Source organism: Sinomonas susongensis (assembly GCF_005877005.1).
GTDB lineage: Bacteria > Actinomycetota > Actinomycetes > Actinomycetales > Micrococcaceae > Sinomonas > Sinomonas susongensis.
Genome location: NZ_SSNH01000013.1, coordinates 1 through 84352, shown reverse-complemented (window position 1 = coordinate 84352; position 84352 = coordinate 1). Strand labels below are relative to the sequence as shown.

The 84352-nt window shown below is 70.1% G+C and carries 86 protein-coding genes and 1 tRNA gene; 48 read left to right on the top strand and 39 right to left on the bottom strand.

What is annotated here, in order from left to right:
- Window positions 1–323: aldehyde dehydrogenase family protein (locus E6A21_RS15650; RefSeq protein WP_425471568.1), on the bottom strand; the 323-nt coding region annotated here is incomplete at its 3' end.
- Window positions 324–484: 161 nt separating this feature from the next.
- Here E6A21_RS15650 and E6A21_RS15645 point away from each other — a divergent pair.
- Window positions 485–1687, top strand: coding sequence for a lactonase family protein (locus E6A21_RS15645; protein WP_342777880.1), 1203 nt, complete (start codon window positions 485–487; stop codon window positions 1685–1687).
- An 84-nt stretch (window positions 1688–1771) separates the two neighbouring features.
- Here E6A21_RS15645 and E6A21_RS15640 read toward each other — a convergent pair whose 3' ends face one another.
- From E6A21_RS15640 to E6A21_RS15630, 3 genes are all read right to left on the bottom strand, one after another.
- Window positions 1772–2779, bottom strand: coding sequence for an acetamidase/formamidase family protein (locus E6A21_RS15640; RefSeq protein WP_138445082.1), 1008 nt, complete (start codon window positions 2777–2779; stop codon window positions 1772–1774).
- A gap of 1 nt (window position 2780) precedes the next feature.
- Window positions 2781–4226 carry an APC family permease gene (locus tag E6A21_RS15635; protein WP_138445081.1) on the bottom strand — a complete coding sequence of 482 codons (1446 nt, stop codon included), beginning with the start codon at window positions 4224–4226 and terminating at the stop codon, window positions 2781–2783.
- An 82-nt stretch (window positions 4227–4308) separates the two neighbouring features.
- Window positions 4309–5397, bottom strand: a complete 1089-nt coding sequence (locus E6A21_RS15630) for a substrate-binding domain-containing protein (RefSeq protein WP_138445080.1) — start codon at window positions 5395–5397, stop codon at window positions 4309–4311.
- 48 nt (window positions 5398–5445) lie between these two features.
- On the opposite strand from E6A21_RS15630, the gene E6A21_RS15625 reads away from it, so the two are divergent.
- Entirely contained in the window at window positions 5446–5916 is a 471-nt protein-coding gene (locus tag E6A21_RS15625; protein WP_171041438.1) for a MarR family transcriptional regulator, read from the top strand.
- A 68-nt stretch (window positions 5917–5984) separates the two neighbouring features.
- Here the strand turns inward: E6A21_RS15625 and E6A21_RS15620 are convergent, their stop codons facing one another.
- Window positions 5985–8138, bottom strand: a complete 2154-nt coding sequence (locus E6A21_RS15620; protein ID WP_138445078.1) for a transglycosylase domain-containing protein — start codon at window positions 8136–8138, stop codon at window positions 5985–5987.
- 249 nt (window positions 8139–8387) lie between these two features.
- Here E6A21_RS15620 and E6A21_RS15615 point away from each other — a divergent pair, with 249 nt between their 5' ends.
- Window positions 8388–8876 (top strand): hypothetical protein, encoded by a 489-nt coding sequence (locus E6A21_RS15615; protein ID WP_138445077.1) that lies wholly within the window; start codon window positions 8388–8390, stop codon window positions 8874–8876.
- Here E6A21_RS15615 and E6A21_RS15610 read toward each other — a convergent pair whose 3' ends face one another.
- Window positions 8877–9506 carry a LysE/ArgO family amino acid transporter gene (locus E6A21_RS15610; protein ID WP_138445076.1) on the bottom strand — a complete coding sequence of 210 codons (630 nt, stop codon included), beginning with the start codon at window positions 9504–9506 and terminating at the stop codon, window positions 8877–8879.
- A gap of 45 nt (window positions 9507–9551) precedes the next feature.
- Between E6A21_RS15610 and E6A21_RS15605 the strand changes: the two genes are divergently transcribed.
- On the top strand, window positions 9552–10454 hold the full coding sequence (locus tag E6A21_RS15605; protein ID WP_138445075.1) for an ArgP/LysG family DNA-binding transcriptional regulator: 903 nt from the start codon (window positions 9552–9554) through the stop codon (window positions 10452–10454).
- Window positions 10455–10563: 109 nt separating this feature from the next.
- Here E6A21_RS15605 and E6A21_RS15600 read toward each other — a convergent pair whose 3' ends face one another.
- Window positions 10564–11253 (bottom strand): histidine phosphatase family protein, encoded by a 690-nt coding sequence (locus E6A21_RS15600; protein ID WP_138445074.1) that lies wholly within the window; start codon window positions 11251–11253, stop codon window positions 10564–10566.
- A gap of 116 nt (window positions 11254–11369) precedes the next feature.
- Here E6A21_RS15600 and E6A21_RS15595 point away from each other — a divergent pair, with 116 nt between their 5' ends.
- Entirely contained in the window at window positions 11370–12263 is an 894-nt protein-coding gene (locus E6A21_RS15595; RefSeq protein ID WP_138445073.1) for a ribonuclease Z, read from the top strand.
- 46 nt (window positions 12264–12309) lie between these two features.
- Here E6A21_RS15595 and idi read toward each other — a convergent pair whose 3' ends face one another.
- Genes idi through E6A21_RS15580 form a run of 3 tightly spaced genes read right to left on the bottom strand, consistent with a single transcriptional unit; the run spans window position 12310 to window position 15186 of the window.
- Window positions 12310–12840, bottom strand: coding sequence for an isopentenyl-diphosphate Delta-isomerase (gene idi / locus E6A21_RS15590; RefSeq protein WP_138445072.1), 531 nt, complete (start codon window positions 12838–12840; stop codon window positions 12310–12312).
- A 1-nt stretch (window position 12841) separates the two neighbouring features.
- Complete coding sequence (locus tag E6A21_RS15585) at window positions 12842–14362, bottom strand: SDR family oxidoreductase (RefSeq protein ID WP_138445071.1); 1521 nt, start codon at window positions 14360–14362, stop codon at window positions 12842–12844.
- Entirely contained in the window at window positions 14359–15186 is an 828-nt protein-coding gene (locus tag E6A21_RS15580; RefSeq protein ID WP_138445070.1) for a tryptophan-rich sensory protein, read from the bottom strand. Before E6A21_RS15580 ends, E6A21_RS15585 begins: the two co-directional genes overlap by 4 nt.
- Before the next feature lie 116 nt (window positions 15187–15302).
- Here E6A21_RS15580 and E6A21_RS15575 point away from each other — a divergent pair, with 116 nt between their 5' ends.
- From E6A21_RS15575 to E6A21_RS15500, 16 genes are read left to right on the top strand one after another with little or no spacing between them, the layout of a single operon-like run.
- On the top strand, window positions 15303–16427 hold the full coding sequence (locus tag E6A21_RS15575) for a polyprenyl synthetase family protein (protein ID WP_138445069.1): 1125 nt from the start codon (window positions 15303–15305) through the stop codon (window positions 16425–16427).
- Window positions 16427–17359, top strand: a complete 933-nt coding sequence (locus tag E6A21_RS15570) for a phytoene/squalene synthase family protein (RefSeq protein WP_246036566.1) — start codon at window positions 16427–16429, stop codon at window positions 17357–17359. Before E6A21_RS15575 ends, E6A21_RS15570 begins: the two co-directional genes overlap by 1 nt.
- Window positions 17356–19038, top strand: coding sequence for a phytoene desaturase family protein (crtI, locus tag E6A21_RS15565; RefSeq protein ID WP_138445068.1), 1683 nt, complete (start codon window positions 17356–17358; stop codon window positions 19036–19038). The genes E6A21_RS15570 and crtI overlap by 4 nt, the downstream gene beginning before the upstream one ends.
- Window positions 19026–19337, top strand: coding sequence for a lycopene cyclase domain-containing protein (locus E6A21_RS15560; RefSeq protein ID WP_138445067.1), 312 nt, complete (start codon window positions 19026–19028; stop codon window positions 19335–19337). Before crtI ends, E6A21_RS15560 begins: the two co-directional genes overlap by 13 nt.
- Window positions 19334–19729 (top strand): lycopene cyclase, encoded by a 396-nt coding sequence (locus tag E6A21_RS18335; RefSeq protein ID WP_138445066.1) that lies wholly within the window; start codon window positions 19334–19336, stop codon window positions 19727–19729. The genes E6A21_RS15560 and E6A21_RS18335 overlap by 4 nt, the downstream gene beginning before the upstream one ends.
- The gene (locus tag E6A21_RS15550; RefSeq protein WP_138445065.1) at window positions 19726–20616 is read left to right on the top strand and encodes a prenyltransferase; all 891 of its coding nucleotides are present in this window, start codon (window positions 19726–19728) and stop codon (window positions 20614–20616) included. The genes E6A21_RS18335 and E6A21_RS15550 overlap by 4 nt, the downstream gene beginning before the upstream one ends.
- The gene (locus tag E6A21_RS15545; protein ID WP_138445064.1) at window positions 20613–22007 is read left to right on the top strand and encodes a cryptochrome/photolyase family protein; all 1395 of its coding nucleotides are present in this window, start codon (window positions 20613–20615) and stop codon (window positions 22005–22007) included. Before E6A21_RS15550 ends, E6A21_RS15545 begins: the two co-directional genes overlap by 4 nt.
- Before the next feature lie 10 nt (window positions 22008–22017).
- Entirely contained in the window at window positions 22018–22536 is a 519-nt protein-coding gene (locus E6A21_RS15540) for a MarR family winged helix-turn-helix transcriptional regulator (protein ID WP_171041437.1), read from the top strand.
- A gap of 36 nt (window positions 22537–22572) precedes the next feature.
- Window positions 22573–23121, top strand: coding sequence for a Na+/H+ antiporter subunit E (locus E6A21_RS15535; RefSeq protein ID WP_138445062.1), 549 nt, complete (start codon window positions 22573–22575; stop codon window positions 23119–23121).
- Window positions 23118–23402, top strand: coding sequence for a monovalent cation/H+ antiporter complex subunit F (locus tag E6A21_RS15530; RefSeq protein WP_212745956.1), 285 nt, complete (start codon window positions 23118–23120; stop codon window positions 23400–23402). Before E6A21_RS15535 ends, E6A21_RS15530 begins: the two co-directional genes overlap by 4 nt.
- On the top strand, window positions 23399–23698 hold the full coding sequence (locus tag E6A21_RS15525; RefSeq protein WP_138445061.1) for a monovalent cation/H(+) antiporter subunit G: 300 nt from the start codon (window positions 23399–23401) through the stop codon (window positions 23696–23698). The genes E6A21_RS15530 and E6A21_RS15525 overlap by 4 nt, the downstream gene beginning before the upstream one ends.
- Window positions 23695–24021 carry a Na(+)/H(+) antiporter subunit B gene (locus tag E6A21_RS15520; protein WP_138445060.1) on the top strand — a complete coding sequence of 109 codons (327 nt, stop codon included), beginning with the start codon at window positions 23695–23697 and terminating at the stop codon, window positions 24019–24021. The genes E6A21_RS15525 and E6A21_RS15520 overlap by 4 nt, the downstream gene beginning before the upstream one ends.
- The gene (locus tag E6A21_RS15515; RefSeq protein WP_138445059.1) at window positions 24018–24803 is read left to right on the top strand and encodes an MnhB domain-containing protein; all 786 of its coding nucleotides are present in this window, start codon (window positions 24018–24020) and stop codon (window positions 24801–24803) included. Before E6A21_RS15520 ends, E6A21_RS15515 begins: the two co-directional genes overlap by 4 nt.
- Complete coding sequence (locus tag E6A21_RS15510) at window positions 24800–25147, top strand: sodium:proton antiporter (RefSeq protein WP_138445058.1); 348 nt, start codon at window positions 24800–24802, stop codon at window positions 25145–25147. The genes E6A21_RS15515 and E6A21_RS15510 overlap by 4 nt, the downstream gene beginning before the upstream one ends.
- 2 nt (window positions 25148–25149) lie before the next feature.
- Window positions 25150–26994, top strand: coding sequence for a complex I subunit 5 family protein (locus tag E6A21_RS15505; RefSeq protein ID WP_138445057.1), 1845 nt, complete (start codon window positions 25150–25152; stop codon window positions 26992–26994).
- 57 nt (window positions 26995–27051) lie between these two features.
- On the top strand, window positions 27052–27714 hold the full coding sequence (locus E6A21_RS15500; protein WP_138445056.1) for a maleylpyruvate isomerase family mycothiol-dependent enzyme: 663 nt from the start codon (window positions 27052–27054) through the stop codon (window positions 27712–27714).
- A gap of 60 nt (window positions 27715–27774) precedes the next feature.
- On the opposite strand, the gene E6A21_RS15495 is transcribed toward E6A21_RS15500, so the two are convergent.
- The gene (locus E6A21_RS15495; protein ID WP_425471570.1) at window positions 27775–28317 is read right to left on the bottom strand and encodes a hypothetical protein; all 543 of its coding nucleotides are present in this window, start codon (window positions 28315–28317) and stop codon (window positions 27775–27777) included.
- A gap of 35 nt (window positions 28318–28352) precedes the next feature.
- Here E6A21_RS15495 and E6A21_RS18450 point away from each other — a divergent pair, with 35 nt between their 5' ends.
- Together E6A21_RS18450 and E6A21_RS15490 are read left to right on the top strand one after the other, a co-directional pair.
- A complete protein-coding gene (locus E6A21_RS18450) occupies window positions 28353–28514 on the top strand; it encodes a pentapeptide repeat-containing protein (RefSeq protein ID WP_425471569.1) in 162 nt (53 codons plus the stop codon).
- Window positions 28515–28645: 131 nt separating this feature from the next.
- Entirely contained in the window at window positions 28646–29389 is a 744-nt protein-coding gene (locus E6A21_RS15490; RefSeq protein WP_138445054.1) for an MBL fold metallo-hydrolase, read from the top strand.
- A 33-nt stretch (window positions 29390–29422) separates the two neighbouring features.
- On the opposite strand, the gene E6A21_RS15485 is transcribed toward E6A21_RS15490, so the two are convergent.
- Together E6A21_RS15485 and E6A21_RS15480 are read right to left on the bottom strand one after the other, a co-directional pair.
- Window positions 29423–30691, bottom strand: a complete 1269-nt coding sequence (locus E6A21_RS15485) for an MFS transporter (protein ID WP_138445053.1) — start codon at window positions 30689–30691, stop codon at window positions 29423–29425.
- A gap of 26 nt (window positions 30692–30717) precedes the next feature.
- Window positions 30718–31290 (bottom strand): hemerythrin domain-containing protein, encoded by a 573-nt coding sequence (locus E6A21_RS15480; protein WP_138445052.1) that lies wholly within the window; start codon window positions 31288–31290, stop codon window positions 30718–30720.
- A gap of 211 nt (window positions 31291–31501) precedes the next feature.
- Between E6A21_RS15480 and E6A21_RS15475 the strand changes: the two genes are divergently transcribed.
- Entirely contained in the window at window positions 31502–32230 is a 729-nt protein-coding gene (locus E6A21_RS15475) for a GAF and ANTAR domain-containing protein (protein WP_171041436.1), read from the top strand.
- Window positions 32231–32282: 52 nt separating this feature from the next.
- Here E6A21_RS15475 and E6A21_RS15470 read toward each other — a convergent pair whose 3' ends face one another.
- Both E6A21_RS15470 and E6A21_RS15465 read right to left on the bottom strand, forming a co-directional pair.
- Window positions 32283–32966 (bottom strand): alanyl-tRNA editing protein, encoded by a 684-nt coding sequence (locus tag E6A21_RS15470; RefSeq protein WP_138445050.1) that lies wholly within the window; start codon window positions 32964–32966, stop codon window positions 32283–32285.
- Window position 32967: 1 nt separating this feature from the next.
- On the bottom strand, window positions 32968–33306 hold the full coding sequence (locus E6A21_RS15465; protein ID WP_246036565.1) for a cell division protein CrgA: 339 nt from the start codon (window positions 33304–33306) through the stop codon (window positions 32968–32970).
- 165 nt (window positions 33307–33471) lie between these two features.
- Here E6A21_RS15465 and E6A21_RS15460 point away from each other — a divergent pair, with 165 nt between their 5' ends.
- Window positions 33472–34122, top strand: coding sequence for an aminodeoxychorismate/anthranilate synthase component II (locus E6A21_RS15460; protein WP_138445049.1), 651 nt, complete (start codon window positions 33472–33474; stop codon window positions 34120–34122).
- A gap of 76 nt (window positions 34123–34198) precedes the next feature.
- Window positions 34199–34645 (top strand): Rrf2 family transcriptional regulator, encoded by a 447-nt coding sequence (locus E6A21_RS15455; RefSeq protein WP_138445048.1) that lies wholly within the window; start codon window positions 34199–34201, stop codon window positions 34643–34645.
- Here E6A21_RS15455 and E6A21_RS15450 read toward each other — a convergent pair.
- The gene (locus E6A21_RS15450) at window positions 34608–35267 is read right to left on the bottom strand and encodes a TetR/AcrR family transcriptional regulator (protein ID WP_138445047.1); all 660 of its coding nucleotides are present in this window, start codon (window positions 35265–35267) and stop codon (window positions 34608–34610) included. The genes E6A21_RS15455 and E6A21_RS15450 overlap by 38 nt on opposite strands.
- Window positions 35268–35450: 183 nt before the next feature.
- Here E6A21_RS15450 and E6A21_RS15445 point away from each other — a divergent pair, with 183 nt between their 5' ends.
- Genes E6A21_RS15445 through atzF form a run of 5 tightly spaced genes read left to right on the top strand, consistent with a single transcriptional unit; the run spans window position 35451 to window position 43972 of the window.
- On the top strand, window positions 35451–36953 hold the full coding sequence (locus E6A21_RS15445) for an amino acid permease (RefSeq protein WP_138445089.1): 1503 nt from the start codon (window positions 35451–35453) through the stop codon (window positions 36951–36953).
- Window positions 36954–36994: 41 nt separating this feature from the next.
- A complete protein-coding gene (locus E6A21_RS15440; RefSeq protein WP_138445046.1) occupies window positions 36995–37867 on the top strand; it encodes an urea amidolyase associated protein UAAP1 in 873 nt (290 codons plus the stop codon).
- Window positions 37864–38595 (top strand): urea amidolyase associated protein UAAP2, encoded by a 732-nt coding sequence (locus tag E6A21_RS15435; protein ID WP_425471567.1) that lies wholly within the window; start codon window positions 37864–37866, stop codon window positions 38593–38595. Before E6A21_RS15440 ends, E6A21_RS15435 begins: the two co-directional genes overlap by 4 nt.
- Window positions 38592–42239, top strand: coding sequence for an urea carboxylase (uca, locus tag E6A21_RS15430; protein WP_138445045.1), 3648 nt, complete (start codon window positions 38592–38594; stop codon window positions 42237–42239). Before E6A21_RS15435 ends, uca begins: the two co-directional genes overlap by 4 nt.
- The gene (gene atzF, locus E6A21_RS15425) at window positions 42236–43972 is read left to right on the top strand and encodes an allophanate hydrolase (RefSeq protein ID WP_138445044.1); all 1737 of its coding nucleotides are present in this window, start codon (window positions 42236–42238) and stop codon (window positions 43970–43972) included. Before uca ends, atzF begins: the two co-directional genes overlap by 4 nt.
- 87 nt (window positions 43973–44059) lie before the next feature.
- Here atzF and pknB read toward each other — a convergent pair whose 3' ends face one another.
- From pknB to E6A21_RS15390, 7 genes are read right to left on the bottom strand one after another with little or no spacing between them, the layout of a single operon-like run.
- Entirely contained in the window at window positions 44060–46039 is a 1980-nt protein-coding gene (gene pknB / locus E6A21_RS15420; RefSeq protein WP_138445043.1) for a Stk1 family PASTA domain-containing Ser/Thr kinase, read from the bottom strand.
- 45 nt (window positions 46040–46084) lie between these two features.
- Window positions 46085–47722, bottom strand: coding sequence for a serine/threonine-protein kinase (locus E6A21_RS15415; RefSeq protein WP_138445042.1), 1638 nt, complete (start codon window positions 47720–47722; stop codon window positions 46085–46087).
- Window positions 47719–49179, bottom strand: a complete 1461-nt coding sequence (locus tag E6A21_RS15410) for a penicillin-binding transpeptidase domain-containing protein (RefSeq protein ID WP_138445041.1) — start codon at window positions 49177–49179, stop codon at window positions 47719–47721. The genes E6A21_RS15415 and E6A21_RS15410 overlap by 4 nt, the downstream gene beginning before the upstream one ends.
- Entirely contained in the window at window positions 49176–50603 is a 1428-nt protein-coding gene (locus E6A21_RS15405; protein WP_138445040.1) for an FtsW/RodA/SpoVE family cell cycle protein, read from the bottom strand. The genes E6A21_RS15410 and E6A21_RS15405 overlap by 4 nt, the downstream gene beginning before the upstream one ends.
- On the bottom strand, window positions 50603–52483 hold the full coding sequence (locus tag E6A21_RS15400) for a PP2C family protein-serine/threonine phosphatase (RefSeq protein ID WP_246036564.1): 1881 nt from the start codon (window positions 52481–52483) through the stop codon (window positions 50603–50605). Before E6A21_RS15400 ends, E6A21_RS15405 begins: the two co-directional genes overlap by 1 nt.
- 2 nt (window positions 52484–52485) lie before the next feature.
- A complete protein-coding gene (locus E6A21_RS15395) occupies window positions 52486–52962 on the bottom strand; it encodes an FHA domain-containing protein FhaB/FipA (protein ID WP_138445039.1) in 477 nt (158 codons plus the stop codon).
- Window positions 52959–53759 (bottom strand): FHA domain-containing protein, encoded by an 801-nt coding sequence (locus E6A21_RS15390; RefSeq protein WP_138445038.1) that lies wholly within the window; start codon window positions 53757–53759, stop codon window positions 52959–52961. The genes E6A21_RS15395 and E6A21_RS15390 overlap by 4 nt, the downstream gene beginning before the upstream one ends.
- Window positions 53760–54011: 252 nt before the next feature.
- Between E6A21_RS15390 and E6A21_RS15385 the strand changes: the two genes are divergently transcribed.
- Window positions 54012–54094, top strand: a tRNA-Leu gene (locus tag E6A21_RS15385).
- Window positions 54095–54172: 78 nt separating this feature from the next.
- Here E6A21_RS15385 and E6A21_RS15380 read toward each other — a convergent pair.
- Complete coding sequence (locus E6A21_RS15380; protein WP_138445037.1) at window positions 54173–55711, bottom strand: lipase maturation factor family protein; 1539 nt, start codon at window positions 55709–55711, stop codon at window positions 54173–54175.
- A gap of 57 nt (window positions 55712–55768) precedes the next feature.
- On the opposite strand from E6A21_RS15380, the gene E6A21_RS15375 reads away from it, so the two are divergent.
- Window positions 55769–56467: a dienelactone hydrolase family protein gene (locus E6A21_RS15375; protein WP_138445036.1), complete on the top strand. Its 699-nt coding sequence runs from the start codon at window positions 55769–55771 to the stop codon at window positions 56465–56467.
- Here the strand turns inward: E6A21_RS15375 and E6A21_RS15370 are convergent.
- Complete coding sequence (locus E6A21_RS15370) at window positions 56464–58002, bottom strand: MFS transporter (RefSeq protein ID WP_138445035.1); 1539 nt, start codon at window positions 58000–58002, stop codon at window positions 56464–56466. The genes E6A21_RS15375 and E6A21_RS15370 overlap by 4 nt on opposite strands.
- Window positions 58003–58095: 93 nt before the next feature.
- Between E6A21_RS15370 and E6A21_RS15365 the strand changes: the two genes are divergently transcribed.
- Together E6A21_RS15365 and E6A21_RS15360 are read left to right on the top strand one after the other, a co-directional pair.
- Complete coding sequence (locus tag E6A21_RS15365; protein WP_138445034.1) at window positions 58096–58674, top strand: TetR/AcrR family transcriptional regulator; 579 nt, start codon at window positions 58096–58098, stop codon at window positions 58672–58674.
- A gap of 69 nt (window positions 58675–58743) precedes the next feature.
- Window positions 58744–59499, top strand: coding sequence for a MerR family transcriptional regulator (locus E6A21_RS15360; protein WP_138445033.1), 756 nt, complete (start codon window positions 58744–58746; stop codon window positions 59497–59499).
- Between the two features lie 17 nt (window positions 59500–59516).
- On the opposite strand, the gene E6A21_RS15355 is transcribed toward E6A21_RS15360, so the two are convergent.
- Window positions 59517–59909, bottom strand: a complete 393-nt coding sequence (locus tag E6A21_RS15355; RefSeq protein WP_138445032.1) for a DUF5997 family protein — start codon at window positions 59907–59909, stop codon at window positions 59517–59519.
- A 30-nt stretch (window positions 59910–59939) separates the two neighbouring features.
- Here E6A21_RS15355 and E6A21_RS15350 point away from each other — a divergent pair, with 30 nt between their 5' ends.
- The gene (locus E6A21_RS15350) at window positions 59940–60713 is read left to right on the top strand and encodes a LysR family substrate-binding domain-containing protein (protein WP_138445031.1); all 774 of its coding nucleotides are present in this window, start codon (window positions 59940–59942) and stop codon (window positions 60711–60713) included.
- A 61-nt stretch (window positions 60714–60774) separates the two neighbouring features.
- On the opposite strand, the gene E6A21_RS15345 is transcribed toward E6A21_RS15350, so the two are convergent.
- Genes E6A21_RS15345 through E6A21_RS15330 form a run of 4 tightly spaced genes read right to left on the bottom strand, consistent with a single transcriptional unit; the run spans window position 60775 to window position 64676 of the window.
- Complete coding sequence (locus E6A21_RS15345; protein ID WP_171041435.1) at window positions 60775–61203, bottom strand: ATP-binding protein; 429 nt, start codon at window positions 61201–61203, stop codon at window positions 60775–60777.
- On the bottom strand, window positions 61196–61528 hold the full coding sequence (locus tag E6A21_RS15340; RefSeq protein ID WP_138445029.1) for an STAS domain-containing protein: 333 nt from the start codon (window positions 61526–61528) through the stop codon (window positions 61196–61198). Before E6A21_RS15340 ends, E6A21_RS15345 begins: the two co-directional genes overlap by 8 nt.
- Window positions 61525–63588 (bottom strand): glycosyltransferase, encoded by a 2064-nt coding sequence (locus tag E6A21_RS15335; protein ID WP_138445028.1) that lies wholly within the window; start codon window positions 63586–63588, stop codon window positions 61525–61527. The genes E6A21_RS15340 and E6A21_RS15335 overlap by 4 nt, the downstream gene beginning before the upstream one ends.
- Window positions 63585–64676: a SpoIIE family protein phosphatase gene (locus E6A21_RS15330; RefSeq protein ID WP_138445027.1), complete on the bottom strand. Its 1092-nt coding sequence runs from the start codon at window positions 64674–64676 to the stop codon at window positions 63585–63587. The genes E6A21_RS15335 and E6A21_RS15330 overlap by 4 nt, the downstream gene beginning before the upstream one ends.
- Before the next feature lie 76 nt (window positions 64677–64752).
- On the opposite strand from E6A21_RS15330, the gene E6A21_RS15325 reads away from it, so the two are divergent.
- Complete coding sequence (locus tag E6A21_RS15325) at window positions 64753–66417, top strand: sensor histidine kinase (protein WP_138445026.1); 1665 nt, start codon at window positions 64753–64755, stop codon at window positions 66415–66417.
- Here the strand turns inward: E6A21_RS15325 and E6A21_RS15320 are convergent.
- Both E6A21_RS15320 and E6A21_RS15315 read right to left on the bottom strand, forming a co-directional pair.
- Window positions 66414–66884, bottom strand: coding sequence for an NUDIX hydrolase (locus E6A21_RS15320; RefSeq protein ID WP_138445025.1), 471 nt, complete (start codon window positions 66882–66884; stop codon window positions 66414–66416). The two genes, E6A21_RS15325 and E6A21_RS15320, sit on opposite strands and share 4 nt — an antisense overlap.
- Window positions 66885–66967: 83 nt before the next feature.
- A complete protein-coding gene (locus tag E6A21_RS15315; RefSeq protein WP_138445024.1) occupies window positions 66968–70558 on the bottom strand; it encodes a proline dehydrogenase family protein in 3591 nt (1196 codons plus the stop codon).
- Window positions 70559–70688: 130 nt separating this feature from the next.
- On the opposite strand from E6A21_RS15315, the gene E6A21_RS15310 reads away from it, so the two are divergent.
- On the top strand, window positions 70689–71597 hold the full coding sequence (locus E6A21_RS15310) for a LysR substrate-binding domain-containing protein (protein ID WP_138445086.1): 909 nt from the start codon (window positions 70689–70691) through the stop codon (window positions 71595–71597).
- 119 nt (window positions 71598–71716) lie between these two features.
- Here E6A21_RS15310 and E6A21_RS15305 read toward each other — a convergent pair whose 3' ends face one another.
- Entirely contained in the window at window positions 71717–72175 is a 459-nt protein-coding gene (locus E6A21_RS15305) for a Dps family protein (protein WP_138445023.1), read from the bottom strand.
- Window positions 72176–72291: 116 nt separating this feature from the next.
- Window positions 72292–72591: a MerR family transcriptional regulator gene (locus E6A21_RS15300; protein ID WP_138445022.1), complete on the bottom strand. Its 300-nt coding sequence runs from the start codon at window positions 72589–72591 to the stop codon at window positions 72292–72294.
- A gap of 140 nt (window positions 72592–72731) precedes the next feature.
- Here E6A21_RS15300 and E6A21_RS15295 point away from each other — a divergent pair, with 140 nt between their 5' ends.
- The 3 genes from E6A21_RS15295 to E6A21_RS15285 all read left to right on the top strand — a co-directional run bounded on the left by E6A21_RS15295 (window position 72732) and on the right by E6A21_RS15285 (window position 74002).
- Window positions 72732–73154: an Hsp20/alpha crystallin family protein gene (locus tag E6A21_RS15295; protein ID WP_138445021.1), complete on the top strand. Its 423-nt coding sequence runs from the start codon at window positions 72732–72734 to the stop codon at window positions 73152–73154.
- Between the two features lie 70 nt (window positions 73155–73224).
- Window positions 73225–73566 (top strand): DnaJ domain-containing protein, encoded by a 342-nt coding sequence (locus E6A21_RS15290; RefSeq protein ID WP_138445020.1) that lies wholly within the window; start codon window positions 73225–73227, stop codon window positions 73564–73566.
- 34 nt (window positions 73567–73600) lie between these two features.
- Window positions 73601–74002 carry a hypothetical protein gene (locus E6A21_RS15285; protein WP_138445019.1) on the top strand — a complete coding sequence of 134 codons (402 nt, stop codon included), beginning with the start codon at window positions 73601–73603 and terminating at the stop codon, window positions 74000–74002.
- Window positions 74003–74153: 151 nt separating this feature from the next.
- On the opposite strand, the gene E6A21_RS15280 is transcribed toward E6A21_RS15285, so the two are convergent.
- Window positions 74154–75257 (bottom strand): GTP pyrophosphokinase, encoded by a 1104-nt coding sequence (locus E6A21_RS15280; protein ID WP_138445018.1) that lies wholly within the window; start codon window positions 75255–75257, stop codon window positions 74154–74156.
- Between the two features lie 55 nt (window positions 75258–75312).
- Between E6A21_RS15280 and E6A21_RS15275 the strand changes: the two genes are divergently transcribed.
- Genes E6A21_RS15275 through E6A21_RS15260 form a run of 4 tightly spaced genes read left to right on the top strand, consistent with a single transcriptional unit; the run spans window position 75313 to window position 78478 of the window.
- Window positions 75313–76137 (top strand): alpha/beta hydrolase family protein, encoded by an 825-nt coding sequence (locus E6A21_RS15275; RefSeq protein ID WP_171041434.1) that lies wholly within the window; start codon window positions 75313–75315, stop codon window positions 76135–76137.
- A 5-nt stretch (window positions 76138–76142) separates the two neighbouring features.
- Entirely contained in the window at window positions 76143–77081 is a 939-nt protein-coding gene (locus E6A21_RS15270; RefSeq protein WP_138445017.1) for a carbohydrate kinase family protein, read from the top strand.
- A gap of 27 nt (window positions 77082–77108) precedes the next feature.
- Window positions 77109–77669, top strand: a complete 561-nt coding sequence (locus tag E6A21_RS15265) for a YbhB/YbcL family Raf kinase inhibitor-like protein (protein WP_138445016.1) — start codon at window positions 77109–77111, stop codon at window positions 77667–77669.
- The gene (locus E6A21_RS15260; RefSeq protein WP_138445015.1) at window positions 77666–78478 is read left to right on the top strand and encodes an HAD family hydrolase; all 813 of its coding nucleotides are present in this window, start codon (window positions 77666–77668) and stop codon (window positions 78476–78478) included. The genes E6A21_RS15265 and E6A21_RS15260 overlap by 4 nt, the downstream gene beginning before the upstream one ends.
- A 5-nt stretch (window positions 78479–78483) precedes the next feature.
- On the opposite strand, the gene E6A21_RS15255 is transcribed toward E6A21_RS15260, so the two are convergent.
- Both E6A21_RS15255 and E6A21_RS15250 read right to left on the bottom strand, forming a co-directional pair.
- Window positions 78484–78711 (bottom strand): hypothetical protein, encoded by a 228-nt coding sequence (locus E6A21_RS15255; protein ID WP_138445014.1) that lies wholly within the window; start codon window positions 78709–78711, stop codon window positions 78484–78486.
- 188 nt (window positions 78712–78899) lie between these two features.
- Window positions 78900–79049 carry a lmo0937 family membrane protein gene (locus E6A21_RS15250; RefSeq protein ID WP_197061919.1) on the bottom strand — a complete coding sequence of 50 codons (150 nt, stop codon included), beginning with the start codon at window positions 79047–79049 and terminating at the stop codon, window positions 78900–78902.
- A gap of 155 nt (window positions 79050–79204) precedes the next feature.
- On the opposite strand from E6A21_RS15250, the gene E6A21_RS15245 reads away from it, so the two are divergent.
- Window positions 79205–80122 carry a S1C family serine protease gene (locus tag E6A21_RS15245; RefSeq protein ID WP_138445013.1) on the top strand — a complete coding sequence of 306 codons (918 nt, stop codon included), beginning with the start codon at window positions 79205–79207 and terminating at the stop codon, window positions 80120–80122.
- An 11-nt stretch (window positions 80123–80133) separates the two neighbouring features.
- Here E6A21_RS15245 and E6A21_RS15240 read toward each other — a convergent pair whose 3' ends face one another.
- Together E6A21_RS15240 and E6A21_RS15235 are read right to left on the bottom strand one after the other, a co-directional pair.
- Window positions 80134–80940 (bottom strand): PhzF family phenazine biosynthesis protein, encoded by an 807-nt coding sequence (locus tag E6A21_RS15240; protein ID WP_246036563.1) that lies wholly within the window; start codon window positions 80938–80940, stop codon window positions 80134–80136.
- 23 nt (window positions 80941–80963) lie between these two features.
- Complete coding sequence (locus E6A21_RS15235; protein ID WP_138445012.1) at window positions 80964–81482, bottom strand: NUDIX domain-containing protein; 519 nt, start codon at window positions 81480–81482, stop codon at window positions 80964–80966.
- A 53-nt stretch (window positions 81483–81535) separates the two neighbouring features.
- On the opposite strand from E6A21_RS15235, the gene E6A21_RS15230 reads away from it, so the two are divergent.
- Both E6A21_RS15230 and E6A21_RS15225 read left to right on the top strand, forming a co-directional pair.
- Window positions 81536–82303, top strand: a complete 768-nt coding sequence (locus E6A21_RS15230; RefSeq protein ID WP_246036561.1) for a glycerophosphodiester phosphodiesterase family protein — start codon at window positions 81536–81538, stop codon at window positions 82301–82303.
- A 203-nt stretch (window positions 82304–82506) separates the two neighbouring features.
- Complete coding sequence (locus tag E6A21_RS15225; RefSeq protein ID WP_138445010.1) at window positions 82507–84165, top strand: alkaline phosphatase family protein; 1659 nt, start codon at window positions 82507–82509, stop codon at window positions 84163–84165.
- Window positions 84166–84352 lie beyond the last annotated feature (187 nt).

The window sequence follows — 84352 nt, the reverse complement described above, 5'->3', positions numbered from 1 at the left end:
CCGACCTCGAAGCGGGCGTTGGGGCCGTTGAGCGGCTTGCCCTGCTCGCGGGAGAGGATCCGGGCGAGCTCCTCGGCGTTGGCCTCCACGGCCTCGGCCGCCGCGTTCAGCGCCGCGGAGCGGGCCTGGTGGCCGGCCGCTGCCCAGGCCGGCTGGGCTGCCCTCGCGGCCGCGATCGCCGCCTCGAGCTCCGCCAGCCCGTGCACCGGAGCCACCCCGACGAGCCCGCCGGTCGCCGGGTCGAGCACCTCGCGGCCGGGCTCGCCCGGCGCGGGAGCGATCGCCTCGAGCAGGGAATCCGTCTGCTGCAGGGTCGTGTCCATGAATCCTCCACGTTGAGTTGCGCTGTTCCACCCTGAGGTGGGCTGTTCGTTCAAGTCTCGGAGGGGAGGCCCGCGCGGGCTTGTCTCCGCGTGATCGTTGATTGTCTCCCGACGCAGAAAACCAGACGCAGAGGGAGCCGCCCGGGTGCGGCGAGGCGGTCGTGTCACCCGGGCCTCCTCCGGGTACGGACCCCAGTAGACCCTGCCGGGTGGGCGGGGCTCCACCCGGCTCAGAAAGGCGGATCCTTGGCACAGCAACCACTCGCCGGCATTCCCGCGGCCCAGCGCACCCTGCTCCTCGTCGCCTGCCCGGGGGCCGGCGTCGTCGACCTCCTCGAACTAGACCCGGGCTCGGGGCGCTCAAGCCCTTGGCCCGCGCGGAAGGCCTTCCCGGCGTCGCCGCGCTCGCGATGGATCGGCGCGGCACCGCATACGCCGCCTGCAGCGGCGGGGGCAGCGACGGAAGCGGTCCCCGCGCCGTCGCCCTCTCCCTCGACCCGGCCGGCGCGGTAGCCCAGGGAGCTGCCCGGGAGCTGCCCGCGTCGGCCTGCTTCGTGGCCCTCGGGCCGGACGGCCGCAGCCTCTTCAGCGCGTCCTACGGGGACGGCCGGCTCGACCGCGTGCCGCTTCCGGGCGCCGACGGCGCCGCCCCGGCACGGTACGAGACCGGGGCCAACACGCACTGCGTCGCCTTCAGCCCGGACGGACGCTTCGTCTACGCGACGTCCCTCGGCGACGACCGGGTGAGCTGGTTCGAGTCGGGCGGGGAGGCCGAGCCGGGAGCGGACGACGGCGCGATCGCCCCGAGCGGCCACGTCGCCGCCGAGCCCGGGTCGGGGCCCCGATACCTCCGGCTCAATGCGATCGGGGACCGCGCGTACGTGGTGCACGAGCTCACGGGAGAGGTCGCGGTGTACGGTCGGGACGCGGAATCGGGTGCCCTCGAGCTCCTGCAGCGGGTCTCGGCTGTCGAGGGCCTGGGCCTGGTGCCGGGACCGGTGCGGTCCGCGAGTACGCCGGACCCGGGAACGGGGGTCGTGTGGGCGGCCGACCTGCGGCTCACGCCCGACGGGCGCTTCCTCTTCACAACGGAGCGGTCCACGAGCACGATCTCCGCCTTCGCCGTGAAGGACGACGGGACGCTCGAGTTCCTGGCGAGGACGGCGACCGAGACGCAGCCCTGCGGGAGCGCGATCGACCCGTCCGGGCGATTCCTCCTCGTGTGCGGAGAGGGCTCGGACCACATCTCGTCCTATTGGATCGGCGACGACGGCTCGCTCACGCCGGCCTCGCGCGCGGAGACGAGCGCGGGGCCGCTCGCGATCGAGTGCTGGAGCGCCCAGGCCGGGGCTCCGGTGCTCTAGGCAAGCCAAGAGCCGAAGAGCCCAGGAGCCCAGGAGAAGGGGGCGTGCGGGAACGGCGAGGCCGCTCCCGCACGCGTGCCCGGGCTATCCGAGCTTGTAGTCCTCTGCCGCGGCCCGGAGGCGGCTGTGGACGCCGCCGTAGGCCTCGGCCGACTTCAACGACCACTTGGGCAGCTTCGCGAGCATCGTGTAGTTCGGGTCGCAGACGTTGGCCGCGGGGGCGAGGCCGAGCTGGCTGACCAGCTGGTAGGCGTCGAGGGTGTCCATGCCCGTCAGGTCGGACGCCCACGCCACCAGGTCTCGCTGACTGATCCGGTACGCGTCCTCGAGCGGACGGACGGACCCGGTGCTCATGATGTAGTCGTCGTCTTCGAGCCGGGGCCACTCCAGGGCTCCGCCCTTGACGACGTCCACCGCGATCGCGCTGTTCATAGCCGATTCCAGACCGGTGCCGCACACCTCGCCCTCCCCCTGCCGCGCGTGGCCGTCGCCGAGCGAGAGCATCGCCCCCGGGACGTTGACCGGCAGGTACAGGGTGGTTCCCGCCCGCACCTCGGGGGTGTCCATGTTGCCGCCGTGGGTCGAGGGGGTCACGACGAGACGGACTTCCCCGCTGGCAGGGGCCACTCCGACGGTTCCGTGCATCGGATCGAGCGGCAGGGACAGCTGATAGTCGCTCTGGCGTGCCCGGAACGTGGCCGTCCAGGTCTCGAGGTCGATGTCGTAGAACCAGACGCGCTCCTCAAGCGGGCTCGCAAGCATGGCAGTCTCATGCGTGGGGGTGAGCGCACCGAAGTGGGGGAAGGTGCTCGAGATCGCGTGAGACCGTGCCGGGACGATCGAGATGAAGTGCACCGCCAGGATGTCTCCGACCTCGGCGCCCTCCACGTGGATCGGACCCGAGACGGGATTCAGCTCGGCGAAGGGCACGACCTCGCTCGGAAGGTCGTCGGGAGAGCTCACCCGGCCGCCGTAGCAGTCTTCGGTGCTCACCTCTACGATGTCCCCCGGATTGACGCTGAGGAGCGGCTTCGTGCCCCCGAAGACGTACGAGTACTGCTCGGGCGTGGGCTTGAGCGCGTGGACCGCCATGTCAGCGGACCTCCTTCTCGTCGATGGGGGAGGCAGCCATGGAGGGATCCTTCATGCGCCCGGCCTTGAGCAGGACGAACGCGAGGATCAGACCGACGACGAGCCAGAGGACGCCGAGTATCTGCGCAGCGATGTTCGCGTTGATGATGACCGCGACGAGGATCACGAGGCCGAGGACCGGGAGCACGAGGTGCACGAACCACCGGCGCGACTTCTGGCGGATCACGAACCACCAGACGACCGCGATGTTCAGCAGCGAGAACGCCGTGAGCGCGCCGAAGTTGACGAGCGTGGAGATCTCGGTGAGACCGTTCGGCTGCGTGACGAGGTAGAGGCCGAGCACGAGCGAGATGGCCGCCACGACGAACGTCGCGTTCACCGGCACGCCCCTCTTGGGGTGCACGCGGCTGAGGAATGCGGGGAGCTGGCGGTCCCGGGCCATGGCGAAGAGGAGCCGCGAGGTCGCCGCCTGGGCGACCAGGGCGTTTGCGAAGCCCCAGGCCACCGCGGTGGCCGCGGCGGTGAGGATGAACAGGAAGGCACCGCCGGCGTTCTGCGCGGCGTCGTAGAAGGCCGTCCCGTTCGGGTCGCCGTTGGCAACCAGGCCAGCGGGGTCATGCACGAGCATCGAGGCGACCCACGTCTGGACCACGAAGAGCACCCCGACGAGCAGGAGGGCGGCGATCATGGAGCGTCCCAGCGACTTGGTCGTGCCGGCGTTCTCCTCCGCAAGGGTCGAGATGCCGTCGAAGCCGAGGAACGAGAGCACGGCGATCGAGACGGCCCCGAAGATGAGGGACCAGCTGAACGTGTGCGGGTTGAAGAACGCGTCGAGGCTGAAGGAGCCCTGGCCGTTGGCGACTGCCACGAATCCGATGACGAGGAAGATCGCGAGGACGACGAGCTCGAGCACGAGCATGATCTTGTTGACCCGGGCGGTGAATTCGATGCCGAGGTAGTTGATCAGCGTGTTCAGCAGGACGAACGCGACGAGCCAAGCCCAGAGGGGCACCGCGGGGACCATGCCGTTCATCGCGATGGCGGCCGCTAAGTAGAGGAGCGCAGGAATGAGGATGTAGTCCAGGAGGATCATCCAGCCGGCCACGAACCCGAGGATGCGGGTGATCCCGCGCCCGACGTAGGTGTAGACGGAGCCTGACATGGGGAAGGCCTGGACCATCTGCGCGTAGGAGTTCGCGGTGCACATCATGGCGAGCATGCCGACGATGTATGCCATCGCGACCATTCCTCCAGAGGCCTGGAAGACGCTGCCGAAGATTGCGAAGGGGGCAATCGGCACCATGAAGATCAATCCGTAGACCATGAGGTCGGAGAACTTCAGCGTGCGCTTGAGTTCCTGCCGGTAGCCGAATTCTTCGATGCCGCTGCCCTCGGCGTCTGCGGGGAGAGCCGGGGCGTCATAAGGTTGACGAGGTTCTGAGTTCATCGCCGTTGTGTCGTCCAATGCTCGGCCGCGGACAGCTGTGTCCGCGGAGTCCAAGTTATTTCCAGATGGAAATAACTTGATGCTACATGCCGACCTCATTGATGACTACCAATTCGTTTCCTTCAGCGCGGGCCAGACGGCCCCCGCGGGAGCGGCCGACGACGGCTCCCGCGCTTTCCGAGGCCGCAGCCAGGCTCAGGGCGGCGTGCGCAGGAGGCATGGATTCCAAGAGGCCGCTCAGCCACAGTTCGGCAAGCAGGAGCACGCCATCGTGGCAGCCTTCGGCGTAGGACGCTGGCAGGGGTGCAGAGATGCCGAAGCGCTTCAGGTACAGCTCGATGAAGCTCTGATGCTCGTCGTCCTGCTGGAGGATGAAGGAGGGCATGGCCGAGTAGAGCATGCCCGTGGCATCGCCCCCCACCGCCAGGAGACAGTTCTCGTCGAGAGCGGTGCAGAGGCGCACGAACTGCCGGTCGGCTCCGTACTCCGCGGCCCCGCGATGGAACGTGATCCCGTCCCGGCCGACGAGCGAGACCAGGATCGCTTCGGCACGGCTGCTCCTCGCCTCGTCCAGGAGGCGCCCGGCGTCGACGGAGCCCAGTGCGACAAACCTGTCCATGACGATCTCCTGCCCGAGCGCCCGCAGGAGGCTCCGGGCTTCGCGGTGCACCTGCCGCGGCCACACGTAGTCACCCCCGATGAGCGCCCACCGGCGCACCGAGTGGTGCCGGATAATCCACTCCAGGGGATGCCGGAGCTGAAGCTGCGGGGCCGAGCCCGTGAAGACAGTGCCCGGCTTCCCCTGCCCCGACTCGTGCGGGGGAGTGAAGACATAGGGCATGCCGTGGGGCACGACGCTCGAGACGGCGACGCGCACGTCCGACGTGTGTGCGCCGACGAGGCCCTGGATCAGCCGGGCGTCGATGAGCTGGCGGACGGCACGCGCAACCTCCCCGGGGGACTGGCCGGCGTCGATCGCTACGAGTTCTGTGGCGAGGCCGGTACGCTCGGCTACATGCTCCGCAGCCAGCTGCGCGCAGTTGAGGATCGACGGACCGGCGACGCCCATGACGCCTGAGAGCGGCGCGAGCAGCCCGATGCTGAGGGTCCCCGGCATGGGGCCGCGCAGCACGAGAGTGCTCGGAAGCACTAGGCTGACTGGAGAGGTCACAGAATGGTCCTGCCGAATCTAGATGGCCGGGCGATCGAGGAGGATGCCATGCCCGCCTTGCCGGAGGACAGCGAACACAGCGTATCCCTGTCGCACGTCATCCTCACCCTCTCGGGAGTCGGGACACGCATGCTCGAGGGTCTCGCGCTCGCGCTCAGCGAGGAGGGCGCCAGCGTCGAGCAGTGGCGCATCCTGCAGCTCGTCTCGCGGCTGGGGTCGCCGAGCATGGGGGATCTCGCCGCGTACTCGGGCCTGCCGAACGCGTCGCTCAGCAGGATTGTCGACGCGTTGGAGGACAACGCTTCCGTCTACCGTCTCCCCGCTCCGAACGACCGCCGCCGCATCACGGTCCGGCTCTCCGACCACGGAGCGGGAAGGCTCGGCCGCATGAACACGATCGTCTCGGCGTGGGAGTCCTCGGCCATCGCGCTGATCGGGGCCGAGAACGCCCACGCCCTGGCCGCGGCAGTCGACGGCACCGCCGAGCGGCTCGGCATCCACCGCGTGCAGCCGGCCTGACGCAGGCGGGGCCTGACGCAGGCGGGGCTGGCTCAGCCAGCCGCCGCCCGCGGAGGCGGCCCCACGGGTCAGCCCCCGATCAGGTTCTGCGGCGGCGCGTCGAAGTTGCCGTGGTCGTAATAGCCGACAGCCTTCTGCATGTACAGCGCCCACTGCGGGCCCGCGATGTAGGCGCCGTCCACCACCGGGTAGAACTTGCCGTTGACGGTGACGTTCTGCCCCGGGTTGGTCGGATCGGCACTGAACGGGTCACCGAAGAACGAGGCCGTGGAGAGCCCCTTCGTGTACCCGACCACCCACGTCTGGTTGTTGTACTGGTTCGTTCCCGTCTTGGCCGCGTCCGGGACGCCGAGCTTCTGCGGGATGAGCAGGCCCGAGCCCTTCGTGAGGACGTCCTGGAGGACGTTGGTCGCCGCCTGCGCCACGCCGGGCTTGAGGGCGTTCGCCTGGCAGCTCGAGGTCTGGCCGCCGATCTTCTTGCCCTGCGCGTCGTCGACCTCCGTGATGGAGATCGGCGTGCAGTAGGTGCCGTCGGCGGCAAACGTCGCGAAGGCGTTCGCCATCGTGAGCGGTGCGACGTTCATGCCGCCCAGGAGGTTGCCGAGGGTCGAGAGGTCCAGCTTCTTCCCGTTGCCCGCGCCGTCGTGCATCCCGAGGGCGTCCGCAGCGCGCTGGATGTCGCAGAAGTCGTTCAGGCCCGCGGCGGAGGCGAAGGTCGCCGTGTTGATCGACTGGGTGATGCCTTCCCGCACGCTCATGGGGTAGTACCAGTTCGGCTCGTCGTTCTGAAGGTCGTTCGCCGCGCCCAAGCCGACCTCGGCGTCGTCGTACGCCCCCGTGACCTTGGAGCACGTGTCCCTCCAGGGGTAGTTCAGGGGGTAGACGCGCCGGGATGCGTCGACGATCTGATTGGTGGGCTTGCCCTCGTTGAGCCACGCCGCGAGCGTCACCGGTTTCATCGTCGAGCCGGGCTGCATGCCTCCGACGCCGCCGAGCGCATTGCCGCTCGTGTCGGATCGGTCGACGTTGAAGTTGTAGCTCGTGACGAAGCCGCTCCCCTGCCCATCGAGCATGCGCGAGTTCTGCGCCATCGCCACGATCTTGCCCGTCCCGGGCTGGATCGTCACGAGGGAGGCGCCCCACTTGTCCGGGTTCGCCCCCGCCGTCGCATCGACCTGCTGCTGTGCAGGGGACTGGAGGCGCGGATCGAGCGTCGTCTTGATGGTCAGGCCACCGCTCATGACCCGCTGCAGGCGATCCGCCGGGGTTGCGCCGTAAGCCGGGTCATTCTCTATCTGGTGCAGCACGTAGTCGCAGAAGTAGGGCCCCTGCGCCGCGTACGCGCAACCCTGCTTCGGGGGGTTGAGCTTGAGCTGGAGCGGGGTCTTGACCGCGGCATCGTGCTGGGCCTGATCGATGTACCCGTGGGTGAGCATCGCATCGAGGACGAGGTTGCGCCGCGAGACGGCCCGGTCCGGGTAGGTGGTTGGGTCGTAGTAGCCGGGGCCGTTGACGAGGCCCGCGAGGAGCGCGGCCTGGGGGATGGTGAGATCCTTGGCGTCCTCCGAGAAGAAGTACTGGCTCGCGGCCTCGACGCCGTACGCGTTGCCGCTGAACGGGACGATATTGAGGTAGCCCTGAAGGATCTGGTCCTTCGAATACTTCTGCTCGAGGCCGATCGCGAGCTTCATCTCCCGCAGCTTGTCGCCGACGCCCTTCTGCCCGTTGAGGACGATGTCGGCGGACTTCCCCTGGGTGACGAGGTTCTCGTTGAGCACATTCGTCACATACTGCTGGGTCAGGGTCGAGGCACCCTGCCGGGCGCCTCCCGCGTCGATCGTCAGCGCGCGGAGGATGCCCATCGGATCGATTCCGCCGTGCTGGTAGAAGCGGTAGTCCTCGATGGCCACGATGGCGTTCTGCATGTTCTTCGACATCTGGCTCAAGGGGACGTCGGTCCGGTTCTCGGTGAAGAGGGTCGCGATGGTCGAGCCGTCAGCGGCGAGGATCCTCGTCGACTGTGACGGAGGGCTCACGCTGAGATCGCTCGGAAGGCTGTCGAAGAACTGGACCGAGCCGTTCGCAGCAGCCGTCGTGAGGGCGACGGCAGGCGACATGAGCCCTGCGACAAGGGCGCCGCAGACAGCACTGATGCTGAAGAAGGCGAGTACCTTGCCCAGCGCGGTGGTCGTGTCGATCAACGGTTTCCCACGAGAGGCCATGCCGGGAATGGTAGCGAGCCTGAATCGGTGAAACCTGAGAGAGTGCCGCCCACAGCCTTTTAGGGGCTCCGAGCTGGGTTCCGCGTCGTAATCTGAACGGCGGACGCCATTCGCACAAATTTTCGCTCTTTACACAGCAATGGACCTGTCCAATGATTGACCCTACGCGCGAAGGACAGGCCATGCTGGGGTTTCCCCCGGCACGGGCGGTTGCGCGGACCGTCGCGTGCTGAAGGAGGGACCCTGGGGATGGTTGGTCTTGCACTCGTGGCCGACGCGCGCCGGCTCGGCGCATCGCGCGGGGGCGGCGCCGCGGCACTCTGGAGGATGAGCGCCGTCGCCAACGATCGCGGACTCTTCTGGAGGCCGAGCAGCCGGGAGCAGGCGAGGGTGATTGCGCTGCTTCCGCAGGCCCGCTTCCTGCCTCCGGAGGGCGTCGAGACCGGCTGGTGGAAGATCGACGCCGTCCTCGACTTCATGACGATCCGCGGGCTCGACCGGGTGGTGTGGTTGGACAGCGAGCTTCCCACCTACGACCCGCGGCTCGGAGTCAGCTACCGTGAGGCCGCCGAAGACGCCCTCGCCGACGCCGGGATCACGCCCTTCCTCATCTCGCCGGACCCGGCTCTGGGCCTCACCGTCGGCCTCGCCGGACTCGTCGAGGACTTCGCCGCGCGGCGCCTCCTGACGCTGCCGTCCTACCGGCTCGGCGTTCCGACCTTCGAAGCGGCCGTCTAGTCAGCTTCCGGTTGCAAGGACGACGGCGAGGCCGAGCATGAGCACGGCCACCGAGCCGTCCAGGAACCGCCACGACGCCGGCCGGGCGAAGAAGCCGCGCAGGCTGCGCGCGCCGAATCCGATCAGCGGGAACCACAGGGCACTCCCCGTGGCCGCGCCGACCCCGAAGAGCCACTTCCCGGGGTCGCCCTGAGCGTTGGCGAGGGAGCCGAGGAGCACGAGCGTGTCGAGGTACACGTGGGGGTTGAGCCACGTGATCGCGGCGGCCGTCAGGACCGCCGACCACGCTGTCATCCCGCTCCGCGCGGGGGCTGCTTCGAGGACGCCGGGCCGGAGCGCGCGTTTGGCCGCGAACACCGCGTAGGTGACAAGGAACGCGGCCCCGACCCAGCGGATGACGGCGAGCAGAACAGGAGCGCTCTGGATGAGGGCACCGATGCCGGCCACGCCGGCGAAGATCAGGATCGCATCGCTGGCGAGGCACACGAGGACCACGGGCAGGACGCCCTCACGCTTGATCCCCTGACGCAGTACGAACGCGTTCTGCGCGCCGATCGCAACGATGAGGCCGAGGCTCGCTCCGAGGCCAGTGAAAAAAGGGGACACCCTCCGACGGTACGTCCCGAACATATGAAGTTCAATTCAATATTTTTACATCTGCATTAGAATAGCTTCATGGAACTCGACCAGCTCCGCGCACTGGCCGCCGTCGTCGACAACGAGACCTTCGAGGCCGCCGCGGGCGAGCTCCGGCTCACGCCCTCGGCCGTGAGCCAGCGGATCAAGGCCCTCGAACGGTCCGTCGGCAGCGTCCTCGTCCGCCGGCTCAAGCCGGTCCGCCCCACGCCCGCCGGGGAGCAGCTCCTGCGCTCGGCGCGGCAGCTTCTCCTGCTCGCCGACGAGGCGGTCCTCGCCCTCCGCGGCGCCGAACCTCGGGGAGAGGACGACGGCGCCCCTCGCCTTCCGGGCGAGCGGCTGCGGGTTCCGATCGTGGCCAACGCGGACTCGATCGCGACGTGGCTCCCCGCAGCCATCCGCGAGATTGCGCTCGGCGGACGGGTCGCCCTCGAGCTGCTCCGCGACGACGAGCACGCAACCGCCGAGCTCCTCCGGTCGGGCGACGCCGTCGCCGCCGTCACCGCAGACCCCCGGCCCGTGCAGGGGTGCACGGCGCGTCCCCTGGGGTCGATGGTCTACCGGGCGAAGGCGTCACAGGAGTTCATGGACCGCTGGTTTCCTGAGGGGCCCACGGAGGCCGCGCTCGCCGTCGCCCCGGTCATGCAGTACGACCGGAAAGACAGCCACCAGCTCGCCCTCCTCGCCCGGGTGGCCCCGGAGGCCGCGCCTCCTCAGCACTTCATCCCCGACTCCGTGCAGTACGTCGAGTCGGTCCACGCCGGCCTCGGGTGGGGGATGGTTCCCGACCAGCAGGACCCCGAGGGCGTGCTCGTCGAGCTCGACCCCGAGTGGTCGGAGGAGCTGCGGCTGTTCTGGCAGGTGTGGACGCTCGACTCGCCCGGCCTCGCGGAGGTGACCCGCGCCGTCGTCCGCGCGGCGTCAAGGGGACTGACCGCCTGAGCCGCCCCACCGCCTTTATCTGTACCCGAAACGCTCTAGGGGTGGGGTATCTGTACCCGAGAGGGCTTGGGGGGTGGGGTATCTGTACCCGAAACGTGGGGGGGAGGGGTTAGCGCGGGTCTGCCTCGTGGGCGGCGTCCTCTGCGCTCTCGCCGGTGACGTCGTGGGCTGTGAGGTCCTCGAGCTCGAGGCCGCCGATCGGCTCGGTCCGCCATTCCTCGAGCACCCACCCGGACTCCGGACTGCCCTCGAGCACGCACATCCCGGTGTTCATGATCCTGAGCTCCGCCGCGGCGTCGCCGTCCATCCGGGAGCTCAGGGCGCCATAGACGCGGATCGCGGCGCCGTGGCTGAAGACGGCGACGGTCTCGTCGTCCCCGTGCGCGGCCGCGATCTCCCGCACCGCGGCGTCGTACCGCGCGAGGAAGTCCGCGCCGGTGGGGCCTTCGGGCATCGGCCGATCCAGCTCTCCCCGCATCCACGCGACGAGGCATTCGCCGTACGCCTCGACGGCGGCCGGGTCGCTGCGCAGCTCGAGCCCGCCGGCGGAGATCTCCTCGAGTCCCGGCTGCACGCGGACCTCGGCACTCAAGGCGTTGCCGAGAGGATCCGCCGTGAGCTGGGTCCGCACGAGCGGGGAGGCGTAGACGCCGGCGATCCGCTCGTGCGCGAGTGCGCCCGGGACTGCGCCGGCCTGGGCCTCGCCCAGCGGCGTGAGGCCAGGGCCCGGGAACGCGGTGTCGAGCGCCCCCCGGACGTTCGAAGGGGTCTGTCCGTGGCGGATGAGAAGCAGGCGCACGATTGCCAGTCTCGCACGATTGCCACGCGTGGGGGGCGCAGCATTCGGCGCCGTCAGGGGGTGCCTCCAGGACTGCCTTCGATCGGGACCGGCCCCCGCCCCCTACTGTGGGCAGCATGCGCGAACTCGTGGTCCTCGGCACCGCCTCCCAAGTCCCGACCCGAACCCGCAACCACAACGGCTACCTCCTGCGCTGGGACGGTGAGGGCCTCCTGTTCGACCCGGGCGAGGGGACGCAGCGGCAGATGATCCACGCAGGCGTTGCTGGGACCGATGTGACGCGCATCTGCCTCACCCACGTCCACGGCGACCATTGCTACGGGCTCCCCGGCGTCCTCTCCCGCATGGCCCTCGACCGCGTCGAGCACCCCGTGCACCTTCACTATCCCGCCTCCGGCGAACCCATGGTGCGGGCCCTCGTCGCCATCTCGTCTCCGGGCGTGGATCTCCGACTCGTTCCCCACGGCGCCGCGGGTGCCATCGCGTCCGGGCTTGAGGTCCAGCCGCTCAGGCACCGCATCGAGACCTACGGCTACCGCCTGTCCGAGCCGGACGGCCGTTCGCTCGTTCCGGAGCGGCTCGCCGCTGCGGGGATCCAGGGGCCGGACGTCGGCCGGCTCCAGCGCGAGGGGCGGCTCGGCGAGGTACGGCTCGAAGACGTGAGCGTGCCTAGGAGGGGGCAGCGGTTCGCGTTCGTCATGGACACGGCGCAGTGCGAGGGCGCTGAGCAGCTCGCGGAGGGGGTGGACCTCCTCGTCGCCGAATCCACGTTCAGCGATGACGACGCCGCGCTCGCGGAGGAGTACCGGCACCTCACGGCCGGGCAGGCGGGGGAGCTTGCGGGGAGGGCTGGGGCGCGGCACCTGGTCCTGACGCATTTCTCGTCGCGGTATCCGGACGTGGCCGAGCTGGAAGTTCAGGCTCGGCGGCGGGCTGGGTCCGCCGTCGTCCGTGCGGCCCAGGACCTCGACCGCTTCGGGTTCCCGAAGCGGCGGGCTGCGCGGGCCTGAGCCGCACTGGGCCCAGGGCGCAGCGGTCGGCCGCCCTAGGCCGCGGTCAGAGCGAGGCCAGTTCGAGCTGCTGGAGCTGCAGGTGCAGCCAGGGGCTGAAGGCGTAGGGGGCGGCGACGACGGCGGTGCGCAGCCGGTCCGGCGTCGTCCACTGCCACTCGGACACCTCGTCGGACGACGGCGCAGGCTCGCCGAGGGCGCGGGCGCGGAAGACCGGGCAGACCTCGTTCTCGACCATCCCTGAGGCGTCGGTCGCGCGGTACCGGAAGCCCGGGAGGATCGGCGTGAGCTCGTCGAGTTCGAGCCCCAGCTCCTCTCGCGCCCTCCGCCGCACGGCGTCTTCGATCGGCTCGCCCGGGGCGGGGTGGCCGCAGAACGAGTTCGTCCAGACACCCGGCCACGTGGCCTTCCCCAGTGCGCGCCTCGTGACGAGTACCCGCCCCTCGTCATCCTCGACGTGGCACGAGAACGCGAGGTGCAGCGGGGTGTCACTGCCATGGACCGCCGACTTGGGCGCGGTGCCCAGCGGCGTGCCGTCCTCGTCCACGAGCTGCACGAGCGTGCGGTCGTAGGTCATGTCAAGCCCTCCCATCCTGCGGCGACGCCTGTGCCGCTGCGGCCTGTGCCGCCGCGGCCTGAGCGGCTTCGGCCGCGGCCGTGATGCGCTCCGCCATGCCCTTGAACACGATGTCGTGGAACGGGACAATCGACGCCCAGTAGAGCCGCCCAGCGAGGCCCTTCGGCAGGAAGACGGCGCGCTGGAAGTACAGGCTTCCCGACCCGCGGGGCGACACCGAGAGCTCGAGCCATGCGCGCCCCGGAACGCGCATCTCGGCGCGGAGGCGCAGCAGGCGCCCGCGGTCGAGGGCCTCGACGCGCCACCAGTCGAGGGCGTCCCCGAGCTGGAGCCGCCGTGGATCGCGCCGCCCGCGGCGGAGGCCTACGCCGCCCGCGAGCTTGTCCATCCAGCCCCGCACGGCCCACGCGAGGGGGAACGAGTACCAGCCGTTCTCACCGCCGATACTCTCGATGACCTCCCACAGCCGTTCGGGGGGCGCCGACGTGTAGTGCGTCCGCGTGTCCTCGAACACCGTGCTACCAGCCCATTCGGGGTCGCTCGGGAGGGGGTCCGAGGGTGCCTCGACCGCCGTCGAGCCGGCCCACGTCGTCTCGACCTCGCCGCGCTTGATCTTCGCGAGGGCGAGCTCGACCGCTGTCCTGTAGCCCGTGAGCCCTCCCTCGGGTTCGGGGATGTACTCGATGATGTCCGTCTCCTGCACCACGCAGTCGTTCTGGAGGGATTCGACGAGGGGGATCGCGAGGGCCTTCGGGATCGGGGTGACAAGGTTGACCCACTGGGCCGCAAGCCACGGGGTGAGGACGGGCAGCGGCAGGATGAGCGGCGCCCTGATGCCTGCCACCCCCGCATAGCCGCGCATCATGTCGGCGTACGTGAGCACGTCGGGGCCGCCGACGTCGAAGGTCCGGTTCACGTCAGCGGGCAGTTCGGCGGCCTTCTCGAGGTAGTACAGCGCGTCGCGGACGGCGATGGGCTGCACGCGGTTGAGCACCCAGCGCGGCGCGGGCATGACCGGGAGGACGTCGGTGAGGTGCCGCACCATCTCGAAGCTCGCCGAGCCGGAACCGATCACCAGCCCGGCCTGGAGGACGGCGGTGGGGACGGCCGAATCGAGGAGGATGCGCCCCACCTCCGACCGCGACTGGAGGTGCCGGCTCAGCCGCTCCCCGGGGTTGAGGCCGCTCAGGTACACGAGACGGGATACGTCGGCCTTCGCAGCGGCGCGGGCAAGGGCCTCGGCCCCCGCGCGTTCGGTCCGCGCGAAGTTCCCACCCGTCTGGGCGCCCATGGAGTGCACGAGGTAGTAGACGACGTCGGCACCCTCGCACAGTGCTTCGACGGCGGCGGCGTCCTCGAGCTTCCCGGAGACGACGTCGACGTCGTCGCGCCAGGGGACGTCGCGGAGCTTCGTGGGGTTGCGTGCGAGCACGCGGACCCGGTGGCCCGCCTCGAGAAGCCGGGGGACGAGGCGGCCGCCGATGTAGCCGGTCGCGCCGGTGACAGCGATGAGGCGGCTCATGCCTGCTCCATCCTGCCGGCCCGTGCCGTCCCGTGCCGCAGGCCGCTCCCCATGTGCAGCCCCGCAATCAGGACTCCCGCCGCGAGCACGGCAGCAGCCGCGGTACCAGCCGTCAGCGCGGTGGCGGGAAGGACGAGCGGCCCGTTCGCCCGCGCGACGGCGATCCAGGCGAGGCCCCACGCGATCGACAGGAGGGGCGCCCACGTTCGGCGGAAGGCGAGCGAGATGCCGACGAGGGCGGCGGCGCAGAGGACGACGACGGAGGTCGGCTCGGCGGGCAGTGCGAGCCCGGCCCACGCGAGGACCGCCGCCACGTTCGCGATCATGGCGACGCAGATCCAGCCGAGGTACAGGCCGAAGGTTCCGTCGCTCAGGACCGCCTCGGTCCTGGATCCGGGGGCGTGGGCCCGTGAGAGCTGGAAGATGCGGCAGAGGACGGCGAGGAGAGCTGCCATGACTCCGAGGCTACCCGGGACGGAACCGAGTTGGACCACCCACAGCCAGGCTGCGTTGAGGAGCATGGATGCGGCCGCCCAAGGCCGGAGCGACGCCTGGCGCGCGCTGGCCCTCGCGTTCGGCAGCAGCTGCCACACGCTGTAGGCGAGGAGGCCGGCGTAGATGAGGCTCCAGATGGAGAACGCGGGAGCGCCGGGTGCGACCGGGGTGGCTGTGCTGGAGAAGTAGCCGCCGGCGGCGCTGTTGACGGGCGTTCCGCCGAACGCGCCGCTGCCGGCTGCGGCGAGCACCAAGGCGATCACGGCTGAGGCAGCGGTCAGCGCGGCCGCAGGCAGCGCCGACCGCTTTCGGGTCTCCTGGCCCTTCATGGCGTCCCCCTCTAGACAGGCCGCTATTTCTCGATCATCATATTTCTCGACGATCGAGACATCAACCCCCTGACGTCAGGGCTCGAGGCGAAACGGTCTCGAACGAGGAGGCGACGATGAGCGGAACGGCCATCCAGACAGCTGTGAAGGCCCCTGCGACGGGCGCTCGGAGAGAGGACACGTCGTGGAGCCGGGTAGGCCAGCGCGTCGACGAGCTCCTCTCCGAGTTCTGCGCTTCCGAGCGGGCAGTCGCGCCTCCGGGCCGGGCCCAGGAACTCTGGGACCACGTGGCCAGATCGCTGGGGGGAGGGAAGCGGATCCGGCCCCGGCTGGCCTGCCTCGCGTACACGTCGTTCGGCGGGGCGTCCGGCGAGGCCTGCGCGGCTCTGGGTGCCGCGTTCGAATTCCTGCACGCCGCCCTCCTCCTCCACGACGACGTGATCGACCGGGACTTCGTACGCCGTGGTCGGCCCAACATCGCCGGCATCTACCGCGAAGAAGGCGTCAACCGCGGCCTGAAGCCGTCCGAAGCAGATCATCTCGGCGCCTCCGTGGCGATCATTGCCGGAGACCTCCTCCTCACCGCCTCGTTCCGGATGCTAGAGCGGGCAACGCCCGTCCGGGGCACCCGTGACGCCCTCGCCGATCTCTTCCACAGGGCCATTGCCGACGCCGCCGCCGGCGAACTCGCCGACGTCCTCCTGTCCCGCGGGGGCCCGGGCGGGGCCGGTAGCCCGGGCGGGGACGGCAGCGTCGAAGAGGTGCTCGAGATGGAGCGCCTCAAGACCGCCGTCTACTCGTTCGAGGCACCGCTCCGGGCGGGAGCGGTCCTGGCCGGAGCCGGGCAGGAGGCCGTAGACGCCGTCGGCCGCGTCGGGACCCTCGTCGGCGTCGCCTACCAGGTCATCGACGACGTCCTCGGCACCTTCGGCGACGAACGGCAGACAGGCAAGCCGACGTCGTCGGACCTGCGGGAGGGAAAGCTCACCGTGCTGACTGCGTTCGCGCGAGAGAATCCGCTCGTCGCCCGGCGCCTCGACGAGGGGATCGAGGCTCAGGACGGCCGCGCAGAGCACTTCCGGGAGATCATCGACCGGGCCGGAGCACGGGACCATGCCCTGAACCTCGCCCACTCGCTCGTCACCGAGGCGCTCGGCGAGGCGAGCCGCGCCGAGCTGCCGCCCGGGCTCCGATCCGAGCTCACCCGCATCTGCAACCACGTCCTCCACCGGGAGAGCTGATGTCCTACGCAGCAGAGGCCCGCCGCGCCGCGGGCCGCCCCAAGGCCGAACGCATGACTGCGTCCCCCCTGAGCCGCTACACGGCGGCCGCGACGGCGAGCTCCGCCGTCGTCATCCGCCGGTACTCGACCTCCTTCGGGCTCGCCTGCCGGCTCCTCGACGCTCCTCTGCGGCCCGAGATCGAGACCATCTACGCGCTCGTCCGCCTCGCGGACGAGGTGGTCGACGGCGCCGCGACCGGCGCGGGGCTTCCGGTCCCGGCCGTGCTCGAACAGCTCGGCATCCTCGAGGGGGAGACGTACGCCGCGCTCACGCTGGGCTACAGCACCAACCTCGTGGTCCATGCCTTTGTCCAGACCGCCCGGCGCGCGGGAATAGGCCGCGACCTCATCGAGCCGTTCTTCGCCTCCATGCGGCGCGACTGCGATCCGGACGCGCATTCGGGCGACTCCCTCGGCGAGTACATCTACGGCTCGGCCGAGGTCGTCGGCCTCATGTGCCTCCGGGTGTTCCTCCGCGACACGGCCGCGTCCTCCGAGGAGCGAGCGACCATGGCGGAGTCGGCGCGCAGGCTGGGGGCGGCGTTCCAGAAGGTCAATTTCCTGCGGGACGTCGGCCAGGACATGGCCCAGCTCGGACGCCGGTATTTTCCCGGGGTCGACCCGGAGATCCTGCAGGAACGGCAGAAGGCAGCCCTCGTCGCCGACCTGAGGGCCGACCTGGACGGGTCCCTCCCAGGCCTGCGGCTGCTGCCTGACTCCTCGCGGCGGGCCGTCGCTTTGGCCCACGCAGTCTTCTCCGAGCTGGCAGACCGCATTGACGCGTGCCCCGCGGACCTCCTGCCCAGAACGCGCGTGAGCGTGCCTGCCGTCGTCAAGGCGCGCCTGGCCGCCGCGGCGGTGCTCGGCTGGGCACCACGGAGGGCGGCATGAAGCGCGGCGGCCTGCGCACCGCGGACCGTCGGCCAACGGGGCGTCCACGGAAGCCGCGCAGCGTCGTCGTCATCGGCGGCGGGATCTCAGGCCTCGCGTCAGCCGCCCTCCTCGCCCGCGACGGACACGCCGTCCACCTCCTCGAGCAGCAGGGCGTGCTCGGGGGCCGCGCCGGCCGCTGGGAGGCCGAGGGCTTCCGCTTCGACACGGGGCCGTCCTGGTACCTGATGCCCGAGGTGATCGACCACTGGTTCCGGCTCATGGGCACGAGTGCCGCCGCCGAACTCGACCTCGTCCTCCTGGATCCGGGGTACCGGACGTTCTTCGAGGGCGAGGACCGTCCCGTGGATGTGCCCTGGGGGAGGGAACGTGTCGGCGAGCTCTTCGATGCGCTCGACCCCGGCTCGGGCACCGCGCTCGCCCGGTACCTCGACGAGGCCGAGGACGCCTACCGCCTCGCCACCGAGCGGTTCCTCTACGACGACTTCTCCTCGCTCCGTGGCCTTGCGAGCCGCGACGTGCTTCGCCGGCTTCCCCAGCTCGGCGCGCTGCTCACGCAGACCCTCGACCAGCGCGTCGCACGCAGGTTTCGCGACCTGCGCGAGCGGCAGCTCCTCGGCTACCCGGCCGTCTTCCTCGGCACGACGCCATTCCGCGCCCCAGCCCTCTACCAGCTCATGAGCCATCTCGACCTCAGCCAGGGCGTGCTCTATCCGAGGGGCGGCTTCGCGGCCCTCGTGGACGCGATGGAGCGGCTCGCCCGGCAGGCGGGTGTGGACGTGCGGCTCGGTGCCCGCGCGCAGCGCATCGTCACGGGGGAGGCCCCGGGCGGGGCGCGGGTTGAGGGCGTCGTGTGGACGGACGACGACGGGCGGGAGCACCGCTTGGGCGCGGACGTCGTCGTTGGGGCAGCCGACCTCCATCACCTCGAGACGGAGCTGCTCCCGGCCCCTCTGCGCTCCCACCGCGAGGAGGCATGGTCGCGCCGGGACCCGGGGCCGAGCGCGGTCCTCGCGTGCCTCGGTGTCCGCGGCCCGCTCCCCGAGCTGGCCCACCACAACCTGTTCTTCACGAGGGACTGGAGGGACAACTTCGGCCGTGTTGCCGCCGGGCTCCGGCTGCCCGACCCGACCTCCCTCTACGTGTCCCGGGCCAGCGCCACGGATCCGGGCGTGGCCCCGGCGGGCGATGAGAGCCTGTTCGTCCTCGTGCCGGCGCCCGCGAAGCCCGAGTGGGGGCGCGGGGGCGTGGGAGGCAACGGAGCGCCGACGGTAGAGGCGGTCGCGGACGCCGCCATCCGACAGGTGTCGGAGTGGGCCGGCGTCCCCGATCTCGCTCGGCGCGTGGTGGTCCGCCGGACGATCGGGCCCGAAGACTTCGCGGTCGACGTCAACGCTTGGCGCGGCGGTGCCCTCGGGCTCGCGCACACGCTGCGCCAGAGCGCGGTCCTCCGCCCCGGGAATGCGAGCCGGACGGTCTCGGGACTGCTCTACGCCGGTGCCTCGGTGCGGCCGGGGATCGGGGTGCCGATGTGCCTCATCAGCGCGGAGCTCGTCCTGAAGCGCGTCCGCGGGGACCGGAAGCCTGGGCGGGTGGGCGTCGACGAAACAGTTGCCTTTGCGCCGGCGGCGCCCAGAACCCGCGCATCCCGGGCGGTGGAGGTTCCATGGCCTACCTGAGCTTCCTGCTCATAGGGGCTGCCTGCCTCGTTGCCCTCGACCGACGCTTCCGGCTCTTCTTCTGGCGAGGCCCCCGTTCCGCGACTCTCGTCCTCGTGGCGGGCGTCGCCTTCTTCCTCGTGTGGGACGCCGCCGGGATCCTCGGGGGCGTGTTCGAGCACGGGTCTTCACCGCTCGCCACGGGAGTCCTGCTAGCGCCCGGTCTTCCCCTCGAGGAACCCTTCTTCCTCGCCTTCTTCTGCTACACGGCCATGCTGCTCTTCACGGCAGCGGAGCGTGTGGCCGGTGGGCGCCGATGACCTACGCGCTGATCGACGTCGTCTTCCTCGCGGTGGTTTTCCTCATGGTCGTCTTCCTCGCCACGGCCGCAGGTCTGTTCCGGGTACAGAAACCCCCGGTCGCCGGGTTCCGCTCGGCCCATCGGCCTGCGCGAACGCCGTTCTGGCGCCCCGTGCTAGCCGGCGCAGCCGTCCTCCTGGTGCTGACAGCCGTCTTCGACAGCGCCATGATCGCGGTCGGGCTGTTCGGCTACAGACCGGAGGCACTCAGCGGGCTGTTCGTGGGCCTGGCACCCGTCGAGGACTTCGCGTACCCGCTGGCGGCCGCCGTCATGCTCCCTGCGCTGTGGCGCGCGATCGGCCCAACCGGGTCCCCTGGCCCAGCCCCTTCCGACCCAAAGGGAGACACATGACCCTCGCCCTGCACGCGCCTCGCGGCCTGTTCTCGGCCTTCGTGGTCTCGTCCCGCCCGCTCTCCTGGGTCAACACGGCCTATCCGTTCGCGGCTGCATACCTGCTTTCGAGCCGGAGCCTCGACTGGCGCCTCCTGGTCGGGACGCTGTTCTTCCTCCTGCCCTACAACGCCGCGATGTACGGCACGAACGACGTCTTCGACTACGAATCCGACCTCCGCAATCCCCGCAAGGGCGGGGTCGAGGGCGGTGTGCTCGATCCGTCGCTGCATAGGGCCACGCTCTGGTTCGCGTGGGGCTCCTGCGTCCCGTTCGTTGCCCTCCTGACGGCCGGTGGGTCGGCGGGCAGCTCGGCCGTGCTCGCCGTCTCCCTCTTCGCGGTAGCGGCCTACAGCGTGCCCGTCCTCCGCTTCAAGGAACGGCCGGTCCTTGATTCCCTCACCTCGAGCACCCACTTCGTCTCTCCTGCCGTGTACGGGCTCGCCCTCGCCGGCGCCCAACCCTCGGCGGGCCTCCTAGCGGCCCTCGCCGCCTTCTTCATGTGGGGCGTCGCGAGCCACGCGTTCGGTGCCGTGCAGGACATCGTTCCCGACCGAGAGGCAGGAATCGCCTCCATTGCGACCCTGTTCGGCGCCCGCGCGACAGTGCGTCTCGCCGTCGTCTGCCACGTCGCCGCGGGCGCGTTCCTGCTCTTCGGCACCGAAGGGCTCGCCAGGTGGGCTGGCCTGCTTGCGCTCCCTTACGCGGTGAACGAGGCGCCGTTCCTGATGCTGGGGGACGGAGAGTCGGGGCGTGCGCGCGCGGGCTGGCGCCGTTTCCTCTGGCTCAACTACGTGACAGGATTCCTTGTGACCCTCCTCCTCATCGCCCTCTGGCTCGGCCTATGAGCCAGACCCGGCCCACCGTCTCCCCTTCCATCGTCTGGTTCCGGGACGATCTGCGGATCACCGATCAGCCGGCCCTCCGTGCAGCCATGGACACAGGAGCGACGATCGCGCTCTACGTGCTCGACGAGGAGTCCCCCGGGATCCGCCCGCTCGGCGGGGCCGCCCGCTGGTGGCTCCACCATGCGCTCGCCGCACTGCGCGTGGAACTCGACCAGATCGGCGTGCCGCTCATCCTCAGGCGGGGGGCCGCGGGCGCCGTCGTCCCCGCCTTTGCTGCGGAGTGCGGGGCCGGTGCCCTGTTCTGGAACCGCCGTTACGGGGGCGGGGAGCGGCGCGCGGACGCCGCGGTCAAGGAGGCCGTGCGCTCCACGGGGATCCGGGCCCAGAGCTTCCAGGCCTCGCTCCTGCACGAGCCATGGGAGCTCACGAACCGCCAAGGCGGCCCCTACAAGGTCTTCACGCCATTCTGGAAGGAGCTCAGCTCCCATGATTTCCGTCGTCCCTTGCCGACCCCTGACAGGCAGCAGGCGCCGGATGGCGTCCCGCGCAGCGACCGTCTCGAGCAGTGGGGCCTTCTCCCCGGGGTGCCCGACTGGTCCAAGCCCCTGGGCGAGGCGTGGGCGCCTGGTCCGCGGGCTGGGCACGAGCTGCTCGAGGAGTTCGTCGACGACGCCCTGGCCGGCTACTCGGAGGACCGTGATCGACCTGGGCGGGCCGGGACGAGCCGCCTCTCGCCGTATCTGCGCTGGGGCCACGTGAGCCCATTCGAGGTGTGGCATGAAGTCGGACGACGGCGGCGGGAGGCCTCGGCGGGAAGCGCCGCCTTCGCGTCAGAGCTCGGTTGGCGCGAGTTCGCGTGGCACCAGCTGTACCACCATCCCGATCTCGCGACCGTCAACCTCCGGCGCGAATTCGACGCCTATCCGTGGTGGAGGCCCGGCGGGGGCGGCGATCAGGCCGGGCTGCTCGGGCATTGGCAGCGCGGGACGACGGGCTTTCCCCTCGTGGACGCGGGCCAGCGGGAACTGTGGGCGACCGGGTGGATGCACAACCGGGTCCGCATGGTCTCGGCAAGCCTGCTCGTGAAGAACCTCGGCATCGACTGGCGGCTCGGCGAGCAGTGGTTCTGGGACACCCTCGTCGACGCAGACGGCGCCTCGAACGCGTTCAACTGGCAATGGGCCGCGGGGTGCGGCGCGGACGCATCGCCGTTCTTCCGCATCTTCAATCCGCTGACGCAGGAGAAGACCCACGATCCAGAGGGCGAGTACACCCGGCTCTGGATCCCCGAACTGGGCAGCCCGGACTACCCCGAGCCGTGCGTCGACCTCAGGGAATCGCGGGAGATCGCCCTCGCCGCCTTCCGTTCCCTGCCCAAGGGCCGGCCCTAGAATGTTCGGCGTGCCAGACGAGCCGCAACCCGCCCCCGGAGACCGTGAGACGCTGCGCTCGTCCCCGGGCTTCGAGCTCCTGTTCCTCCTCCAGAAGTTCACGACCGAGGCGGAGCGGTACTCCGAAGTGGTGCGGCGCCAGCACGGCCTCGCGCGCAACGACATCCACGCCATCAACGCGGTCGTCGAAGCCGAGCGCACGGGCGGGGTCGCGACGCCAGGCGGGCTCCGGGAGCGGCTGGTCCTCAGTTCGGCGGCGATGACCGCCGTGCTCGACCGGCTCGAGGCCTCGGGCCACCTCGAACGCCGCCACAGCGCGGAAGACCGGCGCCAAGTGCTGCTCGCGGCAACTCCGAGCGCGCGGGTGACCGGCCGGGAGATGTTCGACCCGATGGTCCAGCACATGCTCCCGATCCTCGCCCAGTACACCCCCGAGCAGCTCGACCTCGTGACGGGCCTGATCCGGCAGCTGACCCTCGCGATCTCCGAGGCGAGGGAGGCGCTCCCCCACGGGGAGGACGAGGGTTGAATTAGGCCCGAGCGGGGGATTAGCTTTTCGATCACTATGGGCTGGACCGATTCTCTCCGAGGGTTCTTCGGGCTTCCCGGGGCGCGCGGCGTCGCGGGGGCCCTGGGCGAGCTTGTGCTCTGGTGGGCTGGCGGAAGCGTCTTCTGGCTCGCGACGGCGTCGACGGTGACCCTCGGCGAGACCCTTGTCGCCGCGGCCGTCGCCTTGGTAGCGGCGGTCCTGGCGCGCGTTGCGAGGCGCGCGATTCCATTCGAGGCCAAGCCCGCCCTCGCCTGGCTCCGTTGGACGTCGCTCGTGCCGGTTTCCGCCGTCGCCGACAGTGCCCGGCTCGTGCCGTGGCTCGCGGGGCGCCAGCCCGAGGACGTCGTCGAGGCCCAGCTGCCGCGCTCGACCGGCCGGGCCGAGACGGGACTTCGCTCGGGCGCGATCCTGGCACTGTCCGCCACGCCGGGGACCGTCGTCATCGACTGCGATCCCGACACGGGGACCGCCCGCATGCATTCCCTCGTGAAGGGCTGGCCGCATCTCGACGAGCGCGTCGCCGCCGGTGCCGCCCGCACCCTCCGTAGATCGGAGCGTGAGTGAGCGACCAGACGCTGTGGACTGCCGTGACCCTCGCTCTCCTCGTAGTCGGCGTCGTCCCCGCCGTGTACCTCGCGGCCCGTGGAAGCAATGTCCAGCGCCTGATCGGCCTCCAGCTCCTCAGTGCCACCGGAGCCCTCGTTCTCATAGGCCTCTCGGCGATCGTCAACCAGTCGTCGTACCTCATCGTCCCGCTCGTGCTGGCCGTCCTCGGAGCGACCGGAACGCTTGTCTACACGCGGCTCCTCACGCCGAGGATCGATTCCGAGGCGGACAGGCGGTGAGCGCGCTCGAGGCGGTCTTCGCGGGCCTCGCGGTGCTCGTCGTGGCCTATGCGAGCCTCGGCGCAGTCCTGGCGCGGTCGCCGCTCGCACGGCTCCACTTCCTGGCCCCCGTGACCGCCATAGCAGTGCCGCTCTTCGCCGTCGCCGGAGTCATCTACTTCGGGGCCAGTCTGGGCGGCGCGGCAGTGGCGGTCGTCGCGCTCGTCATCGCCTTCACCGGCCCCTCGATGACGACGGCGATCGGCCGCGCGCTCGCCGCCGAGCAGGGGATCGCCGTGGGGGAGCCGCCCGAATGAACTCCGACTTCCTGACGAATGCCCTCATCGCGGTGAGCCTGACGATCGTCCTCATCGGGGCCGCGGTCGTCGTCTTCACGCGCGCGCCCTCGAAGCAGGCAGTCGTGCTCTCGGTGTACGGCATCCTGCTCAGCATCTTCTTCGTGACCCTGCAGGCCCCCGACGTCGCGCTCAGCCAGGTGGCGATCGGGACCGCGGTGGTGCCGCTCATCGTGGTCCTCTCGATCCGGAAGATCGCGAGCATCCGGAGCGAGGCGGAAAGCGAGCTCGAAGGATCCGCGCAGGGCGATGCCGGGCAGGGATCGGAAGCGGGGCAGCCATGACCCGACGCGCTCGCCTCACCCTCCTGTGGATCGGCCTCGCCGGCTTCGGACTCGCGATGGCCACTGCGTTCACGGGCCTTCCCGGCTTCGGCAGCACGTTCCACCCGTACCGGGACCTGGCGGTCGTCGCGACGTTCGCCCACGCAACCGCGAACAGTGTCTCGAGCATCAACTTCGACCAGCGCGGCTTCGACACCTTCGGGGAGGAGACGATCCTGTTCTGTGCCGTCGTCGGCGTCGCGACGCTGCTCAGACCGGTGCACCGTGAGCGCCGCCGGCAGGTCTCGAGCGGCGGCAGGGTCATGGAGTCCACGAGCCTCATCGTCTACGTCCTGTTCCCGCTGACGCTCGTCCTCGCGGCGGACGTCGTGGCACACGGTGCGATCACGCCGGGCGGAGGCTTCCAGGGCGGCGTGGTCCTCTCCACGGGGATCCACCTCCTGTACGTGGGCGGACGCTACACGCTGCTCAGCCGTCTCCGCCCGCTCGAGTGGTTCGAGCAGGGCGAGGCGCTCGGCGTCGTCCTCTTCGGCGCTCTGGGCCTGGCGGGGGGTGCGCTGGGAGCCGCGCTGTTCGCGAATTTCGTCCCCCAAGGGCAGCTGAGCGACTTCCTCTCGGCCGGCACCGTTCCGCTGTTCAACATCGCTGTCGGCATGACGGTGTGCAGCAGCGTCGTCATCCTGCTCGCGGGCTTCCTGGACCAAGCCCTCGCCATCCGGTCCGATCCCGGGACCAAGGGCGACCCGCCCGGGGCCGACCAGAAGGAGGAGGCCGCCGCATGAGCTACTACGCCTACGTCGTCGCCGCCGCCGTCATGGCCCTCGGGCTCATCGGCATGGCGACGAGCCGGAACCTCGTCCACACGGTGGTGTGCCTCTCCGTCGCGCAGTCGAGCACCTACATCCTGCTGATCGCAATCGGCTTCCAGTACGGAGGGGTCGCGCCCATCTTCGGAAACCAGGTCGGCCAGCAGACGCCCGTCGTGGACCCCGTGGTCCAGGCCCTCACGCTCACGGACGTCGTGGTCTCGGCGGCGGTCACGTCCATGCTGCTCGCGCTCGCGATCCAGATGGCGAAGCGGCGCAAGGCGGTCGACCCCGACGCTCTCGGCCGGCTCGAGGGCTGACGATGCTGCCTGCAACGGTCGCCGCCCCGATGCTCCCGCTCCTCGTCATCGGACTCATCCTCGTCGCATGCCTGCTGCTCTCGTTGGGGCGGCTCCTGCCCATCCGCTTCACGGACGTCCTCTCCATCGGCGCCGCCCTCACAGCCATCGTCCTCGAGGCCTTCGTCCTGGCGACGGCGTCCGGCGGCAGGCTCGTCTACTGGATGGGCGGCTGGCCGTTCCGGGACGGACGCGGAGTCGGGATCGCCCTTGTCGGAGACGAGGTGAGCGTGGGCATTGCCCTCGTGGCGAGTGTCCTCATGCTGGCCGCACTCATCTTCGCGTGGCGCTACTTCGAAGCGGAATCGGCCCACTTCCACGGACTCATGGTGCTCTTCCTCGCCGGTATGACCGGGTTCGCGTTCGCGGGAGACATCTTCACGATGTTCGTGTTCTTCGAGCTTATGGGCGTAGCGGCATATGCGCTGACCGGCATAAAGAGTGAGGATCCCTCCGCGATCCACGGGGCCATCAATTTCGGCATCATCAACTCCCTGGCGGCCTATCTCTCGCTCACGGGGGTGGCCCTCGTCTACGCCAGGACGGGCAACCTCAACATCGCAGCCCTGTCCCATTCCCTCGCGACGGACCACAGTCTCCTCGTGCCGATCGCCTTCGTACTGCTCCTCGCGGGCTTCCTCGTGAAGGCCGCCGTCGCGCCGTTCCACTTCTGGCTCGCGGACGCCCACGCCGTCGCCCCGTCCCCGGTCTGCGTGCTCTTCTCCGGAGTCATGGTCGAGCTCGGCCTGTACGGGATCGCGCGCATCTACTGGGAGGTCTTCAGCTCGACCGGCATCGCGTCGGCCGCCCAGCACGCCTTCGTCGTGCTCGGGGTGCTGACCGCCGTCGTCGGCGGCATCATGTGCTTCCTCCAGCGGCACCTCAAGCGCCTTCTGGCGTACTCCACGATCTCGCACCTCGGGCTCTTCGTCGCGGTGCTCGGCATCTCCTCGCCGGAGGCGCTCGGAGGGGTGGCGCTGTACATCCTGGGCCACGCAGCCATCAAGGGCGCACTCTTCCTCCAGAGCGGCGTGATCCTGGACCGCTACGGGAGCGTCGACGAGTTCACCCTGCATGGGCGCGGGAGGGACGCCCGGACCTTGGGCATTGCGTTCATGCTCTCGGGAGCAGCGCTCGCAGGCGCTCCGCCGTTCGCACTCGGGCTCGGCAAGGGTATCGCCGAACACGGCCTCGCCGAGGCCAACGCCCCGTGGCTCCTCGTACTCATGATCGCCGTCTCCTCCGTGACCGGGGGTGCGGTCCTCCGCGTGGGGGCCCGCATCTTCCTCGACGTGGGGTCACCGCCTGAAGGAATCGAGGCGGAGGGGATGAGCGGCGACCAAGAGCATATCGAGATCAATATCGGCCGTTCGCGCATCCCCGTCTCGATGATGGTGCCCGTGGTCGGGCTGCTCGCAGCGGGGCTCGTCCTGGGCCTCCTTCCCGCGGTGGGGACCGCGGTGCAGGAGGCTGCCGCGAGGTTCATGGACCGCGACGGCTACGTGGGGGCCGTCCTCGGCACGGGTGCCGTCAGCAGCGCCTCGGCGTACACGACGAGCGGTGCGCAGGGTGCCGCCTCGTGGGACGCCGAGGCGATCTGGCTTGGGCTCCTGACCGTCGCGCTCGCGGTCGGAGTGGCCGCGTTCGGCGTCTTCCGCCACCGCCTCCCGGAGCGGATGCGCCGAGGCCAGTGGCTCGTGCGCCCGCCGCTGCGGGTCTTGCGCGAAGTGCACTCGGGCAAGGTGGGCGACTACGTCGTCTGGCTGCTCGTCGGCCTCTCGGCGAGCTGGGCGGTCCTGCTCTTCTGACCGCCTGCTCATCTGGACATCCGCGCGTGGTAGCCTCCCGGCAGGATCGGAGGGCGGATGCCGGAGCGAACGACGACGACCCGCCGACTCTGGTCGGCGGCACATGCTGAGCGTGCTGCTCTCGCGGCCGACCTCGCCGACCTTGACGGAGCGCAGTGGGAGCTGCCGTCGCTCTGCGAAGGCTGGAGCATCGAGGACGTGGTCGCCCACCTGACGGCAGCCGCCAGCATCGGCCCCGCGCGGTGGTTCGCAAGCGTCATCGGCGCCCGATTCGACTTCGATCTGCACAACGAGCGCCGGCTCAGGGAGCGACTCGGCCCGACTCCGGCTGACACGCTCGCCCAGTTCCGGGGCGTCACCACCAGCACGAAGTCTGCGCCGGGGCCGGTCCCCGCATGGCTGGGCGAAGTCATCGTGCACTCGGAAGACATCCGCCGCCCGCTGGGAATCGAGCACGCCTATCCGACAGACGCCACGACCGCGGTCGCGAGGTTCTATGCGCGCGGAAACTTCGCGGTCCCCAGTCGCACCACCAGCCGAGGCCTGCGCCTCGAAGCGATCGACGGGCCCTTTGCCGCCGGCGGGGGACCGCTCGTGCGCGGAACGACCTTGGCCCTGACGATGGCGATGGCTGGGCGCGGAGCATACTGCGACGAGCTTCACGGGCCGGGCGTCCCGATACTTGCTGCCCGGCTGGGCCCAGGCCTCCTAGGCACCTAGCGCGAGGCCAAGGTGGGAGCGCGCGAGTTCCCGGCGGCGATGGTGGCGACGTACAAGGGCTCAGACGTCGAGGGCGGCCCTGTCGATCCTGCGGTGGAAGCGCATGCCTGTGGCCCCGCCCAGGACGGCGCCCGCGAGGGTGATCAAGGCTGCGGCGACCAGCACAATCACGCCGCCGAGGGTGAGGGTGCCCTCGTCGACCGGAATGCGGGGGAAGCTGTTCAGGGAGCCGAGGACGTTGAACCTGCTCCCGGCGGCCGCGGCAAGGGCGGCGAGGACGACGGCGACGATCACAGCCCACAGCCACACGGCAATGCCCTGCCTGGCGCCGTCGAAGCGGGCCATCCGCCCGGCCACGTACCCTCCGCAGAAGTAGGAGACGAAGAGGATCAGAACCAGCCCGATGCCCCCGACCAGGCCTACCGTGGAAGAGGACTGCGCGGCCAGTGCCGCCGGATCGGTCTGGGTCGCGATCCCCACGCCCGCTCCCGCTGCCGTCAGCAGTGCAATGAGAAGCACCGATATGCCGGTCGCTGTGACCCAGCCGAAGAAGGCGGAGCCGAACTTCATCCCGCCGAAACGTCGCTTCTGCTGAGCAGTCATCGCCCGCAGGTCGCGCTCCCGGCCGTCCGGGTTCTCTGCTTCGCGGTGCTCTGCTTCGCGGTGTTCGGCTTCGCGGTGCTCGGCTTCGCGGTGTTCGGCTTCACGCTGCTCGCTCGTGTCGCCGCGATGGCTCGGGGTCATGGGGTGCCTGCCTTCCAGTCGGTGGGCCTTCTTCCGGTGGTGCGCCTTACTCCTAAGGAAGCTGTTCCCCAGATTTGGTGGAACCTCCCAGATTGCCGCCGGGGGAGTTGAGCGCCTGCCGAGCCCCTGTTTCTCCGGTGCCGTCCGCGGGTACCGCAGCAGGAGCGCCGTCGATCGGAGAACTCCCATGCTGGTACCTCGCGTCGCCGAAGGCGTCCACCTCATCACTCACGCCTATGTGAACTGCTACCTCATCGAGGACGACGACGGCGTGACCCTCGTCGACGCGGGGCTCCCGAGCATGTGGCCCATGCTGCGCGAGCTCCTCGAGACCCTGAACCGGACTCCCCGCGATATCCGTGCGATCGTGCTCACGCACGGGCACTTCGACCACGTGGGCTTCGCCCTGAGGGCGCACCGTGAGTGGGGGACGCCGGTTCTCGTCCATCGCGAGGACGCTCGCCTCGCGGCGCACCCCTACCGCTACCGACCTCAGCGCAGCCGCTTCCTCTACCCGTTCACGCACCCAGGTTCGCTGCCCAAGCTGGGCCGAATGGCCGCCGCCGGTGCATTGGGGGTGAGGGGGATCGCCGAGACCCGCCCGCTGGGCCCTGGTTCCGCGCTCCCGGTCCCCGGATCGCCGACGGTGATCCATACGCCCGGCCACACGGATGGCCACTGCATTCTCCACCTGCCAGAGCGTGACGCGCTCCTCACTGGGGACGCCCTCGTCACGCTCGACCCCTACACCGGGCACTCCGGCGCTCAGATCGTGGCCTCGGCGGCGACGAAGAGCACTCGGCAGGCGCTCGCCTCGCTCGACGCGATCGCCGCGACCGGCGCGAGGATCCTCCTGCCGGGTCATGGCGACCCGTGGGTGCGCGGCTCTGAGAGGGCCGTCGCGGAAGCCATCCGCATCGGCGCGCACTAGCCCGCGGCGGCCGCCCCAACCGACCTCGCTGGGCTAACCGACCTCACTGGGTTCGCTCGTGTCCCGACGCGAATGCGGTCGGTGGGGGACGTACCGCGGGATGTACCGCCCCAGGATCCCGGCTCCGATCAGGGACAGCACCCCGATGGCTCCGCTCGCCAAGGGGAGCGACGCGACTGCCGTGAGGCCGGCGACGAGCAGCGGCGCCGCAGCCTGCCCGCCGTCGCCCGCGAACCGCCACGCCCCGAGGAAGGCGGCCGGGCTGTTCCGGGGGGCGAGGTCGGCGCCCAGGGTCATGACGATCCCGCTCCCCATGCCGTTCGCGAGGGAGAGGACGAGGACGACGGCGACGAACCACGCGGCTCGGCCCGGCACGTCGTGCACGAAGGCGAGGGCGACGAAGCCGCTGCCGAGTCCGATCATGCAGGGCATGACGCTCCAGAGCCGTCCCCAGCGGTCCATGATGTGGCCGCTGGTGTAGAACAGGGCGAATTCGACGCCGCCCGCGATGCCGATCACCAGGGCGGTGTTCGCCTCGCCGAGCCCGATGCTGAGCGCCCACAGGGGGAGCAGCGTCGTGCGGGCGGATCGTGCGGCTCCCACGAGCGCCACACCCGACCCCATCCGCAGGAGGACCGCCCGGTGCGCCCAGATCGTCCGGAAGAGGCCGTGGTGCTCTGCGCCGACGGTGCGGGCTGCGTCCTTGGCTGCGCCCCCAGCTTCAGCTGTCCGCTCGGGGTCCGGCAGGACCAGGAGGGAGAGGGCGGCGGCGGTGCAGCCGACGGCGAAGATCCAGAACGCCGATTGGGGTGTCCCGGTCGCGGTGATGACGCCGGAGGCGATGAGTGGCCCGATGAACCAGCCGCCGCGGAAGATGCCCCCCAGCGTCGAGAGCGCGCGGGCCCGGTAGCGGAGCGGCACGTGGGTGGTCATGAACGCGTGGCGGGCGAGGGCGAACACGGCCGTGGCGACGCCGATGAGCAGGACTCCGGCGAGGAGGACCCAGGGATTGGGCGCGGCAAGGCACACGAGGATGCCGCCGAGGGCCACGAACGCCGCGCCCATCATCGACGTGCGCTCGCCGACGCGGGAGACGACCCAGCCCGCTGGAATGTCCCCCGCGAGCTCCCCGACCATGACCATCGAGGCCACGAAGCCCGCGAGGGCGAGCGACGCCCCGAGGTTGTGCGCCACGAGCGGGATGATCGGCAGGATCGCGCCTTCGCCCGTCGAGAAGAGGAGGGTCGGGAGGAAGACGGGCAGGGCTATGGAGCGGAAGGTGAAGGGCGCGGAGGCAGGCATGGCCCTTTCACCTTACGCCTCGTCCACTACTCGGTATGACGGCCCGAGAGCTTGTCGCGCAGCCGGTCGACCAAGCCGACGCCTGCCCCGAGCGTCTTGTGGAACAGCTCCGAGTGCGGAGCCTCCGGGTGGGGCCGGGTGGGCGCAAGCCGCTTTGCGTTCTCGACCTTCTTGCCGAGGTCGACGAGCTTGTCGGCCGGGATGCTGGCCCGAAGCTTGGGGAACTGGTCAGTCTCCTCGTCGTTCGCGTGGTGCCTGAGCAGCTGGTCGAGTTCGCGGACCGTGACGAGGAAGCTGGGATCCTCGGAGTCGATGCCTTCGAGCCGCTTCATGAGCTCCACGATCTCCTGGTGCTCGTGCTTGTCGTGCTCGACCTCCTCGGCGCCGTTCGGCACGTGCTCCTCGACGGCCGGGTAGACGTACATCTCCTCCGCAACTGCGTGGCGCATCACCTCCGCGATGACCGTGTCGGCAAGCTCGCGCTGCTGCTTGGCATCGGGCGTGGTCTCGATCGTCGAGAGCAGTTCGACCATGGCCTGATGGTCGGCGGTGAGGATGTCGACGACGTCCTGCTCAACGGGTTCGGCTCCACTGGTCATCGGATTCCCTTCTCGAGTCTGGCTCTTGGCTGACTCCTACCCACTCCGTGCGGGCGCAGCTAAAAAACCCTGGAGAAAACGCAGCCGGAAGGACGCGCACCCGGCGGCTTCGGAGCCTGGCCACGCGGGTTTCAGAGTGATTTCCGCGGGCAACTATTTCCTATGGTCCTCAAGCCCGCAAGCAGAGCGGGTATCCGGTTGGAGGGGTCTGATGATGGAAGAACTCAGCGCAGTCGAGTCCGAGGAGTTCCTGGATCTGCTGCTCGAGAGCCACGATCTGGCGGCCTTCCTGCAGCGGCTTTCCGAGGTCGCCGCACGCGATCTTTCCGGGCCCGACGAGGTGCACTGCAGCGTCACGCTCGCACGCGAACGGCGGAAGGACACCGTCGCCAACAGCGATGAGGTGGCCGAGAAGATGGACGAGATCCAGTATTCGTGCGGCGAAGGCCCGTGCCAGGATGCGGCGCTCACGGGCCACTCGGTCGACGTCCCGGACCTGCTCCGCGACCTGCGGTATCCGCGGTACCGCAAGGCCATGGCAGAGACCGGCATCCGGGCGGTCTTCGCCGCCCCGATTCCGTTGCCCTCTTCGTCCCGGGCATCGGCCGCGCTCAACTGCTATAGCGCCGAGCCCGGCGTCCTGCGGGATCGGCAGGCGCGCGCCGAGGAGATCGCGGCGCTCGCGGCCAAGTCGGTGCTGCTCGCCGTGAAGTTCGCGAACGAGTGGGATCGGGCCGCCGACCTTGCAGCCGCCCTCGAGTCGCGGACGGCGATCGACCTCGCGGCGGGCGTGATCATGGCGCAGTCTGGCTGCACGCACGAGAAGGCCATCGAGGTGCTCAAGACAGCGTCGATGAACCGGAACATCAAGCTCCGCGATGTCGCGACGTCGATCCTCGCACGTTTCGATGATGCCGACCCGAAGACCTATTTCAGCTGAGGTCCCTGCCGGGCGTCCCTATCGGCCCGACCTGCACGGGTGCGGCCAGCGCCTACGCGTGCTCGGCCTCGTAGCGGACCTTGATCGCCCCGCGCTTGACCTTGACCTCGAGGATCCGCACCTTCGCGAGGTCGGCGAGCGAGCGGACGTGCGTCCCACCGCAGGGTTCGGAGTTCACTCCCTCGATCGTGACGGTGCGGTGCCCCGTCTCGTCGAGCGTCGCCGTCACTGAACCGCCACGGGCCAGTGCCGCGTCCATCCCGGCCTGGAGCTCGGCACGGACGGCCTCCCGCGACTCCGGCGTCGCAAGCTCCTCCTCGTGGCCTTCCGGGTCGAAGTCGAGGCGTGCCTGGGCTGGGAAGTGGCTGTGGCCCGAGTGCTGCCAGCCCCGCGCCTCGCCGAGCGCCCCAAGGATGTGCCCCGCCGTGTGCAGGGCCGCGTGGAGGCGGCGCCGGTCGGCGTCGATCGAACAGACGACGGCGGAACCCACCTCGAGCGTCGCCGGTGCCCCCGAGAGGACCACGACCCCGGCGTCGTCCCGCGCCGGGGCGACCGGGGCGCCGTCGACCGTGCCCTCATCCGAGGGCTGACCGCCGCCTTTGGGGTGGAAGATGTTCGGCGAGACCGCAACCCAGCGCTCGCCGCCGCCGTCGGAAGTGCCCGCGGCAATGACCGTGGCCGGCGACTCGGTGAGGTAGGTGTCCTGGTAGTAGGCCTGCTCCTGGCGGGCGGTCACGTCAGCCGCGCCAGCGCAGGGTCATGAGGAACCCCGCGATCGCGATAGCGAAGCCGATGAGGATGTTCCAGTTGCCGAAGGCGGGCACCGGGAACAGGCCCTGGGTCACGTAGAACACGATGATCCACAGCAGGCCGACCACCATGAGCGTGAACATCAGGTACTTGTACCACTGGGGTGTGGGTCCGGACGCGACCCGTGCGGGACGCCGCTTCTTCTTGGCCTTGGGCCTCCGGGCGTCCTTCTTCGGGGCGGTCTTCGCGGAAGAGACCTTCGTGGACAGGGGCTTCTTGGCCCCGTTCGCCGTCGTCGGCTCGGGCTTCTCCGTCGATTCGGGCACTGGTCCTCCTCGGGGCCGGCTTCGGCTGAGCTGGGGCCCACTTGGTATCCTGCAAACACCGCCGATGTGCCGGGGTGCCGCCTGCTGGCTGGTCAATGGTTCTGACAGCCAAGTCTAGCCGCCTCGGCCACCGGCCAACCCACTCCCACGATTGGCCGAACTGCAATGAGCACCCGCATCCTCGTCATCGACAACTACGACTCGTTCGTCTACACGCTGGTGGGCTACCTGCAGCAGCTCGGCGCCGAGACGACCGTCGTGAGGAACGACGACGTCTCGCTGGCCGAGGCGACCGAGCTCGCCGCGGCGCGCGACGGCGTCCTTATTTCGCCCGGCCCGGGCAACCCCGCGGAGGCGGGCGTGTGCATCGAGCTCATCAAGTGGTGCGGCGAGGTCGGGAAGCCCATGCTGGGCGTGTGCCTCGGCCATCAGGCGCTCGCGGAGGCCTACGGCGGCAAGGTCACACATGCGCCCGAGCTCATGCACGGAAAGACTTCCCTCGTCGAGCACGAGGGCAAGGGGGTCTTCGCGGGACTGAAGTCGCCGTTCACGGCGACCCGCTACCACTCGCTCGCCGCCGTCGCAGATAGCATTCCGGATGTCCTCGAGGTCACGGCACACACGCATTCGGGCGTCATCATGGGCCTCCAGCACAAGTCCGCCCCCTTGTGCGGCGTGCAATTCCACCCTGAGAGCGTGCTCACCGAGGGCGGATACCAGATGCTCGGCAACTGGCTCGAGTCGCTGGGGCTCGTCGGCGCCGCGGAGAAGGCGGCGCCGCTCAGCCCGCTCATCCACGCGGAGGACGCGCACTGACCCGAGGCCCTCAGGGCCAAGGGCTCGAGGGAGCCCGTCATAGATTTCCATAACGGGCGTTAGTAGACTCCGGGCCATGCGCATCCGGGCGTTCGAAGACCTCGTTCTGCGCGTCCTGATGCTGCTCAACTCCCCGGACGCCGAAGGCCAGATGACCACCCAGTCCATCGCCGAACGCGTCGCGACTCCCTACAACCACGTCAGCAAGGCCATCATCGGCCTGCGTCGGCTCGGCCTCATCGAGTCCCAGCGCGGGCGCCGCGGCGGTGTCCGCCTGACGGAGGCAGGCCGGAAGGCCACGGTCGGTGCAGTCCTCCGTGCGCTCGACGACCGCGAGGATGTTCCGGACTGCCGCTCCGCGAAGGGCGACTGCGTCCTCTTGCCCTCCTGCGGCCTCCGGTCGGCGCTGCGGTTGGCGAGGGAGGCGTTCTACCGGGAGCTCGACGACGTGCTCGTCAGGGCCCTGCACCCGGGCCCCTCGCCGCTCACGCTGGCCCAAGCAGCTCCGAGGCCCGCCTTCTGATCTTCTCGGCGTCCGGTTCGAGGCCGAGCAGCCGCAATCCCGCGTCCGCGGTCTCCTGTGCCGAGTCCGCGTGGGCGAGGCCGTCCGCCCTCAGGCTGATGAGCGATTCGACGAGGCGGAACACGAGGTCGCCGGTTCCTGGCCGCTCAGGCCGTGGGGAGAGCTGCTCGTAGATATCCCGCAGTTCCCGGCGCAGCCCGAGGAACGCCGCGAAGCGTTCGGCCCGCGCCTCGGGCAGGTGATAGAGGACCCCGAGGTTCCATTGCGCCGAACAGAGCTCCGTCCCGTCGTAGAGCGAGAGGGTGTAGAGGCGGGCCGCGCGCTCGGTGCGGTGGTCGCCGTCGTCCGCCGGAAGGCCCTGCGCGAGGCGCCGGGCGAACTCCAGGCTGCCCGAGACCGTTTCGGCGAGGAGGGCCTCGAGGATCTCGTCCTTCGTGGGGAAGTGGTGGTACAGCGACGACTGGCGCATGCCCACCGCCTCGGCAATCGCCCGTGTGGAGGTCTGGGCGTAGCCGCGGGTCGTGAAGAGCTCGGCCGCGGCGTCGAGGATCTCCTCCCGGGCCGACGCACCCGGCCGTACCTTCCTCTGGGCACGGGGGCGCCCGGGCCGTGACTCGCTCATGCTCCGATTCTCACATCCGTCGGAAGGGCCGCGGACGACAGTGAGCCATCGGAAACCTGCCCGACCCACAACCGCCTCGCACTTCTTACATCCCTGAAGCGATTCCATCATGAGCGCCCGAAAAACTATCACTTGACCGGTATTCATCCCGCCGGAGTGACCCTCCTACCCCTCGAAGCGCTCATGACTGTCACCGACCTCCCTCAGGCCGCCACCCCGTCGTCCGACGACGTCGACCTCGCCTCGCTCGGCTATCGGCCGACCCTCCAGCGCAAGCTCGGCCGGTATGCGTCCTTCGCAGCGGGCTTCTCGTTCGTCTCGATCCTGACCACGATCTTCCAGCTTTTCGCCTTCGGCTACTCGTTCGCCGGGCCGGCCTTCTTCTGGACGTGGCCCATCGTGCTGCTCGGCCAGCTCCTCGTCGCCCTCAACTTCGCCGAGCTGGCATCCCGCTATCCGATCTCCGGAGCGGCCTACCAGTGGGCGCGGCGCCTGGGCGGGCACACCATCGGCTGGTTCGCCGGATGGTACATGGCGCTCGCCCAGGTCATCACGGCGGCTGCCGCGGCGATCGCACTGCAGGTCGTCCTGCCCCAGCTGTGGGGCGGCTTCCAAGTCGTCGGCGGCGACCCGGCGCTCGACACCACGACGGGCGCGGCCAACGCCGTCGTCCTCGGGGCGGGACTGCTCGTCGTCACGACGGTCATCAACATCCTGGGCGTCAAGATCATGTCCCACGTCAACTCCATCGGCGTCACGTGCGAGATCGTCGGCGTCGCGTGCGTCGTCCTCGCGCTGTTCAGCGCCTCGCGCCGCGGGGCGATGGTCGTCGAGGACACGTCAGTGCTGCACGGATCGAGCCTCGGAGTGGTCGGTGGGTTCCTCGTCTCGGGCCTCATGGCCGCCTACGTCATGGTCGGCTTCGACTCGGCGGGCGAGCTCTCCGAGGAGACGAAGGACCCGCGCCGGACGACGCCGCGCACCATCATCTCGGCCCTCCTCGTGAGCGGGGTGGGCGGGGCGCTCATGATCGTCGCCGCGCTCATGGCTGCACCGAGCCTGGACGACGGGCACCTCGCGACCGACGGCCTCCCCTACGTGCTGACCGCGGTCCTCGGCACGTTCTGGGGCAAGATCCTCCTCGCCGACGTCGCCATCGCGATCTCGGTGTGCACGCTCGCGATCCAGACGGCCGGCTCGCGGCTCGTCTTCTCCATGGCCCGTGACGGCCAGCTCCCGGCGGCCCGGCAGCTCTCGGCGGTCCACGCACGGCGTGGCACCCCGGTCTGGCCCTCGCTCATCATCGGCGCACTCGCCGTCGCCGTCCTCGCCATCAACATCGGCAACGCGGCGCTGTTCACGACCCTCTCGAGCGTCTGCATCGTCATGATCTATCTCGCCTACCTGCTCATCACGGTTCCGCTCCTCGTCCAGCGGGTCCGCGGCCGCTGGAACCGTGAGGCCGAACCGGGCTTCTTCTCACTCGGCAAGTGGGGCATCGCCGTGAACGGCCTTGCCGTCGCCTACGGAGCGGCCATGCTCGTGAACCTCGCGTGGCCACGGCCCGAGGTCTACGACCCCGCCGGCGACAACCCCGTCCTCCTCTTCGCCGCGCCGCTCGTCCTCGCGGCGGTCGGACTCGTGGGCTACTTCGTGCGCCGCCGAATCGCCGCGCGCGCAGCGTGAGCCCCGCGAACCCGCCAGCAATCATCACCTGAAAGGGAGCCATGCAGGAAGAGCGAACGACGACGACGGCGACCACCGCCGGCGCCCGCACCCACGCCCGGGCCCAGCACGGCCGCACCGCAGAGACGATGCGCTTCGTCCCAGCGCAGTCCGCGCCCCGGCACCTCCTGGAGCAGCTGCCACCGGGAGTGGGCTCCGAACGGGTGACGTGGGCCGAGGCGCTCGCATTCGGGCGGTACACCGTGATGCCCCTCGCGCGCGGGACGCGGGTCCGCCTTGTGGACGTCGGGGGCGACGCGTGCGTGCACGCCGTCCTGTACAGGGCAGGGGCAGCGCACGAGCGGCTCAACGTGGCGGACACGGTCAAGGTACCTTGGCAGGCGTACCCCGGGACCGGGCACCCGCTGCTCTCCGATGCCGGCCGCCTCATGGCCACAGTCGTCGCAGACACTTCGGGCCGCCACGACGCCCTCACCGGCACGACGACTCTGGCAGGCAACACGGAGAGGTACGGCGCGGGTTCGGCGCACTCGGCCTCGCCAGCGGGTCGCGAGCTGCTCACGCTCGGAGCGCTCAAGCAGGGCCTCGAACGCCGGGACGTGCCGCCGTCGATCTCGTTCTTCAAAGGCGTGCGCGTCGAGCGGGACGGCTCGATCCGGTTCCTCGGGAGCGCGGGGGCAGGGGCCGCCGTCGAGCTCCTGCTCCAACTGGATGCCGTCCTCGTCCTGGCCAATACCGCCCATCCCCTCGATCCACGCCCCGAGTTCACGGGGACGGCGGTCGAGCTGCTCGCGTGGCGCGCCCGGGAGGACCTCGAGGCACTCGCGGACGGCTCGCTCGTCGACCTCGGCCCCGAGCACCGCCAGGCACTCGACAACACGGAGCACGATCTCGCAGCAAGGAGCTACGCATGACCGCCGCCATGACTACCGCCCCCACGACTACAGCCTCCATCGGGGCAGTCCCCTCCGCGCGTGAAGCGGCACTCGTCCCCGGCGAGGTCGTCCTCGACGAGTTCGTGGAGGCCCGAGGCCCGTGGTCGGCGGTCGTCGAGGCCGGCAACGTCCTCACGATCGTCGACCTCGAAGGCAACCAGGCGGTCGACTGCCTCCTCTACGCGGCGGCGGACCACTCGGTCCGGTACTCCGCGTCCGCGACCATTGCCCGCCAGCGTTCCATCGTCCTCACGACGGGTTCCGTGCTCCGCGCTGACAATGGCGAGGCGCTCATGACGGTCGTCGCCGACGAGGTCGGCGTGCACGACACGATCGGCGGCGCGTGCTCCCAGGAGTCCAACACCCTGCGCTACGGCCAGCACACGCGCGAGCAGCACGCGTGCGTCGAGAACTTCCTCGTCGAAGGCTCCCGCTGGGGCCTCGGCAAGCGAGACCTCGTCTCGAACATCAACTGGTTCATGAATGTTCCCGTAGATCCGGACGGAGCGCTGGGGATAGTCGACGGACTCTCCGCGCCGGGCAAGCGCGTCGCCCTCCGTGCGGAGGCAGCCACGCTCGTGCTCGTCTCGAACTGCCCGCAGATCAACAACCCCTGCAACGGCTTCAACCCCACGCCGGTCCGCATGATCGTCACCCGACCCGCGGCGGCACCTTCCGTCCAGACCCCGGAGGAGTCCGCACGATGAGCTTCGATACCCTCCTCGTCGCCAACCGTGGCGAGATCGCGTGCCGCATCATCCGCTCGGCGCACAAGCTCTCCCTCCGCACCGTCGCCGTGTTCTCCGAGGCGGACCGGGGGGCAGCCCACGTCAGGCTTGCCGATGAGGCGGTGCTCCTGGGGGCTTCGCCGGCGAAGGAGTCCTACCTGAACGTCCAGGCGATCCTGGCGGCCGCCGAAGTCACCGGGGCTGGTGCGATCCACCCGGGCTACGGCTTCCTGTCCGAGGATGCCGAGTTCGCCGAGGCCGTCGAATCCGCAGGGCTCGTCTTCGTCGGCCCGACCCCCGACCAGCTCCGCGCGTTCGGCACCAAGCACACGGCCCGCGAAGCGGCGCGCGCTGCCGGGGTGCCGATGATGAAGGGTTCCGGCCTCCTGCCCGATGTCACGGCCGCGCTCGAGGCCGCCGACCGGATCGGCTTCCCGCTCATGCTCAAGGCCACCGGCGGGGGTGGCGGGATCGGCATGACAGTCTGCCGCTCTGTGGGCGAGCTCGCCGAAGCCTACGATCGGGTCGCGCGCTTGGCGGCCTCGAGCTTCGGCACGGACGGGGTCTTCGCCGAGCGGTATGTGGAACGCGCGCGGCACGTCGAGGTCCAGGTGTTCGGCGACGGCCGGGGTCGGGTCGTGAGCCTCGGCGATCGGGACTGCTCGCTCCAGCGGCGCCACCAGAAGGTGCTCGAGGAGGCACCCGCGCCCGCCCTCCCGGACGGGCTCCGGGCCGAGCTGCACCGTGCGGCCCGGGCCCTCTGCTCCTCGGTTGCGTATCGCTCCGCGGGCACCGTGGAGTTCGTCTACGATCCAGTCCGCGAGGAGGCCTCCTTCCTCGAGGTCAACGCGAGGCTCCAAGTCGAACACCCTGTCACGGAGGCGGTGACCGGCCTCGACCTCGTCGAGTGGATGCTCCGCCTGGCGCTGAACGACGAGGGTGAGCCCGGCGTTCTCGAAGGAGTTCCGGACGCCGTGCCCGTCACGGGCTCAGCAGTCGAGGCCCGCGTCTACGCCGAGGACCCGGCGAAGAACTACCAGCCAAGCGCTGGGACCCTCACCCAGGTGAGGTATCCCGAGGGCGACGGCGTGCGCGTCGACGCGTGGGCAGAGCGCGGCACTGAGGTCTCCACCCACTATGACCCGCTCCTTGCGAAAGTCGTCACGGTCGCTGCGACGCGTGAGGCGGCCCTCGATCGGCTCGCGACTGCGCTCGCCGAGACCCGGATCGACGGCATCGAGACCAACCTCGGCCTGCTCCGCACGGTGGCCCGGCTCGACGTCGTCCGGCGTGCCGGCCACTCGACTGCGACGCTCGACGACGTGGGCGACCCCGAGCCGCGCATCACCGTGGAACGCCCGGGAATGCAGACGACGGTCCAAGACTGGCCGGGCCGAACCGGGCTCTGGAAGGTCGGCGTTCCGCCCAGCGGGCCCATGGACGATCTCTCGTTCCGTCTCGGCAACGAGGCCCTCGGCAATCCGGAGGGGGCGCCGGGGCTCGAATTCACGGTCACGGGCCCTTCCCTGCGCTTCTCGCATGAGGCGACCGTGTGCGTTGCGGGAGCGCCCGTGACCGTGACGGTCGACGGCGTGCCCGCGCGGCAGTGGGAGCCGATCACCGTACCCGCGGGCTCGCTCCTCGACCTCGGCACCGTCGGCGGTCCGGGGCTGCGCGGCTACATCCTCTTCGCGGGCGGCCTTGACGTGCCGCTGTACCTGGAGAGCGGCTCGACGTTCACCCTCGGCCAGTTCGGCGGCCATGGAGGGCGCGCGCTCCGGCCCGGCGACGTCCTCAGGACGGCGGCGCCAGCGGGGACCCCCAGGGGCGAGGTACCGGTTGAGATGCGACCGGCCCTCACCTCCGAGTGGCAGCTCGCGGTCACGGAGGGCCCGCACGGTGCTCCCGAGTTCTTCACGCGTGAGGACATCGACGAGCTGTATGCGAGCGCCTACGCGGTCCACTTCAACTCGGCTCGGACCGGCGTCCGGCTCGTCGGGCCCAAACCGCGGTGGGCACGGAGCGACGGCGGTGAGGCGGGCCTCCACCCCTCGAACATCCACGACACGCCATACTCCGTCGGCGCCCTGGACTTCACCGGGGACACCCCGATCCTGCTCGGACCGGACGGCCCGAGCCTCGGCGGCTTCGTGTGCCCCCTGACCGTCGTGGCCGCCGAGCGTTGGAAGCTCGGGCAGCTCGCCCCGGGAGACACGGTGCGCTTCGTGCCCATCCGGTCCGCCGATGCCCCCTCGCCTCGCGCACTGGGGCCCGCACGGCGGGCGGCCTCACCCGTCGTCGTGGGTCGCGGAGGCGACGCGGACGACGGCGTGCTGGCGCGGCGTCCGGAGGCGGACGGCGCACCGGCGGTGACCTACCGCCGCTCGGGTGACGACAACCTCCTCGTCGAATACGGCGACATGGTCCTCGACCTGGGGCTCCGCGCCCGGGTCCACGCGCTCCATGAGCGCATTGCGTCGCTCGGGCATCCCGGCGTCGTCGACCTCACCCCGGGCATTCGCTCGCTGCAGATCAAGGTGGACCCCGACGTCCTGCCGTCGGCGAAGCTCCTCGGGCTGGCCCAGGAGGTCGAGACAGGCCTGCCCGCGACGTCGGAGCTCGTGGTCCCGAGCCGCACCGTCCGGCTTCCGCTCTCGTGGGACGACCCCGCGACGCGCGAGGCGATCGAGCGGTACATGACCGGCGTCCGCGACGACGCGCCCTGGTGCCCCTGGAACATCGAGTTCATCCGGCGGGTCAACGGCCTCGACTCGGTCGACGACGTCTTCCGCACCGTCTTCGACGCGGAGTACCTCGTTCTCGGCCTCGGCGACGTGTACCTCGGTGCGCCGGTCGCAACGCCGCTCGATCCTCGGCACCGGCTCGTGACCACGAAGTACAACCCCGCAAGGACCTGGACCCCGGAGAACGCCGTGGGCATCGGGGGCGCCTACCTGTGCATCTACGGGATGGAAGGCCCGGGCGGCTACCAGTTCGTGGGGCGCACGACCCAGGTGTGGTCGCGCTACGCGGACAGCGCTCCGTTCGAGCCCGGATCGCCGTGGCTGCTGCGCTTCTTCGACCGGATCTCCTGGTATCCCGTGTCCCCTGAGGAACTGCTCGAGCTGCGCGCCGACATGGCCGCGGGTCGCGGTCACGTCGAGATCGAGGACGGCACCTTCTCGCTCGCTCAGCATGAGGCCTTCATCGAGGCGAACCGGGAATCCATCGAGGCGTTCCAGGTTCGGCAGGCGGCGGCGTTCTCCCGGGAGCGGCGCGCGTGGGCCGAGGCCGGCGAGTTCGACCGCGCCGAGGCTGTCCCCGTTCCGGAGCCCGTTCGCGACGTCGTCGTTCCGGTGGGAGGGGCTCTTGTCGAGGCGCCCTTCACGGCAAACGTCTGGAAGACGGACGTCGAGCCCGGGCAGCGTGTTGCCGAGGGCCAGCCGCTCATGGCCGTCGAGGCGATGAAGATGGAGACCGTCATCCACGCGCCCGCGGACGGCGTTGTCGAGCACATCCTCTCGCCGGGCCAACAGGTCACGGCGGGAGACGCGCTCGCGGTCCTCGCGCCGGTCGCGCAGGCTCTCGGATCGGTGGAAATCGATGAGGAGGCCGTCGCATGAGGACGCTGGCCGAGGCGCGCGTCCGTGCCGCCTACACGGCCATCGACGCCGTGGACCGCCCCGAGGTGTGGATCACTCTGCGGCCCGAGTCCGAGCTGCTCGCCGAAGCCCGAGAGGTCGACGGGCGCGTCGCGGCCGGGGAGCGGCTTCCCCTTGCAGGGCTCCTGCTCGCCGTGAAGAACAATATCGACGTCGCCGGAATTCGGACGACGGCGGCGTGCCCCGGCTTCGGCGAGGTTCCCGCGGAGGACGCGCCCGCCGTCGCCCGCCTCCGCGCAGCAGGCGCACTCGTGCTGGGGGCGACCAACTTGGACCAGTTCGCGACCGGCCTTGTCGGCACCCGGAGCCCCTTCGGTGCGGTTCGCGACGCCCGCCGCCCCGACAGGCTCTCGGGCGGTTCGAGTTCTGGCTCGGCGGTCGCCGTCGCACTAGGGCTTGTGGACCTCGCGCTCGGCACGGACACTGCGGGGTCGGGCAGAATCCCGGCTGGCCTCCAAGGAGTCGTGGGGATCAAGCCGACGCTCGGCGTCGTGCCCACGGACGGCCTCCTGCCCGCATGTCCATCATGGGACGCGATCACGGTCTTCGCCCGCGACCTCGCGACGGCGGAGCTCGGCGCGGGCATCATGGCCGGCGGAGCACGGCCGTGGCCGGCGAACACGAGGCTGGCAGCGCCGTCGTCCCCTCGTCTCGCCTTCCCCGCGTCCCTGCCGGGACTCCCGGAGGAGTGGCGGGCGGCGTTCGCCGACGTGATCCGAGGGCTGCAGGACCAGGGCATCCGAGCCGAGCCCATTCCCTTCGACGCCTTCCTCGAGGCTGCGCGGATGCTCTACGGGAGCTCGTTGGTGGCGGAGCGCCATGCGGCGGTCGGGGCGTATCTCGATGCGCAGCCCCCGGGTGCGGACCCCACGGTGAGCCGCATCGTGCGCTCGGCGGGTACACACACCGCGCACGCCTATGTCGCGGACCGGGTGCGGCTCGCGTCGCTCCGCGACGAGGCCCTCGCCCGGCTCGAGGGGTTCGATGCGCTCGTGATCCCGACGGCACCTCGGCATCCGAGGCTCGCCGACGTCGAGGCCGATCCCATCGGCGTGAACTCGGCCATGGGCACGTACACCAACTTCTGCAATCTCTTCGACCTCTCCGCCGTGGCAATCCCGGCCGGCATTGTCAGGGAGGCCGACGGCGAGGTCTCGCAGTTCGGTGTCACGGTGGTGGCGCGCGCGTTCGAGGACGCGGTCGCAGCCGACGTCGCGCGCAGGATCGAACACCCTGCAGAACCGCCCGCGCTCCTCTCACCCGCAGCGGCGCCGCCCGCCGTGCGCACCGCTCCGTGGCCCCTTGCTGCCGGCGCCCCCGCGGTCCCACTGGTCGTCGTCGGCGCTCACCGGCGTGGGCAGCCGCTCGTGCACGAGCTCGAAGCGCTCGGGGCAGCGTGGGACGGCGAGGTGCGCACCGCGCCTGAGTACCGGATGGTGGCCCTCGGTACCTGGCCGCCGAAGCCGGGGATCGTCCGAAGCGATCAGGGCGCCGAGATCGTCGGCGAACGGTGGCTGCTCTCGCCCGCGGCGCTCGGCGAGTTCCTTGCCGAGCTGCCCACGCCCATGCTGCTCGGCCGGATGCGGCTCGCCGACGGGAGCGAGTGCGTGGGCTTCGCGTGCGACGCCGTCGCGGCGGCCCAGTCGGAGGACATCACCGAGCATCGCGATTGGCTGGCCTGGCAGGCCCGCTGAAATCGGGAGCTGCGAGTCCGGATCACCAGAGGAGGACCAGAGGAGCCAGCCAGGGCCGTGAACGGGCGGTGCACTGAACGGGCAGGATCAGCCGCCCAACCCGAGTCCGAGCCCGTTGCCGTTCCCGTTTCCGTGGCCGTTCCCGTTGCCGCTCGTCGAGCTGCTCGGGGTGCCGGTCGGCGACGTCGTCGGCGTGGACGCCGCGGTGGTCGCCGGGGCCGGGGCCGGGGCCGGGGGTGCCTCGGCGACCGTCAGGAAGACGGTGCCGCCCTGGTCGACGGCTTCGTTCGCGGCCGGGTCCTGGCCTATCACCGTGCCTGCGGCGGCCGTCGACGATGCCTGAAGCGTCACCTGCGCTTGGAGCTTCAGATCGGCCAGGGCAGCCTTGGCGTCGGCCTCCGTGCGCCCGACCAGATTGGGCACGGCGACCTTGCCGGTCGAGACCGTCAGGACGACCTGCGAGCCGATGGGAACGCTCTGCCCCGCCGGCGGATCAACACTGATGACCCTCCCGTAGGGGACGGTAGCGCTGTTCGCCGTCTTCGACTGGTCCGCGGGCACGAGGCCTATGGACCGCAGCATGTCCCGTGCGCCCGCCTCGGTATTGCCGATGATGGCCTGCGGAATGACGGCGGCAGAGGGACCGGTGGAGACCTCGATGACGATCTTCGTGTTCTTCGCGAGCTGCGAGCCGGCGGCGGGAATGGTGTCGATCGCGAGGCCCTTGGCCACGTCGGCGCTCGGCTTCTGGGAGAACTCCGGGTTGAGGCCCAGCTGCGTGAGCTTCGCGAAGGCGTCGGTGTCCTTCAGATTGGCGACGCTCGGGACGGCCACGTAGACCACCGCGGGCGGCTGGTTCAGGTAGCTGTACAGCCAGTAGCCGCCACCGCCGAGGACGAGGAGTGCTAGGACCAGGAGCAGGGCGATCCAGCCGCCGTGGCCCCGCCGGCGTCGCTCCCGCACCTCCGACTCGTCGTTGAACGGGAGCAAGCCATCGTCGTCGGCGGCCTCGACGGCCGGGAACTCGCCCGTGTCGCCGAGATGCGGGGAAGCCGGTTCGGGCACCTCGAGCGGCGCGGCGTATGCGCCGATGCCGGCAGCCGCAGCGGCGACGGCCAGCGCGTCCGTGCGCTCGTCGTCGTCGGCGGACGCGAGGCTCGGCAGGATCCGGCCGGCGCTCGCGGCCCGCAGCGCCCGCCGGAACGCGCCGGCGTCCTGGAAGCGACGGTCCGGGTCCTTCTGGAGCGCCCGGTCAAGAACGCTCTGCACGGCATCCGTGATCTCGGGGTTGAACTCCTGCGCCTTGGGCGCCTCGACCTGGACGTGCTGGTACGCCACGGAGACCGGCGACTCGCCGATGAACGGCGGGCGCCCCGTGAGGAGTTCGTAGAGGAGGCACCCCGTCGAGTAGAGGTCGCTCCTGGCGTCAACGGTCTGGCCCTGGGCCTGCTCCGGTGAGAGGTACTGGGCCGTGCCGAGGACGGCCTGGGTCTGCGTCATCGTCGCGCCGGACTCGGCTATGGCCCGGGCGATCCCGAAGTCCATGACCTTGACGCTGCCCGAGTCGTCGCACACCATCACGTTCGCGGGCTTGATGTCCCGGTGCACGATCCCGGCGCGGTGGCTGTACTCGAGCGCGGAGAGCACGCCCTGGACGTATTCGAGCGCCTTCTCCTGGTCGATCGGTCCCGAACGGACCAGCTCGCGGAGGGTCCGCCCGATGACAAGCTCCATGACCATGAACGGCACCTCGACGGAACCCGGATTGAGCGGGTCGGCCAAGCGTTCGCCCGTGTCGTAGACGGCGACGATGTTCGGGTGGTTGAGTGCAGCGACGGCCTGGGCCTCGCGCTCGAAGCGCACGCGCAGCTGGCGGTCGCGCGCCATGTCCGCGCGCAGCATCTTGACGGCGACGGTCCGGCCGAGCCGAGTGTCCTGCGCCTCGAAGACGTCAGCCATCCCGCCGCGGCCGAGCAACTTGCCCAGCACGTAGCGGCCCGAGAGAACGACGGGCTGCGGCATCGGCTCGTCCTCTCGTTCCAAGGGCGTATGGGTTGGCTGCGTCATGACCTCTATTTCCCCGGCAGGAGGGCCTGTTAGTCCAGTTTGGCCCTACCTGGTGGCAGAAGGCGTGGAGGTTGCTGCCGTTGAGGGTGTCGCGGGCGCGGCGTGGGTCGGGGTGGGCGTCGGAGTGGGGGTCGGAGTCGGCGCCGGGATGATCGCGTAGGTCACCGTGATCGTCGAACCGACCGGGAGTGCGCCCGTCGGGCTGAGCGAGAGCACCTCGCCCATCACGCCCTGAGCCTGCTGCACGGGATTGAGCTGCACCACGAAGCCCTGGTTCTCGAGCGCGCTCTGGACCGTGGTGTAGTTCTTGCCCACGTAGTCAGCCGCCGAGACGTTGATCGTCGACACCGTGGGCGTCGGGGTCGGCGTTGGCGTCGGCGTCTCCGTGGGGGTGGGGGTGGGGGTCTGCGAGACGGTCTGGGGGGCGCTCGACGTCGTGCTCTTCGCGGGCGACGAGAACAGGCCGAGGTTGCTGAGCAGGATGCCGAGCAGCACGAACAGCAGCAGCAGCACGAGGGCCACGAGCGGCCACGTGAGCGCGCGGCGGCGGCGCTTCTGCGCGGGGGGCGGGGCGACCTCCTCCTCATCGAGAGGGGCGTACAGCGGCGAGGCGCCGCCGGCGGCGTGGTCGCCCTCAACTGCCGTCGCGCCGTCGTCCGCTGCGACGATGGGGAGGGCCGCGGTCGCCGGGGAGGCGGCGTGCGCCGCTTGCGCCCCCGCTGCCGCGGCGCCGAGGCCACCCGCGAGGGCGGCACCGCCGACGACGGCGGTCGGCGCCGTGGCCTGGCGCACCGGCTGGGTCATCGCCTCAGTCGAGTCGTCGTGGAGCAGCATGCCCGGGACGGCCGCCTGGGCCGCGCGGATGTCGCCGCGGCGGATCGCCTCGGCGGCCTCGGCGAGCTTGATGGCGTTGGCCGGGCGGTTCCGGGGGTCCTTCGAGAGCATCGACATGAGCAGGGCGCGGACGGGCGGCGGGACCTGCTCGGGCAGCGGCGGAGGGGCGTCGTTGACCTGCGCGAGTGCGATCGCGATCTGGCTCTCGCCCGAGAACGGGCGACGGCCGGTGAGGCACTCGTAGCCGATGACGCCGAGCGAGTAGATGTCGCTCGAGCCGGTCGCCTGCTGGCCGGTTGCCTGCTCCGGCGCGAGGTACTGGGCGGTTCCCATGACCTGGCCGGTCTGCGTCAGGGGCACCTGGTCGGCGAGCCGAGCGATGCCGAAGTCCGTGACTTTGACGCGGTTGTCCGGCGTGATGAGCAGATTGCCGGGCTTGACGTCGCGGTGCACGAGGCCGCGGGCGTGCGCGACCGCGAGGGCACGCGCGGTCTGGGCCATGATGTTGAGGGTCCGGTCCGGGGAGAGCACCTTCTCCCGTTCGAGGATCGAGCTGAGCGGCTCACCCGGCACGAGTTCCATGACCAGATACGCCGAGCCGCTGTCCTCGCCGTAGTCGAAGACGTTGGCGATGCCGTTGTGGTTGAGCAGTGCCGTGTGGCGTGCCTCGTTGCGGAAGCGCTCGAGGAAGCCGGGATCCCCCGCGTACTCCTCCTTGAGGATCTTGATGGCGACGTTCCGCCCCAGCACTTCGTCGCGCGCGTTCCACACTTCGCCCATGCCGCCGATGGCGATACGGCTCTCCAGGTGGTACCTGCCGCCCAAGGTGATGCCCGACGTGGGTCTCACTTCTTCAACACCGCCTCAAAGATCTTGCTCGCGCTCGGACTGGTCAATTTGGCGCCCGTCAGGACGTCGACGCCCTCCATCACGACGGTCACCTGCACCTGCGGATTGTCGGCGGGGGCGAAGCCGGTGAACCACGAGTTGTTCAGGCCGCTCGTCCCGAGCTCCGCCGTTCCGGTCTTCCCGGCAACGCTGATGCCGGGGACCGCAGCCCCCTTCGCGATGCCGTTCGAGACCACTTCGCTCATCCACTGGGTGATCTGGCCCGCGATTGCCGGGGTGGTCGAGGTACGCAGCACTTCTGGCTTCGGTTCGTCCAGGATCCGAAGGTCGGGGCCCCGGACCGTCTTCACGAGGGACGGCTTCATCTCGACGCCGCCGTTCGCGATCGCGTCCGTCATGAGCGCGATCTGGAGGGGCGAAGCCTTCGTGTCGAACTGCCCGACGGCCGACTGGGCGAGCTGCGCCTGGTCGAGGTTCGTCGGCCACACACCGGACTGGTAGTCGAGGTGGAGGAGGTCTCCCGCGTCCTGGCCGAAGCCGTAGGCCGCCGCCTGCTTGCCGATCGCGTCCTGCCCGAGGTCGAGGGCGATCGAGGCGAACGGAGTGTTGCACGACTGCTCGAGGGCGAAGTCGAAGGTCGCCTGCGACTGGGTGTAGCAGTTGCCGCCCGCATAGTTCGGAAGCGTCGCGGAGCTGCCGGGGAGCTGCATCTGTGCCGGGTTCGGCAGCACGCTGTCCTTGTTGTACTTCCCCGAGGCGAGGGCTGCGGTCGTGTCCACGAGCTTGAAGACCGAGCCCGGCGCGAGCAGGTTGCCCGTCGGTCCGCTCACGCTCTGGTTGAGGTTGATCCCCGGGATGCCCTGGAGCTTCGTCATTGCCGCCTGGGCCGCCGCCTGATCATGGGTGGCAATCTGGTTCGGGTCGTAGCTCGGCTTCGAGGCCATCGCGATGATGGCGCCGGTCTTCGGGTTCGTGACCACGATCGATCCACGCATGCCGTCCGGGATGAGGCTGTACGCGAGCTGCTGGATCGCGGGATCGACGGTGAGCTCGACGGAAGCGCCGTGAGGCTGCTGACCGAGGAAGAGCTGCTTGATCCGGTCGAGGAGGAGCTGGTCGGAGGTGCCCGTGAGCGTCGAGTTCATGCTCTTCTCGAGACCGGTCGAGCCGAAGATGTCCGAGTAGTACCCCGTGAGCCCTGCGTAGAGGTCCGGCTGGAGGTACTGCCTCTGGTACTTGCACGTCTCGGAACCCGTCGGCACCGACTGCACGATCGGCTGGCCCGCGACGAGGATCGCGCCCCGGTCCTGGCAGAAGGTCTGCAGGATGGCGCGGTTGTTCCACTGGTTCGCATCGAGCGAGTCGGCGTCGACCACCTGGACGTAGCTGATGGAGCCCAGGATGAGGGCGAACATGACCGCCATGGCGACCCATGCGTTCCGGATGGCCTGGTTCACTGCTGCTTCACCGCCTGGGTCAGGGCCGTCTCGGGCGCGCTCGTACCCCAGGCGGACGACGACGTCTCCGGGGTCGGAGCCTCGTCCGGCGCGAGGGGAGTGGTGTCCACGGGGCGCCGCGCCGCGTTGGAGATCACGAGCACGAGGGCGGTGATGATCCAGTTCGCGAGGAGCGAGGAACCGCCCGCGGCGAGGAACGGCGTCGTGAGGCCCGTGAGCGGGATGAGCCGCGTGACGCCGCCGATCACGACGAAGCACTGGAGCCCGATCCCGGCCGAGAGGCCGCACGCGAGGAGCTTGCCGAAGGCGTCGCGGGCACCGATGGCGGCCCGCATCCCGCGGGTGACCAGCAGGGCGTAGAGCATGACGATGGCGAAGAGGCCCACGAGGCCGAGCTCCTCGCCGAACGCGGCGATGATCATGTCCGAGTGGGCGAACGGCACGAGGTCCGGCCGGCCCTGGCCGATTCCCGTTCCGATGAGGCCGCCGTTGGCCATCCCGAACAGTCCCTGGACGATCTGGTAGCTGCCGCCGTACTGGCGGCCGAACACGTTCGGGTCGAACGCATTGAGCCAGCCGTCGATTCGGAGACGGATGTGCGGGAAGATCACGCTCGAGGCCATGGCCCCCGCGAACATGAGCAGGATGCCGAGGATCGCCCAGCTCGCGCGGCTCGTCGCGACGTAGATCATCGAGATGAAGATTCCGAAGAAGAGGATCGACATGCCGAGGTCGTGCTGGAAGATCAGGATCCCGATGCTCGCGAGCCACGCGATGATCATCGGGCCGAGATCGCGGAAGCGGGGGAGCTGGAGCTTTCCGATCCGTCGTCCGGCGAGCAGGATGAGGTCCCGGTTCGTCGAGAGGTAGCCGGCGAAGAAGATGCCGATCGTGATCTTCGCGACCTCGCCGGGCTGGAAGGTGGACGAGCCGAACTTGACCCAGACCTGCGCACCGTTGATGTCGCCGGCCGTGATCCCTGGAACGAGGGGGAGGACGAGCAGGACTGCGCTCAGGATGAGCGAGATGTACGTGAAGCGCCGCAGCATCCGGTGGTCCTTGAGGAACCAGATGACGATGGCGGCGAGGGCCATCCCCACGACCGTCCAGCGCGCCTGCGCGTTGCCGTAGTCGCTCTGCGGCGTATCGAGCCGGTGGATCATGGCGAGCCCGAGGCCGTTGAGCGTCACGACGATCGGAAGGATGAGCGGATCGGCATACTTCGCGCGGAAGCGCAGCGAGATATGCAGCCCGAGAGATGCGGCGGCGAGGATGGAGGTCTCCATCCAGAAGTCGCTTCCCAGCTGGGTGCCCTCGTTGATGGCGGTCATGGCGTTCGCACCGCATCCGACGATGAGGGCGAGGATCAGCAGGACGAGTTCGATGTTGCGCCGCGGGCGCACGGCGGCGTCGACAGCGCTCACTATTGGCCTCCCAGACAGGGGTTGGTGGGCGACGGGCTGCTCGACGGCCCGGACGAGGGGCCGTTCGAGGGGTGCGAGCCGGTCGGCGAGGGCGTTGGCGACGGGTGCGGCGTCGGCGGGATGGCGCTCGCGGAGGCCGAGGGCACGGCAGACGCCGAGGCCGTCGACGACGGCGAGCTCAGGCAGCTTTCGGGATTGCTGCGGATGGCGGCCACGATGTCCTCGGCCTCCGAGAGGCTGTTTGCCGGGATGCCGGCGCGGAGCCTCTGCTGCTGGAAGTCGGGCAGAGTGCTCAGGACGATCTCCGTGGTGGCGTGCACCCTGGAGAGCGGGATGGGTCCCAGGGTCTGGGACACACCGTTGAAGATCGCCACGTGGTTGTTGTAGGCGCCCACGTAGTAGCGGGTCTGCGTCCACGCGTAGCCGAGCCATAGACCGAGCACGATGGCAACGGCCACGATCGCTGCGACCGCGAGCCTGATCCAGCGGCGCAGCTGGAGCCGCGTCGTCTCGGCCTCCGCGACGGGTTCCTCGACCTCGACTTCGGGTTCTGCCCGATGGGTGAGCAGCGCAGCGGCGCGCCGGGCGGCCGTCCTGCTGGCGACGGAAGGGAGGGAGCCGCTCTCGGCCGCGGCGGCCGCAGCGCCCACGAGCTCGTGGGGCCGGCTGTCCAGCTCGCGCCGGAGGACTTCCGCCGAGAGGTGGGCGCCGAGGTTCGGGTCCGTTGGGACTTCGTGCCGGACGCCGGACTCGTCGTCGGTCAGCTCGCCGCCTTCCGCTCCGCCCGGTCCGCCTCCGGCGCCCGCTGCTGCCGCACCCGGTGCCGCCGCGCCTGCCTTCCGGGGAGACTCCGTCTCGGAGCCAGCAGTTCCTGAGCCCGGGTTCCTTGCCCCGGGCCCGGCGGCCGGCGCCGCCCCGCCTCGGGGTGCGCCGTCGTCGTCATGCGCCGCTCCGCCAGAAGCAGTCTGGCCCGAACCAGGCTGGCCCGGAGCAGGCTGGCCCGGAGCAGGTCGGACCGAAGCCGCCTTGCCTGTGGGCGCCTCTGCTCGGGCCGCGGAGGTCACGGGAGTCCGCGCGGCGGCGGACGCTGTGACGGTCGCTGCGGCCGCTGGTGCGGAGACGGGCTTCTCGTCGTCGCCGGTCTCGGCCGCGACGATGTCCGCCACGATCACGGTCACATTGTCCGGGGCGCCGGCCGCGAGGGTGAGGGTGATGAGCTTGTCCGCGCACTCGCCCGGATCCTCGATGTCGCGCACGGTCCGCTCGACGATCGAATGCGGAACGTAGTTCAGGCCGTCCGAGCACAGGAGCCAGCGTTCGCCCTCTTCGACGTCGAAGGAGGTGAGGTCCAGCTCGGGGCTCGCGTCGACGTCGCCGAGGACGCGCATGAGCACGTTCTTGTGGGGGTGGGTCTCGGCTTCCTCCGGACGGAGGCGGCCTTCGTTGATGAGCCGCTGGACGAACGTATGGTCCACGCTCATCTGCTCGAACTTGTTGCCGCGCAGCCTGTAGGCGCGCGAGTCTCCGATGTGCGCGAACGCGAGCTTGGCCCCGTTGAGGAGGATGGCGGTGACCGTCGTGCCCATGCCGGCGAGCTTGGGGTTCGTGGCCACGAGCTCGGAGAGGAGGGAGTTCGCAGTCTGGATCTCGTCGGCCAGCACGGTGCCGGCCTCGCCGCTGGCCCCGTACCCGCCATGGTCGAGGTGGACGAGGTCGAGGACGGTGGAGGCACTCGCCACGTCGCCGCCGGCGTGCCCGCCCATCCCGTCCGCCACGACGGCGAGATGACGGCCCGCGTACGCGGAGTCGTCGTTCTTGGCGCGCAGCCTGCCGACGTCGGAACGGGCCGCGTACCGCAGGACCAGCTGAGTATCCGGCAAGATCAGGGCCTCAGCTCGATCACGGTCTTCCCGATGCGGATCGGGACGTTGAGCTCGACCGGCTGGGCGCGGGTGAGCTGCCGGTCAGCGAGGTAGGTGCCGTTCGTGGAGCCCAGGTCCTCGATGAACCAGCGGCTTCCCTGCGGGAACAGTCGGGCGTGGCGGCCCGAGGCGTAGTCGTCCTCGAGGACGAGAGTGGCCTCCTGCGCGCGGCCCAGGAGGATGGGGCTCTCCCCGAGCGCCATCCTCGCCCCCGCGAGCGGACCCTCGACGACGACGAGTTCGTGCGCCTGCTGCCGGGGCGGCGGGGGTTCCGCGAGGGACGGGTTCCTGCGGACCTCGCGCGCGCTGGGCGCCCCCGTCTTGTGGCGGCGCCCGACCAGGAGGTCGCGGCGCATCGCGCCCACGATGCTGAAGACGAGCACCCACATGAGCACGAGGAAGCCGAGGCGGAGGACGGTCAGCGTCAGTTCGTTCACGCCGAGCCCCCCAGCGGGGCCGGCAGCATCCGGAAGACGATGCGCGTGCGGCCCATCGAGATGGTTGCCCCGTCCAGGAGCTCGACCGAGCCGTTCACCCGCTCGCCGTTGACGTAGCTGCCATTGGTCGAACCGAGGTCGACGGCGTACACGTGGCCCTGGCTGCGGCGGATCTCGAGGTGGCGGCGGGAGACGCCCGTGTCGTCCACGACGACGTCGGCCTCCGACGAACGGCCCAGGACGACCGAATCGGCGTTGAGCGAATACCTCTGGCCGTCGATCTCGAGCACGGGGTGGAGGTGGAGGGCCTGCTGCATCGTCGCCCCGCCGGGGAACGCCCCGGCCGGGAAGCGGTTCGGCGCGGAGGGCACGCGAGGAGGCGCCGGCGGGATGGGCCGGCGCGCCGGAGCAGCGGGCGACGGCGCCGCGCTCTTCTCGGAGCGGGCCTTGACCTCGAACGAGCCGGGCTTGAGGTCAGGATCGTGCTTGAACGAGAAGCGGACCGGGCCCTGCAGCGTGTAGCCCTGCGAATGGGCGTGCTGGACGGCGACGTCGCACAGTTCCTCTGCGAGCGGCTGTCCCCATTGCTGGAAGCGGTCGAAGTCGTTGTCGCCGAGCCGGGCCTCGAAGACATTCGGGGCGAGCGTCCGGCCCTGTGAGATCGCGATGGCCTGGTCGTCCATGACGCGGCGCATGCGGCTCGCAATCTCGACGGGCTGGATCTGGGCGTTGCCTCGCGAGAAGACGCCGTGCACGGCCTTTTCGATGCCGAGCTCGAGGCGATCGAGCAGTCCCATGGCCGTCCTCCTCTCTCGGCTTGCCGTCAGTCGGAGCGCGCGGCGAAAGTGACGGGGCACGGGTGTCCCTCTTCGCTGCGCGTGCGTTCGATGCTTCTCCGATAGTACTGGCCTGTTGTGGAAACTCCCGACTCGCGCCCTCGGGGGTGCCACCGGAGCGTCCCTTCGATTTCTCATCCGTCGGGGGCTCGGCTATGCTTGAGCTCGCTGCTTTCGCGGGAGTGGGCCTCTGTGGCTGCCCGCGGACCGAAGGCGCGAGTGGCGGAACGGCAGACGCGCTGGCTTCAGGTGCCAGTGTCCGAAAGGGCGTGCGGGTTCAAATCCCGCCTCGCGCACAGCTGGAACCCCCGGTCCTGGGACCGGGGGTTCTGTTCTTTAATCGCGCCCCACTTTCAACCGCGCCCCGCTTGCCCCTATTGGGCCACGTCCCGCAGCTCGATCGGCCGGATGAGCACGCGGAGCGGGGTGATGTCCCAGCGCTCGTGCGTCTGCCGGAACCGCTCTCGGCTCGAGAACTCGTAGAGCGCGCTGCGGACCCGGATCCACCGGGGCCTCTCGCCGTCGAACGGGTCCCCGCGGAGGAGGCGGAGCGTCGGAGGGTCGGCTTCGAGCAGCCTGAACAGGAACGCATAGAACCACTCCTCGTGCACGGTGCGCAGCGGCAGGAACCACATGAGCCAGTCGAGGCGCAGGTGGTACGGCGCCCACTGCCGCGGGATCCGCTGGGCCTCCCCGGGCTTGCCCTTGAAGCGGTACTCGCGCCAGTCGGAATCGTCGGAGGGCACGTCGTCGAGCGTCCCCTCCACCACGATCTCGATTCGCCGCTTGGTCACGCTCCCGAAGGCCCCGTATGTATTGCCGAGCATCCAGCGGTTGAAGGCGGCATTCATGAGCTGGTGGCCCGAGAAGAGGTTCTTCGCGGGCCAGTAGCCGAGCACGGCGAGGAAGACGGCGGCGGCGAGGGCGACGACGGCCCACAGCCAGGAGAAGACGTCGCCGGGGTAGCCGGTGGGCTCCCCGAGGCCACCCGCGAAGAGGCCTCCTGACCAGACGCCGTCGGACCGCGTCGCCGAAACCGCCCACGGCGCTGAGGAGTACCGAACCGGCGTGAACGGGAAGGCCGCGTGCACTACACGGTCGCTCACCGCGGAGAATGCGAGCACGATCGCGGACCAGTTGAGCCACGCGAAGTTGCCCGAGAGGATGAGCCACAGCTGGGTCACGATGACGATTGCCGCCGCGATCGTTGCAAGGGGCTGCGGGGCGAACAGGAAGAAAGGGACCACAAGCTGCGCGAAGTGGTTCCCTACGGCCTCGATCCTGTGCAGCCGCTTGGGCAGCAGGTGGAACTGCCTGCTGAGCGGTCCTGGCATGGGCTGCGTCTCATGGTGGTAGTAGAGGGCCGTGAGGTCGCGCCACTCCTGGCCCCCGCGGATCTTGATCATCCCGGCACCGAACTCGAGGCGGAACGCGAGCCACGCGGTCACGAGGAGGATGGCCGTGGGGGGCGGGCTCTGGTCCGAGCCGAGGAAGGCGACGGTGAAGCCGGCCTCGAGCAGGAGCATCTCCCAGCCGAAGCCGTAGAACGTCTGGCCGACGTTCACGATGGACATATAGAGGGCCCACAGGACGAGGAACGCGACGAGCGGAATCCACGGCGGCCCGAGCTGCGGGATTCCGAGGACGATGAGTCCCGAGATCACGAGGCCGGCGGCGCACATCCAGCGCAGGAGGCGGTCGGAGTAGGCCCAGCGGAAGAGCGTCGGGCGGCGGAGGCGGTGGAACGCCGTGACGAAGTCCGGAACGGGGAGCAGGCCGCGCTCTCCGAGGAGGGCCGGGAACTGGTTGAGGCTCGAGAGGAACGCGACGAAGTACAGGGCGGCGACACCCCGCTGGAGCACGATCCTCGCCAGCTCGTAGTCTGGCGCGCTGAACCAGAGCACCCAGTCCATATACCCACGCTACGCTGCGGGTGCGCGCGCGGGCAGCATCGACGCTAGCGTGGTCGAATGAGCGAACAGAGGCCATTCCAGAACGTCACCTTCCCCTCCGCCGGCCGAGAGGCGCACGGCTACCTGGCTCGGCCCGAGTCGGGCTCGGGGCCGGGGGTAATCGTCATCCAGGAGTGGTGGGGGCTTGTGGACCACATCCGGGACATCGCCGACCGCCTTGCGGCCGAGGGTTTCGTGGCCCTCGCCCCCGACCTCTACGGTGGGCGCGTCGCGCACGACGGCGCCGAGGCCGCGCGGATCATGCGCGACCTTCCCGAGGAGGAGGGCGCCCGCCTGCTCGCCGGCGCGGTCGACTACCTGCTCTCCCTCCCCGAGGTCACGAGCTCGACCGTCGGCGCGATCGGCTTCTGCATGGGCGGCGGCTTCGTCCTGCAGCTCGCAGCGCAGCAGGGCGAGCGGGTGAGCGCGGCGGTGCCGTTCTACGGCGTCGGCCAGGGTGTGCCGAACGACTTCTCGGGGGTCCGCGCCGCGATCCAGGGGCACTACGGCGAGCACGACCGCGGCTACCCGGCGGCGGAGGCGCGCAAGCAGGCCGAACAGATCCGCCGAGAGTCCGGGGCCGAGGTCGAGTTCTTCTTCTACGACGCGGGGCACGCCTTCGCCAACGACTCCAATCCCCAGGGCAACTACCGCCCGGAGGCGGCGAGGCTCGCCTGGTCGCGGGCCGTGCAGTTCCTCAAGGACAAGGTCCGCTAGGAGACCCGACGGCGGGCTGGTGGGCGAAGGGTTAGGCGCACGACGCCGGCCGCGGCCAGCATCAGGACGGCACCGATCGCCGCGGTAGCCGCAACGCCGGAGTCGAACGCGTGGAAGGCGGATGCGAGCAGCTCGGACGCAGGGCCGCGCGGAAGGAGCGGTGCGGCGTCGACCGCTCCGCCGAGGGTCTCGCGGGCCCTCGCGGCGGAGGCCGCCGGGAGCCCCTCCGGGACCACGACGTTGAGCCGGTACGCCGCTCCCAGTACGCTGCCGAGGATCGCCGTGCCGAGCACGGCCCCGAGCTCGTACGCGGTCTCCGAAATGGCGGACGCGGCGCCTGCCTTCGAGGGCGGGACGCTCGCGATGATCAGGTCGTTCGAGAGCGTTTCGGCGAGGCCCACGCCCGCGCCGACGATGGTGAACCCCGCGAGCAGTGCGGGCAGGGACCCGTCGTGGCCGAACGCGAGGACCACGCCGTAGCCGAGCGCGTCGAGCAGGAGGCCCGCGACCATGACGGTCGGCGCCGAGAACCTCGCGGCGAGGCGCACGGCGGCCAGGCCGGTCACGATCGTGAGGGCGAGGCCCGGGAGCATGAGCAGCCCGGCGCGCAGTGGGGATTCGCCGGCGACGAGCTGCAGGTGCTGGGACAGGAAGAGCGTGAACCCGACGAGCGAGAAGATGCTCAGCAGGTTCGCCGCGAGCCCCGAGCTGAAGGCGGGGTTGCGGAACAGCTGGACGTCCAGCATGGGCTGTGGCCGCCGGAGCTGGCGGCGGACGAAGGCCCAGCCCGCACCCAGGCCGGCGGCGAGGACGAGCGCCGCGGAGGCGCCGCCGTCGTGCGCGATCTCCTTGATGCCGTAGACGATCGCGGTCGCCCCCCCAGCGATCAGGAGGATGCTCGGCGGGTCCACGGGCGACGGCGCGGGGTCGCGGGACTCGGGCACGAGCACCGGGGCGAGCACGAGCAGCGGGACGAGCGCCGGGATGGCCAGGAGGAACACCGAGCCCCACGCGAAGTGCTCGAGCAGCGCACCGCCCACGAGCGGGCCCAGTGCCGCGCCACCCGAGTAGCTCGCCGCCCAGATGGCGACGGCGAGCCGGCGCTCGGCGTCGTCCGCGAAGATGTTCCGGATGAGCGAGAGCGTGGCGGGCATGATCATCGAGCCGAACACGCCGATGAGCGCCCGGGCGGCGATGAGCTGGGCCGAGTCCGTGGCCAGCGCCGCGACTGCAGAGACAACGGCGAAGCCCGTCGCGCCGATGAGGAGGATCCGCCGCCTTCCGATACGGTCGCCGATGCTGCCCATGGGGACGAGGAGTCCCGCGAGGACGAGCGCGTAGACGTCCACGATCCAGAGAGCCTGAGTGCTGCTGGGCTGCAGGGCGAGTGAGATCGAGGGGAGGGCGAAGGCGAGCACGGTGTTGTCGACGGCGATGAGCAGGACGGGGAACATGAGGGTCGCGAGCGCGAGCCAGCGCCGGGCGGCCCCGGCAGGTGCAATGCGGGCAGGAATGGACGTGGCGGCCTGGAACATCGACATCTCCTCTCGGGACCCAAGCGGCTTCGGGTGACCCGATAACTATACCGTCTGGACGGTTTAGTTACAACGTCCACGTAAGGTATCCCTATGCCCAGACCGCCCAAGGCCCGCGAAGCCCTGCTCGCCGCCTACCGCGACCTGCTCGTCTCCGAGGGGGAGCGGTCGGCGACGATGGACGCCGTCGCTGCCCGCGCCGGCGTCTCGAAGGGCGGCCTCCTCTACCACTTCAAGAGCAAGGACGCGCTCGCCGACGCACTCCTGGCGGCACTCCGCGACGCGGCGGCGCTCGACCGGGAGCGCATGGCCGCCGACCCCGAGGGCCCGGCCCGCTACTTCGTCCGCACTTCCGTCAACTCGGGTACGGATATGGACTCACTGTTCGTTGCGGCGATCCGTCTCGCCCAGACTGGCCACGCGGGCGCCCTCGCTGCCCTCGAGGAGATCGACGCGGCCTGGCTCGAGCTCATCCGCCGCGAGGTCCCCGACCCCGCCGTCGCTACCGCCGTCATGCTCATGGGCGAGGGGCTCTACCACTACTCCTCGCTTGCGGGAGCGTGGCCCGAGAAGACGTTCGGGACGTCCGTCGGCGACCTGCTCGCCGTCGTCGACCGCTTGAGCGGACGCTCTCCGAGCGGGCGTTCCCCCGACACCCAGAGCGTGGGCTAGCCCTTCAGGTCCTGCCTTGACCTTGACGCTGCGTCAACTCCTACCCTCGAAGGAGAGGGAGGAGGGTGCATGGACTGGAGCATCCAAGAGGTCGCGAGGCTCACCGGAACCACGAGCCGGGCGCTGCGCCACTACGCGGCCATCGGCCTGCTCGAGCCGAGCCGCATCGGGCACAACGGCTACAGGTACTACGACGAGGAGTCGCTCGTGCGGCTCCAGCGCATCCTCCTGCTCCGCGAGCTCGGTCTGGGCCTGCCCGCGGTCGCGGAGGTCCTCGAGAACCAGAAGGACCAGACGGCAGCGCTGCGCACGCATCTCGCGTGGCTCCGGCAGGAACAGGAGCGGCTCGCACGCCAAGCGCTCGCCGTCGAGTCGACGATTCAGCAATTGGAAGGAGGCGGCCAGCTCATGGCGCAGGACATGTTCGATGGGTTCGACCACACGCAGTACAAGGACGAGGTCGAGTCCCGCTGGGGTTCCCAGGCCTATGCGGACAGCGACGCCTGGTGGCGCGGTCTCGGTACCGAGGGCCAGAAGGAATGGAAGGAGCGGATCGCGCGCCTCACGGCGGACTGGCGGGCTGCGGCCGAGAGCGGCGCCGCGCCCGAGAGCGACACGGCGCAGGCCCTTGCCGCGCGCCACGTCGAGTGGCTCGGCTCGATTCCCGGCACCCCGGGCTACCCGGACGGGCCGGCGAAGGCCTACGTGCTCGGCCTCGCGGAGATGTATGTCGCCGACGAGCGCTTCGCGGCGAACTACGGCGGCCCCGCGGGCGCCGCCTTCGTGCGCGACGCCCTGCGGGCCTACGGGGAGCGCGAGCTCTAGGAGCGCGCGTCCGGTGACTAGCCTCGGGACGCGTCCTTCTTCGCGGCCTGTGTCTCGCGAACACGCTTCTGGTCTTCGCGCACGGCGGCCATGTTGGCGCGCTCCTCGACGAGCCACTGCGGACGGTTCTGCAGGAGCTCGGCGATCTGTTCGGTCGTGAGCGCCTCGGTCACGCCGCCGCGGGCGAGGCCGCTGATCGTCACGTTGAGCTTCTGCGCGACGACAGGCCGCGGGTGTGGACCGTTGCGGCGCAGCTCGGAGAGCCACTCCGGTGGGTTCGACTGCAGTTCGTCGAGTTCCTCGCGCGTGACCTCGCCCTCTTGGAACTCCTGGGGTGCGGCCGGCAGATAGATGCCCAGCTTCTTCGCGGCGGTGGCCGGCTTCATGGACTGAGGCTTGCGGGAAGTCATGGATTAAGCCTAGCCGGGTACCGTGGAGGCATGGATTCCCAGCACGTGCCCGCCGCCCTGCGCGTCGCCTTCGTCGCGGGTGTCGCGCCCGGCAAGTGGTTCCGCCGCTGGGAGGAGCGCTTTCCCGAGACCGCCCTCCAATCGCAGCTCGTCGACGACGGCCGCCAGCTCGACGCCCTGCGCGCCGGCGAGGTCGACCTCGCCTTCGTCCGCCTTCCCGTGGACCGCGAGGGGCTTCACCTGATCCCGCTCTACGAGGAGCTGCCCGTGGTCGTGGCCCCTAAGGGCCACGAGATCCAGGCTTTCGACGAGGTGCCCTTCGCCGAGATCGAGGACGAGCTGTTCGAGTACGACGGCGGTCCCTCCGAGCGCCTTGACCTGGTCGAGGGCGGCGCCGGGCTCGCCATCCTTCCGATGAGCGTCGTCCGCCACCTCAACCGGCCCGAGCTCCGCTACCGGCCCGTGGTCGGCGTGCCGGGATACGAGGTTGGCCTGGCGTGGCTCCGCGAGAACGAGAGCGATGCCGTCCAGGAGTTCGTCGGCATCGTGCGGGGAAGGTCCGCGAACAGCTCAAGGCAGACCTCGGTGCAACGTGAGGAGCAGGAGGCCGCGAGGCAGCGGCGTTCGGACCGGGCGGCCGCCCAGTCAGCAGCGGCGAAGGCCCGGAACGAGGCCTCACGCGTGGGCAGGAAGACCGGCGCGGGGAAGGCCGGGACAGGGAATTCCCGGGGCGCGAGGTCGTCGGGGAAGTCCGCTGGAGCCAAGGGCCGGCACCCGGGTGCAGGCCGCCGTCGCCCGCGCTGAACGAGCCAGCGCAGGCTAAGACGGCCCGCCACGGGGGAGGCCTCTGGGGTCTGCCTGTGGGTCAGGGGTTCCCGTCGGCCGAGCGGGTGAGCGTCCACACGTTGGCATCGTCTCGCCGCTCGCACGTGATGGTCGTGAGGAGCTGGCGCGCGAGCGCCAGGCCGCGGCCTGCCTCCGAGTCGGGGCCGGGCATCGTTCCGGCGCTCTCGGGGATGTCCAGTGGCTTGGCCCCGAGCTCGAAGAGCCGCGCGAGCAGGAGGTCGCGGTGCACTTCGACCTCGAGGTCGAGCTCGACCTTGTCAGAGGCGGGCTTCGAGTGCCGCACGGCGTTCGTCACGACCTCGACGACGGCGAGCTCGAACGGCATGCGGTCTGTCGGATCGATGACGTGGGCGTCGCCCCAGACCCGCGAGAGCTCGTCCTGGACGGCGTCTACGATGGGCGGCGATGCGGGGCCGCGGACATGGCCCTGGGCTAGCAGCTCAGGCATCTCGGAACGCATCCTCGGGGTTGCTGTACGGGGTGAGGATCCGGTCCATGCTCGTGAGCTTGAGCACCATCTGGACCTGTTCGCCGACGTTCGCGATCCGGAGGTCGCCGCCGGCCTGACGTGCCGCCTTGAGGCAGCCGACAAGTGCACCGAGACCGGACGAGTCCATGAAGTCCGTGCCCCCCAGATTGAGGACAAGAAGCCGGTGCCCGGCGCCGATGGCGTCCGCAACCGCTGACCGCAGCATCGGGGCGCTCACCATGTTGAGCCGTCCCTCCGCGGCCACTTCGGTATAGCCGTCCCGTTCTTCGACGGCAAACTTCATCGCTCCTCCTTCGTGTGCGAGACTGCGTTCTTCTCTCCTGGGTAAGCATCCTGCTTACCCAGGGAAGCACTCTTCCGTGCTGGGGAGGCATCGTTCTGCGTCACAGAGCTCGCCTCAGGGTCGGCCTCGGCGACGGCATCGTAGCCGCGATACTTGGCCGCCCCCACGAGCACGCTCAGCAGGACAAGGTCGAAGACGGCCCAGACGATGTTGACGAGGGTGCCGAGCCCCTGGCTCGCCCCGATGACCCACCGGATGATGCCGATGATGCTCGCGGCCACGAGCAGCGCCGCCATGAGCGCCTGCGGCCAGACGAGCCGGAGCGGGCTGACCCCGCCTTCCTGCCGCGCCTTCGGTGTGACGGCGAAGCCGAGCGGGCGACCGAACCAGACGTTTGCTGCCGCGGTGGTGCACGCGCGGATCCAGGTCGGGAAGAGCGCGAGGCTGTACTGCTGGCCGCGCCAGGTCTTCGCCCCCCGACCGGCCCACGCGAACATGAGCTGGTTGAGCACCATGAACGGGATGAAGCGGGCGAAGAAGTCGGGGCTCAGCGCGGTCACAGGGAGGATGCCGAACAGGAGGTACGCGAGCGGGCCGGCGAAGTACACGACGGCGGCAAAGCCCGAGAGGTAGCTCCACATCGTGTTGAAGTACATGAGGCGCTGGCCCCACGAGAGGCCCCGCATCGTGAGGGGGCTCTCCCGCAGCATGACCTGCACGGTCCCCTGGGCCCACCGCATGCGCTGGGTCAGCATGGACGGCAGGTCCTCGGGCGCGAGGCCGACGGCGAGGATCTCGTGGTGGTACACGCTCCGCCAGCCCGACGCGTGGAGCCGCATCGACGTCGACATGTCCTCGGTGACCGAGATCGTCGAGAGCGGCATGACCGGCTGGGCCTCGTGGAGCCGCTCGACGCTCACCGCGTCAAGCACGGCCTTGACCGATTCGAGCGCGCCGAGCGGCGAGAGATCGCGGGCCGCGAGGCGGTCGACGGCGGTGTCGAGCCCTTCGAGGTCTTCACCGGGATCGTCCTCGACCCCGAGCTCGGTGCGGATCGCGGCGAGGTCGCCGGTCATGCGTGCGAGGTCCCCGGCGACGAGCTCGCGGACGGCCGAGTCGACCTGCGACTGCACGGTGTAAGTGGCCTCGCCGATCGAGCCGCCCGCCTTGAGGCGGCCCGTGCCCTCCGCGATGGCCCGCTCGACGCTCTCGAGCAGCGAGGCGACCCTCGGATCCCGGGCCTCCGGCCGCCGTCGTGCGCGCCGCACCACGCGGCTGCCGACGGCGAGGGCGCGCCGGACGCGCCGCTCGGTGTCGGACACGTAGTTGGTGAGTCCGAGCTGCATGAGGGCCTCGCGCCTCAGGATGGCGTTGGATCCGCAGAAGAAGGCGGCGTTCCAGCCGTCCTTGCCCTGCTGGATCGGCCCGTAGAAGAGGGGGGCCTGGCTCCCGAGCGGATCGTTCTCGGGGACGTTCCCGAAGTACTGCGGCGTCTGGACCAGGGCGACCCTACGGTCGTTGAAGTAGCCGAGCGTCCGGTCAAGGAGCTCGGGGTACGGCACCTGGTCCGCGTCGAGGATGAGGATGAACTCGCCCTGCGTCTCCTGCAGGGCATTGTTGAGGTTGCCGGCCTTCGCATGCCGCGGCTTGCCAACCCACTCCTCGCCGCGCGACAGGTAGCGAGCGCCGATGCGTTCGACGGCGGCCCGCAGCTCGGGTCGCGAGCCGTCGTCGAGCACCCACGTGGTGTGGGGATAGCGCATCGCGAGCGCCGCCTCTGCGGTGGCGAGCACGAGTTCGGGATCCTCGTTGTAGGTCGTGATGAAGACGTCGACCGTGAGGCCGCTCGGAGCGTGCGGCGGCTTGTCCCGCTCGGACATGCGCCAGATCGTGAGGGAGAAGAGGATGACGTCGATGATCGAGTAGGTCTCGGCGATCACGAGGGGGACCGCGATCCACCACGCGCCCCAGTTGAGGGAGGACGTCCAGCGCCACACGATGTAGTTGAGGCCCGCGATGACCGACAGGGCGGCAAGGACGCGGAGGACGAGGCGGGTCATCCCGAGGCGACCCCCGCGCCCGAGCGGCTGCGCCGGACCACGATCGCGGTCGTGTCGTCCTGGCCGGTCGAATCGAGGTCGATGATGGCTCGGACGGCGGAGTCGGCGTCGGGGGCCTCGAGGACGGCGGCAACGGCCGCGTTGAGCGCCTCGTCGACCCGGGGGAAGGCCTCGAGCAGGCCGTCGCTCAGTGCGAGGAGGGCCCCGCCGGGTTCGAGCCGGCTGTCGTGCGCTGTCCACTCGGCGCCCTGGAGGAGGCCGATCGGGGGCCCCGACGTCGTGAGCCGCTCCCACATTCCGTCCGGGTGGATGAGCAGGCCGAGGCCGTGCCCCGCGTCGACGTAGGTGAAGTCGCCAGTCGACGCATCGAGGCGGGTGTGGAGGAGCGTGACGAAGGAGCCGAGCCGGAGGAGGTCGGGCTCGAGGGCACGCGCTGCCGCGCCGACGAGCGCGCCGGGCCCCTGCTCGAGCCGGCCGGGCCGCAGGACGGCGCGAGCGGTTGCGGCGACCAGGGCCGCGCCCATGCCCTTGCCCATCGCGTCCGCGAGGGTGAATGCGAGCGAAGAGCCGTCGGACTCCCAGTCGAAGAAGTCACCTCCGACACTCCGCGAGGGATGGCAGGCGCCGGCAACCTCGTAGCCGGGAACATTCGGCGCCCGCTCCGGCAGCAGTCCCTGCTGGACGCGGGCCGCCGTCTGCAGCTCGCTCTCGGGGACGGAGGCCGCGCGCGGGCGGCGGAAGAGCGCCTCCACACGGGCTTGGAGCTCGCGCGGGCTGAACGGCTTGGCCAGCACGTCGTCCGCGCCGCGTTCCAGCGCTTCCAGACGGTCGGCCTCGGCCGCGCGGGCGGTCACCACGAGGATGTAGGCGTTGCTGAAGACCCGCAGGGTCCGGCAGACCTCAAGCCCGTCGAGGTCGGGAAGGCCAAGGTCGAGTGTGATGAGATCGGGCGTGATGCGACGCGCGCTCTCGAGAGCGGGGTACCCAGCCCCGGCACTCGTGGCCTCGAACCCCTGGCGCGTTAGCGTCGCCTCGAGCAGCCTCCGGATGTCGGGGTTGTCTTCGATGATGAGCGCGCGACGTGTCATCGTTCTCCCTTCGCAGGACCAACTCAACCATTTCTTACCGCGGATGTCACAAACTTGTCTGGGGAATATCAAGTAGGTGACGGGAGACGAAGTGGAGACTCTGCTCGACGTGCTGGTGCGAGTCCAGAATCGCTTCCACGCGCTGGGGATGCGGAGGAAGGCCGTCCTGAGCCAGCTCCCGCTCAACGTGACGCTCCTGCTCGTCGCCGTCGTCCTCCTCTTCGTTGACCCCCGGACCCTCTCGGCCCCGGCCTTCGTCGTCGGCCAGGCCATCGCCCTGGCGCTCCTCGGGCTCTGCGCCGTGGTCCCGTGGCACCGCCTCCCGGCGTGGGCTGTCCTCGCGATCCCCCTGCTCGACTTCGCTCCGCTCGCACTCCTCAGGCCTGGGGCGGGAGGAGTGATCTCGGGCCTCGGGCTCCTCGGGGTCTTCCCCGTCATCTGGCTCTCGGGGTCCGGGTACCGGCCGCGCCTCACTGTGGCCCTGAGCGCCCTGGCGTCCCTGCTCATGGTCTGGCTCCCGCTCCTGGCGCTCGGCGCGGCAGAGCCGCACAGTCTCGTGTCGGAGATCGTTGTGCCCTTCATGCTCGTGGCCGTCGCGGTCTCCATCGCGGTGCTGACGATGAGCGGCATGGCTCAGCAGCGTCGAGTCGAAGAGCTCCTCGCGAGGAGCGAGACCCGCCAGCGGCTCCTCGACACCATCCTCGACACCGTCGACGTCGGGGTCCTCCTCCTGGACCGCGACGGCAAGGACGTCTTCATGAACACGAAGCAGCGCCAGCTCTACCTCGCGAGCGTCCCGCCCGGAGCGACCGAAGTCGACGAGTCCGAGCTGCTCGTCTACCGCGACGGGTCCGATCAGCCCCTCGGACACGAGGAACGGCCGGTGGCGCGCGCAGTCGCGGGGGACACCATGACCCGGGAAGTGTTCCGGCTCGGCCGGGGACCCGAGTCCCGGACGGTCTCGATCTCGGCCCGGGAGTTCCGCGACGCCGCGGGCGAACGCGCAGGCACCGTCCTTGCGTGCTCGGACGTGACCGAGGTGATTGCAGCGGTGCGGGCCCGTGACAGCTTCCTCGCAGCAATGTCGCACGAATTCCGCACGCCTCTCACGAGCCTCCTCGGCTACGCGGAGCTGCTTCAGGACGACCCGTCGCTGAGTCCCTCGGCCGTCTCGGACCTGCAGGTCATGAGCCGGAACGCCCGCCATCTGCGGAAGATGGTCGACGACATCCTGGCCGCCTCCGTCGAGGGCTCGGCGCCGGACCTTCCCCGCGTCCGGCTCGACCTCTCGCGCCTCGTCCAGCAGGCGGCGGACTCGGCGGCCCCGGACGCTGAGGCACGCGAAATCGCCCTCACCGTCGAGGCGGACGGCGAGCTGCCCATCCTGGGCGACCGGTCCGCCGTCGCCCGCATCCTGGATAACCTCATCTCGAACGCCCTGAAGTATTCGGACGAGGGCACGAAGGTCACGCTGACCCTGGAGCGGGAGGGGAACTGGGCCGTGTGCTCCGTCGCGGACGAGGGGTTCGGGATCGCACCCGAGGACCTGACCCGCGTCTTCACGCGTTTCCAGCGCGGGGACGCGGCCCTGCGTTCGGGGGTCCCGGGCACCGGCCTCGGGCTCGCGCTCGCCCAGGAGGTGGCCGAACTGCTCGGCGGCGGCCTCGAGGTGACGAGCCAGCTCGGCGTGGGGAGCGTCTTCACGCTCCGCCTGCCGCTCGCCGGCCAGAACGAGGGCTAGACGGCCTTCAGGCGTTCGAGCAGCGCGTCGAGGATCGGCACTTGGCCCGCGACGAGCTTCGTCCGGGCGACTTCTTCGGGGAACCACTCGGCTCGGTCGATCTCGGGGTAGTCCTGGATCCGCCCCGAGCCCTTCGGCCATTCGAGGGGGAAGGTGTTGCTCTCGATCCGGTCCGGCTCGAAGTCGGCCTCCGCCGCGTAGACGGTGATGATCTTGCGCGACGGCTGACGGAAATCGCCCAGATGCGCGTAGTCGGCAGCCGGCGGGGGAGTGCCTATCTCCTCCGTGAATTCCCGCACCGCTGCAGCCAAGGGTTCCTCGCTGTCGAGGAATTCGCCCTTCGGGATCGACCAGGCCCGCGCATCCTTTCGAGCCCAGAAGGGACCCCCCATGTGGCCGATCCACACGGCGATCCCCGAGCCCTCGTCGCGCCTGTAGAGCAGAAGGGCGGCGCTGCGAACGGTCATGGCTTCTCCATCCACACAGGCTATCCGGGCTAGGCGCAGGCCAGGCCCGGGCATGCGTCGCCGCACGCCCGGGCCTGACGGACTCAGACGCTCAGCGACGCGATGAGCGGGTTCGGGTTCCCGAAGCGGTGGGCCGTGAGGGACACCGCCTGTTCGTGAAGGAATGGCAGGAGCTCCACGCGGCCGGAAGCGACCACAGGGTGGCGGTAGACGGCCACGTCCGGGCGGCCTCCCAGGACCTCGGAGAGTTCGGCTGCACTCGCGGAGACCGGGCTCGCGATGAGGCGGATACGCCCGGAGCGCATCCGCCGCGCCCGGCCGAGCCACGCGGGCGTCGACTCGGTGACGATCTGGACGCCATGCCGCTCGAGCACCGCAGCACAGTTGCCCGGGAGCGTCACCGCGCTGCTGACGAAGACCTTCGAGCCTGCGCGCACCCCGGCCGCCGCGACACGGAGCAGTTCGGCGTCCCCGTGCCCGGACGTCTGTCCGTCGAAGCGGACCGTCACGGCCACCGGCCGATACCGGAAGACGTTGCGTTCGCACTCGAGCCCGCTCACGTCCTTCGAGACCCCGAACTCCGAGGCCCAGGCCGCGGCGTCGGACGCGAGCGCGTCGGCGAGCCACGCGGCGTCGTCCGCTTCCAGGACTCCCTGAGCCGCCGCGAGCAGCTCGGCGGCGGGCCCTTCGACGGGCGCCTTCGCGGCGTCGTCCACAGGGGCGTCCGCCCATGAGCCGAGGCCGATGAGGTAGTTCGGGCCGCCGGCCTTCGCACCGGCGCCGACGGCCGACTTCTTCCAGCCCCCGAACGGCTGCCGCCGCACGATCGCACCCGTGATCCCGCGGTTGACGTAGAGGTTTCCCGCCTCGATGTGCTCCGTCCAGTGCTCGATCTCGCCGCGGTCCAGCGAATGCAGCCCCGACGTGAGCCCGTAGTCGACCTGGTTCGCGAGGGCCACGGCCTCCTCGAGCGACGAGGCCGTCATGATGCCGAGGATCGGCCCGAAGTACTCGACGAGGTGGTACTCCGAGCCGGGCCGCACACCCGCTCGGATGCCCGGGCTCCAGAGCTTCCCGGAATCGTCGAGCTGGCGCGGTTCGAGCACCCAGTGCTCGCCCTCGCCGAGCTGCGTGAGCCCCCGGCGCAGCTTCTCGCCGGGCTGCTCGACCACGGGTCCCATCTGGCTCCGCGGGTCCCACGGGTATCCGACGTGCAGCGACTGCACGGCATCGATGAGCTGGTTGCGGAATCGCCGCGACCGCGTCACCGAGCCGACGAGGATCACGAGCGAGGCGGCGGAGCACTTCTGCCCGGCGTGGCCGAACGCGGACTGGGCGACGTCGCGGGCGGCGAGGTCGAGGTCGGCGCTCGGGGTCACGATGATCGCGTTCTTGCCCGACGTCTCAGCGAGGAGCGGCAGGTCGTGGCGGAACGAGCGGAACAGCTCGGCGGTCTCGTACCCGCCCGTGAGGATGACGCGCTCGACGTCGGGGTGCGCGATGAGCTGCTTTCCCAGCGAGCGTTCCTCGAGCTGCACGTACTGCAGGATCCGGCGTGGGATGCCGACGGCGTCGAGCGCCTCCCAGAGCGCCTGGACCATGACGGCACCCGAACGCCGCGCCTGCTTCGCGGGCTTGATCACGACGGCGGAGCCCGCGGCGAGTGCAGCGAGCGTCGAGCCCGCCGGGATCGCCACGGGGAAGTTCCACGGTGGCGTCACGACCGTGAGCCGGCTCGGCTCGAACTGCGCGCCGTCGACCGTGTCGAGCTCTCGCGCCAGGTTTGCGTAGTAGTGGGCGAAGTCGATGGCCTCCGAGACCTCGGGGTCGCCTTGGTCGATCGTCTTGCCGCATTCGCTCGCCATGGCCTCGATGAGGTCCGCGCGATGGCTTTCGAGCGAGCGTCCCATCTCGTCGAGGACCGCGGCGCGCTCCTCGCCTGTGAGTGCGTGCCACGTATTCGCCCCGTCGAGGGCAGCGGCGATGACCGAGTCGAGTTGGGCAGCCGTCGAAAGGGTATTTCGCTCGACGACGTCCGCCCCGATCGTGGAACGCTCGGCCCGCGCAAGGATCGCCCGGCCCCATTCGCGGTTCCCCGGGAGGTCCGGGTCGGTGTCGGGGGTGTTGGAGAAGGCGCGCGAGTTGCCGGGGGCGTTTCCGTCGTGGTGCTCGGCGATGCCCTGGTCGGTCTGGCGCCGGTCCTGCTTCCGACGGGGTTCGGGCACCCCGCCGCCCGTGAACGGCGGCTTGTCGAGCGCTTCGATCGAGGCGAGGAAGCGCTTCTTCTCGCGCTCGAAGAGCACGTCATTCGAGTCGAGCTCGAAGACCGCGCTCATGAAGTTGTCCTGGCTCGCGCCCTCTTCGAGCCGCCGGATGAGGTAGGCGATCGCGACGTCGAACTCGTTCGGGTGCACGACCGGGGTGTAGAGCAGGAGATGCCCGACGTCTGCGAGGACCGCCTGCGCCTGGGCGGAGGCCATGCCGAGCAGCATCTCGAACTCGACCAGGCCCGAGCCGTCCGCCACCCCGAGGTCAACGCCCCGCGCCTTCGCGAGGAGCCAGGCGAGCGCGATGTCGAAGAGGTTGTGGCCCGCGACACCGATGCGGACGTTGGCGAGCCGCTCGGGGCTGAGTGCGTAGTCGAGGACCGCCTTGTAGGACGTATCGGTCTCGCGCTTCGAACCCCAGGTCGCGAGGGGCCAGTCGTGGATCTCGGCGTCCACCTGCTCCATCGGGAGGTTCGCACCCTTGACGACGCGGACCTTGATCGGGGCGCCTCCGGCCGCAACCCGCGCCGCTGCCCACTCCTGGAGCTGCATCATCGCACCGAGGCAGTCGGGGAGATAGGCCTGGAGCACGATCCCGGCCTCGAGGCCGCGGAACTCCTCGCGCTCGAGGAGCCGCGTGAACACGGCGACCGTGAGGTCGAGGTCCTTGTACTCCTCCATGTCGAGGTTGATGAACTTGGACTTGCCGGCAGCTTCCGACTCGCTCTTCCCGCCCCTCAGGGCGAGGCGGTAGAGCGGTGCGAGCGATTCGACAATGTCCTCGACCGCCTCGTCGAACGCCCAGTGGTTGTGGGGCGCGACGGTTGCGGAGACCTTGATCGAGACGTAGTCGACGTCGTCCCGGGCAAGGAGCCTACGGGTGCCCTCGAGGCGGCGGGAGGCCTCATCGCGGCCGAGGATCGCCTCGCCGAGGAGGTTCATGTTGAGGCGGATTCCGGGCTTGCGGATCTTCGCGATGGCCGGCCCGAGCCGGGCGTCCGAGGCATCGATGATGAGGTGCCCGACCATCTGGCGGAGCACGCGGCGCGCGATCGGCACGACGACGCTCGGCGCCACCGGTGCGAGCGAGCCTCCGAGCTGGACGGCGCGCTTGAGCGGCCACGGCAGGAACGCGGGGGCCTTCGGCGCAAGCGCGCGAAGGTTGCGGGCGGCGACGCCGAGGTCCTCGGGGCGGACGACGCCGTCCACGAACCCGACCGTGAACTCGAGCCCGTCCGGGTCCTTGAGCACGGCGGCGAGCTGGGCGGCGGCGGGGTCGACGGGGAAGGTGGCTGCGGCGGCCAGCCAGGCTCGCACCTGGGCCACTGCTTCATCCGCGAGGTCCTGCGGGCGTACTTGGGGGGAGTGACTGGCTTCGGGGCCAGTTGCGCGGGTCGGCGTCGTCATCTTTCGTCCTGTCTGATTCCGTGAGGTCCCCTCGGGTCCTTCTGCCAGTATGTGCCTTGAGTTACAGAAGCAGAAGTGATGTTTTTTGACGCATAATCATTGGGAAAACCGAATGAAAGGAACCGTCTTCATGCTCGAGATCCGGCGCCTGCGCCTCCTGCGGGAGCTGAGCATCCGCGGGACCCTCGCGGACGTCGCCGAGGCGCTCGCGTACAGCCCGTCGTCGGTCTCGCAGCAGCTCGCCCTCCTCGAGAAGGAGGTCGGAACCGAACTGCTCCGCAGGTCGGGGCGCCGAGTAGTCCTCACCCCCCAGGCGCTCGTGCTCGTCGAGCACACGGGCGAGCTCCTCGACGCCTTCGAACGCGCCGAGACGGCGTTGGCGGCGAGCCACAGCGAGGTGCGCGGAACGGTCCGGCTCGCGGTGTTCCAGACGGCCGCGCTCGCCCTGATGCCGACGGCGCTGCGGACCTTGCGCGAGCGGCACCCGGCCGTGCGGGTCGAGATGGTCCAGCACGAGCCGGAAACTGCGCTGCACGAGACGTGGACCCGCGATTTCGACCTCGTCGTCGCGGAACAGTACCCCCACCATGCCGCGCCCCACCACCCGGGCCTGGACCGGCAGCCGCTGACGAGCGATGCGATCCGCCTCGCCGTCCCTCCGCCGGGGAGCGGGGCCGCGATCGACGGCGTGCGGCGGCTCAAGGATGCTGCCGGCCTTCCGTGGGTCATGGAGCCTCACGGTGCTGCCTCCCGCCATTGGGCCGAACAGGCCTGCCGCTCGGCTGGCTTCGAACCCGACGTCCGGTACGAAACGGCGGACCTCCAGGCCCACGTCGGGCTCGTCGAGTCGGGCAACGCCGTCGCCCTCCTCCCTGACCTCGTCTGGGTGGGCCGCACGCCGTCGGCCCGTCTCGTGGAGCTCGCTGGCGCCCCGCACCGCACCGTCTTCACGTCGATGCGGGGCTCGAGTACCGGCCACCCTGTCATGGTCGCCGTGCGGACCGTGCTCGAAGAGGCCGCGCGAGAACTCCTGCCCTGAGGAAACCCGTCATCGCGGCCCTCCCGCCCGGTTGTGCCTTCCCCATCAGTCCGGGCCGCCGCGTGTCGCGTGGCGACCCGGCTGCGCCCCTCGAGAACCGGGCTGGGCGGCGCGGTTCCCTAGGCCGTCGCGGTGTTGGCCTTCTCCGCCGAGACCATCCACGCGAGCTTTTCGAGCTGGAGGATGATCTGGTTGAGGATGTCGGTGGTCGCGGCGTCGTCCTGTTCGACGGCCTCGTAGACGCCGCGGACCGTCGAGCACGTGGCCTCGAGGGCAGCCACGACGCGGTCGATCGCGTCGCTCGTCGTCACGAGGCCTTCGCTGCCCTCCTGCAGGCTGGCGGTCTTCGCGACGGTCGATGCCCGCCCGTCCGGGACCGCGTGCAGGGCGCGAAGCCGCTCGGCGACCTCGTCGGCATGGAGGCGGGCCGCCGCGACGACCTCATCGAGCTGGAGGTGGAGGTCACGGAAGTTGGGCCCCACGATGTTCCAGTGGGCCTGCTTGCCCTCGAGGGACAGGTCGATGAGGTCTACGAGGATGGCCTGGAGGCCGTGGGCGAGTTCGTCGGAAGCCTTCATGGGTCTACCCTTTCGCTAGGTCGGCTGGGTTCGCTCGGTGGCTACCCTGCCAGCCCAGCACACAAACAGCCGACGCGGAAGGGCGCAGGCAGGCCACGGCGCAGGCAGGCCACGGCTCAGCCGCCCGCGGCCGAGCGTGCCTTCGCGAGCTGGGCCCGTAGTCTCGCATTCTCCGCCTCGAGGGTGAGGACGAGCTTGACCCCCTCGATGTTGAGGCCGGCTTCGAGGAGCTCGCTGATGCGCTCGAGCCGCTGCATGTCGTCCTCGCTGTAGCGGCGCGTGCCGCCCTCGGTGCGCGACGGGGCAATGAGGCCCTTGCGCTCGTAGAGCCGGAGGCTCGAAAGGCCCAGGCCGGAGAGTTCGGCGGCCACCGAGATGGCGTAGACCCCGTCTGAGGGATGACGCTTCGGTGACACTCTCAGCTCCTCTCCGGTGAAGTGCCTCTTGCATTGATCTGCACGGTTGGATCTATTATATCTATGTCTCGGAAGACAGATTAGGTGTCGACCAGATGACAACCATTTGACCCTATATCGAACCCTTGGAGGTGGCAACGATGCTGATGCGTACCGACCCGTTCCGCGAACTCGACCGCCTGACCGAGCAGGTCTTCGGTAGCGCGTCGCGCCCAACGGCCATGCCGCTCGAGGCGTGGCGAGCCGACGGAGAGTTCGTGGTGGAGTTCGACCTTCCCGGCGTGGATCCAAACTCGATCGACGTCGATGTCGAACGCAACGTCCTGACCGTGCGGGCCCAGAGAGGGTCGCACCGGCCCGAGGATGCCGAGGTTGTCGCCGCGGAGCGACCGTCCGGCGTGTTCGGCCGGGAGCTCATCCTCGGGGACTCCCTCGACACCGCCAACGTCACGGCCAACTATGAGGATGGCGTGCTGACGCTGCGCATCCCGATCGCGGAGCAGGCGAAGCCGCGCAAGATCAATGTCGGCACATCGAAGTCAAAGCGAGAGATAGCGGCCTGAGTCCAGGCTCCGGCAGGGCTGCGTTCTGCCCTGCCGGAGCGCCCGCCGGGCCGCGCGGGTGGTGGGTCCGATGCCCCATACGGACTTCTACGAGGTGCTGGGCGTCGACCGTTCGGCGAGCCAGCAGGAGATACGGCGGGCCTATCGCCGCCTCGTGAGGGAGCTGCATCCGGATTCGCCAGAGGCAGGAAGCGCCAGCGCGGATCGGCTCGGGGCGGTCTTCGAGGCGTACGCAGTCCTCGGGCATCCGCATCGACGCGCCGCCTACGACCAGGCCTTGCGGCGTGCCGAGGCCGCATTCAGCCTGTGGGCGGGGATGCCGGAGCCGCGAAGCAGCGCATGGCCCCCTCGTTCCGTCTTCGACGAACCGGACCCGGACCTCTTGAGGATCCTGTTCCGGTGGTTCCCCTGAAAGTCCTGGTGGTTCTCCTGAAAGGAGGAGATCAGTGAGCCAGACGGCGGGCGGCTGGCGCCGTTACGACCACGCACTGTTCCCGGTGTTCCATGAGAGATTCGAGGAGAGATGGGGTGAAGGGACGGCTCCGTTCCTCGACCCGAGCGTCTACGACGAGGAGCAGCCCCGGCCCCGCGCCCAGTGGATCAACGTGGACACAGGCGCCGCCGTCGCCGTCGTCCCCGTTTGGGAAGACGACTCCTCGGCGCGTTCGTTCGCCGTCTTCTACCTGCCGCCCCAGGGGGGAATCTGGGTGCTGAGGCCCCCCGGCCTGTCAACCTACGTTGAGGCCGCCACCGTCAACGGCGGGTCGAACGATCCGGCGATCGCTCTGCGCAACGACTCCTTCCGCAAGGCAGTGGCCCATGCGGAGGAGTTCATCTTCGGCACGTAGGCCTGCGGCGCTCGGGGCCACGCCGTGCGCGAGCCCCGGCCGTACGCAAGCCCCGCCTGCAGCGGACCCCGCCTTTCGGACATCGCCCGCCGCCGAAGCGGGAGGCGAAGTCCGAAACGCGGGGCGTGCGGGCAGGCGCCGAGCACGCTCGTCAGTTCAGCCGGTACCGCTCGATCTGCTTGAGGCGGCGCTGGAGGCTGTCCCGGCGCGGATGGACCGGCGATTCGGCGGGTTCGGCCGTGAGGTCGATGTGGTCGCGCCCGAATCGCCAGAGCAGGAGGTCGTCGAGGAGCCGGTCGGGGCCGGGAGAGTAGCGGTGGTCCAGCGCCTTTCGGACCTCCGTGATGCGTTCGGCGTCGAGCAGCTCGACGAGCTGCCAGGTCTGCGTGAAGCCGTGCGCGGCGACGAGTTCCGCGGCCCAGCCCCAGTCGTCGTCGACCTTGCGGTCCACGTGGGGCAGGAGCGTCTGCCAGACGTCCCGGATCCGGTCCGGGGTGAGCGGCTCGCCGCCCTGCCCGGCCTCGTTCCAGAAGCTGCGGACCTTCTCGTAGCGCTCGTGCAGCTCCGCGAACTCCTTCTCCACGACTTCGAGCATCGCCGCCGTCGCCGTGAACTGCCGGTCGAACTGCGGGCTCCAGGCGCGCGGATCGCTGCTCTTGAACCGGATGTCATGCTCGATCTCGCTCCACGCGTGGGCGAAGATCGTGCGGATCTGACACTCGAAGAAGTAGCTCCCGTTCGCGGGGAGCTCCGGGTTGAACACCGCCTGATAGGCCTTGACCGCGTCGTTCTGCAGTGTGCGCAGGATCAGGTGGCGGCTCGAGTAGCCGTAGGTTCCGGACTCGATCGACCCGATCGCCTTCTCCCGGTCGCCTCGGCAGTCGAAGATGTCGCGCTGCCGCTTGATCAGGTTCGCCGCGATCGCGTTGTCGTGCGGAAGCCGCGTGATGACTCGCACGCCCACCATGTCGTTGAGGGTGCGGAACGGGTCGGGGAACTTGAGGGTGGGGGTGCCCCCGGGCTCGGCGGGCGGGTCGAGGCGGGAGATCTTCTCCTTGAACGACTCGACGGTCTTGGTCCGGCCGGTGATGAACAGCGGATCGGCTTCGTCGCTCTTGTTGAACATGTCCCGCAGGATGTGCAGGACGTGGTACGTGACCGCCTTGAGCGCGGGGCGGACCCGGGCGTAGGTCTCGACGGACGCGTCGACGAGCGCGCGCTGCCCCGCGTCCAGGCGGTCATAGTTGGTGGCCATGCCTTCACGGTAGCAATCGGCCCCGACACCGGACGTCCAGCCATAGGGTGATGACGTGCCGACACGCGAAATCCACCCATACGGCCCCCACCGAGACCAATGGGGGGAGCTCTTCCTGCCGGACGACGCCGGGTCCGGGGCGCCCGTGCGCGGCACCGTCGTCGTGATCCACGGCGGCTACTGGCGCGACAGGTGGACAGCCGAGCTCGGCGTGCCCGCGGCGCTCGACCTGGCCCTGCAGGGCTGGGCGGTGTGGAACCTCGAATACCGCAGGGCCGGAAGTGCAGGAAGAACGGGCGACGGCGGCTGGCCGGCGACGTTCCGCGACGTCTCCATGGGCATCGACCACCTCGCCAACCTCGGCGCGAACCGCGTCGGGGACCCCGAACCGGACGCGGACAAAATCCTGGACCTGGACCGCGTCGTTGCGCTCGGCCACTCCGCTGGCGGACATCTCGCCGTGTGGGCCGCGGGCCGCGCCGCGGAGGCCGCCAGAAGGGGAGGCGGCGCCCCAGCCGTGCGGCTGGCCGGCGTCGTGAGCCAGGCCGGGGTCCTGGACCTCTCGGCCGCCCATCGGCTCCGCCTGAGCGACGACGCCGCAGCGAACCTCATGGGTGGCCCCGAGTCCGCACTTCCCGAGGCATATGCGCTCGCCGACCCGATGCGCCGCCTGCCCACGGGCGTGCCGGTGCTCGCGGTCCACTCACGCGAGGACGCCGCCGTCCCGTTCGAGCTCTCGGAGGCGTACGTCGCCGCGGCCCTTCGGGCGGGGGATCCCGCCGAGCTGCACGAGACGGCCGGCGACCATTTTGCGCCCATCACGCCCGGGGCGGAGGCCTACGAAACGTGCCGCGACCTCCTCGCCAGACTGCTACCGTAGGCCCCATGCTCACTGTCATTGGGGAGGGCCTCGTCGACGTCGTCCACAAGCCGACGGGCATGGAGGCGCACCCCGGCGGCAGTCCGCTCAACGTTGCAGTCGGGCTCGCCCGCCTCGACCACCCCGTGCAGTTCCTCGGCCGCTACGGCGACGATGCCAACGGACGCCTCCTCACCCAGCATCTCAAGGCTGCGGGAGTCCTCTTGCCCCTTCCGCCGGACGGCACGCCGACGTCGGTCGCGATCGCGGAGCTCGACCACAGGGGCGCCGCGACCTACACGTTCGACCTCGACTGGCACCTCCCCGACCTGCGGGACCGCCTCTCGGACATCCTCGGTGCCACGACGCTCCTGCATACCGGTTCCATCGCGACGGTGCTCGAGCCGGGCGCAGCCCAGGTGCTCTCCGCCGTCGAACGGGCGCGCCCGCGCGCGACCATCGGCTTCGACCCGAACTGCCGCCCCACCATCACGACCGACCGTGAAGCAGTCCGTCCGCTCGTCGAGCGGTTCGTGGCGCTCGCGGACGTCGTGAAGGCCTCGGACGAGGACCTCGAGTGGCTGTACCCGGGGACGGATCCCCTCGAGTCGGCCCGCCGCTGGAAGTCGCTCGGCGCGCCGGAGGGGCCGTCGATCGTCGTCGTGACCCGCGGCGGCGACGGACCCTGGGGCATCTGCGGCGCCGGCGAGGCCGAGGTCCCCGCCGCGAAGGTCCGCGTCGCGGACACCGTCGGTGCCGGCGATTCGTTCATGTCCGCGCTCCTCAGCGGCATCGTCGACCGCGAGCTCGACGGGGCCCAGCGCCGGCCGGAGCTTCGCCGGACAGACGTCGAAGAGCTGCGCCGCATCCTCGACTTCGCGGCCCGCGCGGCCGCGGTCACCGTCTCCCGCCCGGGCGCCAACCCGCCCACCCGGGCCGAAGTGAGGGACGTCCTCCCGCTGTAGGCGGGCCAACCGAGCAAAGGAGTGTTCATGGCCAAGCACAATCCGTACGACGACCTGCCCCAGGTCGAGCCGTTCACCGTGACGTCGGAGGACATCACGGACGGCGGCACGCTGGCCCCCAACCAGGTGAGCGGCGTGTTCCAGGTGCCGGGCGGCAAGGACCTCTCGCCCCAGCTGACCTGGTCCGGGGCGCCCGAGGGCACCAAGAGCTACTGCGTCACGGTGTACGACCCCGACGCCCCCACTGCGAGCGGCTTCTGGCACTGGGCCGTCGCGAACATCCCCGCAACCGTCGACGAGCTGCCCGAGGGCGCGGGCGGCAGTGCGGACGGGATGGGCCCTTCCGACTCGGACGCGAGCCTTCCCGAGGGCGCGCTCGAGCTGAAGAACGACGCCGGGTACGCGGGCTTCGTCGGCGCGGCCCCGCCGAAGGGCCACGGCCCCCACCGCTACATCGTGACGGTGCACGCGGTCGACGTCGACCGGCTCGACATCGGCCCGGATGCGACGCCGGCCTTCCTCGGCTTCAACCTGTTCTTCCACACGCTCGGCCGGGCGCAGCTCACCGGCTACTTCGAGGTCCAGTGAGGCTTGTCGCAAGCGACATCGACGGCACGATCCTGAGCCGCGATGGGCGTATCTCCGGGCGGACCATCCGAGCTCTGCAGTCGTGCGAGGCGGCGGGCGTCGCGGTCGTCTTCGTAACCGGCCGACCGGCCCGCTGGCTCACCCCGCTCAGCGAGCAGCTCCGCCATACGGGGACGGTCATCTGCTCGAACGGTGCGCTCGTCTACGACCTCTCGACGATGTCCGTGGTCTCGTCGCAGGGCATCGCACGCCACACGATGCTCGAGGCGCGGGACATCATCCGCGGGCTGTTCCCCGAGACGACGTTCGCCGCCGAGACCGCCCACGAGTTCGTCATGGAGACGGGATTCGCGGAGCCTCGGCACCGCCACCTCCTGGGGGAGGTGCGCCACGGCGAGCTCGAGGACCTCGTGTCCGGGGACGAGGTGGTGAAGTTCATGGCGAAGATCGAAGATATGTCCGCCGAGGACTATTTCCGGGCCGTGGCCCCCCACGTCGGGCACCTTGTGTCCATCACGCACTCCGCGCTCGACCTCACGATGCTCGAGATGGCGCCGCTCGGCGTCAACAAGGCCGTCACGCTCGCCGAGTACGCGCATGCACTCGGGGTTCCGGCGGAGGACGTCGTCGCCTTCGGGGACATGCCGAACGACGTCGAGATGCTCACCTGGGCGGGCGAGGGCTACGCGATGGCCTCAGGCCACCCACGCGCCCTCGCCGCCACAGAGCTGCACGCCCCGGGCATCGAGGACGACGGCGTTGCGCAGGTCCTCGAGCGCAAGCTTGCGGGCCTGCGCAAGGCGGGGTAGGGGCCCTACTTCCTGAGCTCCCGGGTCCGGTGGGCACCTTGGTCGCCCACCGCCGGCTGGGTCGTGACGACCGTGTGCTCGACTTCGTCGTAGCGGTGCTCGCCCGCCCGGGTCGCCGCCCAGACGATGAAGAAGCCGACAGCCACGAAAAGCACCATGTGGATCCCGACGCCGATATTCACGATGACGCCGAGGAGCCAGATGACAAAAAGGACCAGCGCGATCCAGATCAAGGTGCTACCTCCTGTACGGGATTGCCTGCAAGCACATTCTGCACGCCCCGGAAGTCCCGGGCCATGGTGGAGAAGGAACCCCAGACACGCCGACGCCGAGGCGCCGCGTCCGGATCGGCCGAATGGCGATCCGCGCGCAGCACCTCGGCGAGGCGTCTGATAGGGCCGGGGCAGTCAGCGTGTTGCTGCTAGACCGCCCTCCGGCCGCGCACCAGATGGACGATGAGTGCAATCACTGCGAGAACGATCAGGATGTGCACCCATCCACCCAGGGTCGGCAGGGCGATGAAGCCCAAGAGCCAGAGGACGAACAGGATAATGGCGATCCACAGCAGCACGGTGGCCTCCTCAGTTCGGTTAGTGGATACGTGTTGGACTGATACCCGTATCGGCATGGTTCAAACTTCGATCTGTGTTTGACGACCCACATTGGTTGGGTTCGCCTGCGGCGATCAACGGAATCGGCGCCGGCGCCTTGCGCGTTTTCCCATGTATGAGCGATGACGAAGTCCTTGACGCCTACTCCGAGGTCGTGACGGGCGTCGCCCGGCACCTGACGCCACGGGTCGCCTCCGTGCGTACTGTGCGTGGCGCGGGCTCGGCCGTCGTGATGAGCGCGGAGGGCCACTTGGTCACGAACGCCCACGTCGTCGGGCGCCTTTCGGAGGGTGAGGTCGCGTTTGCCGACGGTTCGTCCGGACGCTTCTACGTGGTGGGCCGGGACCCCCTCTCCGATCTGGCGGTCCTGCGCACCGCTGTCCCGGTGCCCGAGCCGCCCGAGTTCGGCAACGCGGACCGGCTCCTCGTCGGTTCACTCGTGGTCGCCGTGGGAAGTCCGCTCGGCCTCGAAGGCAGCGTGACGGCTGGCGTCGTGAGCGCGCTCGGCCGCTCGATGCCGGCGCAGGGGCGGACTGCATCCCGCCTCATCGAAGACGTCATCCAGACCGACGCCGCCCTCAACCCGGGCAACTCCGGGGGCGCGCTCGCGGACTCGAAGGGCCGCGTCGTCGGGATCAATACGGCTGTGGCCGGAATCGGGCTCGGGCTCGCGGTTCCCATCAACGCGACCACGCGCCGGATCCTCCGCGCGCTGCGGGAGGACGGACGGGTGCGGCGCGCCTATCTCGGCCTCGTGAGCGTCCCGACCCCCCTGGACGACCGTTGGGTGGCACGCACGGGGCGGAAGCGCGCCCTCCGGGTCGCCGAGGTCGTCACGGGGAGCCCAGCGGCGCTGAGCGGCATCCGGCCCGGCGACCTGCTGCTCGCCATCAACGGCTCGCCGCTCGCGGACGCCCAGTCCCTCCAACGGCACATGTTCGAGGACGCAATCGGGCAGCGCACGGAGATCACCGTCCTCCGCGGCGAGGCGATGGTCGACGTCGTGGCGGAGCCGGCCGAGCTGGTCGAGTAGCCCCGGGGGACCTACAGCTCGACGCTCCCGCGGATCCCGACGACGGTGTCGCCCCCGATCCAGACGTCCTCACCGTCCGACGTAACGTGGACCCGCCCGCCGCGGCCGAGGACCGTGCCTTGCTGCACCGTGTACGACGACGGTGCTCGCCCGCTCCCGATGAGCCACTGTGCGAGGCCGGCGTTGAGGCTCCCGGTCACGGGGTCCTCTGGGACGGCGAGGTCCGGGCAGAACGCCCGGACCTCGAAGGCCGCCTCCGAGCCGTCCGCATACGGGCCGATCACGCCGACCTTGTAGCTGCCCATCGACGGGAAGTCGGGCCGCAGACCGAGGACGGTTTCCGCATCGCGCAGGAGCACGGCTACCCACCCCGGCCCGTTGTCCACCCACGCCGCGTCCACGACGTCGTCCGCCGCAAGCCCGAGCGAGCCCGCGACCACGGCGACTTCTTCTTGGTCAACGGGACCGGAGCGCTGGAGCGGCGGAGCGGCGAAGGCCAGGCGCCCGCCGTCGTCCCTGAGGTCCACGAGCCCCACCCCGCACTCCTGGACCAGCTGTCCGCCCTCCTTGGGGACCCCGCCGGCCTCGAGCCACGCCCGGGCAGAGCCGAGTGTGGGGTGGCCCGCGAAGGGCAGCTCCCCGCCGGGAGTGAAGATCCGGAGGCGGTAGTCGGCGCCGGCCTGGGTCGGCGGGAGGAGGAAGGTGGTCTCGGAGAGGTTGGTCCAGCGGGCGAACGCTGCCATCGACTCGTCGGAGACTCCCACGGCGTCGTGCACGACCGCGACCGGGTTGCCCCCGAGGAATTCGTCCGTGAACACGTCGACCTAGCTGAACGGGAGAGTCATACGAGTTCTACCCCGTCCTCGAGCTCGAGGGTGCGGCCCTCGACCAGCCCGGTGAGGGCCGCACCGACGTGGACTGAGCCGTGGTCGCCGAAGTACTCCACGAATTCCGCCGGCGTCACGAACTTCCACTCGGTCAGCTCCTCCTCCTGGAGGGTGATCTCTTCGCTGTCGGGCAGGCTCCCGCCGTCGTACAGGAAGACGAGCCCGTCGCCGACTGGGTCCGGGAACGCCGAATGTGCGATGAGCAGGAGCGCGCCGGGCTCGATGTCGAGCCCGAGCTCCTCGCGGCCTTCGCGACGGGCCGCCGTGCGGGGCGCCTCGCCTGGGTCGACGGTGCCGCCGGGCAGGAGCCAGCCCTCCTTGTAGTTCGGCTTCACGGCCAGGACGGACCCCTCCTCGTCACGGATCACGAGGCCAGCGGCGACTCGACGGCGGGGCAGGGTGCGGAAGTACTCCCGGCTGACCGGGCTCAGTTCCTCGGTGGGCCGTTCCTCGGTGCGGCGCAGCTTCTCCATGGATTCGAGCCTACCCGGATGCGGCTGGAAGGTGTCGGCGTACCGTGAGGCGCGTGAGCTACCTGCACCCGCCTCCCCTCGCGCTCGCCCACCGCGGTTTCTCGCTCGCGGGGCTCGAGAACACGCTGACGGCCTTCCGGGCTGCCTGGGAGCTCGGCTTCACCCACCTCGAGACGGACGTGCACGCCACAGCGGACGGCGTCCTCGTCGCCTTCCACGACGACACCCTCGACAGGGTGACGGACCGCTCGGGCCGCATCGCCGCCCTCACCTGGGCGGAGGTTTCGCGTGCCCGGATCGGTGGCACCGAGAGGGTCGTGCGCTTCGAGGAGCTCGCCGAGGAGCTCCCGGGCGCGTGCCTCAACGTCGACGTCAAGACCTCCGCGGCGATCGCGCCGCTTGCGGCCGCGATCGAGAGGCTGGGGCTCCACGACCGGATCCTCGTCGCCTCGTTCTCCGACGCACGACGCCGCGCGGTCCTTTCGCGGCTCTCACGGCGCGTCCCGTCGTCGGCCGGCGTGCGGACGACGGCGCTGCTCGCGGCCGCTGCCCCGGCCCTCCCGCCGGGGGTGCTCCGCTGGGTGCTGCGCGACGTCGACTGCTTCCAGGTGCCCGAGCGCAGGGGGAGCCTGCCCGTCGTGACCCCGCGATTCCTCTCACGGGCCCATGCCCTCGGGCGGCAGGTCCACGTCTGGACCGTCAACGAGGCGTCCGACATGGTGCGGCTGCTGGACCTCGGCGTAGACGGGCTCGTGACGGACCGTGCGGACCTGCTCCGCGACGTCCTCGCCGCGCGAAGCGAGTGGCCGCCGGGTTCCTGATCCGATCCGCATCTTGCACCTCAGAAGGAAAAACAGCTCCAAATTCCCGGAGAATTTTCGGGGAGAAATGCAACATGCAGGGGAACTCTCCTCGAACTCTCCCTCCCGGACCGCTATAGCCGGTCCTGCGCTGGCACCATCGCTTGTGGCCCCTTCGGGCGGGCCCTACGTATGAGGCGCTGCGGGCGCCGGAACGGAGAATCATGAAGACCACCACCAAGCGCGCCGCCGCGGTCGTGCTCGGCGCGGCCATCGCCGCGACGACTGCCGCGACCGCCGCTGCCGCGTCCCCCGTCGCGTCGACGGCGCAGCGGGCCAACTCGGACAAGCACGTCCTCCTCCTCTCGGTGGACGGCCTGCACCAGTCGGATCTCGACTGGTACGTCAAGACCCACCCCGCGTCCGCGCTCGCCAGCCTCGTCGGCCACGGCACGAGCTACACGAACGCGCAGACCCCGGTCCCCTCCGACTCGTTTCCCGGGCTGGTCGCCCAGGCGACCGGCGGCAACCCGGGCACGACCGGCGTCTACTACGACGACACGTACAACCGCGCCCTCCTCCCGGCAGGCACCACGAACTGCGCGGGCGCGACCCCCGGCGCCGAGGTCGCGTACACCGAGGCGGCCGACCGCAACCCGAACGCGCTCGACGCCGGCCAGGGCCTCCCGGGCCTGCCGAACAGCATCCTCCAGATGACCGGGAACGCGAAGTCGCTCCTCAACCCGGCCGCCCTCCCGGTTGATCCGACCACGTGCAAGCCCGTGTACCCGAACCAGTACCTCAAGGTGAACACGATCTTCGAGGTCGCGAAGCAGGCCGGGCTCCACACCGCGTGGTCGGACAAGCACGTGGCCTACGACATCCTCAGCGGCCCCTCGGGCACCGGTGTGGACGACCTCTTCGCGCCGGAGATCAACTCGGACGCCTCGATCGCCGGCTACTCGGGCGACTGGACCTCGGACAACGCGGCCACCCAGCAGTACGACACGTACAAGGTCCAGGCCGTCCTCAACGAGATCGCGGGCAAGGACCACTCCGGGGCGCAGAACACGGGCGAGCCCGGCATCTTCGGCATGAACTTCCAGACCGTCTCCACGGCCCAGAAGCTCCCGACCTCCGACGGCCTCGCGGGCGGATACCTCACCGACGGCGTGACCCCGGGCCCGCTCCTGACGCGAGCCCTCGACTACATCAACACCGAGGTCGGCCAGATGACCGCGGCGATCGCGAAGACCCCGGACGCCAAGAAGACGACCGTGATCCTCTCCGCGAAGCACGGCCAGTCGCCCACCGATCCGGCCGCGCTCAAGCGGGTTCCCGACGGAGCCATCACCGACGGCCTCAACGCCGCTTGGCAGGCGGCCGGCCACACCGGCAACCTCGTCGCGATGTCGACCGACGACGACATCATGCAGCTCTGGCTGACCCAGCACACCCAGGCCGCCGCGGACTTCGCCAAGCAGTACCTGCTCACCCACTCGGCCGCGGGCAACAACATCAGCGGATCGCCGCTGACGGTCCAGAACTCGGGCCTCGCGACCGTCTACGCCGGCTCCCAGGTCGCGGACTACTTCCACACCTCCGCGAACGATTCCCGCATCCCGGACATCTTCGGCATCGTCCAGCACGGCGTGGTCTACACGGGCGGCAAGGGCAAGATCGCGGAGCACGGTGGCGCAGACCCGCAGGACCGCCACGTTCCGATCGTGGTGTCCGAGGGCACCGGCTCGCACCACTTGACCGTGACGAGCTCGGTGGAGACCACGCAGATCGCCCCGACCATCCTGCGTGAGCTCGGCCTCAACACGAACGCGCTCAAGGCAGTGCAGATCGAGGGCACCAAGGTCCTCCCGGAAGACTGACCCTGTGGGCCGGTGCTCCGGAAGCACTGACCGCTAGGCCGGTTCCTCCAGCCCGCTTATCTTGAGTTCAGGACTTCGAAGCAACGCTTGCGATGATTTCGGGGGCATGAGCTGAGGAGTCGCATGGCGCGTAGGGAGCTGACTGCTGAGGATCGGCTGATGATCCAGGCGGGGATTGGAAAGCGGA

Bases quoted from the DNA above. Each gene is read 5' to 3' on its own strand.
- uca (WP_138445045.1), top strand. From the start codon at position 38,592: ATGAGCTTCGATACCCTCCTCGTCGCCAACCGTGGCGAGATCGCGTGC.
- E6A21_RS15345 (WP_171041435.1), bottom strand. From the start codon at position 61,203: ATGCCTGAGCTGCTAGCCCAGGGCCATGTCCGCGGCCCCGCATCGCCG.
- crtI (WP_138445068.1), top strand. From the start codon at position 17,356: ATGAAGCGCGGCGGCCTGCGCACCGCGGACCGTCGGCCAACGGGGCGT.
- E6A21_RS15580 (WP_138445070.1), bottom strand. From the start codon at position 15,186: ATGAAGGGCCAGGAGACCCGAAAGCGGTCGGCGCTGCCTGCGGCCGCG.
- E6A21_RS15350 (WP_138445031.1), top strand. From the start codon at position 59,940: ATGGATTCCCAGCACGTGCCCGCCGCCCTGCGCGTCGCCTTCGTCGCG.
- E6A21_RS15560 (WP_138445067.1), top strand. From the start codon at position 19,026: ATGGCCTACCTGAGCTTCCTGCTCATAGGGGCTGCCTGCCTCGTTGCC.
- E6A21_RS15435 (WP_425471567.1), top strand. From the start codon at position 37,864: ATGACCGCCGCCATGACTACCGCCCCCACGACTACAGCCTCCATCGGG.
- E6A21_RS15335 (WP_138445028.1), bottom strand. From the start codon at position 63,588: ATGACCCGCCTCGTCCTCCGCGTCCTTGCCGCCCTGTCGGTCATCGCG.
- E6A21_RS15330 (WP_138445027.1), bottom strand. From the start codon at position 64,676: ATGACACGTCGCGCGCTCATCATCGAAGACAACCCCGACATCCGGAGG.
- E6A21_RS15615 (WP_138445077.1), top strand. From the start codon at position 8,388: ATGGTTGGTCTTGCACTCGTGGCCGACGCGCGCCGGCTCGGCGCATCG.
- E6A21_RS15455 (WP_138445048.1), top strand. From the start codon at position 34,199: ATGCGCATCCGGGCGTTCGAAGACCTCGTTCTGCGCGTCCTGATGCTG.
- E6A21_RS15450 (WP_138445047.1), bottom strand. From the start codon at position 35,267: ATGAGCGAGTCACGGCCCGGGCGCCCCCGTGCCCAGAGGAAGGTACGG.
- E6A21_RS15380 (WP_138445037.1), bottom strand. From the start codon at position 55,711: ATGGACTGGGTGCTCTGGTTCAGCGCGCCAGACTACGAGCTGGCGAGG.
- E6A21_RS15520 (WP_138445060.1), top strand. From the start codon at position 23,695: ATGAACTCCGACTTCCTGACGAATGCCCTCATCGCGGTGAGCCTGACG.
- E6A21_RS15595 (WP_138445073.1), top strand. From the start codon at position 11,370: ATGCGCGAACTCGTGGTCCTCGGCACCGCCTCCCAAGTCCCGACCCGA.
- E6A21_RS15315 (WP_138445024.1), bottom strand. From the start codon at position 70,558: ATGACGACGCCGACCCGCGCAACTGGCCCCGAAGCCAGTCACTCCCCC.
- E6A21_RS15290 (WP_138445020.1), top strand. From the start codon at position 73,225: ATGCCCCATACGGACTTCTACGAGGTGCTGGGCGTCGACCGTTCGGCG.
- E6A21_RS15320 (WP_138445025.1), bottom strand. From the start codon at position 66,884: ATGACCGTTCGCAGCGCCGCCCTTCTGCTCTACAGGCGCGACGAGGGC.
- E6A21_RS15340 (WP_138445029.1), bottom strand. From the start codon at position 61,528: ATGAAGTTTGCCGTCGAAGAACGGGACGGCTATACCGAAGTGGCCGCG.
- E6A21_RS15445 (WP_138445089.1), top strand. From the start codon at position 35,451: ATGACTGTCACCGACCTCCCTCAGGCCGCCACCCCGTCGTCCGACGAC.
- E6A21_RS15390 (WP_138445038.1), bottom strand. From the start codon at position 53,759: ATGGGACTGCTCGATCGCCTCGAGCTCGGCATCGAAAAGGCCGTGCAC.
- E6A21_RS15440 (WP_138445046.1), top strand. From the start codon at position 36,995: ATGCAGGAAGAGCGAACGACGACGACGGCGACCACCGCCGGCGCCCGC.
- E6A21_RS15510 (WP_138445058.1), top strand. From the start codon at position 24,800: ATGAGCTACTACGCCTACGTCGTCGCCGCCGCCGTCATGGCCCTCGGG.
- E6A21_RS15245 (WP_138445013.1), top strand. From the start codon at position 79,205: ATGAGCGATGACGAAGTCCTTGACGCCTACTCCGAGGTCGTGACGGGC.
- E6A21_RS15545 (WP_138445064.1), top strand. From the start codon at position 20,613: ATGAGCCAGACCCGGCCCACCGTCTCCCCTTCCATCGTCTGGTTCCGG.
- atzF (WP_138445044.1), top strand. From the start codon at position 42,236: ATGAGGACGCTGGCCGAGGCGCGCGTCCGTGCCGCCTACACGGCCATC.
- E6A21_RS15625 (WP_171041438.1), top strand. From the start codon at position 5,446: ATGCCCGCCTTGCCGGAGGACAGCGAACACAGCGTATCCCTGTCGCAC.
- E6A21_RS15605 (WP_138445075.1), top strand. From the start codon at position 9,552: ATGGAACTCGACCAGCTCCGCGCACTGGCCGCCGTCGTCGACAACGAG.
- E6A21_RS15360 (WP_138445033.1), top strand. From the start codon at position 58,744: ATGGACTGGAGCATCCAAGAGGTCGCGAGGCTCACCGGAACCACGAGC.
- E6A21_RS15270 (WP_138445017.1), top strand. From the start codon at position 76,143: ATGCTCACTGTCATTGGGGAGGGCCTCGTCGACGTCGTCCACAAGCCG.
- E6A21_RS15490 (WP_138445054.1), top strand. From the start codon at position 28,646: ATGCTGGTACCTCGCGTCGCCGAAGGCGTCCACCTCATCACTCACGCC.
- E6A21_RS15280 (WP_138445018.1), bottom strand. From the start codon at position 75,257: ATGGCCACCAACTATGACCGCCTGGACGCGGGGCAGCGCGCGCTCGTC.
- E6A21_RS15305 (WP_138445023.1), bottom strand. From the start codon at position 72,175: ATGAAGGCTTCCGACGAACTCGCCCACGGCCTCCAGGCCATCCTCGTA.
- E6A21_RS15535 (WP_138445062.1), top strand. From the start codon at position 22,573: ATGGGCTGGACCGATTCTCTCCGAGGGTTCTTCGGGCTTCCCGGGGCG.
- E6A21_RS15480 (WP_138445052.1), bottom strand. From the start codon at position 31,290: ATGACCAGTGGAGCCGAACCCGTTGAGCAGGACGTCGTCGACATCCTC.
- E6A21_RS15235 (WP_138445012.1), bottom strand. From the start codon at position 81,482: ATGGAGAAGCTGCGCCGCACCGAGGAACGGCCCACCGAGGAACTGAGC.
- E6A21_RS15500 (WP_138445056.1), top strand. From the start codon at position 27,052: ATGCCGGAGCGAACGACGACGACCCGCCGACTCTGGTCGGCGGCACAT.
- E6A21_RS15485 (WP_138445053.1), bottom strand. From the start codon at position 30,691: ATGCCTGCCTCCGCGCCCTTCACCTTCCGCTCCATAGCCCTGCCCGTC.
- E6A21_RS15585 (WP_138445071.1), bottom strand. From the start codon at position 14,362: ATGAGCCGCCTCATCGCTGTCACCGGCGCGACCGGCTACATCGGCGGC.
- E6A21_RS15475 (WP_171041436.1), top strand. From the start codon at position 31,502: ATGATGGAAGAACTCAGCGCAGTCGAGTCCGAGGAGTTCCTGGATCTG.
- E6A21_RS15265 (WP_138445016.1), top strand. From the start codon at position 77,109: ATGGCCAAGCACAATCCGTACGACGACCTGCCCCAGGTCGAGCCGTTC.
- E6A21_RS15640 (WP_138445082.1), bottom strand. From the start codon at position 2,779: ATGGCGGTCCACGCGCTCAAGCCCACGCCCGAGCAGTACTCGTACGTC.
- E6A21_RS15620 (WP_138445078.1), bottom strand. From the start codon at position 8,138: ATGGCCTCTCGTGGGAAACCGTTGATCGACACGACCACCGCGCTGGGC.
- E6A21_RS15355 (WP_138445032.1), bottom strand. From the start codon at position 59,909: ATGACTTCCCGCAAGCCTCAGTCCATGAAGCCGGCCACCGCCGCGAAG.
- E6A21_RS18335 (WP_138445066.1), top strand. From the start codon at position 19,334: ATGACCTACGCGCTGATCGACGTCGTCTTCCTCGCGGTGGTTTTCCTC.
- E6A21_RS15375 (WP_138445036.1), top strand. From the start codon at position 55,769: ATGAGCGAACAGAGGCCATTCCAGAACGTCACCTTCCCCTCCGCCGGC.
- E6A21_RS15505 (WP_138445057.1), top strand. From the start codon at position 25,150: ATGCTGCCTGCAACGGTCGCCGCCCCGATGCTCCCGCTCCTCGTCATC.
- E6A21_RS15295 (WP_138445021.1), top strand. From the start codon at position 72,732: ATGCTGATGCGTACCGACCCGTTCCGCGAACTCGACCGCCTGACCGAG.
- E6A21_RS15370 (WP_138445035.1), bottom strand. From the start codon at position 58,002: ATGTTCCAGGCCGCCACGTCCATTCCTGCCCGCATTGCACCTGCCGGG.
- pknB (WP_138445043.1), bottom strand. From the start codon at position 46,039: ATGACGCAGCCAACCCATACGCCCTTGGAACGAGAGGACGAGCCGATG.
- E6A21_RS15575 (WP_138445069.1), top strand. From the start codon at position 15,303: ATGAGCGGAACGGCCATCCAGACAGCTGTGAAGGCCCCTGCGACGGGC.
- idi (WP_138445072.1), bottom strand. From the start codon at position 12,840: ATGACCTACGACCGCACGCTCGTGCAGCTCGTGGACGAGGACGGCACG.
- E6A21_RS15635 (WP_138445081.1), bottom strand. From the start codon at position 4,226: ATGAACTCAGAACCTCGTCAACCTTATGACGCCCCGGCTCTCCCCGCA.
- E6A21_RS15610 (WP_138445076.1), bottom strand. From the start codon at position 9,506: ATGTTCGGGACGTACCGTCGGAGGGTGTCCCCTTTTTTCACTGGCCTC.
- E6A21_RS15460 (WP_138445049.1), top strand. From the start codon at position 33,472: ATGAGCACCCGCATCCTCGTCATCGACAACTACGACTCGTTCGTCTAC.
- E6A21_RS15495 (WP_425471570.1), bottom strand. From the start codon at position 28,317: ATGACTGCTCAGCAGAAGCGACGTTTCGGCGGGATGAAGTTCGGCTCC.
- E6A21_RS15550 (WP_138445065.1), top strand. From the start codon at position 19,726: ATGACCCTCGCCCTGCACGCGCCTCGCGGCCTGTTCTCGGCCTTCGTG.
- E6A21_RS15570 (WP_246036566.1), top strand. From the start codon at position 16,427: ATGTCCTACGCAGCAGAGGCCCGCCGCGCCGCGGGCCGCCCCAAGGCC.
- E6A21_RS15310 (WP_138445086.1), top strand. From the start codon at position 70,689: ATGCTCGAGATCCGGCGCCTGCGCCTCCTGCGGGAGCTGAGCATCCGC.
- E6A21_RS15225 (WP_138445010.1), top strand. From the start codon at position 82,507: ATGAAGACCACCACCAAGCGCGCCGCCGCGGTCGTGCTCGGCGCGGCC.
- E6A21_RS15515 (WP_138445059.1), top strand. From the start codon at position 24,018: ATGACCCGACGCGCTCGCCTCACCCTCCTGTGGATCGGCCTCGCCGGC.
- E6A21_RS15365 (WP_138445034.1), top strand. From the start codon at position 58,096: ATGCCCAGACCGCCCAAGGCCCGCGAAGCCCTGCTCGCCGCCTACCGC.